This window comes from Nocardiopsis lambiniae, from assembly GCF_031845465.1.
Taxonomy (GTDB): domain Bacteria; phylum Actinomycetota; class Actinomycetes; order Streptosporangiales; family Streptosporangiaceae; genus Nocardiopsis; species Nocardiopsis lambiniae.
This window is the reverse complement of sequence record NZ_JAVREP010000012.1, coordinates 57,672-157,472: the sequence shown is the minus strand read 5'-3', so window position 1 is coordinate 157,472 and position 99,801 is coordinate 57,672. Positions and strand designations below refer to the sequence as shown.

Sequence of the window (99,801 nt, the reverse complement as noted above, 5' to 3'; positions counted from 1 at the left end):
CCGTCAGCGCCGTCGCGTCCGCGATCGCGAACGGCACGTTCAAGATCCGCGCCAACGTCTGCGCCAACAACGTCTTCCCCGACCCCGTCGGACCCAACAACAAGATGTTGGACTTGGCGATCTCCACGTCCTCACCACCGGGACGCTCACCCTCCGAACGCACCCGCTTGTAGTGGTTGTACACCGCCACCGACAACGCCTTCTTGGCCTGATCCTGACCGATCACGTACGAGTCCAGGAACTCGTAGATCTCCCGAGGCTTGGGCAACGCGTCCCAGGAGTCCTCGACGGGGAGGACGCCCTCCTCTTCCTCCATGATCTCGTTGCACAGGCCGACACACTCATCGCAGATGCAGATGTGGCCGGGTCCGGCGATCAACCTGCGGACCTCACTCTGGTCCTTGCCGCAGAACGAGCACTTGAGCAGGGGCCCGCCGGCACCGGTGCGTGTCACTGAACGTCTCCTCACGGGCTGCGGAGTCCCACCCCGTCGTACCAGGGAGTGTCTCCGTTCCTCCACGCTACCCCGGTTCGGGGACCGCGCAATCCAGCCGACGACGGTCGGGGGACGGTCCGGGGACCGCCTCCGCCCGGTCGGCCCGGGTCGGTTCCCTCGGGCGGTCGACCTCGGCCGCCGGGTAGGGGAGCGACCTTCCCACCAGGGATGGAGCCCGCTTGCGCGCGCGAGGACGGGCCGCCCCCGGACCGGGAGCACCGCCTCTCCGGAGCGGCGGGATCACCGGCGGGCCCTCCCCGGCGTTCGGGGACGGGCGGTGTCCGCGACCGCGTATCCGGCGCCGCGTTCGGTCGAGCGGGCGCTCACCCTGCCGTCGGTGATCCGCAGCGCGAACTCGGTGCCGTCGTCCACGGAGTCCGCGCCGGCCGCGGCGGCGATGGCACCGTCGTCGTCCAGGACCAGGCGTGCCCGGGGCCGACCGGGGAAGGCCCTGGACAGGCAGCGGCGCAGGTCGGCGAGGACCGCCCGGACCAGGGGTCCGCGTTCTGCGGGGGCGTCGGTGACGATGACGGCGGTGACCGCGCCGGGGGCGGCCCGCAACGCGTCCTCGACGGCTTCGAGACGTTCCAGACCCAGGACGACCACGACGCCGTCGACGGTCGGGTCGACCGGTTCCCGGGTCAGCAGGTCCACGCCGGTCGGCGGCGACCAGGGCTCGTCGACGCGGACCGCGGCGCCGACGTGGGCCAGGTGCGGGGGCGGGTCGGTGTCGTCGAGTTCCAGTCCGGCGAGGTGTTCGCAGGTGCGGATCACGGTGAAGGGGTCGATGACGCCGGGGGCGGTGGCGGCCGTCGCCTCGGCGCCGTGGAGGACGGTGAGGACGGCCTGCGCCTGCCGGACCCGGCGTCGGCCGTCGCCCGCCAGATCCTCCAGGGCCAGACCGAGCAGGATCGCGTCAAGGCGGGTGAGCTGGGCGAAGGCTCGCCTGACGGGGGCGTCGGACAGTACTTCGGGGGTGAGCGCGGCACCGGTTCCGAGGGAGTCGTCGGCCTCGGTGAGCGGAACCCGGGAGAGCCGGAGGCGGGCGAAGGCCGCCAGGGCGGAGGCCGGGTCGGTGCCGGGGTCGACCGCGGGGGCGTCGGCGCGTTCGGCGGCGTCGGCGAGGACCGCGAAGTAGAGGGCGCGTTTACCGGGGAAGTTGGAGTAGACCGCGCCTCGGGTGAGGTCGGCGCGTTCGGCGATGCGGTCGATCTTGGCGTCGCGGAAGCCGCGTTCGGCGAACTCCTCCCCGGCCGCGGCCAGCACGCGCGCCCGGTTGTGGGCCTGTTGTCGCGCCCTCGTGAGCCGGGCCATGTCCCTCCCCCTGTCTCCTCGGTTCACCCATCCTACGTTGAGATGCCATGAACACTCAGATACTGTCATCATCTGAATGTCGTGAACATTTGAATGCGAGGGAGAGGGATCGTGGAGCAACCGGCGTTCCAGGCCGAGGGCCTGGTCAAACGCTTCGGGAAGACCGTCGCCTTGGACGGTGTGGACCTGTCCGCCCGGCCGGGCACGGTCCTGGCCGTGCTCGGCCCCAACGGCGCGGGCAAGACCACCGCCGTGCGGATCCTGGCCACCCTCGTCCGCCCCGACGCGGGGACCGCCCGCGTGGGCGGATTCGACGTGGTCCGCGAGGCCGCACGGGTGCGTCGGCTCATCGGCCTGGCCGGGCAGAGCGCCACCGTCGACGAGGAGCTCAGCGGCCGGGGCAACCTGGTGCTGATCGGCCTCCTGCTGGACCTGCGCCGCAACGAGGCCCGCGCCCGGGCCGCCGAGCTGCTCGACCGGTTCGGACTCACCGAGGACGCCGACCGCCCCGTCGCGGTCTACTCCGGCGGGATGCGCCGACGTCTGGACCTGGCCGCGAGCCTGGTGGGCCGCCCCCGGGTGGTGTTCCTGGACGAGCCCACCACCGGGTTGGACCCGGGGCGGCGCGAGGAACTGTGGCGGATGGTGCGCGAGGCGACCGCCGAAGGCGTGTCGGTGCTGCTGACCACCCAGTACCTGGAGGAGGCCGACGCGCTCGCCGACGACCTCCGCGTCATCGACCACGGACGGGTGATCGCGGCGGGGACCCCGGCCGAGCTCAAGCGCGTGGTCGGCGGCCAGGCCGTGTCGGTGCGCCCGGGCGACCCCGAGCGCATGGACGAGACCGCCCGGGTGCTCGCCTCCGTGACCGGACGCTCCCCGGAACGGACGGGGCGCGCCACCCTGTCGGTCCCCGTGGACGACGCCGACACCGCCTGGCGGGTGGCCGACGGGCTGCGCGCCGAGGGCGTCCCCGTGACCGAGTTCTCCCTGCACCTGCCGAGTCTGGACGAGGTGTTCTTCAGCCTGACCGGTGTCTCCCGCGACAAGGAGTCCGACACGTGAGCGACCTCCTCTCCCCCCTCGACCCGCCCCGACGGCCCGCCGCCCTGGCCCGGCACAGCCTGGTCCTGGCCCGGCGCGGCCTGGCCAAGTCCGTCCGCGACCCCGGGGCGATCGTCAACGGGGTGATCACCCCGGCGCTGTTCATGGTCCTGTTCGTCTACCTGTTCGGCGGGTCGGTGTCCGGTTCCACCGGCGATTACCTGCGCTACCTGTTCCCCGGGGTGCTGGTGATGGGCGCCGGGCTGTCGGGGATGCTCGCCAGCGGCGTGAGCATCAACGTCGACCGGAAGAAGGGCGTGTTCGACCGGTTCCGCAGCCTGCCCATCGGACGGTCGGCGCCCCTGTGGGGATCGGTGCTGGCCGACGTGGTGCGGTACGCGGTGGCGGTGGCGCTGCTGTTCGCGATCGGATACCTGATGGGGTTCCGGGTGACCACCGACCTCGCCTCCGCGGCGGCGGCGGCAGCACTGGCGATGGGGTTCGGATTCGCGCTGAGCTGGGTCATGGTGTTCGTGGGCGTGCTGGTGCGCAACGAGAGCACCGTCCTGGCGGTGGCGTTCATCGCGTTCCTGCCACTGCTGCTGGGCACGAGTCTGGCCGCGCCGGTGGACACCCTGCCGGGGTGGTTGCGCGCCTGGGCCGGGATCAACCCGGCGACGCACGCGATGGACGCGTGCCGGGCCCTCCTCACCGGCACCGCCGCCGGCGCCTCGATCACCGTCACCCTGGCGTGGTCGGCCGGTCTGGTCGCGGTCTTCTGTCCTCTCGCGGTCCTGGCGCACACCCGCGAACACTGAGCCGTCGCGCCACGGGTCCCCGCCCCTCGCGGGAAGCGATCCGGCGGCGGGATCGCTCGGATCGTGGTGCGGTGGGCGTCGCCGCGCCGACCGCGCCCGGTGCGCGGGGACGGGGTTCCGGCGGGCCGGGGTCGCCCCGGTCCGCCGGTCCCCTCCGGGCACGGGCTTGACCTGGAGCGCGCTCCAGGTCGCAGACTCCTGTTCCAAGGCCCGCGCCGCGCGGGTCAGGGACGGGAGAACCCTCATGCGACAGCGCACCATCGGTACCGACCCCGCCACCCGGCGCGAGGTGAGCGCCCTCGCCCTGGGTGCGATGAACATGGGCACGCGCACCGACGAGAAGACGTCGTTCGCGATCCTCGACCGGTACGTCGAGGCCGGGGGCACCTTCATCGACACCTCCAACAACTACGCGTTCTGGGCGGACGGCGGTCAGGGAGGGCAGAGCGAGGAACTGATCGGCCGCTGGCTCCGCGACCGGGACGTCGGCGAGGACCTCGTCATCGCCACCAAGCTCGGCGCCCGCCCGCTCGCGCCGGGTACGGGTTACACCGACAACGCCGAGGGGCTCTCCGCCCGGGCCATCCGGGAGGCCGCCGAGGCGAGCCGCGAGCGCCTGGGCCTGGAGCGCGTCGACCTGCTGTACGCGCACATCGAGGACCAGCGGGGCGTACCTCTGGAGGAGACCGTCGAGGGCTTCGCGGACCTGGTAAGGGAGGGCTCGGTGGGGCTGCTGGGGGTGAGCAACCACTCCGTCTGGCGGGTGGAGCGCGCCCGCGCCCTGGCGGCCTCCGCGGGCCTGCCGGGGTACGAGGTGCTCCAGTACCAGCACGGTTACCTGCGGCCGCGCACCGACATCGGCGACCCGCTCTGCCCGGACGGCGACATCGGTGGAGCCGGTCCGGACCTGCTCACCTACATGCGCGCCGAACCCGGGCTGACCCTGGTCGCCTACACACCGCTGCTCGGCGGCGCCTACGTCCGTGATGACAAGCCCCTGCCCCGCGGCTACGACCATCCGGGCACCACGGCGCGGCTGGCGGCGCTGGGGGAGGTCGTCGCGGAGACCGGGGCCACCCCCCACCAGGTGGTCCTGGCCTGGCAGATGGGCCACGAACCGCCGATCGTCCCCCTGGTGGGCGCCTCCACGGTGGAGCAGCTGGACGAGCTTCTGGGCGCGCTCGACCTGGATCTCACCGAGGACCAGCGCGCCCGCCTGAACGCCGCGGACTGAACCGGCGGCCGGAACCGTTCCGGGGCGCGGCGCCGACCCGCCGGGGGGCCGAGAGCGCACCGACCCTCCCGGTGCGGATGACGTTGGTCGCGGCGCCGATGTCGCGGCCGGGCGGCCCGGTGGTCTCCGGGGCGGTCGCCGCCGTCGGTGGACGTCGAGGGTGAGGCGCCGGCCCGGCCGACCGTGGCGGGGCCGGGGCTCCGACGGACGCGCGCCTCCCGGCCCGGCCCCTTCAGGAGGTGTGCGCCGCGTCCACGTGAGCGCGCAGGGCCCGGGCGATCTCTCCCGCGGCCCGCACCTGCTCCGGGGTGAGGGCGTCGATGAAGAGTGCGCGGACGGCGGTCAGATGGGGGACCGTCGCGCCGTGGAAGGCCGTCGCCCCCTCCTTCGCCAGGACGATCTCGGCACCGCGGTTGTCGAGGGCGCACTCCTCGCGGCGGATGAGTCCGCGCCGTTCCATGCGCCCCAGGTGGTGGGACAGGCGGCTGCGCTCCCAGCCGATCGCCTCGGCCAGTTCGGAGGAGCGCATCCGCTCCCCCTCGGTCTCGGTGAGCGCGAGCAGCACCTTGTAGTCGCCCGGGGAGAGGCCGGAGTCCCGCTGCAACCGGGCGGAGATCTCCGCGTTCAGGGCCTCCGTCGCTTCGAGGAACGCGCGCCAGGAGCGCAGCTCGTCCCGTGTCGGCAGGCGTCGCCCCCTGCGCGGCGTGCGCACTTCGTCGGCCATGGCCATCCTCCTAATTGACATGTCAATCATATGATCGCATAATTGACGCGTCAATCACCTGGCGGCGGGCACCTCACGAGGGACGACCGGGCCGCCACGGTTCGGACCCCCGTCCGGGCCGCTCGGCAAGGAGGCCACCCATGTCCGACCTGCTCTTCGGGCTCGACACGTTCGGCGACGTCCCCGAAGGCGCCGACGGAAAGCCCCTCTCCCACGGCGAGGCGATCCGCCGCGTCGTCGACGAGGCCGTCCTGGCGGACGAGATCGGCGTCGACGCCATCGCCCTGGGCGAGCACCATCGGCCCGAGTACGCGATCTCCACCCCGGAGACCGTCCTGGCCGGCATCGCCGGCCGCACCTCGCGCATCCGGCTGGGTTCGGGGGTCACCGTGCTCAGCTCCGACGATCCGGTACGGGTCTTCCAGCGCTTCGCGACCCTGGACGCGCTTTCCAACGGACGTGCGGAGGTCATCCTGGGGCGCGGCTCGTTCACCGAGTCCTTCCCGCTGTTCGGCCACGACCTGCGCGACTACGACGTGCTGTTCGAGGAGAAGATCGACCTCTTCGTCAAGCTGCTCGACGAGGCTCCGGTGACCTGGAGCGGGACCGTCCGAGCGCCGTTGAAGGACGCCGACGTCTTCCCCAAGACCGAATCGGGCCGGCTGACCACATGGGTCGGGGTCGGCGGGTCCCCCCAGTCGGTCGTGCGCACCGCGCGCCACGGACTGCCCCTGATGCTGGCCATCATCGGCGGCTCCCCCGAGCGGTTCGGCCCCTACATCGAGCTGTACGAGCGGGCCGCCGCGCAGTTCGGCACGGTCGCGCACCCGGTGGGGATGCACTCCCCCGGGTTCATCGCCGATACCGACGAGGAGGCGAAGGAGATCTTCTACCCGCGCTACAAGGTCGTCCACGACCGGATCGGCGCCGAGCGGGGCTGGGGACCGATGCGCAAGGAGCAGTTCGAGAACGAGATCGCCCACGGGTCGATGTACGTCGGCTCCCCCGAGACGGTCGCCCGCAAGATGGCCGGGGCCATCGGGGCCCTGGGTGTGGGCCGGTTCGACCTCATCTACTCCAACGGGGCGATCCCGGTACCGGACCGCATGCGCGCCGTCGAACTGTACGGGACCCGGGTGATCCCGATGGTCCGTGACATCCTCGCGGGCCGAGAGGCGGAAGGGAGTTGAGCGAGGTGGAGCAGAGGACCGCTCCGGTCCTGGGCGTCCTGGGCGCGGGCAAGGTCGGCACGGTGCTGGCCCGGCTGGCGCTGGCGGCCGGGCACCGGGTGCTGATCGCCGGTTCCGGCGATCCCGCCGAGATCGAGCTGACGGTGTCGGTGCTCGCCCCGGGCGCCGAGGCGATGACCGGAGAGGAGGTGGCGACCAAGGCCGACGTGGTCGTGCTGGCGCTGCCGCTGGGCGGGTACCGCACGATCCCCGCCGGGGCGCTGACCGGGAAAACGGTCATCGACGCGATGAACCACTGGTGGGAGGTGGACGGCCCCCGGGAGGACCTCGTGGATCCGCGCACCTCCTCCAGCGAGATCGTCCAGGGGTTCCTGGCCGGGGCCCGTGTCGTCAAGGCGTTCAACCACATGGGCTACCACGACCTGGAGGACGAGGCCCGCCCGGCCGGCGCGCCGGGGCGCAGGGCGATCGCGATCGCCGGCGACGACAGCGGTGACCTGGCCCTGGTGGGGTCCATCGTGGACGCGCTGGGATTCGATCCGGTCGTGGCCGGTCCGCTGGCCGCGGGCGTGCGCCTGGAACCGGGCACCGAACCCTTCGGAGCCAACGTGGGCGCCGAGGAGCTGCGCGCCATGATCGAGCGCTTCCCCGAATCCGAGCGGGGCCGGGCGGTCATCGCGGCGCGCGGGGACGTGCCCCGCTGAACCTCCCGAGTGGGGCGTGCGGCCTACGATCGACGGTGATCGGAAGACCGCACGCCCGCCCGGCGGTGTTCGGCCCGGGTCGACGGCCGTCGGGGGCCGCGCGAAGCGCCGAACACGCCGGCGACCCCGGCGGTGCCGCGTACGGCCGCTCCGCGTTCCCCGGCCCGCCGGCACGTCACCGATCGGCCGCACGACCGAGAGTCTCGATAGGGACACGAAATGCCACGAACGGGTGAGAACGGTCACGCGGAAAAAGGGGCGCCCGGTGGGGATCGAGTGCCTTTTGTGGGGTTCCCACAAGGTCCCGCTCCAGGTGTGGGCGGTTCGGGACATTGGTGTGCCGGTGGATGATCGAGCACAGTAGTAGGTGGAAGCAGGAAGAGGCGACCTCCGACACCTCGGAGGTCGCCTTCCGTCGTAGACAGCCCGGGGAGGTCGGCCGGTGTTCGGTCGTGTAGCCATCGTCAATCGTGGAGAGGCCGCCATGCGGCTCATCCACGCGGTTCGGGAACTTTCCGCGGAAACGGGGATCCGGATCGAAACGGTCGCCCTCTACACCGACGCGGACCGCAACGCCACCTTCGTCCGTGAAGCGGACGTCACCTACTCGCTGGGACCGGCCTCGGCCCGCCCCTACCTGGACCACGCCGTCCTGGAGCGGGCGCTGGTGGAGACCGGGGCCGACGCGGCCTGGGTCGGCTGGGGTTTCGTCGCGGAGGACCCGGCGTTCGCCGAGCTGTGCGAGAAGATCGGCGTCACCTTCATCGGGCCGAGCGCGGAGGCGATGCGCCGGCTCGGCGACAAGATCGGCGCGAAGCTGATCGCCGAGGAGGTCGGCGTCCCGGTCGCTCCGTGGAGCCGCGGTGAGGTCGCCACCCTGGAGGAGGCGCTGCGCGCCGGCGACGAGATCGGCTACCCGCTGATGCTCAAGGCGACCGCGGGCGGCGGCGGGCGCGGCATCCGCAAGGTCTCCTCGGGCGAGGACCTGGCCGAGGCCTACGAGCGCACCAGCCAGGAGGCGCTGCGCGCCTTCGGCTCCGGTGTGGTCTTCCTCGAACGCCTGGTCACCGGCGCCCGACACGTCGAGGTCCAGGTCATCGCCGACGGCCAGGGCACCGCGTGGGCGCTGGGCGTCCGCGACTGCTCGGTGCAGCGGCGCAACCAGAAGATCATCGAGGAATCCGCCTCCCCCGTCCTGGCGCCCGAGCAGATCGCCGACCTGAAGACGTCGGCCGAACGGCTCGCCGTCGCCGTCGGCTACCGCGGTGCCTGCACCGTCGAGTTCCTCTATCACCCCGGTGAGAGGCTCTTCGCATTCTTGGAGGTCAACACCCGCCTCCAGGTCGAGCACCCCATCACCGAGGTCACCACCGGGACCGACCTGGTCCGTTTGCAGCTGCACGTGGCCGCCGGCGGACGACTCGAAGGCGAGCAGCCCGAGGAGCTCGGCCACGCCGTCGAGGCCCGGCTCAACGCCGAGGACCCCGACCGCGACTTCGCCCCCGCCCCGGGACGCATCGCCCACCTGCGCTTCCCCGTCGGCCCCGGCATCCGGGTGGACACCGGTGTGCGCGAGGGCGACGAGATCCCCGCGGACTTCGACTCGATGATCGCGAAGATCATCGCCTACGGCCGCGACCGCGAACAGGCCCTGGCCCGGCTGCGCCGTGCGATGGCCGAGACCACGGTGATCATCGAGGGCGGCGCCACCAACAAGGGCTTCGTGCTCGACCTGCTGGGACGGCCCGAGGTGATCGGCGCGAGCGCCGACACCGGCTGGATCGACCGCATGCGCGCCGAAGGCCACCTGATCGACCACCGGCACTCGGCGATCGCCCTGGCCGCGGCCGCGATCGAGTCCTACCGGGAGGCGGAGGAGGTCGACCGCCGACGGCTGCTGTCCACCGCGCACGGCGGTCGCCCGCAGGTGCAGCACGACCCGGACCGCCCGCTGGACCTCAAACTGCGCGGTGTCGGCTACCGGGTGAGCGTGGCCCGGGTCGGCCCCGACCGGTTCCGCGTCGGCGTCTCCGGGGGCGGCGACGTCCACCCGGCCGACGTCGAGGTGGAGCGGTTCGACGCGCACAGCGGCCACATCACCGTCAACGGCCGCCGGTTCCGGATGGTGTCGGCCGTGCACGGCCCGGTCCACCTGGTCGAGATCGACGGTGTCCCGCACCGGATCAGCCGGGACGAGGGCGGCGTCGTCCGCTCCCCCGCGCCCGCCCTGGTGGTCGCGACGCCGCTGGCGGTCGGCGACGAGGTCGAGGCGGACGCCCCGATCCTGGTGCTGGAGAGCATGAAGATGGAGACGGTGCTGCGCGCGCCGTTCCGCGCCCGGGTCCGGGAGTGCCCCGTGTCGGTGGGCGCCCAGGTGGAGACCGGCGCGCCGCTGATGCGCCTGGAGCCGCTGGCCGACGAGGACGCGGGAGAGGCCGAGTCCGCGACCGCGGTCGTCGAGATCGACCTGCCGAAGGAGTCCGGCGTCTCCGCCGGCGAGCGCGCCGCCCGCGGCCTGCGGGACCTGCGGGCCCTCGTGCTCGGCTACGACTTCGGCCCCGGGGAACGCCGACGGGTGTTCTCCTCCTACCTGGCCGCGCGCGCCGAACTGGGCGACCGGCCGGTCGAGGGCGAACTGGAGCTGCTGACCGTCTTCGCCGATCTGGCGGAGCTGAGCCGCAACAAGCCCGGCGACGCCCCCGAGGCCGCCTCGGACGGTCAGGTGCACAGCCCCCGCGAGTACTTCCACAGCTACCTCCAGAGCCTGGACGTCGAACGCGCCGGTGTCTCCGAGGCCTTCCAGGCCAAACTCACCCGGGTGCTCGCCCACTACGGCGTCACCGGGCTGGACCGCACGCCGGAGCTGGAGGACGCGGTCTTCCGGATCTTCCTCGCCCAGCAGTCGGTGGCCGCCCACGTCACGGTGGTCTCGGACCTGCTGCGCGCCTGGCTGGCCGGCGCACCGCCGGTCGGGGCGCTCACCGAGCGCGCCGGTCTCACCCTGGAGCACCTGGTCCAGGCCACGCAGGTGCGCTTCCCCGCGGTGTCCGACCTCACCCGGGGCGTGGTGTTCCGCTGGTTCACCCAGCCCCTGCTGCGCCGCAACCGGGCCAAGGTCTACGCCGCCGTGCGCGACGACCTGCGTCACCTGGACCGCGACCCCCACGCCCCGGACCGCGCCGAGCGCATCCGGAGCATGGTGGCCTGCTCCGAGCCCCTCGTCCGGCTCATCAGGACCCGGATCGGCCGTCCCGGCCTGGACAACGCCCCGCTGCTGGAGGTGCTGACCCGCCGCTACTACGGCAACCGCCGGCTGTCCGGTGTCACCGCGCGCGACATCGCCGGATGTCGCCTGGTCACCGCCGACCACACCGACGCGCGGGGCACCTCCCGGGTGGTCGCCGCCGCCGTCGACATCGCCGGCCTGCCCGACGCCGTCGAGGCCGTCTGGACGCTGGCCGCCGACGTGCCCGAGCACCACCTGGTCGCCGACCTGTACGTCACCTGGGAGGGACGGCCGGACGCCGAGGCGATCGCCCAGCGGCTCGGCGAGATCCTCGCGGCACGGCCGCTGCCCTCGGCGGTCCGCCGGATCACCGCCACCGTGGCCGGGGCCGACGGCGCGATGATGCACCACCACTTCACCTTCCGTCCCGAGGGGGACGGTCTCGTCGAGGACCGGCTCATCCGCGGCCTGCACCCGCAGATCGCCCAGCGCCTCCAGTTGCAGCGGCTCCGGGAGTTCGACCTCACCCGACTGGCGTCGGTGGACGAGGAGATCTATCTGTTCAAGGCCGTGGCGCGCGCCAACCCGGCCGACGAACGGCTCATCGCGATGGGCCAGGTCCGCGACCTCACCCCGCTGCGCGACGCCGAGGGCCGCCTCATCGCGCTGCCCGCCGTGGAGGACATCGTCAACGCGTGCCTGGACGCGATCCGCAACATCCAGGCGCAGCGACCGCCCCACAAACGGTTCGACACCAACCGCATCCTCATGTACGTGTGGCCGTCGACGGAGCTGACCCTCGACGAACTCGACATGCTCGTCGAGCGCATCCTGCCGACGACCGCCGGTGCCGGGCTGGAGGAGGTCCAGTTCGTGGCCCGCCAGCGCACCGAGGAGGGCGAACTCACCGAGGTCGCCGTGCGCATCGCCCTCGAACCGGGCAAGGGGGCGCAGGTCCACGTCGACAAGCCCTCGACCGAGCCGGTCCCGCCGCTGGACGACTACCGCCAGAAGGTGCTGCGGGCGGCCCGGCGCGGGAACGTCTTCCCGTACGAGCTGACCGGCATGCTCACCGGACCGGAGGGCTCCTTCGTCGAACACGACCTCGACGAGACGGGCACGCTGGTGCCGGTGGACCGGCCCAAGGGCGAGAACACCGCGGCGGTGGTGGCCGGCGTCGTCACCACGCCGACCGTGCGCCACCCCGAGGGCGTCACCCGCGTGGTGCTGCTCGGCGACCCCACCAAGGCGCTGGGCGCGCTGTCGGAACCGGAATGCGCCCGGGTGATCGCGGCCCTGGACCTGGCCGAGCGGATGGGGGTGCCGCTGGAGTGGTTCGCGCTCTCGGCGGGTGCCCGGATCTCCATGACCTCCGGCACGGAGAACATGGACTGGGTCGCAGCCGCGCTCAAGCGGATCGTGGAGTTCACCCAGGACGGCGGCGAGATCAACATCGTCGTCGCCGGGATCACCGTCGGCGCCCAGCCGTACTGGAACGCCGAGGCCACGATGCTCATGCACACCAAGGGCATCCTGGTGATGACGCCGGACTCGGCCATGGTGCTCACGGGCAAGCAGTCGCTGGACTTCTCCGGTGGTGTGTCGGCCGAGGACAACTTCGGCATCGGCGGCTACGACCGGGTCATGGGCCCCAACGGCCAGGCGCAGTACTGGGCGCCCGACCTGGCGGGCGCCCGCGACGTGCTCATGGCGCACTACGACCACACGTACGTGATGCCCGGTGAGGAGGGCCCGCGCGCGGCGGTCACCGACGACCCGGTCGACCGCGACGTGTCGACGTTCCCGCACACGTTCGCCGGCAGCGACTTCGCCACCGTCGGCGAGATCTTCTCCGCCGAGCACAACCCGGACCGCAAGAAGGCGTTCGACATCCGGACCGTGATGCGCGCCCTGTCCGACCAGGACCACGCGGTGCTGGAGCGGTGGGCGGGCATGGCCGACGCCGACACCTCGGTGGTCCAGGACGTCCACATCGGCGGACGGCCGGTCTGCCTGGTGGGCATCGAGTCGCGGTCGGTGGCCCGGCGCGGCTTCCCGCCCACCGACGGCCCGGACACCTACACCGCGGGCACGCTGTTCCCGCGGTCGTCGAAGAAGACCGCGCGGGCGATCAACGCGGCCTCCGGCAACCGGCCGCTGGTCGTGCTGGCGAACCTGTCCGGGTTCGACGGCTCTCCGGAATCGATGCGCAAGCTCCAGCTGGAGTACGGCGCGGAGATCGGCCGGGCGATCGTGAACTTCCGGGGACCGATCGTGTTCTGCGTGATCTCCCGGTACCACGGCGGCGCGTTCGTGGTCTTCTCCAAGGCGCTCAACCCGAACATGACGGTGCTGGCGCTGGAGGGCTCGTTCGCCTCGGTGCTCGGCGGCGCCCCGGCGGCGGCCGTGGTGTTCGCCGGTGAGGTGAACAGCCGGACCGCGGCCGACCCGCGGGTCACCGGGCTCCAGGATCGGATCGCCGAGACCAGCGGCGCGGAGCGGGCGGCGCTGACCAACCGGCTCGCCGAGGTCCGTTCCTCGGTGCGCGCCGAGAAGCTCGGCGAGGTCGCCGCGGAGTTCGACCGGGTGCACAGCATCCAGCGCGCGGTCGAGGTCGGCTCGGTGGACGCGATCATCCGCGCCGCCGAACTGCGGCCCCGGATCATCGAGGCCATCGAGAACGGCCTGAAGCGCTGATCCAGGACCGACGGAGGGGACCCGGCGGACCTCCGGTGCCGTCGGTCGACTCCGGTCCCTGATCGCCTCGCCCCGTCGAGCCGTCGCTCGGCGGGGCGAAGTGCCGCGCGGTCACGGCGGCGGGTCCCGGGGGTCGGGGCCCGCCGCCGTGGTTCAGGGGCGGGCGGCCTCCCGCCGGTTCTCCCGGGAGTCCTCCCGGGTGATGTGACCCCGGCGCAGGTTCTCGCTCTCCACACGGTTCACCGCCGACGCGTAGCGGCCGTGGCTCGGGTAGCGCTCGGCGAGTTCCGCCTCGTCGAAGGGCCGGTGGGAGCCGAACAGCACACAGAAGTAGCTCTCGGCGTCCAGCGGGGCGTTGCTCCCGGTGTTGAGCGCACGCGGCACCTCCACCTGGGAGAGGCGGATGCCCCCGAGCGCGAACCCGTCGTCGTCGCGGGCGATCCGTCCGAGCGCGGTCCGCTCGATCGGGTCCGCCCCCGGAGGCCGTCCCCTCCCCCGCGCCCACGCGTCCAGGTGGTCGTAGGAGGCGTTGAAGACGTGGTGCAGCGGCACCCGGCTGAACGGCGGTTCCGCGCAGTCGTACTCCGCCTGTCCGCCCAGGTCGCGCTCCTCCTGGTCGACGCGGGCCATCCGACCGGCCCATGCCGAGTGCGAGGTGCCGGCCACCTCCCAGCGCCGGAAGGTGGCGGTGTCCTCCGCCACGGGGATGCGGGCCACGTCGGTCTCCGACAGCACCTGGAAGACCGGTTCCGGGCGGTCCGGGGAGGAGGGAGCGTTCCCCACCATGAAGGCGTAGCCGTCGAAGACCGGTTCGATCAGCGGCAGTACCCGCTCGTAGTAGACCGTCATGCGCTGCGCCGACTGGGACGCGCCGATCGCCAGGATCCGGTCGTGTTCGAGTCCGCCCGTGAGTTCCCCGGCGCGCACCGCCTGTGCGGCCTGGGAGAAGACGTCGTAGGAGAGCTGGTCGTCACCGACCGCGCCGCCGTCCGTGACGTCCAGGTCGCCGTAGCGGGCCGGACTCCACCCCGTCAGCTGTGACACCCCCACGTGCTGTGCGGAGACCCCCACCCACGTGTACCCCGAGCGCATGATGTGCTCCGCGCTCGGTCCCCACAGGGCGTCGAGGTCGTTCCCGGCCGTGACGTTCTGCCACTCGGCCAGGACCGTGCCGTTGGAGTCACGCTGTTCGGCGGGGCGGCGGACCAGGAGCCGTGTCCTGTAGGGGTGGGACGAGAGCACCTCGCCCTCGGAGTAACGGTTCGCGGTTCCGGAGACGAGGAACTCCTCCTCCACGTAACCGTGGGAGTCGAGGTCCTCGGTCGTGGCGAAGAAGGGATAGGTGTCCTCGATGTCGTCCGCCATCGGGTCACCGGGGAGACCGCCCGGAAGCGGGCCCTGGACCTCCGGAACGGGGACCGGGATCGCTCCCTCGGGTCCGGAGGGCGCGGCGGAGACGGTGGAGGCCAGGAGCGTTCCGGCGGCGGTCAGTGCCAGAACCGTTCCCAGACGGTGCGCGTGGGTGGTCACGAAGGGCCCTCCTCATGGCGGGGCGGGGCGGGGCAGCGGGTGGCGGGTCGCCACGCGAAGGTATGCCGGGGAGCCGTGGGTGACAACGGGGTGACGTGTCAACAGGTCGATCCACCTATGGTGATCGGCACCCGGGGGTGTCCCTCCCCGGGCGTGGAGGAGGCCCTTGCGGCCCCTCGGAGGACGCGGAACCCGGACCCGCGCCCGGCGTCGAGATCCCCGCTCCCGGTCGGGCAACGGCGGGGCTCGGCCCCACGCCTGCCCTGCCGCGGCCACCCGTCCTTCTCCGTTCCGCCCCGTTCAGGGCCCCTCGGTCCGCGACGACGCGGAATCGAACTCTCCGGCCGACGGGCCGGCCCGGACCCCCGGCGGGTCCCCCCTCGATTTTTCGCTTTACCGGCCTTGACGCGACCCCGGCGTCACGACAGCCTCGGACCGACAGCCAGATTCGGGTGCGTGACGGCGGCCGCGCCGTCCACCCAGGCACTTCCCCCGCGCCCCCTTCCCTCCCCCCGGCCCCCACCACCCATCACTGCGCAGGTCGATCCCTCGACGACGGTGTGAGTGCTGTCCCGTGGCCCCGCGGCCGGCTCGATCGTGCCCACCCGCCCCCGCCCGAACGGCGGTGGCGCCACTTGTCGCGGACGACGGGCCACCCGCCCGCTCCGCGCTGAGCGAGAAGGACCGGGATGGGACACATGACATGGAGCGGGTCTCGGCGTGCGCGTCACGCCGGACTCGTCGTCGGGGCGACCCTCGCGCTGCTGCTGCCGACCGCGGTGCCCGCGACGGCCGAGCCCGGCGCGACGACGCTGGAGCTGGACGAGCCGTCGGTGGTGGAGGTCTTCCTGGACGACCGCGACGAACTCGACCGGCTCGTGGAGCTGGGCGGTGACATCACCCGGCTGGACCCGGCGGGCGAGCACGGGTTCGTCGCCCAGGCCGTGATCGGCCCCTTCGACCTGGACGTCTACAACGACTCCGGGTTCACCTTCGGCGAGGTGCTCTACACCGAGTCCGACGCGGAGGAGCGCCTCGACGAACGTGAGGCGGCCATCGAACGGCTGCGGGCGGAGAACGAACCCGAGGGCACGGCGAGGACCCTGGCCGACACCGAGAACCTCAGGATCCTGCGGGCGGACTACTTCGAGGGCCGTAACGGCGACTTCCTGTCCGTGGAGGTCCACTCCGACTTCGGACCGATCGAGAACTCCCGGCTGACCGTGGAACGCGACGCCGGGCCCGGCACCGAGATCGGTGACGGCGGCACCCAGACCCTGAACCGCTTCGTCGACGTCGGGGTGTACATGTACCACCGCGGCCAAGCCGCGGTGGAGGAGCGGCCCGAGCGTATCCGGGTCACCGGCCCGCACGGCGGCACCGCCGTCGCGGAGGTCACCGAATGGCTGCCGGACCCCCGTGGACCCGGGGATCCGCTGCCCTACACCGACTTCCTCAACGCCTACATGACACCGGACGAACTCTACGACCGGATCCACCAGATCGCCGACGAGTACCCGGACATCGCCGAGGTCGTCGAACTGCCCCACCGGACCAACGGCTACCGCCGCCACGCCCAGGCGATCCTCGGAGTGGGCGTCAACGGCCAGAACGCCGACCGCGGTGTCGTCGTGGAGTCGCTCGTCCACGGCCACGAGGGCGGGAACGACATCGTCGTGGACCTGGTCGCCCCCTCCGCTCCCGACTCCGGGTTGTCGGTCGACGTCGAGGGGGACGAGATCACCGTCGCCCTGGCCACCGACGGCGGCGGTGCGATCACCACGACCGCGGCGGAGGTCGTGGACGCGGTCAACGCCGAGGCCGGTGACCTGGTCCGCGCCTTCACCTTCCGGGGCAACGCCGGAAACGGGGTGGTGCGGGCCGAGCGGGTGCGGGCCGACGACTTCCTCAACGCGCCCGACGAGGTGTCCCGCGAGCCGGCGCCGGTCTACGCACTGCGCATCGGTTCCACGCGGGACGGCTCCAAGACCGGCGTGCTGGGTTACGCCCAGGAACACGCCCGGGAATGGCAGACCCCGTTGGTGACCATCGAGACCGCCGAGCGCCTGGTGCGCAACTACGGCGTCCACGACACCACCACCGAACTGGTGGACGAGTTGGACATCTTCCTGATGCCCTCGTTCAACCCGGACGGCGCCAACTACTCCTTCTACGACGTGCCGCTGCACCGCAAGAACATGACCAACTACTGCGGCACCGGCGGTGCCCGCGACCAGTGGGCCGTGGCCCAGGGGGCGCAGTGGGGTGTGGACAACAACCGCAACTACGGCGCCTACACCCTGTGGGACGGCTACGCCGGGGCCTCCTTCACCTGCACCGGAGGCACGTTCGCCGGCCCCGAGGAACTGGGGCCGCTGTCGCAGCCGGAGAACAAGAACCTGGTGTGGCTGGTCGACACCCACGACAACATCGGCTTCTCGATGAACATCCACTCCTCGGGCGACTACTTCATGTGGTCCCCGGGCGCCTACATCGCCGACGGACGCGTCCCCACCCCCCGGCCGACGGCGATGGAGGAGGCCTACTTCTGGGAGTCGTCGGCGCACATCCTGGGCGCGATCAAGGAGTACCGCGGCACCGTGGTGACCCCGGCCCGCACCGGTCCGATCATCGACGTGCTGTACTCCGCGGCGGGCAACTCCGGTGACCACCTCTGGTACGAGAACGGGATCTTCGCCTGGAACTTCGAGCTGGGCCAGGCGGGGTTCCAACCTCCGTGGGAGGAGGCGCACGCCCAGGGCATGGAGTACGCCAACGGGATGTACACCATGCTGGAAGTGGCCCTGGCCCATCAGAAGGACCGGTTCCGACCGCGTTCGGGCGTCTCTCCGCGCCCGGGCGAGCACACCGGACCGGTGGAGGTCGTCTTCGAGACCAACGAGCCCGCCGAGATCCACTACACCCTCGACGGCAGCCGTCCGGACTTCGACTCCCCCAGGCTGGAACCGACCGGTGTGCGCGGGGGCCTGGAGACCCTGCGGATCGAGGAGACGACGACCGTCCACTGGTTCGCGGTGGACATCGCCGGCAACGTCGAGGGAGGCTACGACCCCGATGGCAGGGCCCGGAACCACCGCAGGGGCACCTGGGTGATCGTGGACTGACCCGGAGTGGTGGCGGAACGACCCGGTGAGCGGACCGAGGGCCCTCGCACAGGGTCGGACGCCGTCGGTCGGTCCGGGTCCCGGCCCCCGCCCGACGCCGTCCTCCGCGATCCGGGATCGCGGAGGACGGCGTCGTCCCGGGAACGGCGGGTGCCGAGGCGACCGGGGGAACCGGGCCGGATCCGCCGGAAGGACCCGGTTCGCCGACTTCCCGGGCACGACCGCGGCGCCGACGAGCCCTACCGTGCGCACGCGCGGACCGTGGGGGAACCGGGCGCGCTCGTCGAGAAGCAGCGACCGGGCGTCCGCGTACGATCGCCCCATGATGACCGTCCCGCCCCCCGCCGAGGTCGTGTTCTCACGCGGACTCGTGCGCACGCTGCTCGCCGATCAGCACCCGGACCTGGCGGACCGGGAGATCGCCGAGCCCCTCGAAGGCTTCGACATGGCGATGTTCCGCCTCGGGGAGGACCTCGCGGTCCGGCTGCCCCGTCACCGCGGCGCGGCCGGCTCGCTGGAGTCGGAGCTGCGCTGGGTCGGAGCGCTCAGCGACCGCTGGACGTTCCCCACACAGCGGATCGTGCGTTCGGGCGTCCCCGGGGCGGGTTTTCCCTGGTGCTGGGCGGTCACGTCCTGGTTGCCGGGCGAACTCGCCGCCGACCGCCCCCTGGCCGGCTCGGCCGCACCGGAGGTGGGCCGGGCACTGGCCGAGATCCACCGGCCGGCCCCCGCCGACGCCCCGTTCAACTCCGAGCAGAGCGTGCGGCTCGCCGAGCGTGAGCCGATCCTGCGCGACGCCCTTCCACGGCTGCCGTCCTCGGGCGCCGCCCGTGGTCTGACGTTGGACCGGGACGCCGTGGCCGCCCTCTGGAACCGGGCGCTCGCGGTTCCCGACGAGGCCCCGCGCGTCTGGATCCACGCCGACCTGCACCCGTTCAACGTGATCTCCCGGAACGGCGCGTTCGGCGGCATCATCGACTGGTCGGACATCGCCCGAGGAGACCCGGCGGTGGACCTCGGTTTCCTGAGGCTGCTGTTCTCGGCCGCCGACATGCCCGCCGCCCACGAGGCCTACGGCGGTGTCGACGAGGCCACCGCGGCACGCGCCCTGGGAATCGGCCTCGTCAAGGCGGCCTTCCTCGCCACGGTCCCCGAGGAGACCGTCGCGGACATCGGCTGGCGGACCCTCGTGGAACTCGGCGCGGCGAACCGGACCGCACCCGGCGGACCGGGCGGCCCCGGATCCGGAGGTCCGTCGCGCTCCCCCGAGGTGGGGCGCTGAGACGGACCCTGGAACCCGAGGGCCGGTCGGTGGCGGCGCGCAGCGGGATCGGCCGGGCCAGGACCTCGGCCAGGCCGGGGTCGTCGATCGCGGCCAGGGTCGCCTGGGCCGCGTGGGGATCCTCGATCAGCCGGGTGAGGTGGTCTGCGGTGATCTCGGCCCACTCGCGGTGTCGTCGGACTTCACCCGCGGGCAGGCCCGGCTTCAAGAGAACGGCCGACCCGTCCGGTTCGTTCGGACGGGTCGGCCGGTATCCGGTCGGCTCCGGTACGGGAGCCGACCGGATCGGTCACAGGTCGACCCGGGTGCCGCCGATGGTCACCACGAGTCGGCCGTCGGAGTCGAAGCTCCAGTCCAGGGATCCGGAGTACGGAGAGCAGCGGGAACCGTTGGAACCGTTCCAGAACTGGTTCGAGCCATCGGCGTCCCCCCTGTACCGGTCGGTGGAGCCGCTGTCGCACGAGGTGTTGTCGCGGAACACCGAGTCGCCACCGTCGAACTGGAAGTTGCGTTCCTCGTTGCCGATGCTCAGGTTGTTCGAGACCGTCATGGTGCCGGGGTTCGAGTTGTAGGTGAACCCGTGCTTGCCGTTCTCGAAGGCGATGTTGTGGTGGATGTCGTGGTCCACCTCGATGCCCGCACCGCCGAGCTTGAACCCGTTGCGGTCGCCGTCCGGGTGCTGGGAGCCGTCCGAGAGCGAGCCGTTGCCGAACGCCAGCGAGTGTTCGATGGTGACCTCGCCGATCGGGCCTGTGTCCGACTTGGTGTACAGGTCGTAGCCGTCGTCGATGTTGTTGTACGCCACGGTGTAGCGGAACACGTTCCCGTCCCCGACGGTGAGCTTCGGGGCGAACCCGTCGGCGTTCTCACCGCCGGAGTCGGCGTTGTCGTGCGAGACCGAGCTGACGATCAGGTTGTTCGAGGGCCACTCCGCCCTGGGGGCCCCGGCGGTGTACCGCGACAGTTGCAGTCCGGTGTCGCGGTTGTACCGGGTGGTCACCCGCTCGATGACGTTGTCGTGGCCGCCCAGCAGGATCCCGTTGTCGCCGGCGCGCTCGACGACGATGCCCTTGACGTGCCACCGGTCGCCGCCGATGGCGAGTCCCCTGTTGGCCGGGTCCTCGCTCTGGGCCGAGAAGTTCAGCACGGGGGTCTCGCCGGGGTAGGCGAACAGCTCGTTGCGGTCGTTCGGCAGGCCGTCGTTCCCCGGCTCGATGTGAACCGTCTCGGAGAGGTCGTAGGTACCGCCGCGCACGTAGATCGATCCGCCGGGCTCGATCCGGTCGATCGCCGAGGTGAGCGTCGTCGGGTCGGACTCGGTGCCGGAGGCGCCGTCGTCGCCGTCAGGAGCCACGAAGAGCTCGTCGCCCGAAGGCAGGGGGGTGTCACCGCCACCGTCCGGCGGCGGGGTGTCATCTCCCCCGCCCGTCGGCGCGTCGGCGTAGGTCTCGAACTCGGCGACGCGCGGCGTGCCGTTCGAGCCGGTGATCTCGAAGTTGATCTTGCGCAGCGTCGTCGGGTCGAAGCCGATGACCCCGGCTCCGCTGCCGGTCGCCAGGACGGTTCCGGTGTCGTTGTCGACGACACGCCAGGAGCCGATGTTGCCTTCGGCCCCGGCCGCCTCACGGATGTTGATCGAGGACACCGTGGTGTCGGAGCCCCACTTGACCGAGATGCGACCGGTCGAGCCGCTCGGCGACCAGTAGGTGCCCGTGTCGCCGTCGATCACGTTCCCGTAGCTGGTCCCGCCGGCCTTGCTGGAGCCGTCGGCACCGGCGCCGATGCTGAGGTTGGTCCCGTTGGGGGGATCGGTCGGGTCCGGGTCGACCGGGTCCGGGTCGGTCGGGTCCGGGTCGGTCGGGTCGGGGTCGACCGGGTTCTGCGCTTCGCAGTCACCGTCCGAGATCCGGTTGCCCTTGCCCGCGCCCGCGGTCTGCTCCAGCACCTCCGGCACGCAGCCGGCGTCGTCGAGCTCGTAGGAGTACGGAATGCTCACCGACGTGGTGGACCGCGGGTCGGGTCCGGCCGGGTAGTTCTGGTCGCCTTCGGCGGACCAGGTCACGTTGTCGAAGATGTTGCCGTTGACCTGCCAGGAGCCCCTCTCGTTGGTGTAGAAGGTGCCCAAAACGTCCTTGGAGTCCTTGAAGTAGTTGTTCTCCACCTTCGCTCGGGCCCCGGCCCGGGAGTTGATCCCGGACTTGTGCAGCCCCACGTAGTGGTTGTTGTACATGTGCCCCACGCCGCCGCGCAGCAGGGGGACGCGCGAGTCGATGTTCTCGTACAGGTTGTGGTGGTAGGTGACGTAGCCGTTCGAGAGGTCGCTCTCGCTGGACCCGACCAGGCCGCCGCGGCCGGAGTTGCGCAGGACGCTGTAGGAGAGGGTGACGTACCGGGTGTTGTTCTTCAGGTCGAAGAGGGCGTCGTAACCCTCGTCCTCCCCGCCCGACGCCTCCAGGGTGACGTGGTCGACCCAGACGTTGCGGACGTCGCTCTCCATCCCGATGGCGTCACCGCCGTTGGACGTGGGCGAGCCGGACTTCTTGACGTTCCGGACGGTCACGTTCTGGATGATGATGTTGTGGGACTCACGGATGTGGATGCCCAGCTGATCGAACACGGCTCCACCGCCGGTCCCGACGAGCGTGACGTTGCTGATCCTCTTGAGCTCGATCACGTCGTCGGCGGTGTCGCAGCCGGGGCCCGACACCTTGGAGGTGTTGCCGTGGTCGATGGTCCCTTCCACCTGGATGATGATCGGGGTGCCGGTGCTGGGCCGACTGCACAGGGCCTCGTGGATCTGGGTCCCGGTCGTGGCCCGTACCGTCTGTCCGCCCGCGCCGCCGGTGGTCCCGCCGTTCTGGGTCGCGTACCCCGTGGCGCCGGCCTGGGCCGATGCCTGGGACATCGGCAGGGTGAGGCAGGCCGCCACCAGGGCCGCGGTGGCGAGCGTCGACACGAGTCGACGCCCGGTCGTTCTTCTCATCTTCAACCCTTCGTAACAGAGCATGAGCATTGACGTGCTTTTACCCGAGAGTAGAGAAAGCGCTTTCCACGTCAAGGGGGGTTAGCGCAATCGTTTGCAAGAAGGTCGAGCACCCGGACTGCCGCTCATGCCCGATGGCCTGCGGATTCATCGATATCCCGCGCAGAGTTCGGAATCGGGTACCTCAAAAAATGCAACCGGTTGGAACGCTCCACCGACGACACGGCAGGCCGGACGCGGCACCCGGACGCGGTCGATGGAGCGTCGCAGCGGGGCGGGAAGGCCTTCCGGGCGGGGGCGTCACGAGTCCGTGGACCGCGCGCACGAGATCGGACTCCTCGGCCTCCCAGGCGGCCTCGACGCCGATGCCGAGGGCGTACTCGAAGACACGGCGCCCGGTCTCTCCGTCGGGGACCGGCCGGGCCCCGGAGCACCGGGACCCGGGGCTCGGCGGCCACTCCCCGCGCTCCGGGCCGCGGAACGCCGTCGAACATGTGGCGCACGCCACTGTGCGGAAGGCACCCGGCGTCGAACAGGGTTCGGCGACAGTGCCCGTTCCCCGCACGGTGAGCAGGGTGTGTTGAAGCGCACCACCGATGTGTCGACCATTGCCCATCAGCGGAAGCACGCTCCGGTGACCAGCCATGGAACCCCGTCGTGCCGGTGAGACCGACCCGGCATCCCCCGCGTGCCCGCACATGACAAGGAGCGAACATATGGATGCGCTGAACAGCGCCATCGTAGGCATGAACGACGTCTTGTGGGCCTACCTGGTCATCCCCCTGCTCGCCGTCGTCGGCGTCTACTTCACGGTGCGCTCCGGTGCCGTCCAGATCCGGATGGTTCCCGAGATGCTGCGCTCCATGCGCAGCCACCCGGAATCGGCCCCGGACGGCAAGAAGGCCATCTCGGCGTTCCAGGCGTTCTCGATCTCGGCGGCCTCCCGCATCGGAACGGGCAACATCGTCGGCGTGGCGGTCGCGATCGCCCTCGGCGGCCCCGGAGCCGTGCTCTGGATGTGGCTGATGGGCATCGTCATGGGCTCGGCCGCGTTCGTCGAGTCCACCCTCGCCCAACTGTTCAAGGTCCGGGACAGGACCGGATTCCGCGGCGGCCCGGCCTACTACATGACCCTCGGGCTCAAGGCGCGGTGGATGGGCGTGCTGTTCGCCATCGCCATCATCTTCACCTTCGGCTTCGCGTTCAACATGGTGCAGGCCAACAGCATCGCCAGCGCCGTGGGCGGTTCCGTGTCGACCGCGACCGGAGCGCAGACCCCCGAGTGGATCGCACCCGCCGTGGGGGCGGTGCTGGCCGTCCTCGCCGCGCTCGTGATCTTCGGCGGCGTGCGCCGCATCGCCCACGTCGCGCAGGCCCTGGTGCCGTTCATGGCGCTGACCTACCTCGTCATCGGCGTGATCGTGGTCGGGATGAACATCGACCAGGTCCCCGCCGTGCTCACGAACATCGTGAACTCCGCCTTCGGCCTGCGCGAGTTCGGCGCCGCGGGCGTGGGCACCGCGATCATGATGGGCATCCGCCGCGGCCTGTTCTCCAACGAGGCGGGCATGGGCTCCGCACCCAACGCGGGGGCGACGGCGTCGGTCAGCCACCCGGTCAAGCAGGGCCTGGTGCAGACGCTCGGCGTCTACTTCGACACCCTCGTCATCTGCTCCGTCACCGCGTTCATCATCCTGGTCTCCAACCCCGTGTACGGCGAGGAGGTCGGCGCCGAGCTCACCCAGCGGGCGCTGGAGGCGAACCTCGGCTCCTGGTCGCTGCACCTGCTCACCGTGATCATCTTCCTGCTGGCGTTCACGTCGCTGGTCGGCAACTACTACTACGGCGAGTCCAACCTGCGGTTCCTGACCGGACACCCGGGAGCCCTTCCGGTGTACCGCACGGCCGTGGTCGCCATGGTGTTCCTGGGCGCCATCGCCTCGCTCGACCTGGTGTGGAACTTCGCCGACGTCACCATGGGGATCATGGCCGTGATCAACCTGGTCGCGATCGCACCGCTCGGCGCACTCGCCCTGCGCCTGCTCGCGGACTACCGGGAACAGCGCAAGCAGGGCCTGGACCCGGTCTTCACCCGGGACCGGATGCCCGATGTCACCGGCATCGAGTGCTGGGAGCCCGACCCGGCCGACGAGCGCGACGCGCGGTCCGGATCCGCGACGGAAGTCCGCTGACCCGGCCCTCCGGGTGAACCGCACCCACCATCACCCGGACGCGGTCCGCGCCCGCCGCCGGCGGGTCCGGCCCGCGTCCCGGTCCAGGACTCTTCGAGACGAGAAGGAAATCATGCGCCAGCAGGAGGCGACCGGCCAGGTCGTACTGATCAGCACCGGCGGGACGATCGCCAGCCGCCGGATCGGGAACGGGTACACCGCCGAGCTGAGCGGGCCCCAGATCCTCAAGGGAGCCGGTGTCCCCGACGGGCTGCGGGTCCGGGTCCGGGACCTGTTCACGGCGAACAGCTCGGCGCTCACCACGGACCAGCAGCTGATCCTGCTGGGCGCCGTGCACGAGGCGCTGGCCGACGACGAGGTCGACGGCGTCGTGGTGACCCACGGCACCGACACCCTGGAGGAGTCGGCGTTCCTGGTCGACCTGTACCACCACGACAGTCGACCGGTCGTGTTCACCGGCGCGCAGCGGCCTCCGGACCACGACGAGAGCGACGCCCCGGCCAACCTCCGCGACGCCCTGGCCGTCGCCGCCACCGCGCGCGACGTCGGTGTGGTGGTGGTGTTCGACGGGCTGGTGCACGCCGCGCGCGGCACCGTGAAACAGCACACGCTCGCCGTCGAGGGCTTCGGCGACCCGTCGGGCACACCGATCGGCGGCGTCTCCGAGGGCCGTGTGCTCGTGCGGCACCGGCCGCTGCGGCGGCCATCGCTGCCGCTCCCCTGCGGCCCCGCGCCCCGGGTCGACATCGTCATGCACCACGCGGGCGCCGACCCGGTGCTGCTGCGCGCGGCGGTCGCGGCCGGCGCCCAGGGAATCGTGCTGGCCGGCACCGGCTCCGGCAACGCCTCCCCCGTGTTCGTCGACACCGTCGCCGAGGCGGTCTCCGCGGGGGTCCTCGTCGCGCTCACCACCCGGGTGCCCGCCGGCCCGGTCGCCGGGATCTACTCCGGTGGCGGCGGGGTCGACCTGATCGCCGCCGGAGCGGTGCCGACCGGGACCCTGCGCGCGCCGCAGGCCCGGATGGCCGTGATCTCCGCCCTGCTGCACCGTTCGGACCCGGCGGAGCGCACCGCGGCGTTGGGCCGGCTGCTCTCCGACGAACCGCTCGCCTCGCTCGTGCCCGAGACCGACGGAGTCCTGCGATGACCCCACCCCACCAGGACGGCCACCGGGTGGAGCACGACCTGCTCGGGTCGCGCGACGTGCCCGCGGACGTCTACTACGGGATCCACACCCTGCGCGCGGTGGAGAACTTCCCCATCACCGGCATCCCCCTGTCCGCCCACCCGGATCTGGTGAACGCGCTCGCGGCGGTGAAGCTCTCCGCCGCCCGGGCCAACCGCGACCTGGGCCTGCTCCCCGACGGCAAGGCCGCGGCGATCGAGAAGGCGTGCTCGGATGTCCTCGACGGCCGTCTGCACGACCAGTTCGTCGTCGACGTGGTCCAGGGCGGGGCGGGCACCTCGTCCAACATGAACGCGAACGAGGTGATCGCCAACCGAGCGCTGGAGCACCTCGGCCGCCCCCGGGGCGACTACCGGCACCTGCACCCGCTGGAGGACGTCAACGCCGGTCAGAGCACCAACGACGTCTACCCGACCGCCGTCAAGATCGCCCTGCACCTGGCCGCCCACCGGCTGTCGGACGCCATGGAGCACCTCGGGTCGGCCTTCGCGGTGAAGGCCACCGAGTTCGGGGACGTGCTCAAGGTCGGCCGGACCCAGCTCCAGGACGCCGTGCCGATGTCCCTGGGCCGGGAGTTCGGCGCCTACGCCGTGATGCTCGCCGAGGACCGTTCGCGGCTCTCCGAGGCGTGCGCGCTGCTGCACGAGATCAACCTCGGCGGGACCGCGATCGGGACCGGTCTCAACGCGCACCCCGATTACCCGGCCGCCGCCTGCGAGCACCTGTCCGCGTTGCTGGGGATCCCGCTGTCGGTGGCCCCCGACCTGGTCGAGGCAACCCAGGACGCCGGGGCGTTCGTGCAGCTGTCGGGGGTGCTCAAGCGCATCGCGGTGAAGCTGTCGAAGACCTGCAACGACCTGCGGCTGCTCGCCTCGGGCCCGCGCGCGGGGCTGGGCGAGATCACCCTGCCCGCGGTGCAGGCCGGGTCGAGCATCATGCCCGGCAAGGTCAACCCGGTCATCCCCGAGGTGGTCAACCAGGTCGCGTTCGAGGTGATCGGCGGCGACCTGACCGTCACCATGGCCGCCGAGGCCGGCCAGTTGCAGCTCAACGCCTTCGAGCCGATCATCGCGCACCGCCTGTTGTCCGGCCTCGCCCACATGGGGGCGGCCTGCCGCACTCTGGCCGACCGCTGCGTCGCGGGGATCACCGCCGACCGGGAGCACCTCGCCCGGCAGGTGGAGCGGTCCATCGGCCTGGCCACCGCGCTCAGCCCGCACCTCGGCTACGAGCAGGCCACCGCCATCGCCACGGAGGCGCTGGCCACCGGAGCGGGCGTGTCCGAGCTCGTGCTCGCCAAGAGCCTGCTCACGGAATCGCGGCTGCGCGAGATCCAGGCCGGTTTCACGGCGACCGGGACCTCCGCAGCTGCGTCATCCCGGTGATGGCAGACGTTCCCGGGCGCTCGACGCGAGCGCCCGGGGGCTGTGTCGAATGAGGCGGATTCCGACCGATATGCGGTCCGTATCATGGGGAGCTATGGCCGCCGCAATCGAACTGGACGCGATCGACTGGGCCATCCTCGAACAGCTCCAGAAAGACGCCACCATCCCCAACAAGCAACTGGCAGAACAGGTGGGGGTGGCTCCGTCCACCTGCCTGCTACGTGTTCGTCGGCTGCGTGAGAGGGGCGTCATCACGGGGATCCACGCCCACGTGTCGTCGACGGCCATCGGGCTGGCGATGAACGCGATCCTCGCCGTGCAGGTCCGACCGCACACCCGCGAGGTGTTCAACCGATTCGTCGACTTCGCCATCGCCCTACCGGAGACCCGCTCGCTCTACCACGTCAGCGGTGCCGAGGACTTCCTGATCCATGTGGTGGTCGGCAACGCCGAGCACCTCCAGCAGCTCGTGCTCGACGTGATGTCGCAGCGTTCCGAGGTGACCCGGGTGCAGAGCTCGATCGTGTACGAGCAGACGGAGTTCCACGCCCTGCGCTCGCCCGACTCGCGACAGCGTCGGCCACCTCTGATCGCGCCCCGCCTCCGCGCCCGCCCCGCCATCCGCCAGGACACCCCGCCCGGGCGACCCGGTGGCCCGGCCCTGGAGAAGCCCCGCTGACGGAACGCCCCGGCGAGGAGGGCGGACCGCCGGGTGTACCGGCTGCGACCCGCGGGGCGAAGCCTCGCGTCGCAGGGGAGCGATGCACCCACCCCATCGATCAGCGCGACCTGGGCCACAGAGGGGCACCTCGGGGGTTCGGGGGTCTCCCCCGGGAAACACGAAGGACGACCCTGCGAGGCGGCCGAAGGCCCCCGAGCAGGGTCGTCCTGAGTCCGTGGACCCTGGGCAAACCAGCTGCACCCCCGTCCGGCTCGCCACCGGGTTCGAAGCCCTCCTCCGCGAGCTTCCCGCATCGACAGCACCGCTCCTCCGGCACAAGCCCACCAAGAAGCCGAGTACCGCGAAGCGCCTCAAACCCCATGAGGTCGACGAGCTGATCGCCGCCTACCAGGCAGGCGCGAGCGCCTACAAGCTTGGAGAACGCTTCAATATCACCCGGCAGACGGTGAGTGCTGTCCTCAAGCGCCACGGCGTACGGATACGTGGGCGGCGCAAGCCCGAAGTAGGCGCACCTGACCGTGTTGCACCGTGACTCTTGAGACGTTCACGCGAAAGCTCACAGGTCCGCGCAGATCCCCGACAACAGATTTACACTTATTACAGTTAGAAGGAGGATGACATGAGCACGGCTCCCACAAGGGTGGTGGAGGAGATCTCTCCACCGACCTCGCCAGAACAGAAGAGGGCCGCCCGAAGAATCGTTGACCTGATCCTCGGCGGCACCACAGAAGTCATGCTGCGTCTGCCCGAAGGAGAGGAGCATCAACTCGACAGTGAAGAGCTGAGGGCTCTGCTGGCCATCGCCTTGGCACGCGCAGAGGGCCACCGCGTCTCCGTGATCAGTCATGACGTCATGCTCAGTCCACAGCAGGCGGCCGAACTCCTCGGCGTGTCCCGACCGATGGTGTACCGCTTCATCGAACGCGGGGAGCTGGAAGCAACGCGTGTCGGCACACACTGGCGCCTCTCGACCACGGACGTGATCGCTCTGGTAGAGCGCCGATCACTACTCATGGACCGCGTGGACACAGGCTTCGACCAGGTCACCGAGGCCATGCTCTCTCAGCAGAAGAACACCCCTACCAAAGGCGACGCCGAGGAGGGCTGGCGTACGGCGGCTCCCGAACAGAGAAGGCCGCCCCTAGAGCGAGTGCGCAAGAGGACGAGGGGCCGACGCACGTGAACAACGGGGATTCGCTGTTCGGCATCGTCCTGGATGCCAATGTCTACATCGATGCGGTCGGCAACGACAGCGACCTGCTTGTTCTCGGCCGCCCGAACGAGTGGAAGGGGAGGGGCATCGTTTCTCCCGCCGACTTCACCAAACGGGCCGAAGCCGCGATGCGCCACAGGTGAGACAGCCACCGGAGGCGCCCAGTCCCTATCGGGTAGAACGCCGCTGAAGGTTCCGAGGCGCCCCCAGAGGAAACGACGAAACGACCCGGCGAGCGCGATCACGCGCGAGCAGGGTCGTCCCGGAGTGGAGTGGGCGCGAAGGGACTCGAACCCCTGACCTATTGCTTGTAAGGCAATTGCTCTAACCAGCTGAGCTACGCGCCCTCGTATCGCAGGTGATCATACCGCTTCGCGGCACTCGTCGGCGCGCGGTCCTCCGGTGGCGTGGCCAGGGCGCGCAGGTGTTCCAGGTAGGCCTCGGTGTCGCGGGGCTCGGAGATCGGGGTCAGGGTGCGCCAGCGCACGATCCCGTCCGCGTCGATGAGGAAGGTCCCCCGGCGGGCCGTACCGCGGTCGTGGTCGAGCACCCCGTAGGCGTCGGCGACGGCGCCGTGCGGCCAGAAGTCCGACAGCAGCGCGAACGGGAACCCCTCCCGGTCCGACCACGTGCGCAGGGCGAACACCGAGTCCACCGAGGCGGTCAGGACCGTCCCCAGCGCGGCGAGTTCGGCATGGCGGGCGCTCAGGTCGGCGAGCTCGCCGGAGCACACCCCGGAGAACGCCAGCGGGTAGAAGACCACCAGGACCGGTCGGCCGCGCAGTGCGGACAGGGTGATGTCCCGCCCGTACTGGTCCTGGAGGGTGAAGTCGGGGGCGGGGGATCCCGCCACGATGTCGGTCATGTCCTCGTTCGTGTTCGGCGGTGCGGTGGGCGTCCCACAGCGCCGCGCGTCCGCACGTGGGACGCGCGGCACCGGAAGCCTCACCCCTGACGGGTGATGTCCGTCACCGCTTGGGCACGACCAGGCGCGTACCCGACCAGTCCGCTCCGACGCTCACCGCGCTGGTCTGGGACAGACCGGAGGTGCCGGCGGCCTCGGCCACGTCGCTGGGCGACACGTGCAGTTCCCGCCCCGCCTTAGGGGTCAGTACCAGGATCGTGCCGCCGTCGGCGATGGTGGTCACCACGTCCATGAGGGCGTCGGTCAGGTCGCCCTCCTCATCGGATCGCCACCACAGCAACGCCGCGTCGACGTCACCGTCGTAATCCTCGTCGACCAGCTCCTCACCGGTGAGCTCTGCGATGGATGCGCGCAGGCCTTCGTCGACGTCGTCGTCGAAGCCGAATTCCTGCACCACCTGACCCGGTTTGAATCCGAGTCGGTCAGCCAAGTCACGCTCGCTCTGTGCCTGGCCCGCGGTCGCGCTCACGAAAGTTCTCCTCCACAGATGGTTTTTCTCAATCTTGCCTGCACGAAGCAGTTGTCACAACGATGCCGGGCCTTTTCCGCCACCCGTCACGTGCGCCCGCGACCATCGCTGATGGCCTAGTTCACACGCTAGCGGGCCCGTCCGTCAACGTGCCCCCGAACCGAGGGGCCCTCGACCCTCATCCAGAGGAGAGGAAGGACAGCCGCACCGTCCGGTCCGGGTTGTCCACGTTGAGGTCGACCACGGCGATCGACTGCCATGTTCCCAGCCCGAGCCGGCCCGAGAGCACCGGAACGGTGGTCTGTGGCGCGATGAACGCCGGCATGACGTGGGACCGACCGTGTCCCCGCGACCCGTGTCGATGCCGCCACCGGTCATCGGCGGGCAGCAGGTCGTCGAGGCTGGACAGAAGGTCGTCGTCGGAACCCGAGCCGAGTTCGATGATCGCCACGCCCGCGGTGGAGTGCGGGACGAAGACGTTGAGCAGGCCGTCGCCACCGGTCTCGGCGACGAAGTCGTCGCACTGGCGGGTGATGTCGGTGATGCTCTCCGACCCGCCGGTGCGCAACTCCAGGATCTGTGTCCGCATAGCGTCACCTTCGCGCAGGTGGGCCTCTCGTGCAACCATCCCGGTTTCGTCCTGTGGATGGCGATCCGGTCCCAGAGGGGCCATACTCGTCCACTACGTGTGCGAACCCGGTCGAAATGAGGGAGAACGGTGACCGCCTCTTTACCGCTGGGCCCCGTGCTGCGGCACGTCGGACCGACCACCGCCACCGTGTGGGTGCAGGCGTCCGAGGCCGGTCGGGTGCGGGTGGTGGCGGACGGCGGTGTGACGGGCGTCGCGGAGACCTTCACGGTGCACGGTCACCATTACGCGGTGTGCGAGATCACCGGCCTGCCCTCGGGCGCGGCGCTGCCCTATGAGGTCTTCCTGAACGAGGCTCGGGTGTGGCCGGAGCCGGGTTCCACGCTCCCCCCGAGTACGCTGCGCACCATCGATCCGGACGCGCCGACCCGTCTGCTCTACGGTTCGTGCCACACGCCCACCGGCGACACCCCCGAGGGCGTGGTCCGGTACGGGCCCGACATGTTGCGCGCCACGGCCCGTCGGTTGGCCCGGGAGCCGGTCGAGGGCAATCTGACGTTGCTCCTCATCGGCGACCAGGTGTACGCGGACGAGATCCAGGAGTCGATGCGCGCCTTCCTGCGGGCGCATCGGGCGCGGACCGGGGAGGACGGCCCCGAGGACGAGGTCGTGCACTACTCCGAGTACGCCGAGTTGTACCGGCAGGCGTGGAGCGACCCGCAGGTGCGGTGGTTGCTGTCGACGGTGCCGACCCTGATGGTGTTCGACGACCACGACATCCGCGACGACTGGAACACGTCGGCGGCCTGGCGTCGCTCCATGGACGGGCATCCCTGGTGGCGCGCCCGCGTGACGTCGGGGTTGGGCGCCTACTGGGTGTACCAGCACTTGGGAAATCTCTCACCCGACGAACGCGCCGCGGACCCGCTGTGGGCGCTGGTGCGCGCCGCGCGGATCGACGCCGGAGCCGAGGTGGACGCCTTCGCCCTGCGGGCGCACGAGGAGCCCGGTTCCTACCGGTGGAGTCATCGGCACGACGTGGGCGGGATCCGGGTGCTGATGCTCGACACCCGATGCGGGCGCGCCCTGGGCGAGGGAGACCCCTCGGACGGGTCGCGGTCCATCCTGGGCCGGGAGGGCCACGCGTGGCTGGACGAGCACCTGACCGGCGGCCCCGAGCACGTGGTCGTCGTGTCCACCGTGCCGGTGGTGCTACCGCCGGCCGTGCACCATCTGGAGGCGTGGAACGAGGCGGTGTGCGCGGGCGCCTGGGGCGGGTGGCCGCGCCGCCCGGCCGAGCGGCTGCGCCAGGCCCTGGACCTGGAGCACTGGGGCGCCTTCCGGTACTCGTTCGAACGGTTGGCCGACACCCTGGGGCGGGTGGCGCGCGGCGAGCGCGGTCCGGCGCCGGCGACGATCCTGCTGCTCAGCGGCGACGTGCACTTCTCCTACACGGCCCCGGTCCGGCACCGGGAGGTCGGTGAGGACGGCTCCCGGATCGTCCAGTTGGTGTCCTCTCCCCTGTGCAACCGACTGCCCGAGAACTTCCGCGGGGTGGTCCGGCTGTCGGCGAGCGCGCCCGTGCACCTGGTGGGTCGGTTCATGACGTGGCTGGCCCGGGTGCCCCGACCATCGCTGCGGTGGCGGCTGTCCTCGGACCTGTACTTCGGCAACACGATCGGCGAGGTGTCCTTCGCGGGGCGCGATGTCCGGGCCCGCTGGTACCACGTCGCCGAGGGCGGCCCCGACGCCCTGCCGGTGGTGCGCACCCGGGTGGACCTCTAGTCGATCCCCGTGAGGGCGGAGGGGCGTCGACGCCCGCTCCGGGCCTCTGCCGGGCCGGTGAGGGCGCCGAGGGCGGACGGAGGCGGGAAGGGACGGAACGGGGCCGCGGGGTCGGGGCGACCCGCTCCGGGAGGATCAGGGCTTGTGCGGGTGGGGACGGCGGTTGTCGGTGCGGCGGGTCTTGCGGACGGCCAGGCCCAGGGCGCCGCTGCCGCGTTCGAGGAGCTGCCGGGCGGCGCGGTCGACCATGGAGCGCGGGCCGGAGTCGGACGCCTCGATCCCGTCGGCCGCTCCCTCACCCTTCTTCGACTTCTCCGCCTTCTCGGGAGTCCCGGGCTTCTCGGCGTCGTCGGCCTTCTCGCCGCCGGTCCCCTCCGCGCCCAGGTGCGGGAGCACCGCGGTCGGCTCGACCTCGGGAGCGCCCAGGTGCGGCAGGACGGCCGTGGGCTCCTCCTCGCCCTCGGTGTCCCGGGCACCCAGGTGCGGGACGACGTCGGTGGGCTCGTCGGCGCCCTTGACCGGCGGGGTCACCGGGCGAAGGAGGTCGGTGCGCTCGTTGGCGGCGCCGACCTCGGCCTCACCACCGGGCTCGCTCTCCTCGCGGACGGCCTTGCGCCAGGCGCGCTCCACGAGCTTCTGCCGCATGGACTCGCGGGAGCGCTGGACCTGACGGGTGCGCCAGACCTTCACCAGCGGGGTGATGACCGGCCAGGTCACCTTGGCCGGTCGGGACAGGGCGTGCCACAGGTAGGCGGTGGTGCCCCACGCCTCCATCGCGCGGCGTGCCCGGGTGATGGTGAAGAAGGTGGGCATCGCCAGCAGCAACTGCGGGAAGGCCAGCGTCAAGGCCGCCAGCAGCGGGTACAGGCCGCCTCCCACCAGCGCCGCGGCGGCACCGATGACCATGGTGACCAGGGCGAGGGCGATGCGCAGCCCGGTGAACTGGCGGAACCGGTGCAGCGCCCGACGGGCGGACACCGGCGGTGCCAGGCCCTCGGGCAGCGGTGTGGGCTGGACGATGAGCGACATCAGCAGCGTGCCCACGCCCACGCTCGTGGCCAGCAGGATGGTCCACCCCGCGGCCGACATCGATCCGCCCACGAGCAGGGCGACCAGCCCGACCACCGGGAGCGGAGCGGGGACCCAGAAGAGCACCCGTCTGCGCAGCTCGCCTTCCTGCGTGGGCTGGAGCACGAACTCGCTCACCGGATTCGATGTCCAGGACCACTTCCTCGGTCGTTCGACCACAGCGTTGACCCCCCAAGACGTCATGAAGAACGGCGCGCGAAGGCCCGCACCCGGGAGCGTGCTCTGACCTCGTCGGGCCTGGCGTCCACCGTTCATCGCAAAGCTATCCCTTTTCATGCGGTCCCCGGGCGCACACGGGCGGTCGTGGACATACCCGGCGCAGGTGAAACTCGGATAAGGGGGCTCGCATGGCGGTTAACGATCAGGTTACGCCGCCGGTTCCCCCATCGACAGCGTTACGGCGGATTCAGGATGAAGACCACATCCCGATCCCATGTCAACCGTTCTCCGCCTCGGAGAGGCGACCCAGCGCGACGGCGATCCGCAGCACGAACGAGCCCCGCCCGTCGGAGGGCGTGCGTCCGGTCAGCTCCGCGATCCGGCTGAGCCGGTAACGCACGGTGTTGGGGTGGACGAACAGCATGCGGGCCGTCGCCTCCAACGACGACGCGTGCTCCAGGTACACCGACAGGGTGTCGAGCAGGGGCGATCCCGCGCCCGCCAACGGCAGGTACACCTCTTGGACCAGTTGGCGCCGCGCCTCGACGTCGCCCTGCAACGCCCGTTCCGGCAACAGGTCGGCGGCCGAGACCGGGCGCGGTGCGTCCGGCCAGGCCACGGCGGCGCGCAGGCCGCTGACGGCGGCCCGGGCCGACGCGCCGGCGGAGCGCAGGTCGGGCACCGCCGGACCGACCACCACCGGCCCGGGGCCGAACATCCCGGTCAGGGGCTCCGCGGCGGCGGTGGGCAGGTCCTCCTTCGGGTAGCGGTCGCCGACGCCCACCACGACGACCACGCGCCGACCCTGGGTTCCGGCCAGGACGTCATGGCCCGATCGGCGGGCGGCGGCGCGCAGGTCGTCCATGACCTTGGCCTCCTCCTCTTCCTCACCGATCTCCCCGGCCACCGTGATCACGGGGGTGAGCGACCATCCGAGCGCGGATCCCCACGTCTGAAGGCCGTCCTCCCGGTCGCCGTGCAGCAGCGCGTCGACGATGAGGGCCTCCAGGCGGGCGTCCCAGGCGCCGCGCGCCTCGGCGGCGCGCGCGTAGACCTTCGCCGAGCTGAACGCCACCTCGCGGGTGTAGCGCAGGACCGCTTCGCGCAGTTGCTGGGCGCCTCCGGGCGCGGCCAGCTCGTCCACCTGGCCCTCCACGACCTCGATGACGACCCGGATCATGTCGACCGTCTGCTGGAGCGAGACCGACCGGGTGAGTTCGCGCGGGGCCGTGCCGAAGACCTCGACGGTGATGGCGGGCCTGCCGCGTTGGGGATTGCGGAACCAGTCGACGAAGGCCGCGACCCCCGACTGGGCGACCAGGCCGACCCAGGAGCGGTCCTGGGCCGACATCCGGCGGAACCAGCCGAGCCGTTCCTCCATGCGGGCGACGGCGGCGGTGCCCAGGACGCCCATGGAGCGCTCCAGGCGGCGGACCGTCTCGGCGCGGACGCGCTCCTGGTCGTCGGTCCCGTTCCGCGTCCGCGGCTCCTCGTCGGTCTCCTCCGGAGCGCTCCGGCGTTCCTCCGGGTCCTCCGGGGAGCCGGTACCGTTCCGTGCGGGCTGGGATGGGGTGTTCACCTCTCCAGCTTCGCATCCCCGGCAGCCGGACGGGCTGTCCCTCCCCGTCCGATCCCGTGCGGCGGTCGCGGTGAGCCTCCGACCGGCGGGGATGTAACGTCGAAAGGTGATCCGCCTCACCGGTTCTCGTCTTTCCGACACATGCCGGAGACCGTTTTGTGGGGTTTCCACAAGCACCTCCGTGCGAAGTTCGTGTCCCTCCCCATCCAACTGGTGATCTCCTACAGGGCAAGGTGGATGTCGTGCTTGTAATCGTTGCTCCCGGCCAAGGCGCCCAGGTACCCGGTTTCCTCTCCCCATGGCTCGAACTCCCCGGCGTCGCCGGACAGTTCGCCGCGTGGTCCGAGGTGGTCGGGCTCGACCTGGTGCGCTACGGCACCACCGCGGACGCGGACGAGATCCGCGACACCGCCGTCGCCCAGCCGTTGCTGGTCAGCGCCGGCATGGTCTCCGCCTCCGCGATCCTCGGTCCCCTCGTCTCCCCCTCCCCGGGTCTGCCCGCCGAGGCCTCCCTCGTGGACGCCGTCGCCGGGCACAGCGTCGGCGAGTTCACCGCCGCCGCGATCGCCGGGGTGCTGTCCCCCAAGGACGCGCTGACCCTGGTCGCCGAACGCGGTCGGGGCATGGCCGACGCTGCCGCCCGGACCGAGACCGGCATGACCGCCGTGCTCGGCGGGGATCGCGAGCAGGTGCTGGAGGCGATCGCCGCCGCGGGGCTGACCCCGGCCAACGACAACGGCTCGGGGCAGATCGTCGCCGCGGGGACCGTCGGACAACTGGCGGCGTTCGCCCAGAACCCGCCCGAACGGGCCCGGCTGCGCCCCCTGTCGGTGGCCGGCGCCTTCCACACCGAGCACATGGCCCCGGCCGTGGAGCGGGTGCGACAGGCCGCCGCCGTCCTGTCGCCCTCCGACCCCTCCGTGCGCATCCTGTCCAACGCCGACGGCGCGGTGGTCGAGAGCGGCTCGGAGTACCTGGACCGTCTGATCTCCCAGATCTCCTCCCCGGTGCGCTGGGACGCCTGCACCGAGACGTTGGCCGACCTGGGCGTCACCGCCCTCATCGAGCTGACGCCGGCGGGCACGCTCACCGGTCTGGCCAAGCGCGCGCTGCGCGGCGTCGAACTCCTCGCGGTCAAGACCCCCGAGGACATCGACCGCGCCGCCGCCCTCATCAAGGAGCACGCGGGGACCTCCGCCGCGGGCACCGATCAGGAAGGCTGACCCCATGTTCCCCACTGCGAGCGTTCCCGGTGGAGCGATCATCCGCTCCGTCGGTGAGTACCAGCCCTCCACGGTCGTCACCAACGCCGATCTGGAGGCGCGGGTCGACACCAACGACGAGTGGATCCAGAGCCGCGTCGGCATCAAGGAGCGGCGCATCGCCGGCCCCGAGGAGACCGTGACGAGCATGGCCGTGGCGGCCGGCGGCAAGGCCCTGGCCGCGAGCGGCCTGTCCCCGGAGGACATCGACCTGGTCATCGTGGCCACCTGCACCGTGCAGGACCAGATCCCCAACACCGCCGCGACCGTCGCCGCCCGGCTGGGCATCGTCGCCCCGGGCGCCTTCGACATCAACGCCGCCTGCGCCGGGTTCTGCTACACCCTGGGCATCGCCGCCGACATGGTGCGCGCCGGCAGCTCCCGCAACGCGCTGATCATCGGCTCGGAGAAGCTCAGCGACTGGGTGGACTGGACCGACCGCTCCACCTGTGTGATCTTCGCCGACGGTGCCGGCGCGGCCGTGGTCTCGGCCTCGGAGGACAACGGCATCGGCCCGGTGGTGTGGGGTTCCTCCGGCGAGCGCGCCGACAAGATCCACCTGCGCGACCACAAGTACCTCTGGCAGGAGGGACAGGCGGTCTTCCGCTGGACCACCACCGAGCTGTACAAGACCGCGCTGGAGGCCCTGGAGCGGGCGGGCGTGGCTCCCGAGGAGCTCACCGCCTTCGTCCCGCACCAGGCCAACCTGCGGATCATCGAATCCATCGCCAAGAAGCTGGGCGCGCCCCAGGCACTCGTGGCCCGCGATATCGTCACCGCGGGCAACACCTCTTCCGCGTCCATCCCGCTCGCGCTCTCGCGCATGATCGGACGCGGGGAACTCCCTTCGGGGAGCACCGTCCTCACCCTGGGCTTCGGCGCGGGGCTGGTCTACGCCGCACAGGTGATCCGCATCCCCTGACGTACGACCGAGGGTCCGATGAGGACCGCATCCCGGACATCGAACAGTGATCAAGGAGAAGAACGACATGGCTCACAGCGAGCAGGAGATCCTGGCAGGCCTCGGCGAGATCATCGAGGAGATCGTCGGCACCGAGCCTTCCGAGGTCACCCCGGAGAAGAGCTTCGTGGACGACCTCGACATCGACTCGCTGTCCATGGTGGAGATCGCCGTCGCCGCCCAGGACAGGTTCGGCGTCGAGATCCCCGACGAGCAGCTCAAGGACCTCAAGACGGTCCAGGACGTCATCACCTTCATCCAGAAGTAGCGCGTCCGGGCCGCCGGGTCACCACCTCGACCCGGCGGCCCGTCCTCCGGTGCATCACGCCGGCCCTCCCCCGTCATCCGCCACCCCCCGGCCCGTAGCCGGGAACGACCCACGAGAAGGGCGATCGGATCATGGCAAAGACCGATGTCGTCGTTACCGGCCTCGGCGCCACCACCCCGCTCGGGGGGGACGTCGCGACCACATGGTCCGCGCTCCTCGACGGCCGCTCCGGCATCACAGCGCTGCCCGAGGAATGGCACGAGAGCCTCCCCGTCCACTTCGCCGGGCGCATCGCGCAGGAGCCCTCGGAGAAGCTCCCCAAGCCGCGCATGCGCCGGCTGGACCGCACCCAGCAGTTCGCGCTCATCGCCGCCGAGGAGGCCTGGGCCGACGCCGGTTCGCCGGATGTGGACCCGCTCCGTCTGGGGGTGGTGGTCTCCAGCGGCATCGGAGGCATCCTGACCATCCTCGAACAGTACGACACCTTCCGTGAGAAGGGCTGGCGTCGGGTGTCCCCCTTCACCGTGCCCATGCTCATGCCCAACAGCCCGGCCGCCGCCATCAGCCTGGAGTACACCGCCCGCGCCGGTTCGCACGTTCCGGTCAGCGCCTGCGCCTCCAGCGCCGAGGCCATCGCCAACGGCGTCGACATGATCCGCGCGGGCCGCGCCGACGTGGTCATCGCGGGCGGCACCGAGGCGGCGATCCACCCGCTCAACATCGCCTCGTTCGCGTCGATGCGCGCGCTGTCCACCCGCAATGACGACCCGCGGACGGCGTCGCGCCCGTGGGACAAGGACCGCGACGGTTTCGTCATGGGCGAGGGCGCCGGCATCCTCATCCTGGAGTCGGCCGAGCACGCCGCCAAGCGCGGCGCCCGGGTGTACGCCCACGCCTCCGGTGTCGGCTACACCAACGACGCCTACGACATCGTCCAGCCCGACCCCGAGGGCGCCGGCCAGTCCCGCGCCATCACCCAGGCGCTGGCCGACGCCGACCTCAGGCCCGAGGACATCGTGCACGTCAACGCGCACGCCACCTCGACCCCGGCGGGCGACGTCGGGGAGACCCGCGCCATCCGGTCCGCCCTGGGCGACTCCGCCACCGACCGGGTCGCGGTGACCTCCACCAAGTCCATGACGGGCCACCTGCTGGGCGGCGCGGGCGCGGTGGAGTCGATCGCGACCATCCTGGCGCTGCACGACGGTCGGATCCCGCCGACCATCAACATCCAGGAGTTGGACCCCGACGTCGTCGTGGACATCGTCCGCGACAAGCCCCGGGACATGCCCGGTGGCGACGTGGCCGCGATCAACGAGTCCTTCGGGTTCGGCGGTCACAACGTGGCCGTGGTCTTCCGCCGCGCCTGAGCCGACGTCCGTCGTACGACTCTCGGGGCCCCGCCGCACGGCGGGGCCCTTGTCCGTGTTCGGCGGGGAGCCGGGGACGGGCGTCCCAACGGCCTGTGAAGGTGAGCTGAACAGCGGCGAAAAGAGCTTCATGTCCGTCCGGCCCCCCGCCACCATGAAGGGGTGACCACAGCGCGTTCTCACCATGCCCCCACGGTGACCGGCCCCCTGCCGGCCGCTCCCGCGCCGCGTTCGACCCGACCGCCCCTGGGTTTCCAGCCGATCGTCGACCTGGACTCGGGGGCCGTCGTGGCCGTCGAGATCGTCTCCCCCGCGCCGTCCGGCGCTCGGGGCGGCGGTCCGCACGAGACGACCGTCCCCGAGATCGAGGCGATCGCGGAATGGCTGTTGTCGTTGGTCCGCGAGTCCGCCGACACCGAGAGCCTGCTGCCGTTGGTGCTGCCGCTGCCCGCGCGCACGCTGATGGCCGGGAACGGATTCGTCGGCCTGGTGGAGAGCCTGTTGCGGCGGGCCGGGCGGCGCCCCCGCGACATCACGTTCATGCTCGGCGCCGAACTGGCCGACCTGCCCCGCTCGATCGTGGTCTCGGGTGTGGCCCGACTGCGCAACGCGGGTTTCCGGTGCGGCTTCGGCACGGCGATGGTGCGACCCGACCTGGTCGTGGAGGCCGCGCCGTTCCTGATGCGCATCGACCCGAACCTCGTCTCGGGGGTGGCCACCGACCACCGGCACGCCACGGTGGTGGAGGGCCTGTCCCGGATCGGTCGGGGCAGCGGCGTGTACGCGATGGCGTCGGGGGTGGAGACCGCCGACGACGTCGTGCGGTTGCGCCGGTGCGGGGTGAGGGTGGGCACGGGTCCGTTCTTCGCCGCCCCGGTCTGGCGACCCGGGGAGCGGGTCACCCCGGTACCGGAGCCGACCGTCGGCCAGGATCGGGCGGAGGACGACGGGCCCCGGGTCACCGAGTTCATGGTCCCGCCGGTGGGGTTCGACGCCGACACCACCACCGAACAGGCCTTGGAGGCGCTCACCGGGGACAAGGCGCTCAACAGCGTCATCCTCATCGACCACCGGGAGCGCCCGGTGGGCGTGATCGACCGGACCCGGTTCCTGCTGTCGGTGACCGGGCGCTACGGGCACGCCCTGCACGCCAAGCGACCGGCGATCCGGCTGGCGGAGTCACCGCGCACGGTCCCGGCGTGGATGTCGGCGATCGCGGCGCTGAGCGTCGCGGGTCGGGACACCGAGCGGGTCTACGACGACCTCGTGGTGGTCAACACCTACGGCCAGTGCCTGGGCGTGGTGCACATCAGCGACCTCATCCAGTCCCTGTCGCGCAGCTGAACCGCCGGAGAGCGCGCGGCCGGAGCGCCGGAGACGGCGCCGCCCCGCGCCGGGGCACCGGGGCGGGGCATGGGGTCGGCGTCAGCGCCGGGGCTCGGGACCCTTGACACCGGACGGGCTGTTGGTCGGCGGCTCGGAGGCGTCCTCGATGGTGGGCAGCGGGGAGTGACCCTCAGCGATGGCCGCGGCGATCCGCGCGCGCGTCTCCTCGTCGTTGAGGTAGTCGAGCTCGGGCCGTCTGGGCAGCAGGCCGTCACCGGAGGAGCGACCCATGGCGCGGCGACGCAGCCAGGGCACCAGGTGCTGGCGGGCCCAGCGGCGGTTCTCCCTACGGCGCAGGATGGCGGGCAGCTGCTGGGGCGGGGTGCTCCACGGGTCGGCCCAGGAGTCGCGCGGTCCCATCGGGAAGCCCAGCAGGTCGGCGAGGCGCGCGGCGACGATCTGGTGACCGGTGCCGTTGAGGTGGAGCCGGTCCTCGCTCCAGGCCCGGGAGTCGGTGAGCGCGTTGAGCGCCCACATGTCGACGATCTCGGTGCCGGTGCGCTCGGCGATGGCGCGCATGTGCATGCTGAACACGGCGATGCGACCGCGGTAATAGCGCAGCACGGGGATCCAACCGGTGTCGTGACCGGAGAGGATGACGGTGCGGATGCCCGCGTCGCGCAGCCGACGGATGCCCCTCTCGAACTCTTCCGCGAGTTCGTCGAGGCGGGTACCGGGGCGCAGGACGTCGTTGCCGCCGGCCAGGACGGTGACCAGGTCGGGCTTCCACTCCAGCGTCCGGTCGAGCTGCTCACCGAAGATGTGGTGCATGCGCCGACCGCGCACGCCCAGGTTGGCGTAGCGGAAGTCCGCGGTCACCTGACCGAGGTGTTCGGCGAGTCGGTCCGCGAAGCCGCGGTACTGGCCGCCGGGGCCGCTGTCGTCTTCCATCCCCTCGGTGATGCTGTCACCGATCGCCACGTAGGACCGGATGGGAGCCGGTCTGTGCACGGGAGCGGCCACGGGGGGATTCGTCTCAAGGTCTGTCACGTCAACCAATCATCCGGCTCGACCGTCCCACGCCGACTGGGCGCCGTAGGGTGCGCGGGTACGGAATCCTGGCACGGGTCGCGGTGGGTCGCCCCCCGTCTCCGAAACACCATCGACCCCTGTGGCCGCTCGGCGGCCGGCTCGAATGGTCGTTCGGGCGAGGACAGTGCCCCTCCAGCATACCCGGGCCCGACATGTTCGTGCTTGCCGCGGAGGACCTCGGGCCCGTGTCCCCCACGTGCGCGCCAACGACTTCACCGGGCCCGTCGCCGTGGTGGGACGCGCACCCTCGTGTGAAGGTTCCGTGAAGGACAACGCCCGAAGGAAAACGGAAAAGCCGAATACATCTTATGAGGTAGATCACACCACAATGTGCTTCCACGTGGCGAAAGTCCCGAGGAAAGGTGACCGGTGCACCGCGGGCGGGAGGTCCTCCGCGCGGAGCGGGACGGCCCGGGGCTACCCATGTGGCGTCAAGGGACGTACGATCTCCGGAAGTGCTCACGGCACCTCTGTCCCCCGGCCCGCCGTGCCCACCCGTGGCACCCCGGCCTTCTTCCGGTCCGGGCTCCCCCGCGGGTGAAGGGCGCGTACTGTGGTGCATCGAACCGAAGGCCCGTGCGGTTCCTCCCCAATTCACGTGCAGACACCAGGAGGTCGAGGTCCCCAGCGGATGAACGCCGTCTCTCCGATCTGCCTCGTCGACCTCGCGCCCGCGCTGCGGTGGTCGAAGTCGCCGGATGTGGCACCCCTGCTCCACCATGACCGGCTGATCGACGGCTGGTGGCACTCGCTGCCGGTCGCCCGGGTCCTGGAGATCGCCGGACCACCCTGGTTGGCGCACGGGATCGCGCGTCTGGCCGTGGAGCAGTGGGGACACGTCCCCCTGGGCGAGTTCCTGCCGAACCTGCGCGCCCAGGTCGTGGAATGCGCCGACCTGGCCGAACCGGTGCGCAGCGCCGTGGCGTCCACCGCGGGGGACTGGGAACGCCTGATCTCCAGTCCGCCCCAGGAGATCGGTGAGTGGCCGTTGGGCGACTGCCGTCTCATGGACGTGGTGAGCACCGTGGCCTGGCGGGCCCTGCGCCCCTGCGGGGAACTGCCCGGCGGCCCCACCCCCTCCCCCGCGTTGATGTTGGAGGCGGTGCGCACCATCGCGCACTGGCTGCCCGACTCCGCGCCCGAACACGTGCACAACGCCCTGGACTACCTCACCAACGCCACCGGCGCCGAGCACGACGTGGCCTTCGAGGGGGTCGGAAGCGATGCGACGCCGCCGCAGACCCCGGCCACCCGGGCCATCCGCACCCTCCGGGCTTTGCGCGCCCAGCGCGCCGGGGAACAGGACGAACCCGCCGCCCTCGCGGTGAACGGGCACGAGGCACCGCCGGCGATCGCCATGGTCAGTTCCGCGGCGATGATCCCGGGTTCGGAACTCGGCGCCGAGGCCCCCGGCCCGGCGACCGGAGTGGGCGACCTGCGCTCGCAGTTCCGCAGTTCGCTGCTGGGCCCGGGACGTACCCTGCGCAGACCCAGCTTCGGACCTCCCAAGCACCGCACCGAGCCGGAGGAACGGCCCCCGGCACCCGCCCTGGGCGAGCATCCCCTGGTGGACATGGTCGAGGAGATGTTCCGTTCCTGGCCCGAGTTGGAGCGCACGGTGGCCGCCGAACGACTGTTCGCCACCGACCCCATCAGCATCCGGGTGCTCTCCGAACAGATCGCGGTCGACGTCACCGAGATCCGCGGTGCCCAGCGCAAGGTCGAGGAACGCCTGCTGCGGTGGCTCAACTCGCCCGAGGGCGCGCCCATCACCAAGCACCTGCGGGACCTGTCGGAGCAACTGGGTTCGGCGACCACGATCGATCGGTTGATCAACGCCCACCCCGACCACCCGGTGGACGTGCCGACCCTGAACACGCCCCTGTGGCGGGTGGTCATCACCCTGTTCACCGACCGCCGTATGCACAACGGTTGGCTCATCGCCGACGACCCGGGCCGGCTGCGGTGGCAGACCCGTGAGCTGTTGGGGGACGGCCCCGGCCTGACCGAGGCGGGCATCCGCCTGGGCCGGATCGGCATCCGGCAACAGGAACTGCGCGCCTGGCTGCTCAGCACACCCGGGGTGAGCCTTCGGGACGGACAGGTGATCGTCGACCCGACCGTGCCGCTGGAGGCGCCCGGCGGGCACCCCGGGCACACCACCCCGGAGGACTCGGGGGCCACCACGGAGAACGGCCTGCCGATCCGCCGTCGCCCCGACGGCTCGGTGGTGGAAGCCGCCGAGCAGCGACCCGCCGCCCCCGGCGCGCCCTTCCCGACGGAGCCGGACGTCCACCGGATGCCTCAGGCCCCGGCCCCGATCGCGGCGCCGCCCCTGGCGCCCCCCGGCGCCGCGGGGCGGTCGTTGCCCGGCGACCCGGCCATGGCGGCCCGCTGTTTCCGGGCCCCCGACGGCCGTTGGTGGCACCGCATCGACATCACCGCCGACCACCTCAACGGCGCCCCGGTGGCCGTGCCCCCGGGGTACGCCGCGCACCTGGGCCTCCAGCCCGGCCGTCTGCTGTGCCTGACCGCGCCCGGCGCGGACCTGCTGGTCCTGGTCTGGCGCGACCAGCCCGCGTTCGACTCCCTGCGGCCGTTGCTGCGCCGGCAGGCGGCCCAGCCCGGCGACCGCGTCTTCATCACGGTGTCCGGGGACCGGCTGGACGCCCGCAAACTGCCCGCGACCGATCTCAGCAACTACTCGCCGACCGCGCGGGCTCTGCACCTGAGCGGGTACACCGCCCCGGCCTCCACCGAGGAGGCGCTGAAGATCCTGTCCCGCCGGATCACCGACAGCGACGAGCGGGCCCCCACCGATCCGCCGTCACTGGTCGAACTGCTCACCCGACGCGGTGACAACGACATCGCGGGAGAGTTGCGCGCCGGCCTGTTCGCCGCGCACTGAACCCACGGAGAGCAGGCTCCGGGCCCCGGCCCGGGGCCTGTTTTTTTACCCTCCGGGGCTTTCCCTCCACCTCACCGTTCTTGTAGGTTAGCCTTACCTAATAACAGTTGAGGTGGTTCCCCTGCACACTTCCCGACACCTGGCCCCCTCGCCCGCCGAGCGCGCCCGCGCGGTCCTGGCCCGACCCAACCCCGCCACCGTCACGACCCAGGGCGGCACCCTCCACCTCGTCGACCCGGCCTGCCACGTGCACCGCGGAGGCACGGTGAGCCTGCTGCTCCCCGACCGCCATCACCTGCTGGACGAGATGGCCCGGGGGCGCACCGCGGCCACCGTGGAGTTCACGGACACCGGCGCCGTCGCCCTGCGCGACCCCACGCGCTCCCTGCTGTGGATCAGCGGCACCCTCACCGCCCTGGACGAGGCGACGGCGCGCATGCGCGCCCTGCGACTGATCCGCGACGACCCCGACGAGCGCCTGCTCGACATCGGCCACGGCCGCACCATGGTCGTCCTGGAGCCCTACCTGGTGGTGCACTCCGACACCGAGGGCTGTCACCTGCTCGGCACCGACGAGTTCGTCCGGGCCCTGCCGGACCCGCTGGGCCGGTGGGAGGGCCCCTGGCTGCGTCACCTGGAGGAGGACCACCCGGACCTGCTCATGGCCTTGGCCGGGGCCTGCCCCGCCCCGGTCCCCCTGTCCCGGCCGCGCCCCCTGGGGGTGGACCGCTACGGCATGACCCTGCGTTTCGAGGCCCCCGACGGCGACCACGACGTCCGGCTGTCCTTCAGCCGACCCGTCGAGTCCCCCGAGGAGGTGGCGATGGAGGTCCACGCGCTGGCCGGGCTCACCGACGCCTGCGGTCCCTTCTGAACCGTGTCCCCGAACCTCCGCCGCCCTCCTGCCCACCCTCGCCCGCCACCACGCACTGAGAGCGGCCTACACGGCCCCCTCACGCCCGGAGAGCGGGAACGGGCGGAAGGGGAGGCACGGCGGTCGCCGCACCCCCTCGGCGGCCTCCTGCGGCCCCGACGCGCCCGCCTGCCACCGGCCCGGCCCTGGAACCGGCCGGGCCGACCTCCTCCGTGTCGGCCGGATCGGCCTACCTCGCCCTGGTCGGCCGGTTCGGCGGATGCGTGCCGTGGCACAGCGGCAGGGGCACGATCGGCGTGGCACGGGCCGGGCAGATCCCGCTCGCCCCGGTGTGCGCGGCCCTCCTGCCGGGCGGGCGCACGGACCCGTTCGCCCGGCCCCCCGGCCTCGTGGTCCCGGGGCTCATCGCCCGGGTACGCCGACACGGCGACGGGCCGGGCCCCGTAAGGGTGCCCGGCCCGTCGCCGTCGAACGACCTCTACACGTTGAAGCCCAGCATGCGCAGCTGGTCACGACCGTCGTCGGTGATCTTGTCCGGGCCCCACGGCGGCATCCAGACCCAGTTGATCTTGACCTCGCGCTCGAACTCGTCCAGCGCGCTCACGGCCTGGTCCTCGATCACGTCGGTGAGAGGGCAGGCGGCACTGGTCAGGGTCATGTCCAGGGTGATCACCGCGTCGTCGGCGTTCACCCCGTACAGCAGTCCCAGGTCGACGACGTTGACGCCGAGTTCGGGGTCGATGACGTCCTTGAGCGCCTCGGCGATCTCCCCGACGAGCGCCTCGGCCTCGGGGGACAGGGGGACCTCGGCCGGCGCGGCCTCGGTCGTGGTGGTCTCGTTCTCGCTCATCGGGTCAAACGCCTTCCTTCTCCAGGGACTGCGATACCGCGTCCTTCCACGCCATCCATCCGAGGAGGGCGCACTTGATCCGGGCCGGGTACTTGGACACCCCGGAGAACGCCACCGCGTCCTCCAGGACCTCCTCGTCGGGTTCGCCCTTGCCCTTGGAGTGCATCAGCTCGGTGAATGCCTCCAGGGTCCGCATCCCCTCGGCCACCGTGCGTCCGATCAGCAGGTCGGTCAGCACCGAGGTGCTGGCCTGGCTGATCGAACAGCCCATGCCCTCGTAGGAGACGTCGCTGACGACCGCGCGGTCGTCGAGCGGGCTCCCCTCCGCCGAGGTCAGCGCCACGCGGAGCGTCACCTCGTCCCCACAGGTGGGGTTGATGTGGTGGGCCTCGGCGTTGTGCGGCTCCCGCAGCCCCTTGTGGTGCGGGTTCCGGTAGTGGTCCAGGATGATCTCCTGGTACATCGCGTCCAGCTGCATGTCAGGGTGTTCCTCGTTCCGGGGTCGCGTCGTGTCGGGGTTCGGGTGCGCGGCCCTAACCCCGGGTTCCGAAGAACTCCTGCGCGACCTTGACGGCCGACACGAGCGCGTCCACGTCCTCCGTGGTGTTGTAGAGGTAGAACGACGCCCGGGTGGACGCGATGACGCCCAACTTGCGGTGCAGGGGCCAGGCGCAGTGGTGACCCACCCGGACCTCCACCCCACGGTCGTCGAGCACCTGCCCGAGGTCGTGCGGGTGGATGCCCTCCACCTCGAAGGACACCGCGCCGCCGCGGTCGACGGCCTCGGCGGGGCCGATGATCCGCAGCCCCTCGACGGCGCCCAGCTCCTTGAGCGCGTACTCCACCAGCGTGTGCTCGTGGTCGGCGATCCGGTCCATGCCCACGGCCGACAGGTAGTCGCAGGCCGCGGCCAGGGCGACCGCCTGTGGGGCCATCGGCACACCGGCCTCGAACCGCTGCGGCGGCTCGGCCCACGTGGAGTACTCCATGTGGACGACGCCGATCATGGACCCGCCGGTGATGAACGGCGGCATGGCCTCCAGCAGCTCCCGGCGCCCCCAGAGGACGCCGATGCCGTTGGGACCGAGCATCTTGTGACCGGAGAAGGCCAGGAAGTCCACGCCCAGCGCCACCACGTCCACCGGCATGTGCGGCACCGACTGACAGGCGTCCAGCACCGTCAGGGCACCGACCTCTCGGGCCCGGGCGACGATGTCGGCCACCGGGTTGACGGTGCCCAGCACGTTGGACTGGTGGGCGAAGGCGACCACCTTGGTGCGCTCGTTGACCAGTTCGTCGATGTCCGAGAGGTCCAGCCGGCCCTGGGCCGTCACCGGGAACCACCGCAGGGTGGCCCCGGTGCGACGGCACAGTTCCTGCCAGGGCACCAGGTTGGCGTGGTGCTCCATCTCGGTCACGACGATCTCGTCGCCGGGCCCCACCTGGAAGCGCCGCAGCCCCTCGTCGGCCGTGGCGGCGTTGCCCATCGCGTAGGACACGAGGTTGATCGCCTCGGTGGCGTTCTTGGTGAACACCACCTCGCCGACGTCGCCCCCGATGAACCGGGCGATGGTCTCACGCGCCGCCTCGTAGGCGTCGGTCGCCTCCTCCGCGAGCTGGTGCGCGCCACGGTGCACCGCCGCGTTGTGGCGTTCGTAGAACTCACGCTCGGCGTCCAGCACCTGACGGGGCTTTTGCGAGGTGGCCCCGGAATCGAGGTACACCAGCGGGCGCCCGTCACGGACGGTCCGGGAGAGGATCGGGAAATCCTCCCGGATCGCCGCGACGTCGAGCGGGCCGGAACCGGCCCCACCGAACTCGCGGACCGTGGTCATGGGTTACGCGCCCGCCTTCACGAAACGCTCGTAGCCCTCGGACTCCAGCGTGTCGGCGAGTTCGGGGCCGCCGGACTCGGCGATGCGCCCGTGCGCGAAGACGTGCACGAAGTCGGGCTTCACGTAGTTGAGGATCCGGGTGTAGTGCGTGATGAGCATGACGCCCAGCTCGTTGTTCTCCTTGGCGCGGTTGACGCCCTCGGAGACGACCTTCAGCGCGTCGACGTCCAGGCCGGAGTCGGTCTCGTCCAGGATCGCGATCTTCGGCTTGAGCAGCTCCAGCTGGAGGATCTCGTGGCGCTTCTTCTCACCGCCGGAGAAACCCTCGTTGACGCCGCGGGCGGCGAACGCCGAGTCGATGGACAGGTCCTTCATCGCGCCCTGGAGTTCCTTGGAGAACTGGCGGAGCTTGGGCGCCTCGCCGCGCACCGCGGTCACGGAGCTGCGCAGGAAGTTGGACATGGACACGCCGGGGACCTCGACCGGGTACTGCATGGCCAGGAACACGCCGGCGCGAGCGCGCTCGTCGACGCTCATGTCGAGGAGGTTCTCACCGTCGAGGAGGACCTCGCCCTCGGTGATCTCGTAGCGCGGGTGACCGGCGATGGCGTAGGCCAGGGTGGACTTGCCGGAGCCGTTGGGGCCCATGATGGCGTGGGTCTCACCGGAGTTGATGGTGAGGTCGACGCCCTTGAGGATCTCGCTGCGCTCGTCCTCACCGATGAGGACGTCGGCACGCAGACCGCGGATTTCGAACTTCGTCATTTCAGGCCTCAGGAATTCTTCTCATCCAGCGAAACGAGCACGTCGTCGCCGTCGATCTTCACGTCATAGGTGGGGACCGGTCGAGTGGCGGGCGGGTTGATCGGCGCGCCCGAACGCAGGTCGAAGCACGAACCGTGCAGCCAGCACTCGATGGTGCCGTCCTCGACCTCGCCCTCGGACAGTCGGACCTCCGCGTGCGAGCACACGTCCCGCAGCGCGAAGACCTCGCCCTCGCTCCGGACCAGTGCGATGGGCGTCTCGTCGTCGGTCTCGATCCCGAGGACCCCCTCCTCGGGGATCTCGGCGAGCTCGGCGACCTTCACCCAGCGACCGGTGTCACTCATGTGCGGCCAGCTTCCGCTCGACCTTGACCATGATCTCCTCGGCGAGTTCCTCGACCGGGATGCGGCCGATGAGCTCCAGGAAGTAGCCGCGGATGACGAGGCGGCGGGCCTCCTCCTCCGGGATACCGCGCGAGCGCAGGTAGAACAGGTGGATGTCGTCGAGACGACCGCTGGCGGCGGCGTGGCCGGCACCCTCCACCTCACCGGTGAAGATCTCCAGGTTCGGCACCGAGTCCACGCGGGTGTCGTCGGTGAGCTGGAGGTTGCGGTTGTGCTCGTAGGAGTCCGTCCCGGTGGTGCCCACGCCGATGATGACGTCGCCGATCCACACACCGTGGGCACCCTTGCCGCTCAACGCGCCCTTGTACTCCACCCGCGAGCGGGTGTTGGAGACGTTGTGGTCGATGAGCGAGCGGTGCTCGTGGTGCTGGCCGTCGCCGGTGAAGTACAGGCCGTGGAGTTCGGCGTTGCCGCCGCGCCCCTTGTAGGCCACCTTCGGGGAGAGACGGACCAGGTCGCCGCCGAGCGTGACGACGATCGACTTGAACGTGGCGTCCTTGTCGATCTGGGCGTTGTGCTGGGTGACGTCGACGGCGTCGCGGTCCCAGTCCTGGAGGCTGACCAGGGTCAGACGGGCGCCCTCGCCGACGTGGACGTCGACGCTGCCGGCGCGCACACCGGTACCGGTCTGTTTGAGGATGACGATCGCCTCGGCCAGCGGCTGGACCTCGATGACGAACTGGTCGTAGCGGGTGCCGCCCTGGGCCCGGCGGTGGATCGTGATCGGACGTTCCAGGGCGGTGCCCCGGGCGACGGTGACCACGGTGGCCTGCTCGAAGGACGAGTAGGCCTGGGCGATGACGCGGTCGGCCGGGGTACCGGCCGTGCCCAGACGGGCGTCGTCGCGGCCGACGGTCTCGACGGTGACGCCCTCGGGGGCGTCGATGTCGAGTTCGTCGGTGCCGTCGGCGACGACGCTACCGTCGTGCAGGCCCTTGAGGCGGCGCAGCGGGGTGAACCGCCACTCCTCCTCACGGCCGTTGGGGACGGGGAAGTCGTTCACGTCGAAGGACCCGTGGGTCGCGAGCTTGGAGAACGGGATGTCCCCGAGGCCATGGCTGTGGGCCTTGGGTTCGATGCTCGGGCCGGTCAACTTAACCAACCGCTCCTTCCATCTGAAGCTCGATCAGCCGGTTCAGTTCCAGCGCGTACTCCATGGGCAGCTCGCGCGCGATGGGCTCGACGAACCCTCGCACGATCATCGCCATGGCCTCGTCCTCGTTCATGCCCCGGCTCATCAGGTAGAAGAGCTGGTCCTCGCTGACCTTGGAGACGGTCGCCTCGTGCGCGAGTTCGGCGTCGTCCTCGCGCAGGTCGTTGTAGGGGTAGGTGTCCGAGCGGCTGATGGTGTCGATCAGCAGCGCGTCGCACTTGACGGAGGACTTGGCGTTGTGGGCGCCCTCCTGCACCTGCACCAGGCCCCGGTAGGAGGCGCGGCCACCGCCGCGGGCCACCGACTTGGAGATGATGGTGGAGGAGGTGTTGGGCGCGCAGTGCACCATCTTGGAACCGGTGTCCTGGTGCTGGCCCTCGCCGGCGAAGGCGATGGACAGGGTCTCGCCCTTGGCGTGCTCGCCCATCAGGTAGACGGCCGGGTACTTCATGGTCACCTGGGAACCGATGTTGCCGTCGACCCACTCCATGGTGGCGCCCTCTTCGGCGACGGCGCGCTTGGTGACCAGGTTGAAGACGTTGTTCGACCAGTTCTGGATGGTCGTGTAACGGCAGCGGGCGTTCTTCTTGACGATGATCTCGACGACCGCGGAGTGCAGCGAGTCCGACTTGTAGATCGGCGCGGTGCAGCCCTCGACGTAGTGGACGTAGGCGCCCTCGTCGACGATGATCAGCGTGCGCTCGAACTGGCCCATGTTCTCGGTGTTGATCCGGAAGTAGGCCTGGAGCGGGATCTCCACGTGCACGTTCTTGGGAACGTAGATGAAGGACCCGCCGCTCCACACGGCGGTGTTGAGCGCGGCGAACTTGTTGTCGCCGGCCGGGATGACCGTGCCGAAGTACTCCTGGAACAGCTCCGGGTGCTCCTTGAGCGCGGTGTCGGTGTCCAGGAAGATGACGCCCTGCTCCTCCAGGTCCTCACGGATCTGGTGGTAGACGACCTCGGACTCGTACTGCGCGGCGACACCGGCGACCAGGCGCTGCTTCTCCGCCTCGGGGATGCCCAGCCTGTCGTAGGTGTTCTTGATGTCCTCGGGCAGTTCCTCCCAGGAGGTGGCCTGCTTCTCCGTGGACCGCACGAAGTACTTGATGTTGTCGAAGTCGATCTTGGACAGGTCCGCACCCCAGTGGGGCATGGGCTTCTTGTCGAAGAGCTTCAGCGACTTGAGACGGAGCTTCGTCATCCACTCCGCCTCGTCCTTCTTGGCGGAGATGTCGCGGACGACCTCTTCGTTCAGACCGCGGCGGGCCGATGAACCGGCCTGGTCCGAGTCGGCCCAGCCGTACTCATAGTTGCCGATCCCTTCGAGTTCGGGATGCGCGATAGACGTCATGCGCGGACTCCTCCTGGACTCAGACGTCCTAGTGGTGTTGCAATCCTCCGCCCGCCGTGCGGCGGGCGCTGGTGGTCGCGGGGGCGTGGCCGTCCCCGCCCGCCCCCTCACCCCGAGGGGTGACGTGCGTGGTGCACACACCATCGCCGTGGGCGATGGTGGCCAACCTGCGCACCGGGGTGCCCAGAAGCCGTGAGAAGGCCTCGATCTCGGCCTCGCAGAGTTGCGGGAACTCGGCTGCCACGTGGGCGACAGGACAATGGTGCTGGCACAACTGGTCGCCGCCTCCGGGGGCCGGTGCCCGGCCGGCGGTGGCGGCGTAGCCGTCGTTGGACAGGGCCTCGGCCAGCAGCCGGACGCGGTGTTCGGGTGGAACGGCGTCGAGCATCGGCTTGTAGCGCCTCTCCAGGTCGGCGACCTGACTGCGGGCGAACTCCCCGACCGCGTCGGGGCCGGCGGCCTCAGCGAGGAAGCGGAGCGCGCTGGTGGCGAGGTCGTCGTAGGCGTGGACGAAGGCGTCGCGACCGGCCTCGGTGATGGCGAACACGCGCGCGGGACGACCCCTGCCGCGTCGGCCACCCGGGGGTCGGGCGTCGCGGGCCTCGATCATGCCCTCGCCGGTCAGGTTGTCGAGATGGCGGCGGATCGCCGCCGGAGTCAGACCGAGCCGCTCCCCCAACGCGGAGGCGGTGATCGGACCCTGCTCCAGAATGAGCCGGGCGACACGGGCACGGGTACCGGTCTCGGCACCGCGCTCCGGTCCGGTCAGGGGCCGGGGTACGTTGATGGCGTCGGGCACGACGTTCCCCTCCCCCTTCGGACTGCGGCTCCTGGTTTAGACAACATCAGTGTGGCGTAAATAAGTCCACCGTGGCAAACCCGCATTCATGCCTTTCGTCACGAAGGTCAGGCTTGCCTAACAGGGAGTTCATCGCACCGAAACCCGGAGGGGAAAAACGCAGGTCACCCGGGGACACATCGTTCGTCTCGCGTACCGAGAAGCGAATCCCACGATGCGGACGAACCGGAACGCGCCCGAACGACCCCCGGCCCCGGTGCCCGCAGGGCGGTGGAACGCCCCGCGTGAGCGCACGTAAACTCAGGAGCCATGGACACAGCCGCGGTCGAGGTCGTCGATCTGGTCAAGCGCTACGGCGCCACCACCGCCGTATCCGGCCTCACCTTCCGGGCACGCCGGGGCGCGGTGACCGCGCTCCTCGGCCCCAACGGCGCGGGCAAGACCAGCACCATCGAGATCTGCGAGGGCTTCCGCCGCGCCGACGGCGGGCGGGTGCGGGTCCTGGGGATGGACCCGGTCACCGACGCCGGCGCCCTCAAGCCCAGGGTCGGGGTCATGCCCCAGTCCGGTGGCGTCCCCACCGGCGCGCGCGCCGCCGAATGGCTGCGTCTGATGGCCTCCTTCCACTCCTCCCCCGTCCCTCCCGACCTCTTGTTGGAGCGGCTGGGGCTGACCTCGGTGGGACGCACCCCGTTCCGTCGTCTGTCCGGCGGCCAACAGCAGCGCCTGTCGCTGGCCTGTGCCGTGATCGGCCGCCCCGAGCTGGTCTTCCTCGACGAACCCACCGCCGGCCTGGACCCCCAGGCCCGGATCGCCACCTGGGACCTGGTCTCGGAACTGCGCGAGGCCGGCGTCGCCGTCATCCTCACCACCCACCACATGGAGGAGGCCGAACGGCTGGCCGACCACGTGGTCATCATCGACCGGGGCGAGGTCGTGGCCGAGGGCACCCCCGCGGAGCTGGCGGGCGGTCGCCGTGAGGTGTGCTTCTCCACCGCCTCCCCCATCGACACCGACACCCTGCGCGCCGCCCTGCCCGCCGGCAGCCGGATCTCCTCCGCCCACGGGGTCGGGGGGCGACGCGAGTACGTCATCGGCACCGACGACCCCGCGGCGCTGGGCCCGGGCTTCCTGGCCACGGTGACCGCCTGGTGCGCGTCCGCCGACGTCCTGGCCGAGGACCTGCGGGTGCGACGGCGTACCCTCGAAGACGTCTTCCTCGAACTCACCGGCCGGGAACTGCGGGAATCATGACCGAGCACACCTCCAGCACCACCGCACCCGCCCCGAGCGGCGCGCGCCCGGCGGGCGGGCCCTCCCTTTTCGCGCCCGCGCCCGGAGCCGCGCCGATGTGGCGGATGGTCGGCGCGCAGGCCGGCATGGAGCTCCGGGTCATGCTGCGCCACGGCGAGCAGTTCCTGTTGACCATGGTCATCCCGGTGCTGCTGCTGGTCGGCTTCAGCCTCACCTCCGTCCTGGACGTCGGCGAGGGCTCCCGGGTCGACGCGCTCACCCCGGGGGTGCTGGCGTTGGCGATCATGTCCACGTCGTTCACCGGGCTGGCCATCGGTACCGGTTTCGAGCGGCGTTACGGGGTGCTCAAGCGGCTGGGGGCCACCCCCCTGTCCCGGTTCGGCCTGCTCGCCGCCAAGACACTGGCGGTGCTGGGCGTCCAGACCATCCAGATCGCGGTGCTGTGCGCCGTGGCGCTGGGCCTGGGGTGGAACCCGACCCTGAGCCTCGGCGGCGTGGCGGCGGCGATCGCCCTGGTGCTGCTGGCGACCGCCGCGTTCAGCTCGCTGGCCCTGTTGATGGCGGGGACGCTGCGGGCCGAGGCCACGCTGGCCGCGGCCAACCTGGTCTACATCCTGCTCCTGGGGCTGGGCGGGGTGCTCTTCCCGATCACCGCGTTCCCGTCGGCCTTGGCGACGGTGGCCTCGGCACTGCCGATCACCGCGCTGAGTTCGGGTCTGCGGGCGTTGCTGACGGACGGTTCCCCTCCCTCCCTGGGCGCGTTCGCCGTCCTGACGGTGTGGGCCCTCGTCTGCGGGGTCCTCGCCGCCCGCCTCTTCCGCTGGGAGTGAGGGCGGGCGCCGCACGGGCGGACACCGGGGGAACCGCTCGCGCGGGTGCGGCGGCGGTCCGGTGTCGGTCCGGGTACGGGAGTGGAACACGGACCCGGGCCGACGGGCGTGTCGGGGCGGAGTCCTAGGATGGCGGTCATGATCGACATGGACGCGGTGACCGGCATCCTGCGCGACGCGGCCCGGGAGGTCATCCTGCCCCGCGCCCGCTCCCTGGCCGAGGGCGAGGTCATGGAGAAGTCCCCCGGCGAACTGGTCACCGTCGTCGATCGGGAGGCCGAGGAGGTCATCACGGCCCGGCTGCGCGAGCTGATGGACGTGCCCGTGGTGGGCGAGGAGGCCGCCTCCGCCGATCCCTCGCTGCTGGAGGCGGTGCGCACCGAGCCCGTGGTGTGGTTGGTCGACCCGTTGGACGGGACGCGCAACTTCGTCGAGGGTCGGCGGGAGTACGGCGTGATGGCCGCCCTGGTGCGCGGCGGCGAGACCGTCGCGGCGTGGATCGTGCAACCCGAGTGGGACCGCTCCTACGTCGCCGAACGCGGATCGGGCGCCTGGCGCGACGGGGTGCGGCTGCGCCGGGAGGCGGCGCCGACCGACCCCGGGGAGATGCGCGGCGCGGTGATGAGCCGGTTCATGGCCCCGGAGATCAGGGAGCGCGCCGAGGCGGCGTTCCCCCGGTTCGCGGAGATCGGCGGGGGCACGCACTGCTGCGCCGTCGACTACCCGATGCTGTGCGAGGGCTCGCGGGACTTCCTGCTGTTCAACAGGACCCTGCCATGGGACCACGCCCCCGGCGCGCTGTTGCTGAGCGAACTGGGCGGGGTCGCCCGGCGCCCGAACGGGTCGGCCTACCGGCCCGACGACGACGCGCTGGGGCTGCTGGGCGCCGCCGACGAGACCTGCTGGAAGACGGTCCACGGGCTGCTGCTCGCCTGACCGTCACGGCTCAACCGAGGGGGATCAGGCGCCACTGCTGGAAGGCGTGCCCGCCGTCGGCGGCCTGGACGACCGCGGTCCCGTTGTCGGGGGCTCCGCCCTGGCCCTCCAGGGCGTTTCCGGTGGCCCGGTTGATCAGGCGGATCACACCGCCGCCGACGTCGACGACGGTCCAGTGCTGGTTGGCGGCCCCGGTGGGAGTCAGCAGGGTGGCCGTGGGCGGCTCGTCCGCGACGTTGGAGACTTCGAGGACCTTGCCGCTGCCGATGCCCTCGATCTCGTAGAAGCCATCGTCGAGGGGAACGAAGCGCCACTGCTGGTTGCCCTGGTCGTGACGGTCCCACAGGTGGACGGGAGCGCCGTTGTGGGTGGCGGCCTGGGCGACGTCCATGACCCGGTCACCGTGCACGTTCTGGAGGACGTAGACGACCTCGGGGTCGATACCGGCCGGGTGGGTCGGTTCCTCGGAGGCCTCCGGGGAGGGTTCGGGTTCGTCCTCCGGCGCGTCCGGGGGTTCGACGAGGACGCCCGAGACGGTGATCACTCCGCCGCCCGTGTCGGCCTCGGCCTGGTCGGCGACGAACAGTCCGCCGATGTAACCGGTGATGGCGGCCACCAGGATCAGGGCGACGGCACCGGCGAGAACCGGCCATTGGGGGACGTACCGTTCCGTTGCGGGCTGGGGGGCGGCGCGGCGGCGGGATCGGGACATGGGGCAGGGCTCTCCCGTGTTCTACGGAGTTCGGTCCAACACCGAAGCATGTCATACCGTTTTGCACTGTTCGCGCACATTCTCTCGGGCACAAGGGCGGCGACGGCGGTGCGCTCGATAGAGTGCCGCCCGTGGAAGCCCTCGGAGTTCCCTGGTTCATGGCCGTGCGCCTGCTCGGTCCCCCCGTGTTCCTGTTCGTCGTGGGCGGCGCCCTGGTGCTGTGGCGACGCCCGGCCCGTTCGGGCGTGATCTGGGCGGCGTTGGCGGTCAACCTGACGGCCGCCGCCCTGCCGTTCCTGTGGATCGGGGCGCAGATCCTGACCGATCAGGCGGAGCGGACCGTGTACGGACTGGTCATGACCCTGCTGCAACCGTCCGTCGTCCTGGTGGCCTGGTCCCTGATGCTGTGGGCGGCGGTGTCGGCGCCCGCGTCGGACCGAAGGACGAAGGCGGGCGGCGGCGGAAGGACGACCACGGAAGCGGAGCGTGCGCCCGAAAACATAGGATGAATGACCATGGGCACCCCGACCACTCCCAGGACACCGTTCTCTCCGCGCACCGCGGCGGAGGCGATACCCCCCGTGTGGCTGGTGCTCGTCGGCATCGTCTCGGTACAGACCGGCGCGGGCGTGGCCAAGAACCTGTTCGAGGTGCTGCCGCCCTCCGCCGTGGTGTGGCTGCGGCTGCTGACCGCCGCCGTCCTGCTCGGCCTGGTCGTGCGCCCGGCGTGGAAGGCCCGCACCCGGGGCGACTGGCTGGTGGTGGTCGGCTACGGCGTCGCCCTGGCCATGATGAACTTCTTCATCTACCAGGCGTTCGCGCGCATCCCCCTGGGCATCGCGGTGACCATCGAGTACCTGGGGCCGCTGGCCATCGCGGTCCTGGGGTCGCGCCGCCGGGTCGACCTGCTGTGGGCGGGGCTGGCCGGTCTCGGCGTGGTCGCGCTCGGCCTGGAATCGGGCTCCCTGGATCCCTGGGGCATCCTGTTCGCGGTGCTGGCCGCCGTCTCCTGGGCGGGCTACATCCTGCTGAGCGCCGCGACCGGACGGCGTTTCGACGGGGCGTCGGGGCTGGCGATCGCCAGTGTGGTCGGCGCGCTGCTGATGGCCCCGGCGGGCATCGCCGAGGGCGGGGCGTCGCTGTTGGACTGGCGGGTGCTGCTGTTCGGCCTGGCCGTGGGCGTGCTGTCGTCGGTGGTCCCCTACACCCTGGAGCTCAACGCCCTGCGCCGGATGCCGCCACGGGTGTTCGGTGTGCTGATGAGCCTGCAACCGGCCGCCGCGGCCCTGGTGGGCCTGCTCCTGCTGGGCGAGATGTTGACGGTGTGGCAGTGGCTGGCGGTGGGCTGCGTCATCGCGGCGAGTGCCGGCTCCACCCGTACGTCCGCCTCCTCCGTCTGACCCGACCGGAGGACGTCGGCGCAGGTGGTGGTGGTCGGCGGGGTCGGGTCAGAAGTCCCGGGAGCGTGTACTACGCTCTGTCGTATGTCTGATTCCCCGGTCTCCGCGGCGTCCGCCGTGGCCACCCTCCCCCCGTTCGCGGCGGAGGACATCGTCCTGCTCGGCGTTCCCCTGTGGGGATGGCAGATCGCCGTCGCGGCCGCCGGCGTGCTGGCCCTGATCGTGCTCTCCCGCAGCATCTGGAACCCCACCGCGACATCGCTGCGGCTGTGGGCGTTGGGCAACATCGTCGTCAACGCCGGGATCGCCGTCACCGGCGCCACCGTGCGGGTGACCTCCTCGGGCCTGGGCTGCTCGGAGTGGCCCAAGTGCACGCCCGAGAGCTTCGTGCCCATCGACACCGGGCACGCCGCGCTCAACGCGGCCATCGAGTTCGGCAACCGGACCCTGACCTTCATCGTGCTGGCGGTCGCCGTCATCACGTTCGTGGCGTTCCTGCGCGCCGCGCCGCGCCGCCGGGACCTGGTGCGTATGGCCGCGATCATCCCCTTCGGCGTGCTGGGCCAGGGCGTCCTGGGCGGCATCACCGTGTGGACCGACCTGCACCCCGCCTCCGTGGGCGCCCACTTCCTGCTGTCCATGGTGATGGTCTTCGTCACGGTGGCGCTGTACGTGCGCTCCCGCGAACCCGAGGGCACGCCGCGGATCTCGGTCGACCCCATGCTGCACACCTTGAGCATCGGCCTGGTCGTCATCGGCTTCCTGCTGCTGATCGCCGGAACCGTCGTCACCGGCACGGGCCCGCACGGCGGCGACGCCGCCGCGCCCCGGTGGGCGTTCGCGTTGGAGACCGTGACCAGGGTGCACTCGGCGCTGGCCTGGCTCACCCTGGTCTGCGCGATCCTGGCCGTCGTCCTGGCCTTCCGCACCGGAGCGGGCCGCCCCACCCGGATGAGCACCGTGCTCCTGCTCCTCGTGGTGATCGCCCAGGGCGTCCTCGGGTACGTCCAGTACGCGATGGCGCTGCCCGAGGTGCTGGTCGTCCTGCACGTCCTGGGTTCGGCCCTGACCTGGATCGCGATCTCGCGCCTGTACTTCTCCACCACCCGGCTGACGCCGGCGGGCGAAGGGCTCAGCGCGGCCCCTGACCATGCCGTGGCAGGTACTCCTGTTCAGCCCGCGCCTGGGCGATGACCTGAGCGAAGTCCGCACGGCGCAGGAACCCCGAGTCCGTCGGCCGCTCGGCCCAGCCCGGGGCCAACGGCTGGGGGACGCGGCCCAGGAAGGCGTCCCGGGAGACGTGCATCAGGGCCAGGAAAGCGTCGCGGCGCACCTTCCAGTCCTCCCGGCTCGTCCCCCTGTCCAGCTTCTGGTGCAGCAGGGCCAGCTCGGTCGCCGCCAACTGGTACTCGCGCATCGCCTCACGGCCCTTCTGACCGGCGTTGCGCGCCGCCCATTCGCGTGCCAGGCGCCGCCCCTTGAGCGTGCTGAGCATGGTGATGTCCGCCGGGGTGACCAACCCGGTGGAGATGTAGGGCGGCAGGTAGTGGGAGATCGCCTGGACCTGACCGCGACGGTCGTGGGCGGCCAGCGCCAGGATCCCCAGGAGCACGATGAACAGCACCAGGTAGGCCAGGCCCAGACCGGTCCAGCCGAAGTAGGTCGCGCCGTTCCACATCCCGTGGAACAGGACCGCGAAGAACCAGCCGACCACCGGGGCGAGCAGTCGGAGGAAACCGGTGCGCATCGCCGCGTACGCGACACCGATGCCGATCATCGCCGTGTAGAGCGGATGCCCGAGGGGGGCGACGACGCCCCGGATCGCGAACGTGGCGACCAGGGTCCCTTCGAAGAAGGCGCTGAGGAAGTACAGGATGTTCTCGGTGAAGGCGAACCCGGCGGCCACCATGGCCGCGTAGACGACGCCGTCGGTGAACGTGTCGATCTCGTTGCGGCGCCGCCACAGCAGGATGAGCAGCACCGCGCCCTTGGCGCTCTCCTCGACCAGGGGCGCCACCACCGAGGTGCCCAGGAGGTCGCCCATCTCCTGGCCGAACATCGGAACGGTGATGTTGGCGAATCCCCAGGTGTTGAGCAACAGGGCCGCGACGACGGCCACGCCCGCGCCCCACACGAACGCGAAGAACAGCACCCACCCGGGCTCGGGTTCGAGGCGGTCGAGCATGAGGATGAGCGGGACCAGGATGCCGGCCGGGATGACGGCGGCGATCAGCGCGATGACGAACCCGGTGGCGCCGTCGATCCCTGCGGCCGCACCGCCGGCCAGGGCCAGGAGCCACAGATAGACGAGCATGCCCCCCATGCACACGAGGCTGACGGTGATACCCAGGAAGAGGGTCATCGAATGACGGGAGCGGCGGCCCTGGAGCACGGCCTTGCTGTCGAGACGGGACATGGGCATCGATCGTAGCGGGGTTCACGGGCGGAAAAGGGCGCGGGACCTGGGAACGGAATGCGGCCAGTGTCGTCTTGTGGACGGAAGGGGGCCTCCGTCGGGGGGACAATGGCCGGGTCCGCCGTATCCATCGACGAAAGAGGCCTCGCTATGGACCGGACCACCACGACCACCACGACACCGACACCCTTGTGGGCGGTGCGCGTCGCCGTGCTCGCCCACCTGGCCGCGATCCTGTGGGAGGGGGCGACGGCCGGGCAGCTGGTGACGTTCAACCACGACGCCCTGTCGCCGCACTACTTCGGGGCGTTCGGTGTGCACGCGATGGCGGCGCTCCAGGTGCTGACGGCGTTGTGGTACTGGAACTCCGCCGGCCGGGGCGCCGGAGCGCCCCGGGCGTTGCTGCTGGTCAGCGCTTCGGCCTTCCTGGTGGGCTTCCCACAGGCGGCGTTGGGCACCTACGGTCCGCTCCAGGCGCACGTGCCGTTGGCCCTGGTGCTGACCGGCCTGGCGGTGTGGTCGGCGGTACTGGCCTGGCGACGCCCCTGACACGGTTCACCCGGCCCAGGCCAGGGCGTGCAGGCGGGCGCGGACCGCGTTCAGGTAGGTCGACGCGGCCAGCCAGGCCACGGCCGCCCCGTCGGGGGACGGCACCACCGACTCCCCCGTCACCGTGCGCACGCGCTCACGGGCGGCGGCGATCACGGCGGTGAGCAGGTCGGCGCCCGTGGGCAGGTGGTGGGCGCGCAGCCGGGCGATCGCGGCGGTGTCGACGGAGACCGTCTCCCGGCCCGCCTCCGCGAACCGGCTCAGGACCCGGGCCAGGGCCGCCTCGGCTCTCGGCGACGGCACCGGGAGCGGTGCCGGAGCCGTGGTCGGGGCGGCCGGAACGGGATCCGCCCATTTCAGGGTGTCCAGGGACACGTCGAGCCGGCCGCGCCGGGTGTCCGGCAGGCCCGTGAGCCCGGAGACGGTGAGCGGGATCAACCGGCCCGGGCGTTCGGGCACGGGGCGTGCCATGACACGCAGCACCGTTCCCCGGTCCAGGCCGATCCGGGCCAGGTTGCGGGCGCGCAGCGGGTCCCGGGGGCCGTCGGCTACGAGCACGTGGGGGCGGCCCTCACGGGTCTCGACGACCTCCACGCCCTCCGGGTGGGGTCCGACCACGGAGAACCCGGCGAAGACCAGATCGGACCCGCTGCGGCGGGTGGGGGCGGCCAGGGCCGCCAGCGCGTCGGCGACCTGGTCGGCCAGGGGGCGCTCCCAGAGCGCCGCCAAGGGCCCCTCGTCCCAGGGGATCGGGTCGATGGTGGCGGCCGTGGTGGCCGACGTCCCGCTGAGACGACCGTCCGCGGAGGCCCCCGCCCGCTGCGCGATCAGGGCGCCGCGCCCCAGGTCGCGGTGGCTCAGGGCGATGCCGCCGAAGGAGACGCGTGAGCCGTGGGCGACGGTCACCCGATCGGCGTCACCGGGAGCGACGTCGGCGACCCGCCACAACCGGGGGGCGCCGTCGGACACCGATACGAGGTGGGTGACCACCCCCGCGTACCCGGAGGCGGTGACGACGCGTTCCCCGCCCAGGCCGTACAGGCGCAGCGACCCCACCTCGCCGTAGGCCCGACGGGCCACGCCCACGTCGGCCCGGGTGGGGGGCGGCCGGTCGCCGGCGGGGCCGCCGCCCAGGCGCAGGGACAGGTCGAGCAGGTCGGTCAGGTCCGCGACGTAGGCGGACAGGTCGAAGGCCGGGGTGGGGTGGTCGCGCGGGCCCGCGGCCACCGCGACGCAGGCGGCGGACAGACGGGGCAGGTGGGCGGCGCGGGCCAGCGCGGAGGCGCGCAGGAGTTCGGCGCGCGGGCCGGAACCGGCGGAGCGCACCCCGGCGGCGAGGATCCGGGCCGCCGCGTCCCAGGCGGCGCGGGCGGCGGCCCGGCCTGCCGGATCGACCTCGACGACCTCGGTCAAGGGGTCGGTGGACGCGGACGCGGGGGGCGTCGAGGACGTCTCCGGGACGGGTCCGTCGTCCTCGACGGCGTCGAGCAGGCCCGCCACCGCGAGCAGGTGCAGGCAGCGCGGACCGAGCAGGCAGGTGCAGGCGACGTGTCCGGGTTCGGTGAGATCGGTTCCGGTCAGAGTGACGGTCTCACCGCCGGCGGCGACGGTCCACGTTCCGTCACCGCAGCTCCAGGGCCACTCCTCGGCGGTGCGGGGCGCGGCGTCGAGTTTGCGGCGCACCCGGGCCGGGGCGGCCTCCAGCAGGGCGGCGAGCAGATCCGGGGCGATCCGGGGCCGGTCGGTCATCGGTGGTCCTTCCAGAGTGGTCAACCGCGCACCTTCTCACCGATCCACGCGGCCAGTCGTTCGGGGCCCAGGGCGGCCACCGGCATGCCGGCATCGGCGAACGACGCGGCGATCGCCCGGTTGTACACCGGCGCGCCGCCGTGATCGAGGGCGGCCAGGCCGAGCAGGTGCACCCCGGCCGAGGCCAGGGCGCGGACCTCTCCGAGGGTGCGCGACAGGCTGCCGCCCTCTTCGAAGTCGGTGATGAGCGCGACGATGGTGCGGCTCGGCACCCGCACCTTCGCCCGGGTGTGGGCCAGTCCCGCGCCGATGTCGGTGCCGCCGCCCACGGAGACCTCCAACAACAGGGCCAGGGGGTCGTGGACCCGGTCGGTGAGGTCGATGACCTCGGTGGAGAAGGCGGTGAGGGAGACGCTCAGCGCGGGCATGCCGTGGAGGATCGCGGCGACCAGGGCGGCGTGGATCGTGGAGCGTTCCATCGACCCGGACACGTCCACGACGATGTGCACGTGCCAGTCGGCGCTGCGCCGCGCGCGGGTGGTGAACACCGGGTTCTCGGGGACGATCAGAGGACCGTCCGGCCCGGGGCGGACGGTGTGGAGGTTGGCGCGGACGGTGCGTCCCAGGTCGAGGCGACCGCCCCGGCGGCGGGTGGGCCGGGGGACGGACAGCCCGGACAGCGCGGGGCGCAGGCGGCGGGCCAGTTCGGCGGTGAGGCGGTCGGTGAGGCGTTTCACCAGGGGGCGCAGCCGGACCAAGCGGGCCTCGGGCAGGGCCCCGGCCAAGGAGAGGACCTGTTCGAGGAGGTCCACCGAGGGGGTGACGGTGTCGGGGTCGAGGTGATCGAGGACGTCGGAGCGACCGCGTTCGGCGGCCCGGCCCAGGACCTCTTCGCGCACGTCGAGGCCGAACAGGGCCTGGAGTTCCTCCGACCATTCCCGGGCGGCGGGTTCGGAGCGGCCCCGCCCGCCGGTGGGGTCGTGCGATCCCTCGCCGTGACCGCGTCCGTAGAGCTCGTCCAGGGCCCGGGCGGCACGCCGCGCCGGGGCCGAGCCCCCTTGCGGTTCGCGCCCGAGGACGAGCCGCCACCGGTCGGCGGCACCGATGGCGCGCTCCCCGGGAACCGGGCCTGTGGACAACCCGCCCGGGGCCGTTTCCACAGGCGACACTGAAAGGGATCCGGTCCGTGTTCCGAGAGGAATCGCCATGTTCTCCGCCCTGGGCGTGTCCACCCCGTCCCCCGCGTCGTCCTCCCCGGCCGGCCGAGGGCGCACCGCGCCGGAGTCCACCGGCGCGGACCCCCCGGGCCGGGGGACGGCGGGGTCGGCCCCCTCCGGCGGGACGGCCGATCCGACGGTGTCCCCGGAGGCGGCCTCGAAGGTGGGTGTGTCGGTGGTGAGGGCGGTGAGGAAGGTCGGCAGGAGGGCGTTCACGGCGGTGCGGGCGGTGGTGTCGGCGTCGGCGAGGGCCGCGGCCAGGGCCTGGGGCACGGTCAGGTCGGTGTCCACCTCACCGAGGCGTTCGGTGATCGCGTCCAGGAAGCGGCCCCTGGCCGCGGTCGACAGGGCGTCGAATCCTTCGCGCAGCGCGGGCAGGCGGGTGAGGAAACCGGGGTCGTCCCAGCCCTCCACCCGTTCGGTGAGGGTGTCCAGGAGCGCGGGGTCGGACTCCAGCACCGGGGCGGCCACCACCAGCGCGCCGGTGAGTCGACGGGCCAGGGCCGTGCCGTCGGAGGCGTCGTCGGCCCATCCGGCCAGGCGGGCGGCCGTCTCGCCGGGGTCGGTGGCCTCCAGCAGGAGCAGGGCGGCCAGGGCGGCGCCCTGGGCGAGCGCTCCCCCTTCGGTGAGCAGCGAGCGCAACTGCCACAGCAGCCGGTGGACGCCGACGGCGCCCGGCAGGGCCGCCTGGTCCTGGACCATGCGGACGACCCGCACCAAGGACTCCGCGTCGGCGCGGTCGGTGCTGCCCGCCATACCGGGCACGGAGGCGATGGCGGCCTCCGCCAACCGGGTGCGGAGCCTCACCAGTGCGTCGGGGGCCTCGGGCATGCCGGGGATCCGGCCGGCGACGATCCGTTGGAGCCGGTCGTGCAGGGTGACGGCGTCGGTCAGACCGGCCCGGGGCAGCACCTCGTCGCGGACACGGTGGCCGAGGTCGGTCACCAGGTCGGGCAGCGCGCACTCGGCGGCCCTGGTGAGCAGGTTCCCGGCGAGTTCGGGGGTGAGGTCGCCTTCGTGGTCGCGCAGTCGGGCGGCGATCCGACCACGGGCGACCTGTTCGAGGGTCGTCCCGTAACAGGCCGCGAGTTCGAGGGTGGCCCCGGTGGAGGGGGTCCAGCGGAGGTTCCAGGAGCGGCCCAGGGTCTCGCCGTCGGTGGTGGGGCCCGTGTCGTCCAGAGGCTCGCCGTAGGCGATGCCCGCGGCGACCATCCGTTGCAGGGCGATGTGACGTTCCCGATCCAGCGGGGAGCGCATCGGATCCAGCCGCGATTCCCGACGTTCGTCGCCGGGACCGGGCAGGCGCAACCGGGCGACCAGGGAGGAGACGTGCACGCTCAGGCCGGAGGCCGGGGCGTCCGGTGCCGGGCGACCTCGCCGATCGCCGACGAGTTCGCGCTGGGCGGCGCGGGCCAGGGCCCGGGCCCGCCCCAGGGGCTCGCCCTGGGCGAGGGCGCTGGTGAGCGCTTCGATGAGCTCGCGGCGTCCGGGAGCGGGCAACCCGCGCAGGACGGCCAGGTCGCGGGCCATGCGATAGGCGGCGGTCGTGTCGGGGACACCGCACACGTGCCCGTCGGCGCGCAGCCGGGCACCGATCGCCGACAGACGGCGGATCGCCGCCGCCTCCACCCGCTCGGGGACACCGGCGACCGCGTGGACGTCCTGCTGCCATTCGGGGTCGCGGATGCCCGCCGGGTAACCGGAACGGGAGTCGAGGAGGGCGAAGGTGTAGGGGATGAGGGCGGTGACCGTGCCGCCGGTGTGGGATCCGGGTTGGGGAACGGGCACCTCGTGCGCGTCGGGCAGGGGGATCGGGCTCTCCGGCACCGCGAACGACCGGCCCGGGTCCTCGGTTCCGCGGCCGGGGGGCCACGCTTCGGCCGTCGGGTCGGCGGGCGTCGGGTCGGCGGGCGTCGGGCCGGCGGGCGGGGTGAGGGCGCGGCGCAGGGTGTCGCGGGCGGCCTCGGAGAGGAGGGCCGCGGCGTGGTAGGCGCCCACGACGGCCACCGGACGGGCGGCGCCGATCTCGGCGATCCGGCGTCGCATCCAGGCCTCGCGGGCACGGTCGTGCGGGCCGGGGCCGTCGGGTTCGGCCGCGCGGTGGGCCCAGCCCAGGGCCAGTGCCGCACGGCGGATCCGTTCGGGATCGGCGCCCTGGGAACGCGCCTCGACCAGGCGGTCCCAGAGTTCCTCCCCGTCGGCGACGTCGGCGGCCCGCAGCATCGCCTCGGACAGCCCCGAGGAGATGCGCGGGGCGTCGGTGTCGGGCACCCTCACCGAGGCGGGCAGGTCGATGGCGTGCACCGGGACGCCGTGCTCCCGCGCCCAGCGCAGCGCCGCGAGTTCCGGCGAGAAGTCGGCGAACGGGTAGAAGGCGTGCGCGCCGTCGTCGGACCCGCCCAGGACGAGGGCGACGGGTGCGATCGTGTCGGGGTGGGCGAGCCACTCCAGCCACGGCCCCGCCTCCCAGGGCAGTTCGACGAGCACCGCGTCGGGGTCGGCGGCCGACAACAGGGCGGGCATGGCGGCGGCCAGGACCGGCGAATGGTGGCGCACGCCCACCAGGTGCGGCGAGGCGCACCCGGCCAACGCCGCCACCACGGCCTCGGGGGCCTCGGCGGTGGAGGTCACGTCACTCCCCCAGGACATGGCGCAGCTCGTACAGGCGCTGCCACATGCGGGCGCCGTTCTCGGCCCGGTGGCGGATCGTGGAGTCCCAGTAGGCGAGCAGCCGCCCGTGGTCGTCCGGGTCGTCCTTGCGGACCGTGCCCAGCAGGTAGCCGGGCAGCAACGACAGCGGGTCGGACACCCCCAGGTAGGCGCTCTGCAACCCGAGGGAGGTGGTGACGCCGACGGCCTCGGCGGTGCTCATGACGGTGGTGGGCCGCTCCACCGGCCACCCCTCCACCGAGGTGCCCGAACGCAGGTCGCGGAAGGCGGTGACGAGTGCCTCCAGGACCGCGTCGTCCACGGGCCGGGCGTGGCCGTGGCGGGCCAGGGCGGTGCCCGCCTGCCGGCGCACCAGCGCCACCTCGGCCGTCAGGTCGGCGATGGGCGGCACCACCTCGAAGTTGAAGCGGCGCTTGAGGGCGGCGCTCATCTCCGACACGCCCCTGTCGCGCAGGTTCGCGGTGGCGATGACGTTGAACCCGGGTCGGGCGAAGAAGGTGCCGTCGTCGGCGAGTTCGGGCACGGACACGCGGCGGTCGGAGAGGATGGACACCAGGGCGTCCTGCACCTCCGGCAGGCAGCGGGTGACCTCCTCGACCCGGGCGATGCGGCCGGTGCGCATCGCGGTGAGCACCGGGGAGGGGGCCAGCGCGTCGGGGACGGGCCCCTTCGCGAGCAGGAGGGCGTAGTTCCAGCCGTAGCGCAGGTGCTCCTCGTTGGTGCCGGCGGTGCCCTGCACGGTGAGGGAGCCGGTCCCGCCGACGGCGGCGGCCAGCAGTTCGGAGAGCATGGACTTGGCGGTGCCGGGTTCGCCGACCAGGAGCAGTCCGCGCTCACCGGCGAGGGTGACCGCGCAGCGCTCCACGAGGCCGCGGTCGCCCACGAACTTGGCGGTGATCTCCAGGGAGGCGGGCAGCCCGTCGACGGGTTCGGGCAGGCGCAGGCGCTCGCCGGCGCTGCCGACGATGAACGTCACGACGGCGCGGGGCGTCAGCGCCCACCCCGGCGGCCGGGGACCGGTGTCGTGGGCGGCCAGGAACGCCAGTTCCTCGGCGTACCGCCGCTCGGCCGGTTCGATCTGCGCGTCGGTCGTGGGCTCGGGCACCACGGTCTCCTCCGGGGTAAGGGGCGGGGATGGAAGGTCGATCGGGTGCCCCGGTCCCGGCGAACGGCCGGGACCGGGGCGGGGGGCGGGGGTCACAAGGTCGGGGCGTCGCCCTCAAGGACACGTCGCCAGGCCTCGGCGAAGATCTCCGGAACCGGACGCACGGGCAGGTTCCGTTGCGGGAGCGGCGAGAGCACGACCGTGCCGTTGATCCGCAGGTCGTACAGCGACGCCTTCCACGTCTCGAAGGGCAGGTCGGGGCCCTGCTTGATGTCGGTCCACGCGCCCGGCAGGAAGACCGTGCGGCCGGCCCGGGCGCGCTTGGCCGTCATGACCAGGCCCCGGTCGAGCAGTTCGGTACGGGCCTTCCCGTGCCGGGCCGGACTCCATCCGTTGACGGCGCGGATCCGCTTGTCGGTGGGCTCCAGGATCGCGAGCAGTTGCAGGTACAGCCGGGCGGCGTCCTCGGACAGCCCGAGTGTCCCGGCGGCCTCGGCGAACAGCTCCGGTACGGAGGCCGCCGGGTCGTACTCGTGGGCGCCCTCGGGCAGCGCTCCGGAGGCGATACGGTCGGCGATCGCCGTGTACCCGGGGCTGCGCAGCAGGTCCACGGTCCGCACGGCGGAGACGGTGTACGCGGGGAACCCGTCCCCTTGGATGAGGGCGCGCAGCGTCCCGGAGTGCACCCCGTCGTCGAAACGGGCGGGGCGGAACCACAGCCGCAGGCCGTAGGCCTCACCGAACTGGACCACCGTGCCGTTGTCGGTGGCATCGATGGGCGTCGCACCGCCGACGGCGGCCCGGTAGGGCTCCCCGCCGATCCGCTCCCGCAGCGCCTCACGCTCCTCCCCCCAGAAGGAGCCCACGCTCAGCAGCAGTTCGGGGGCGTCCAGGCGGGCACGCAGGATCCGCAGGGTCCCGGGGACGGCCTCACGGACGGGGTCGCCCGCGGGGAGTTCGGTGTGGACCCAGGGGATCAGCAACGCGAACTCCGCGAGCAGGCTTTCCAGGGCCGACGACCGCGCGGGTTCGTGCCGTACCTCGATCCGGACGCGGTTGTAGGACTCCTCCGACTCCAGCCGGCTGCGCGTGTCCGTGGTCAGGACCGGGTCGTGGGAGGGGTCCATCAACAGGCGCAGGGTATCGGTGCCGGTGGGCGGCCACGGGGTCTGAAGGGCGGTCAGGACCGCGGGCGACAGGGGCTCGCGGACCCCCTTCAGCCGGGTCCACGCGTCGGCGAGGCGTTCGGCCGCAGCGCGCGTCCCCTCCGGGGACCACAGGGCGGCGAGTTCCTCGGGGGTTCGCGGCAGGGCGTCGCGGTACAGCTCCAGCACGGCCTCCCGGTCCACCGTGCCCAGCTCCCGGGCGCCGATCCAGGTCTGCGTCTCCGTCAAGCCGATCGTCCTGCGCGCTTCGGTGGTGAAGGTGTTCTCATGGAAGCGCTGGACCAACAGCATGGCGGCGGCCTCCGTGGGCAGGCCGGTGCGCGCGGCCAAGACGTCGACCGCCTCGGGGCCCCAGGACAGCGGACCGTGCTCGGCCAAGGCGGCCAGGAACGCGGTGATCACCCGAGCGGTGCCCCACCCCGGGGCGATCCGGGTGCGGCGCAGTTCCCGAACGCCCGGGGCCGTGGGCAGGGCGTCACCGGCCGACGTCTCGACGAACCACTGGGCCCGCTTCTCCTTCTTCGTCCTCTCCCGTTCGGGGACGTCCGGCACGAGGTCGAGCCCGGCCCGACGCCCGCCGTCGGCGCCGATCACGGAGGGATCGTGCCTCTCGTTGGAGAGCACGATCCCCAGGTCCAGTCGCACGTCGGGGTCGGCGAACACGGTGTCGGCCCACCGGGTGAGGAGGTCGACCAGGACCGCGCGCTCGGCCTCCCCGGTCAGGGGTGAGGCCGCCGACCAGGCCAGGGTCCCGATCGAGCCGGGGAGCGAGGACCAGTCCAGGGCCGTCGACGGCCGCCGGCGCAGCGCGTCGAGGTCGTCCTCACCGCGCAGGAAGCGGGAGGTGGCCTCGATGTGGCCGCGCATGTCCCCGTCGCCGACGTGGTGCGAGGGCAGGAAGGGGTTGAGCGCGGTGAGGAGTTCCGCGGACTCGGGACCGACGGCGTCGAGTCCCTTGACCCGTTCGGTCTTCTCCAGGTAGGCGTCCAGGTCGTGCCGCAGCCGCGCGGCGGCGATCGCCAGGCCCATGAGTCCGTCGATGATCCCCGGAGCCGGTGGGGCGCCCTCCGGGGAGGACAGCAGGGCCGTGACCGCCCGTCGGGTGCCGGCCAGGGGCCCGTCCTCGGCCGTGACGGGGGCCTTGGCGACGATCATGGACCGTGCGGCCGGCGTCATCCGGTCGCGCTCGGACAGGGCCGTCGCCAGCAGGTCCTTCAGGTCGGCGCCGCGCACGGTGCGCAGGAACGCCGAGGCGTCGGTGTCGCGCGGCCTCATGAAGTACCAGAACAGCATGGGCGGCAGGTGGGGTGTGCCCCATTTGGCGGTGCAGTCGCAGGCCCCGCCGAGATGGCAGCTCCACAACCGGCGGCCCTCGGTGTCGACGAGGCCGATCCCGTTGTCGTTGGTGAGGACGTGGGTGTCCTCACCACCGGGTGGGGTGAACAGGCCGATCGCGGGCAGGAACCGGTGTCCGCGGTTCTCCGTGGTGCGGATCCGGACCTCACGTCCGTCGGTGGAGACGATCCGGTGGAGGCCCTCACCGGCCCGGCCGCGCACGATCGCGAACCCGGCCGGGCCCTCGGTGTTCCCGAGCGGGCCCTCGGTCGCCGGTTCGACGAGCGGCACCAGGGTGGACAGCCACGGCATCAGCGTCTCCCCCTCATCGATCCGCTGTTCCTCCAGGAAGGCGGGCAGGCTGGCCCGACCGAAGGCGCCGGTGGCGGGGTCGACCTCCACCGCGACGTCCCGCTGTTCGTCACGGGTCCAGAAGGTCCGCCCGTCGGAGAGCACGTGCCGGTCACGGAGCCCGTCGACGTCCCCGGCCCGCAGGGCGCGTCGACCGTTCATGCGGGCTCCGTCGGCGGTCGCCTGGGCCACCCCGGGGGTCTGATCGCGCCACATGGCCCCGTGGACCACCGAGTCGTAGTCGAAGGCGAGTCGTTCGTCGGGGGCGTCGGACCAGTAACCGAAGTGGTCGTGATCCTTGGTGTAGGACACCAGGAAGCGGCCCTGGACGTAGAGCGCGCCGGTGGCGGTGGCCCCCCTGGGCAGCATCAGGTGGTGCTCGGCGACGCGTTCCCGAGGACCCACCGCGATGGCCCGCTCCTGTGAGCAGAGGGTGTACACCGGCCAGGAGGAGGTGCCGTGGAGTTCGGTGCCACCGCCACCGTGGGCGCCCAGTTCGAGGGCGGCCTCCTCCAGCGCCGGCCAGGTGTACTCGTCGACGATGCCGCTGTTGAGGGTCCAGGCCAGGAAGTCGGCGACGTCCAGGGCGGAGAGCCGGGCCAGGTGCCGGGGGAAGGCCCGGAAGATCCCGCCGTTCGTCTCGTGCTCCAGCGCCTCCAGTCGGTCGCGCAACCGGAACAGGCCACCGCCCTCCATCGCGGAGGTGAGCACCTCCAGCCGCCGTTCGACGTAGGGGTGCAGGTACTCGTAGGGGAGCAGGTCCTCCAGAACCTGTTGTCCGCCACGGTACCCGTAGCCGCTGCCGTAGGAGGCGACGGCCTCCTCCAGCAGCGGTTCCCACTCGGGGGCGGCGCGCAGGAACGCCAGGTCGCGGCGGGGGCCGCCGCGCGGATGGTCCAGCCAGGTCTCCAGGTCGAGGGAGCGGCGCGCACGGTCGGTGGTGACCGGGACGCCCAGTTCCAGGCACAGGTCGAGCAGATCGGCGGGGATGTTCGAGACGTACCGGCTCCGTCCCGAGACGGCGACCGGGGTCCCGTCGGCGCGCAGCCGGCCGGCGATCCGGGTGACCAGGTCCAGGAACCCGTCGGGCAGCGGCCTGTTCCATCCCCGGGTGTGGCCGATCATGCGGCTCACCCACCCGGCGGCGCCGCCGGGCACGGCCTGCGCGGGGTCGGCGAGCAGTTCCACCGCGCCCGCGTCGGTGAGGAGCCCCAGCCACCACCCGTGGAAGGGGGTGTCGCCGTAGCCGCCGGCGTTGACGAACGTGCCCAGCAGGGTGCGTGCGACCTCGGTGTCGGAGCGGCCCAGGGTCACCAGTGCGGAGCGGGCGGACTTCCAGAACCCCTCGGGGGCGGAGGCGGTGGCGGGCACGGTGAGGAGTTCGCGCAGCAGCGACGCCTCCTCCTCGGCGGGGACGAGCCCGGCGGCCTTGGCCAGGGAACGGATCTGCTTGACGAGACCGGTCCACGGCGGCAGTCCGCCCAGGGTGCGGCGCACCGCCAGTGCGCGGAACTCGGTGTAGGCGCGGTCGGGGGCGTAGCGGCCGGACAGCTCGGCGGCGTGCGCGGCCAGGGCCTTGACCGTGAGGGCGCCGGCGAACGCGAACTCCAGGAAGGACTCGCGTCGGGTGGTCTCGTCGACGGGCAGGCTGTAGACCTGTTCCGCCTCACGGGCGCGGCCGAACATGATGGCGGCGGTGCGGGCGTTGTCGGCGGCCAGGAAGGCGCGGCCGGCCTGCTCCCAGTAGGCGGGCAGGTGCGGGATGGGGACCTCGGCGGCGATGCGGACGAACTCGTCGGAGGCCGGGCCGGGGCGGGTGGCGGCCAGGCGGGCGGCACGCTCCATCGGCCGGACCAGGGCCAGCGCCTCGGCACGCCGGTCGGGGTCGTGGACGAGTGCCCACTCGGGGTAGCCCAGGCCGCGCGGGCGGGTCAGGGTCAGGGGCTCGGAATGGTGCGCGATGGCGAACCCGAGGAAGTCCATGGCGGAGTCCTCGGCGGGGGCCAGGGCGTCGGGGACCAGGCGCACGACCCGGCGGTCGCCCAGGGCCGGGTGGGTGTGGACCCGCGCGGAGACGGGATCGGTGTGCCCGTCGACGACGGCGTCGAGAGGGGCCAGACCGGCGTCGAGGAGACCTTCGTGGGGGGTGGTCACTTGTTCTCCTCCTGGGTGTTCTTACGGCCCGCGTAGATGAGTTCGGCCATGCGCACGCCCTCGGACCAGGCGACGGGGCCCACATCGGTGAGCTTCAAGGGGCGCTCGTCGGTGTCGACCCACAGCAGGGATCCGGTCTCGGTCTCCCAGTCGGGGGCGTCGGAGCCGATCCAGTGGCGGGCCTGCACCGGGCGTCCGCCCTCGACGACCCGACAGGTCGCGTAACCGCCCCGGACGGGGAAGCCGTGGCGCTGGGCCAGGCCGGCGGCGTGGCGCAGTTCGTCGAACCGTCCGCCCGCGTAGTCGTCGATCTGGGCGGCGTCGGCGGCGAAGGCGTCGGGGCGACGGTGGATCTGGCGGGTGAGCTGGGGCAGGCGCTGGGTGATGTCGAGTTCCAGGGCGAACTCGCGTACGTCGGCCAGGTCCTCGATGAGCACGGGGTGCGGGGGGACGACCCGGTCGGTGTCCAGCCAGACGCTCTCGGCGTCCAGGTCCAGGAGGCCGATCCGGCCCCGGTCGTCGACACCGCGCAGGAACCCGCCCTCCCCTCCCTCGACGGGGGCGACGAACAGGTCCGTGAGCAGGTCCCGCCAGGTCGGGTCGGGCCACACCGCGGCGATGACGGAGACGGGCACCGGCAGGGAGCCCAGCAACCAGGACTCGACCCGGGCGGCGCAGTCGCGTTCGTGGCGTTCCAGCCACAGCAGCACGTCGGCCAGGCGGCGGGCCTGATCGGATTCGCGCACCTTCTTGGGCACCGTCTTGAGCCTGCGCCCCTTGGCGTTGCGGCAGGCGAGGGTGGTGCCCTCCAGGGCGAGGGAGTAGCCGTCGGGACCGTCGGTCCAGATCGGCTGGGGGGAAGGGGAGGTCATCGGCATGTCTGAGGTTATAGCGGTCTCTTGTGACAAGAGTGCGGTCTCGGGGAGCACCGGTGGACGCGATGCCCGATGAGCGCCGGCCCGATCGCGGCCCGTGCGCGATCCTGCTCCCATGAACACGGTGATCACATCGCACGAGATCCGGGCGATCGCCCCGGAGGTCCTGGCACGGTTGCGCGTCGCCGACGACGCCGGCCGCGTCCGACCGATCCGCACCGATCCCGAGGGCGGCGCCCCCTTGCGCTGCTGTCTGCGTCGGAGCCGGGCCGGGGAGCGGATCATGCTCGTCTCCTACGCCCCGTTGCGGGTCCGGCCCGGGGCGCACGGCGTCGACGCGGGCGCCTATGACGAGGTCGGCCCGGTCTTCGTCCACGGTGACGAGTGCGGCGGACCGACCCACGGAACGGGGTATCCGGTCGCGTTGCACGGACCGCTGCGGGTCCTGCGCGCCTACGACGCCCGGGGCGGCATCCTGGGCGGGCGACTGATCGAGCTGCCCGACGCGCGGGCCGGGGAGGTCGACGGCGTCCTGACGGAGATGTTCGCCGACCCCGACGTGGCGTTGATCCACGTGCGCGCGGTGGTCTTCGGCTGTTTCCTCGCCGAGGCCCGACCGATCCGCTGAACACCGCCCCGAGAACGACCGTGGCGGCGCCCCGAGGGGCGCCGCCACGGCGGACGGGTCGTCGATCCGGGTCAGCCCAGGAGGCCGGCGAGCAGCGGGTCGACCGTGACGGCCACGAACAGCAACGCCAGGTAGGCGTTGGACAGGTGGAAGAAGCCCATCGTCTTGAGCTGCGCGCCGCTCACCCCGGCGCGGGAGCGCTGGAGCAGACGGTGGGCCTGAACGATCAGCAGGGCGCCGAGCGCGGTCGCGACCGCGCCGTAGAACCAGGTGGTACCGGCCACCGGCCAGAAGAGCAGCGACACGACCACGGTGGCCCAGCTGTACAGGACGCACTCCAGCAGGACCCGGCGGTCGCTGGCGACCACCGGCAGCATCGGGACCTTGGCCTGCGCGTAGTCCTCCTTGTAGCGCATGGCGAGCGTCCAGGTGTGCGGCGGCGTCCAGAAGAACACGACCAGGAAGAGGACGAACGGCGCCCAGTCCAGGCTGTTGGTGACGGCGGACCAGCCGATGAGGACGGGCATGCACCCGGCGATGCCGCCCCACACCACGTTCTGCGCGGTGCGGCGCTTGAGCAGCAGGGTGTAGACGAAGATGTAGAACGCGATCGCGAAGACCGACAGCGCCGCCGAGAGCAGGTTCACCAGCAGGGCGAACCCGACCGTGGATCCGATCGCCAGGATCAGCCCGTAGACGAGCGCGCCGCGCGGCGTGACCAGTGCCATCGCACCGGGCCGCTGACGGGTGCGACGCATCTCACGGTCGATGTCGCGGTCGATGTAGCAGTTCATCGCGTTCGCGCTGGCCGCCGACATCGTGCCGAACAGCAGCGTGTACACGGCGGTCCACAGCGGTGGGACGCCACCGGCCGCGACGAACATCACCGGGATCGTGGTGATGAGCAGCAGCTCGATGACACGGGGTTTGGAGAGGGCCACATAGGCGCGCACGTACTCGCCGAAGGAGGCCTTGCGGGAGGCCTCGGGCACGGCGTCGTCGGACGTGGTGCGGGGCGCGGGGTCAGCGAGGGCCATCGGTCACCGTGTCCCCACTGCCGGACGGCTCGCTCGCGTCCCCACGGGGGGCACCGGCTCGGTTTCAGACACGCGGATACCTCGACAACTCTAGGGTCTTCGACACTGCTCGCCACGCGGGGTCGGGCGGACCGACGAAAAGCGTCATGATCGGCGGAAACCCCGTCAACGACATACTGTAGTACTTGTTCGCGGGGCCCGAGGACCAGCCCCCTCCGATGCGAAAGTCCCAGGTCCTTCGGCACGTCAGGGCGGTCGGCCGCGGCGGGTCACAGAAGGGTCGCACACGCCCCGCGCGCCCGCCAGCCGCCACGCACCCGCTCCCCCGCCGCCCGACCGGCCGTCTGCGGGGCGCCCCGGACGAGCGTGTGAGCGGTGTCGGGCAACGACATCTCCGGTTACGGACGATAGGCTCGAAGTCGACCGAACCAGCCCCGGTTCCGGACACGCTCCCGGCCGCTACCGGCCGAGAGCGGCACACGGCCCACGGTGTTCGGGACGAGAACACGATCACGGCCCACCCCCGCGCCCCTTGAGCCCCGCCTCGACGGCGGGTCGCCAGGGTGCCCGGCGACGGTGCGGACGACCGATGCGACACCGACCGCACACCCGGGCCGGAACCGGGGACGTGCCCGAGAAGGAGAAACGAGAGTCCGTGAACGCCCACACCCCGCAGGCCCTGGAGTGGTCGGACCTCGACCGCCGCGCCGTCGACACGGTCCGCGCCCTGGCCATGGACGCCGTAGAGAAGTCGGGTAACGGACACCCCGGCACCGCGATGAGTCTCGCACCCGCCGCCTACCTCCTGTTCCAGAAGATCATGCGGCACGACCCGGCCGCCCCCGAGTGGGTGGGCCGCGACCGCTTCGTGCTGTCCGCCGGCCACTCCAGCCTGACCCTGTACATCCAGCTCTACCTGGCCGGCTACGGACTGGAACTGGACGACCTCAAGGCTCTGCGGCAGTGGGACAGCCGCACCCCGGGACATCCGGAGTTCAGCCACACCCCCGGTGTCGAGACCACCACCGGTCCGCTCGGTCAGGGTGTCGGCAACGCCGTCGGCATGGCCATGGCGGCGCGCCGCGAGCGCGGCCTGTACAACCCCGAGGCCGGCCCCGGCGCCAGCCCCTTCGACCATCACATCTACGCCATCTGCTCCGACGGCGACGTGCAGGAGGGTGTGAGCCACGAGGCCAGCGCCCTGGCCGGCACCCAGAACCTGGGCAACCTCACCCTCATCTGGGACGACAACCGGATCTCCATCGAGGACGACACCCGCGTCGCGCACTCCGAGGACGTGGCCGAGCGCTACCGGGCCTACGGCTGGCACGTCGAGGAGGTGGACTGGACCTCCGGCGGCGAGTACGCCGAGGACGTCGACGCCCTGTACCGGGCGATCCTCAACGGCAAGGCCGAGACCGAGCGTCCCACCTTCATCCGCCTGCGCACCGTCATCGGTTGGCCGGCGCCCAACAAGCAGAACACCGGCGCCATCCACGGCGCGGCCATCGGCGCCGCCGAGATCAGCGCCACGAAGGAACTCCTCGGCCTGACCGACGAGCCGTTCCACGTCGATGACGACGTCATCGAGCACACCCGCGCCGCGCTGGAGCGGGGCCGCACCGCCCGTGCCGAGTGGGAGACCCACTTCGAGGCCTGGCGTCGCGGCGCCGGCGAGCAGGGCGAGCTGTTCGACCGCCTCCAGTCCGGCAAGCTGCCCGAGGGCTGGGAGCAGGCGCTGCCGACCTTCGAACCCAGCGAGAAGGGCGTGGCCACCCGCAGCGCCAGCGGCTCGGTCCTCACCGCCGTCGCCCCCCTGCTGCCCGAGCTGTGGGGCGGTTCCGCCGACCTCGCCGGCTCCAACAACACCACGCCCAAGGGCGAGCCGTCGTTCCTGCCCTTCGACCGGGCCAGCTCGATGTTCCCCGGCAACCCGTACGGTCGCGTGCTGCACTTCGGTGTCCGTGAGCACGGCATGGGCTCGATCCTCAACGGCATCGCCCTGCACGGACCCACCCGTCCCTACGGCGGCACCTTCCTGGTCTTCAGCGACTACATGCGCCCGTCGGTGCGGCTGGCCGCGCTCATGAAGCTCCCCGTGACCTACGTGTGGACGCACGACTCCATCGGTCTGGGCGAGGACGGTCCCACCCACCAGCCGGTCGAGCACCTGTGGTCACTGCGCGCCATCCCGGGTCTGGACGTGGTCCGCCCCGCCGACGCCAACGAGACCGCCGTGGTCTGGCGCAGGATCCTGGAGAACCCCCACGGCCCGGCCGCCCTGGCGCTGACCCGCCAGAACGTCCCGGTCCTGGACCGCTCCGAGTACGCCCCGGCCGAGGGCGCCGCCAAGGGCGGCTACATCCTCGCCGAGGCCACCGGCGGTTCCCCCGCGGCGATCATCATCGCCACCGGCAGCGAGGTGCAGCTGGCCCTGGCCGCCCGCACCGAACTGGAGGACGCCGGCACCCCCACCCGTGTGGTGTCCATGCCGTGCGTGGAGTGGTTCGAGGCCCAGAGCCGGGAGTACCGCGAGCAGGTCCTGCCGCCGTCGGTGCGCACTCGCGTCTCCGTCGAGGCCGGCATCGCGCTGGGGTGGCGTTCCCACGTCGGCGACGCCGGCGAGTCGGTCTCCCTGGAGCACTTCGGGGCCTCCGCGCCCTACCAGACGCTGTACGAGAAGTTCGGGATCACCTCCGAGGCCGTCGTGGCCGCTGTCCGCAGCAGCGCCGCCAAGGCCGGACGCTGACATCGCGGGCCCCGCCGGAGACACACCGGCGGGGCCCGCGCTCCCTGTGAGAGGAAGGCGCACACCATGAGCAAGCCGATGCAGGCACTGTCCGACGCGGGCGTATCGGTCTGGCTGGACGACATCAGCCGCGAACGCCTGCGCACCGGGAACCTGACCGACCTGATGTCCACGCACAACGTGGTCGGGGTCACCTCCAACCCGACCATCTTCGACAAGGCGCTCGCCGAGGGCGACGCCTACGACGAGCAGGTCCGCGAACTCGCCCTGCGCGGCGTGTCCGTGGACGAGGCCGTCCGGGCGCTCACCGCCTACGACATCCGCTGGGCCGCCGACACTCTGCGCCCCGTCTACGACGCCACCGACCGCGTCGACGGCAGGGTCTCCCTGGAGGTCGACCCGCGACTGGCCCTCGACACCGAGCGCACCGTCGCCGAGGCCAAGGCCCTGTGGTGGCTGGTGGACCGGCCCAACCTGATGATCAAGATCCCGGCGACCGTCCAGGGCCTGCCCGCCATCACCCGCGTACTGGGGATGGGCATCAGCGTCAACGTCACGCTGATCTTCTCCCTGGACCGCTACCGCCAGGTGATGGACGCCTTCCTGGAGGGCATGGAACTGGCCCGGAACAACGGCCACGACCTGTCCCGGATCCAGTCCGTCGCCTCCTTCTTCGTCAGCCGGGTGGACAGCGAGGTGGACAAGCGCCTCAAGGCCATCGGCACCGACGAGGCCAAGGCCCTGCTGGGGCGGGCCGCGGTGGCCAACGCCCGGCTGGCCTACCAGGCCTACGAGGAGGTCTTCTCGGGCGCCGAGTGGAAGGCCCTGGAGGCGCAGGGCGCCACCCCGCAGCGCCCGCTGTGGGCGTCCACCGGTGTCAAGGACCCCGCCTACGCGGACACCCTCTACGTCACCGAGCTGGTGGCGCGCGACACCGTCAACACGATGCCGCAGGCGACCCTGGAGGCCACCGCCGATCACGCGGAGGTCACCGGCAACACCGTGCTGGGCACCTACGACCGTGCCCGCGCCGACTTCGCCGCGCTGGAGGACGCCGGGGTGAGCCTCCCCGAGGTCTTCGGGCTCCTGGAGGAGGAGGGCGTGAGGAAGTTCATCGACTCCTGGGAGAGCCTGCTCGGGGAGTTGTCCGCGAAGCTGGAATCGGCCACCTGATCCGTTCGGCCGACCGGTGTCCCGCCCGCGCCCCGAGCCGGGGCGCGGGCGGAGCCCGTCACGACCCACCGGCCACTCTCGACAGGAAGAGCGAGAACCTTGAAAGAACCGGTGATGCCGGGAGCGGTCCCCAATCCGCTCCGCAGCGCCCTCGACCGAAGACTGCCGCGCATCGCCGGGCCCAGCGTCCTGGTGCTGTTCGGCGTCACGGGCGATCTCGCCCGCAAGAAACTCCTGCCGGCGATCTACGACCTCGCCAACCGCGGGATGCTGCCCCCGGGCTTCGGCCTGGTGGGTTTCGCCCGCCGGGAGTGGGAGGACCAGGACTTCGCCGAACAGGCGCACGAGGCGGTCCGCAAGTACGCCCGCACCCCGTTCCGTGAGGACGTCTGGCGCCAGCTGAGCGAGGGCGTCCGTTTCGTACCGGGCGAGCTGGACGACGACACGTCCTTCGACCGGCTCGCGGATACCGTGCGCGAGCTGGACGCCGCGCGCGGCACCGGCGGCAACTACGCCTTCTACCTGTCCCTGCCGCCCAAGCTGTTCCCCACCGTGATCAAGCAGCTCAAGCGGTCCGGCCTGGCCGAGTCGCCCGAGGCGGGCCCCGAGGGTGCGCGCCCCTGGCGTCGGGTGGTCATCGAGAAGCCGTTCGGCCACGACCTGCGCAGCGCCCAGGACCTCAACACGGTGGTGGACGACGTGTTCCCGCCCTCGTCGGTGTTCCGCATCGACCACTACCTGGGCAAGGAGACCGTCCAGAACATCCTGGCGCTGCGGTTCGCCAACACCCTGTTCGAACCGTTGTGGAACCGCGGGTACGTCGACCACGTGCAGATCACCATGGCCGAGGACATCGGTGTGGGCGGCCGGGCCGGCTACTACGACGGCATCGGCGCGGCCCGCGACGTCATCCAGAACCACCTGCTCCAGTTGTTGGCGCTGGTGGCGATGGAGGAGCCCATCTCCTACGACGCCGACGCCATCCGCGCCGAGAAGGAGAAGGTCCTGGCGGCGGTGTCGCTGCCCGAGGACCTGGAGACCGGGACCGCGCGCGGCCAGTACGCGGCCGGTTGGCAGGGCGGCGCGTCGGTGCGCGGTTATCTGGAGGAGGACGGCATCCCCGACGACTCCATCACCGAGACCTACGCCGCGTTGAAGCTCGCCGTCAACACCCGCCGTTGGTCGGGTGTGCCGTTCTATCTGCGCACGGGCAAGCGGTTGGGGCGTCGGGTCACCGAGGTGGCGCTGGTCTTCCAGGCCGCGCCCCAGCAGCTGTTCCCGCGCACCGACGTCAGCGAACTGGGCCAGAACGCCCTGGTGTTGCGCATCCAGCCCGATGAGGGGGTGACGCTGCGCTTCGGCTCCAAGGTGCCGGGCGCCAGCATGGAGGTGCGCGACGTGAGTATGGACTTCGCCTACGGGCAGTCGTTCACCGAGGCCAGTCCGGAGGCCTACGAGCGGCTCATCCTGGACGTGCTCATCGGCGACCCGCCGCTGTTCCCACGCCAGGAGGAGGTCGAGCTGTCCTGGCGGATCCTGGACCCGGTCGAGGAGTACTGGGCCAAGGCGGGCCGGCCCGATCAGTACGGGTCGGGCACCTGGGGGCCGGAGTCCGGCGAACTCCTCCTCGCCCGCGACGGCCGCCAGTGGCGGCGTCCGTGACCGGCAACGACCACGTCGGGAGGAACCGATGACGCTCTACCTGCCGCGCACCACCACCGCCCAGATCACCGAGGCGCTCATGGCCGAGCGGCTCAGTGTCGGCGGTGGCGCCATGAACATGGTGCTCACCCTGGTCATCGTCACCGACGAGGCCGACCACTACGACGCGGTGCGGGCCGCGACCGAGGCCGGGCGCGAGCACCCCTCACGGGTGATCGCGCTGATCCGGCGCGACCCCGACACCGAACCTGCCATCGACGCGGAGATCCGCCGCCCGGGCACCTCCGGTCCCGGCGAGGCGGTGCTGCTGCGACTGTACGGACCGCTCGGCGAGCACCCCGATTCGGTGGTCACCCCGCTGCTGGTGCCGGACGCCCCCGTGGTGGTGTGGTGGCCCGGGATCGGGCCCGCCGACCCGGCGGACGACCCCATGGGACGGCTGGCCCAGAGAAGGATCACCGACGCTCTGCGCGCCCCCGACCCGTTGCGGGACCTGGTGGAGCGGGTGTCCCACTACAGTCCGGGTGACACCGACCTGACCTGGACGCGGCTGACCCCGTGGCGTTCGCTGCTGGCCAGCGCGATGGACCAGCCGTGCGGTTGGGTGACCGCGGCCAAGGTGACGGCCGAATCCCACTACCCGAGCGCCGACCTGTTGGCGGCGTGGCTGTCGGAGCGGCTGGAGGTGCCCGTGGAGCGTGAGACCTCGCACGGCCCCGGCCTGACCGAGGTGCGGTTGATCACCGACCAGGGGGACATCACGATCTCCCGGGCCGACGGTCGCACCGCCACGCTGTCCCGGTTCGGCCAGCCGGACCAGACGGTGGCGCTGGCCCGGCGCGGCGCCGCCCAGGCCCTCGCCGAGGAGCTGCGCCGACTGGACGCCGATGAGATCTACGAGAGCGCGGCCCGCCATCTGGGGCCGCTGCTCGCAGGAAGCGGAGTTGGGGCATGAGCACACCGCAGATCGTCAGACACGCCGACGCCAAGGCCCTGGCCGAGGACGTCGCGCTGCGCCTGGTCAACGAGATCGTGCGGGCGGAGGCGGACAAGCGCACCTTCCACCTCGTCCTGACCGGGGGCGGGATCGGCATCGCGGCGTTGAACGCGGTGCGCGAGCACGCCGCCGAGTCCGGGATCGGCTGGTCCCACGTCCACCTGTGGTGGGGTGACGAACGGTTCCTCCCCGACAAGGACGCCGACCGCAACGAGACGCAGGCCTGCGCGGCGCTGATCGACGCCATCGGCATCCCCGCCCAGCAGGTGCACCCCATGCCGGCCTCCGACGGGCTGGACGGGGACCACGCGACGCACGCCGCGACCCGTTACTCGCGGGAGTTGGCCGTGGCGGCGCGCGGGCAGGGACCGGTCCCGGTCTTCGACGTGTGCCTGCTGGGCGTGGGACCGGACGCGCACATCGCGTCCCTGTTCCCGGGGCTGCCGCAGGTCCACGAGGACGAGGCGTCGGTCGCGCCGGTGCACGACTCGCCCAAGCCGCCGCCGACCCGGATCACCCTGACCCTGCCGTCGATCAACACCTCGCGCGAGGTGTGGGTGCTGGCCTCCGGTGAGGCCAAGGCGGAGGCGGTCCGGCTGGGGCTGGCCGGGGGCGACGTGGGCGAGGCGCCGGTGGCGGGCGTCCGCGGCACCGAGAAGACCCTCTTCTGGGTCGACGAGGCCGCCGCGTCGCTGATCTGAACGCACGCGCGAGGGGCCGGCGACCGAAGGGTCGTCGGCCCTTCGCGCGGGCCCCGGGCGTTGGGTCGCGAACCGGGCGCGACCGGCGTCGGCCCCTCGCGCGCGGGGGACCGGTCGGAACCGGTGACGGAGTTCGTCCCGGGTACCCGTCGGCCCCTCGCGCGCGGGGGACCGGTGCCGGTCGCGTGTCACACGCGCGGAACCGTCCGCCGGGTCCGAGTCGCCCTCAGGGTGAGCAGGGTGTACAGCACCGCCGCGGGCAGGGCGTAGGGCCCCGGCCCGGCGAAGAGCCCCCAGAGGTCGGCCGGGGATCCGGCGCCCAGGGCGGGCAGCAGTCCGATGACGCTCAGGCCCCCGGTGAGCACGGCGGTCACCCCGCAGAGCGCCACCCAGATCGCCGCCGGGCGCGATGAACGGCCCAGGATGAGGCCGAGGGGCGCGAGGCCCACCCCGCAGATCAGCGCGGGGACGACCACCCACGCCAGGTGGGCGGGGGTGAACTCGGCCCGGCCGACGAGCGCCGCGGCCGTGGTGACGACGACGTGGGCGATCCCCAGCAGCAGCGCCGCCCCCGCCGCCGCCGTGCCGAGCCCGCGGTGCGGGGTGTCCGTGTGCGCGATGGCCATCGTTCCTCCCGGTGACGTCCCGATCGGTGTCCATGCTCCCGCCGCCGGGCCGGCCCCGTCCTCCCCCGGTACGGGGAACGGAGCGGGTCGGGCTCCCCCGCGCGGGTGAGCCCGGCCCTCGGCGCGGCCTCTGCGGATCTCCCGTTCCGACCGGCTCGGATCCCCGTGGACGGACCGTGGATTGTCGGTGCCGGGTGTGAGACTGGGGTCACAGTCGATGAGGTCGAGGATTCTCCCCGACGACTCCCACCACAGCACTCTCCCGATGGGGGCGACACCGTCATGGGTGCGAACACACGGAACCCGCGACCGGCCACGGCGAGCGCGGCCGGGGCCCGACGGCAGGCGGACACGACCCGTTCCCCGCTGCTCCGCGGCATGTCGACCGGCCCCGCGCAACCGCTCCTCTCTCTGATCCGACGGTCCTGGGGCGACCCGACCCCGGTGATGAACCCGTTCGTCGCCGCCGGCCCCGGGTGGGTCCGCGCGCTCGTGCTGTCGGCGTGCGGAGCCCTGGCGATCGGTGGCGCGGTGGGGTCGGCGCGGGCTCCGCGCGGACGGGCCTCGGCCCGCTCCACCTCGGTATCGGTGGCGGTCTACGGGGTGTGCGTGCTGTTGAGCGGGGTGTGGGTGATCGATCCGATGTCCGTGCCGCCGCCGGGCGCGACCGGGGCGGCGGCCCCGAGGGCCGACGCGGCGGTGCGCACCGCCCTGGGGTGGGCGGCGCCGATCGCCCCGACCCGCGCGATCCTGGGCGGGTCGGGGTGCATGCGTTCCACCGGCCGGGGCGGCCTCGTCCCGTACTCGTGGGCGAGCGCCCTGGTGGCCGTGGTCGGCGGGGTCGTCGCGTTGGCGGTTCCCACGCTCGCCGGAGCCGTGGCCTGGACGGTGACGGTCGTGCTGTGGGCGTGGGCGTGGCCGTCGACGCCGTGCGCCCTGGTCCAGCGCGACCTCGCCCCCGGGAGGCACCCGATCCCGGTACCGCCGCCGCGACGCCGTCCGTGAAAGCCGGGGACCTCGTCGCGCGGAACGACCGTACGGCGGGGTCTCCTCCACGCCCGGTCACACCCGGGGGCAGCGCGACCCGTCCGGCGGCGGCTCTCCGGTGAGCAGGTAGTGGTCCACGGGTTCCTCGACGCACGGCACCCGGCCCGAGCCGTACAGGGTGTGTCCACCGCCCTCGTAGGTGATCAGGACCGCGTGGTCCAGGCGGTCGGCGAGGTCGCGCGACCAGGCGTAGGGGGTGACCGGGTCGCCCACGGTCCCGATGATCACCACCGGCGGGGCGTCGGGGGCGGTGAACCCGGTCGGCGGACGTTCGGCGTGCCCCCAGTGGGCACAGGGCAGGTGTTCCCAGACGGCGTCCGCGCCGAAGAGCGGGGACCGGTCGGCGGCCTCGGCGGCGACGTCCCGGTACCCCTCGATACCGGCGGGTGAGGCGTGATCGGCACAGGTGACGGCCGTGTAGGCGGCACGCGGATCGCCGTGGTCGCCGCCCGGCCCGGGTTCGACCGGTTCCTCCCCCTCCTGCTCCACGTGACCGCCGAAGAGTTCCTCGTACAGGGCGCGCAGCCCCTTCTCCGGCTCGCCCTCCTCCTCCCGTTCCAGGGCGGCGAACGCGTCGGCCAGCGGATCCCAGGTCTCCTCCCGGTACAGCGCGCTGGTCGCCATGAGCAGCAGCAACCGACCGTCGACCGGTACCCCGTCGACCGACGCGGGGTCCCTGTCGAGCGCGTCCAGGAGTTCGCGGGCCAGGGCGTCGGGGTCGGTCTCCCCGGCGAACGGGCAGTCCTCGACGGTGGCGGCGCAGTGCGCGACGAACCGCTCCCAGGCGCCCTGGAACGCGACGGCCTGGTCCAGCGCGATCTCGACGGTGGAGCCGTCGGTGTCCACGGCGGCGTCCAGCACCATGGCCCGGGTGTTCGAGGGGTACGTGTGGGCGTACAGGGCCCCGATGTGGGCGCCGTAGGAGTAGCCCACGTAGGTCAGCGTCCCGTCGCCCAGGGCGTCGCGGACGATCTCCAGGTCGCGCACCACGTTGACGGTGCCGATCTCGGCCAGGAACGTCTCCCCGGCCGCCTCGGCACAGGAGGCCGCGTAACGCCGGGCGGCGTCGTCCAGGGGTTGCAGGTGGACCGGGGTCAGGTGATCGGGGTGGACGTCGGCGATGTCCTGTCGCGCGTCGTCCAGGGCGTAGAGGTCACCGCAGGACAGAACGTCGCTGGCGCCGACACCGCGCGGGTCGAAGGAGACCAGGTCGAAGGCGGAGCGGACGTCCTCGGAGAACGCGGACCCGTGGAACAGGCCGGTGCCGGGGACGCCCGGACCGCCCGGGTTGATCACCAGGGAACCGATCCGTTCCTCCGGGGCGCCGGTGGCCGGAAGCCGGATGAGGGCCAGATCGAGGGTCTGCCCGTCGGGCCGGTCGTGGTCGAGGGGGACGGCGACGGTGCCGCACTCCACGGGCTCCCCGCGAACGGGACAGGGCCCCCAGGCGATGTCCTGTCCCGCGAACCGCGGGGGGATCGTCTCCACGGCGGGATCGGGGCCGGTGGACGGCGGGCAGGCGAGCAGCAGGGCCGCCGTCACCACCGCCGCCGACCAGGTCCGTACCGACCGCATCACCGCGGACTCCGTTCCCCGCCCGCGCCTCGGGCGGTCCCCTGCCTCCCATCCTCGCCGGTCGGCGGGCGTGTGGTCGGTGATGACACGGTCTCCGCGCCCGGTCGTTCCGCGAAGGGCCGGGGCATGGCACCGCTCCCGGTCACAGGACGCTGACGTCGGTGTTCCACAGGGCGGGCGGCGCGGCGGGGTCGGCGACGACCAGCACCGGGCGCTGTGGGTCGCCGAAACCCCAGTCCCCTCCACCGTCGTCGTCCGGTTCGTCGTGGGTGATCCACGCGACCAGCTCGCCGGCACGGCCCACGTCCCCGCCCGGCCGGGACAGGGCCATCACCTTGCCCGCGACGTCACAGCGCAGGTTGAGGTGGCCCGTGGCGGCCGAGACGCTCTGCGCCCAGGCGCCCCGGCTCACCCCGCGCACCACGCCGGAACGGCCGGGACGCCGCCAGGAGGGGGCGACCAGACCGACCGCCCGGTCGTCGAAGGTGAGCACCACGGCGGACCGTTCCCGGGCCGTCGACGCCGTCGCCGGGTCCGCCAGGGAGCGGTCCGCCCACACCCCGACCGGGCCGCTCGCCGCCCGCGCCAGGTGATCGGCCGCAGCCGCCACCAGGGGGACGTCGATCTGCGCGGCCCCCTGAGGGCACACCGCGTCGGACAGGGGCCCGACCAGGGGCGCGTAACCGTCCAGGACCAGGGCCCAGTCCACCACCGCCCGCCCCTGCGCGGCGGTCCCGCCGTGGGCCAGGCACACCACGGTCCGGTCGCGCACCACGAGGCAGGCGATGCACGCCCCCGATCGACGGGCGGCCAGGGCCAGTCCGAGGCTCATCGCCTTGGTGCCGGTGGTGACGTCGACGACCACCGGTCGCTCGGGGTCCTCGGCGCGCACTCCGTCGATCCAGGCCCGTGCCGCGTCGGCGACGGCCCCGGCGTCGAAGCCGTCCACCGGGTCGGCGGCGAACCGGATCCGGTCGCGGTGGCCCGACTCCCGCAGCCCGGCGGTGTCGGGGAGAGGGGCGCCCGGGTGTTCGGCTGCGTACAGGGCGCGCGCCGCCGCCTCGCGCACACCCGAGCGCACGCCCTGCCGGGAGGAGATCAGCAGCGCCCGGGCGGGCCGGTGGGCGTGGACGGCCGACAGCAGACCCAGGCGGCTGCTGCCCAGGGCGGTGACCAGGATCGGGGCGGGCCCGGTGGCGGTGACCGCGCAGATCGGCGCGGTCGCTGCCGCGCAGGGGGCGGTCGGGGGCGCGGAAGGAACGGCCCGGGGAGGGAAGGACGCGGCCGAAGGCGCGGAGGACGCGGTGGGCGGCGCGGTCCGCGTGTGAGGGCCGCTCCCCGGTCCCGCCTGGCCCGGGAAGAAGGCCCGACGCAGGGCCTCGGCGTCGGTCAGGCGTTCGCGCAGGTCCCTCAGGCTCCACGCCTGCACGTTCGAGGAGCTCAGGGCGGGGCTGTGGTCGGAGATCCGTTCGCGCAGCCCGGGGACGGGGGGCCCGGTGTGCACGAACAGCACCTTGGCGACGTTGCCGAACACGCGGCGGGCCTTGGCCACGGTCCACCCGGCACGGGCGACCACCTCCTCCGGACCGCTCTTGACCTCCACGCACAGCACGCGGTGCCGGATCCGAACGAGGGCGTCGAAGTCCGCGATGGAATCGGCGGGGTGCCGCGGGTCGGCGACCCGGCGCGGGCCCAGCACCTCGATATCGCCCCGACCCCGGGTGATGCGCCGCAGGTGGCGCAGGACCTCCGCCTCGTTGACGACCCCGCGCACCTCCGTGGGGTGCAGTCCGGGGAAGGTCTCGCGCAGCGCTCGGGCACCGCCGCGCAGGGCTGCGCGCACGGGGGCGGGGTCGCGGTCCTCCAACCAGTGGGCGCCGTGGACGTCGGCGAGCACGCCGAGGTCGACCCCACCGTCGGCGATGGGCAGTGCCGGGTCGGCCGCGTCGACGGGACGCAGCAGGTCGGAGGTGGGATCGAGGTAGTGGCACCGGAGCCCCGGGGCTCCCGTGGCCGGCGCGCGGTGCAGGGCCGCGGCCACGCTCATCACCTTGGTGCCACCGGTGTAGTCCAGGTGACGGGGGGCGACCCCGTGGTCGCGGTGGATCCGTTCCAGCGCGACGCCCACACCGACCGGATCATGCGGGTCGGGGCCCACGCCCATGACCCGCGCCGAGCGGTCGGGGGCGAGGCGTTCCAGGGCCGCGGCCACGCGTTCGGCGAGAGAGCGGGTTCCGTCACTGCACAGCAGGACGATCCGGTCCGCCGGAAGGGTGAGAGAGGACAACAGTGCCGGGGTGGGGTTGAGGCCGACCAGCACGACGGCGACGCTGGGACTGTCCACGGCGTCCTTTTCCACAGGGGGGATTTGTTCTTTTCGTGAGGAACAAAGCTATCCCGTGGCAAAAGGTGATGATCGAACAAATCACGTCCGTTTGGTGATCTCCACCGCGCGCCCCTTCCCTTTCTTCGGTGACCGTCCGCTGATCACGAACGATCGGCACGCCGTGACCACGCCCCTCTTGTCCCTGACCAGATCGGAGGGTATGAGCAGGTCATCGCGTTCGGGGTGCGCGGAACCGACCACGGAGGAGACGATGAACCACACCCCCTCCCTCGGCTCGGGAAGGTTGGCCCTGGTGCGCCGCTCGACGATCAGGGGGACCAGGCCCCGGCACTTGTCGTCGTCCAGGTGGCCCATGGGCACCCGCTCCGCCTCGACCCGAGCGGGTTCGACCGCGCCGGGCCAGGTGCGGATGACCCTCGCGTCCTCGTCCACGACTGTCACCACATGCGGCGTCAGGTTGACAACCGGCATCCGGCGACCTCCGTTCCTCTCGCTCGACGGCGGCCCCGGGACCGCGTCCGCCCCTGTCCCGGAACCCTCATCGCAGTCTCTCGGACAGGGGCGGACGCGGTCCGGGCGCGACACGGCGGAGCACGGGAAGGGACTGCTGTTACTGATGTCTGATTTATAGCTATCCAGAAGGATTGATATGCCTTGGGGACCAAGGCAAAGAATTGACATTCCGGTCGTATCAGTCATATTTTGGTATACGGTCTCCCGTTGACGCGGGAGTGCCACCTGAGGTCTCACGTACTCGCACACGCTTCTCCGGAGGGCTGGGGAAGCGACCCGGCCCCGGAACACCCGGGGAGAAGAGTTCGTGAGCACGCACCACTGCTCCGCCTGGGAGCTGTTCGGCTCCGCCACCTTCCTGCGCGTCTTCACGCGTGTCCTGGGGTGCGGGCCCTGCTCCGCGGACGGAACCGCGCAGGGCTGCTCGGGCCACGCCGAACAGTTCTGCGACTACGTCGATCTGTGCGCCGAGCACTGCCCGTGCCCGGTGCACGGCGGCGATCCCGACGGCGTCATCGCCGTGCGCATGAGACGCGCCGTCCCCGGCGAGGGAGGAGTCGACCGCACCGCCGCGCACCGGCTGCGCGATGCCCTGGACGACGTGCGCCGGGACCGCTCCTACAAGAACCTGCGCCACGTGTACCCCCGCCCCTCCTCCGACGGGCGGGTGCGCTGCGCGTTCTCCGAACGCCCCCGGCGCTGGGCCCAGCGCCGTGACGTCGCCCGCGTGGCCACCGACGTGGTCGAACAGGAGGCCCTGGCCATGCTGGTGCTCACCGCCGGCTGGGGCAATCCGGCCGCCGACCTGCCCGAGGACATCGCCCCCGGGGAGAACGTGTCCTTCACCGAGGACGGCAGTGCCGTGCCCGTCGTCGACCTGCACGGGCGTCGCCTGGGCGGGGCCAAGGAGGCCCCGATGGTCTCCACCGCCACCGGCGACTACCTGCTGCGCAAACTCGCCGAACTGGCCTGCGGTCGCGACGCCGACCCCGGCCGCACCCCCGACCAGCGACGCCGACTGCTGCTGCGCGACCTGCTGCCGACCCTCGACGGCGAGGACGTCGCCCGCAGGCTGACCGGGGTCCTGGGCCGTATGGCGGTGGACATGCCCGCCCACTTCGCCCTGGTACAGCAGGCCCGGGGCCGGGCCCGCAGCGCGCCCTACGCCCCCGTGCCGGACGGCCCCGCGCACCCGGCCCAGGACGAGTCCGAGCGCCGGGAGGTGCTCAGCGAGGAGGAGAGGATGTGGCTGGAGCGGACCGCCCTGGAGCTGTCCGCACGCGCCAGGGAACAGCGGTCCGCCCTGGAGGCCGATCCCCAGGGCACCCTGGACTCCCTGCTGTGCGATCTCCTGGAGGAGGGGCGGGGCGTGCCCGCGCTGTGGGCGAACGCCCAGGACGACCTGGACCTGCGCGCCGACCTGATCGACGCCCTGACCGAGGTCATCACCGGTTGACGCGGTCGGCCGCCGCGAAGCGGTCGACCAACGACGGCAGGATCGGGTACTCGGCGAACTCGCGCAGCGACATCACCGCGGTGTCCTCCCAGGGCAGCCGGTGCCGCCAGCGCGCGGCCAGGAGCACGTCCACCGCCTGATCCACCTCGCGCCACCGCGACGCCTCACCGTTGCCCGTGGACCGGCACGCGACCAGGGCGGCGTCGAAGACGTCCAGGAACCCCCGGACCCGGGCCTCGTCGGCGCGCTCCACCCCGGCCCCCGGGTCCACCGACAGGGCCCGGGCCCGCCGATCCACCAGGTACAGCTCCGGGCGCAGGTGCACGCTGCCCATCCCCAGTGACTTGCCCATGCCGATCTTGTGCGCGTACTCGGGGTCGGACGGGTCCCCGCCGTCCACCGGGTTGTCCAGCAGCAGGGCCCGCATCAGGGCCCCCACCTCCCCGTCCGTGAGATTGGTGAAGGTGATCCGCGACCGGAAGGTCACCCCGTCCCGCAACGGGACGATGTCGCGCTGGGTGTCCCGGGGCGGTTCGTGGTCGCGCCCCGCCTCCAGCACCGTCACCCCCAGGTCCTCCTGCGCCCGGGCGTCGTAGCGCACCGGCGTCCCCAGATCGTTCCGGTGTCGATGCAGGTAGACCTTGTAACCGTTGAGCCGCACCCGCCCCTCGTGGGACCAGGTGATGATGTCCGGCCGGTCCCCCGAGGCCGCGTCCGGCCCTTGGAGCAGGTAGTTGGCGAAGCATCCGCGCTGGGGCGAGAGCAACCGCACCCGCAGCACGGCCCCGTCGGGATGGTCCGGATCGGGGTCGGCGCACAGCGCGTTGCCGAAGAACACCCGTCCCTTCGAGGCCGCCGCCTCCCCCGCGAAGGTGTCCACGTCCCCGAACAGGGCCCGGCACACGTCCACCGGACGACCCGCCCGCTCGGCCCGGTCGACGTCGCCGTGCTGGGGTGTCATGAGCCGCTCCGGGACGGCCCGACGGATCGGGTCCTCGTCGCTGACCGCGATCCGGTAACCGCCCGAACGGCCGAAGGACACCACCGTGCCCCGGGCGTCCACGTCGAACCAGACCGGTTCCATCCCGCGGCGCGGCAGTCCGCCGCCCCCGGCTCCGGCCACCGCCTCGCGTTCGGGATCGCCCTCCCCCACCCCGAGCCCGTCGGGGAACGCGGCCCGCTGGTACCCGGTGATCTGCTCGGCCGACTCGAACATCTCCACCAGGGAATCGGGGACGCGCGCCCGCCCCGTCCTCAGGTCCGGCGGCCGGGGGAAGAGGTACGCGTTACGGCGTTCCCCGGCGGCCGTGCCGGTCAGGACCACCAGGGCCTGGACGACCCCGCCCCGCCCCAGGTCCCCGGGGCCGAAGGTGTGCTCGGCCAGGTGCGCGCGGGCCTCCTCCTCCGTCGGCGCCACCGCGTGGATCCGCCGCTCCCCCGGCAGGTGCACGGCGTACACCCAGCGGTACTGCACGTGTCCGTGCTGTTCGTGCGAGGTGGGCACGTAGGCGGTGCCCCGAGGCGGATCCGGGAAGTCGTCCACTCCGAAGTCCCACCGCTTCAGGCTCTCCCGCAGCACCGTGAAGGGCACCTTGAGCGCCCGGCCCCGGTCACCCGTCACCGGGGTGGAGGGGACCTCGACGATGGACCAGCGATCCCGTGACCGTTCGTGGAACAGGAACCCCTGTTTGGTGCGCAGCCCGGTCCGGCGTTGCCGGTACTGGGCGTGCCGCAGGGCCATCACCGACCGCGCCCGCGCCGACAGGGCGCTGTCCGCAGCCGCCGGATCGACGCGGACCGGGGCCCGGAAGAACAGCATCGGCGTGTTGACCGGCCCCGTCTCACCGCTGGTGAGCATGCGCAGGGTGTTGCGCACCAGCCCGCGCAGCCCCGAACCCGGGACCGCCGGCAGCGGCTGCTCCCCGTCGGGCAGACGCAGGGACCGGCTCACCCCTCCCCGGCCCGGGGTCCGGCCGACGAAGGCGGGCGTGAGCGTGGTCAGCGTCAGGTCGATCCATCCCGAACGGGTGCCGGGCACCGTACGGTCGTGGCTGCGCAGCAGGTCGCCGGTGTCGTGGTCACCGTGCAGGTCGGCGGCGGGCAGGGGTCCGTCGGCCATCCGGACCGCGCCGTAGGGCGCGGTGGCGCGCACCGGGCCGCCACGCCCCGGGGGTCGGGGTCGGCCGCCCCCGACCCGGGAGGCCACGTCGCGGGGGTTCACCACGGCCCTCGCCCCCCGGTCTCGGACGGTTCGTCACCGGTCCCCGGGTCGAACACCGGCCCGGTGGGCTTGGGGCCGGTGCACACCCCGGTCAGCCGGTGGAAGGCCACCCCCACGGCCCCCGTCTCCGGGTCCTGCGCCCAGTACTCGCGCACGGTCAGCCAGCTCCCCGTGCCCTCCACGACCGCCCGTCCGCCGCGTTCGCGCCGCACCCGCGCGGAGAAACCGGCCCAGAGGACCGGCAGGACCGCCCGCGCCCCGGACGGTTCGGCGGTCACCGACAGCGGCACCCCCTCGCCCGGGGAACGGCCGTGCCCGGGACCCGTCCACCCCTGCAACAGGAAGGAACGGTCCCGGGGGCGCGACCACGAGGGGAGTTCGCCGGGGGCGTCACCGCTGATCCACCCCGCCCGGGCACCCTCGCCGACACGGATCTGGGCGTGGGGGGCGAAGACCAGGACCTCCAGAACGCGCACCCGGTCCACGGCCGTGACCGGCGGGCGCGCCGACAGGTCCGCGGTGGCGGGTCCGTCCGAACGGTGCCAGTGCCCCCGGGGGCAGACACCGGTGATGCGACCGTCCCCCAACTCGGCCAACATCCATTGGGGGACCTCCGGGTCACCGGCGACGCCCGCCACACCGGCGTCGAGCAGACGCGAGCGCACACCGCGCACGAAGACCTCGTCCAGCACGGCGTCGATCTCCCCGGCGTCGAGCCGGCGCACGGTCACTCCCAGCGGTTCGGGGACATCGGTCATGGTCCACCGCCCTTTCCTCGTGATGTGCCGTCCTCGCGGTCCGGCTCCGGGGAGAGCAGGGCGCGCAGGGCCGCCACCCACCCCCGGACGACCTCCGCGTCCGCGCCGTCCGGCGCGAACGACGCGTCGAGCAGGTCGACCCGCTCGGGCGCGCGGTCACCGGTGAGGGTGACCAGCTCCGCGCGGACCGCGCTCACCCGCCCGTGGCCGACGCCGGCGCCCGCCCCCACGGTGTCGAAGGGAACCGTCGCCAGGTCGCGGACGACCAGCGCGCACAGTCCGCGGATCGCGTCGTCGGGATCGTCGATGTCGAAGACCACCTCGGCGACGCCCCCGCACTGGAGGTCGTCGGTGAACAGACGACCGTCCACCGCGTCGCCGAACAGGGAGTCCACTGTCATCCGGGTGGCGGTCAACACCGCGCCCCCGGTGATCACCGGTACGGTCCGCAGCCGTACCCGGGAAGGGCGCGGCACGGCCTCCCGCGCCCCGGTGTCGGCCCCCCACCAGTGGTCGTACCAGGCCTGACGTCGCCCCGGGTCGGCGTCGCCCAATGCCTCGGCCGCGTCCCGGACCGATCGCGCCGCGATCCTTTTGACCAGGGCGAACAGTGCGGTATCGCCGAGTACGGGTGCGATGCGCACCTCGCCCTTGTCGGGGTCCTCGACCACCGGTCGCTCCCGGTGGGCCCGGTCCACCTCACCGAGCCGGTCGCCGGTGGGCGCGTCCCCGATCGACAGCAGCCCCGGCCGCAGGTCCCCGGAGGGGGCCGTCAACGGGTCGGTCCGCTCGGCGACCGCCAAGGCCAGGCGCAGTTCGGCCCGGCGCCGACGATCGGGCCCGGCGACCCGGGCCGCGAGGTGGGCGGCGGTGCCGGCCCGGTCCTTGGCGCGCAACTCCCGGGCCAGCGCGACCGACAGGTCGGCGGACGCCTCGGCCAGGGCGTCCGCCCCCGCCCGCCACCGCTCCTCCCACGACCTGCCGTGGTGGGCGAACCAGTCGTGCTCGTCCCCCAGGTCCAGGCGGCGGACCGCCCAGTGGGTGGCGCGCACCGACCCGTGCCCGCGTCCGGTACGACCGCCCACGCGCGTGCCCGGGCCCGCGCCCCCCACCCCCTCGACCGCCAGCGCCACGAGCGTCAACAAGCGGGCCTCATCGGCCGGAACGGCCACCCGCAACCGCAGGTGGACGACGAAAACGGTGCCCGCGGGCAGCACCTCCCACTGCCACAGCAGGCCGGGCAGGACCGTCCCTGCGGCGGGATCCACCCGGGTCCCGGTCCGCACCGCCACACCGGTGCCCTCGGGCAGCCGGCCGAACGCGTCGTCGATCTCCACCGCGCTGGTCCGGGGCGCCCGTCCGTCGCCCTCCGCCGCCCCGAACAGTTCGCTCGCCCGCGCCGGGTCGCCCACCCGGGCGGCGAGCCCGTGCCGCAGCAGACCGGCCAGGGTGGTGGCGCGCAGGCGGGGCGCCCCCGTGCGCGGATCCCGGTCGAGGTGCAGGTCCACATCGCTCTGGGCGGCGTGCCGGGGCACGACCTGCGCGGCACCGACGTGGGTGTCGGAGAGCAGACACCACCGCCCGGTGATCTCCCACAGCACCCCGGGACGGTCCGCCCGCGCGCTCACCGCCACCCTCCGCCACCGCGCGGCACGTCCCGGGCGCGCAGCACCCGGGCGACCTCCGCCAACCAGGAGGAGACCAGTGTCAGGCACAGCCGGGCGGCGGTGCGACGCTCCCACTCCAGGGCCCGCTCGGACAGGCCGGACGGATCCTCGCGCGACGGCAACCCCTCGGGCACGGACAGGTCCACGACGGCGATCGCCTCGGCGTAGGCGGGACCGTACGCCGGCCGGGGGCGGTTGGCCTCCCACCAGGAGACCGCGGCCTCGCCCCCGGACAGACCCGACAACCACCCCCGCACCGGGATCGGCGCGCTCCCCGGCGACACCACCCGGGCCCGCGACAACGCCCGGACCGCGCGATCGTGCAGACCCTTGTGCGCGCCGCCCGGGGAGCGGTCCCCGTCCACGACGTTCGCCAGTGCCTCCAACGCGGCGTCCGCGTCATCGTGGGGATGGGTCACCACCTCCCGCAACCGGCCCACCAGGCTCGGGGTGAGCGGCTCCAGCCTGCGGGCCGACCGCCGGGCCAGGAACCGGGCGTGATCGCGCACCGGGCCCGCGGCGGCGTTCCACAGCAGTTCGTCGTACAGGGCGGCCAACCCCGGATCGTCCCATCCCTCCGAGGTCCGCGCCGCGACGGTGCGCCCGTCGGTCAGGGCGACCGTGCCGGCGGGCCGTCCCACCAGGGGGACCGTCTCGGGGGCGGGCGGCAGCGGGCCCGGCGGCGGCGGGTCCACCAGTACGAACTGGCCGTGGCCGTCGATGACGCGATCGCCCAACGGGTCGGCCTCGATCGCCCGGACCAGTTCGGTGGGCAGGTCGCGGTCCAAGCGGAGCCGCACCACCGCGCCCGGCGCGGCAGCCCGACGCTGGGCCATGGGGCCGTGGTAACCGCGGTGGTAGGCGCCGATCACCGTGGACTCCACGTGGGCCGCCACGACCTCGACGCCGACCCCGGGCAGCCACCGTTCCAGCAGCGCCGACACCTCCGGGACCAGGGCGCCGGGAGCGTACTGACCCTGGGCGCCCACCACCAGCGCCGCCGACGACAACAACAGGTCGAAGGGGCGGCCCGCCGCCCAGGCGCGCCGCCCCACCTCCTCCGCCCGGTCCGGGCGGAGGAGGTCGTCGGGGTCCACCGGGGCGACCCGCACGCCGCCGTGGGCCCGGGTGCCGCCCGAACCGAGGGTCAGGGTGCCCTCGGCGTCGGCCAGGACCTCGGCGATCCGCCGCGCCAGTTCCGACAGTGCGGCCCGGTCGGAGGCGAGCAACTGCCAACGCGCCTCGAAGACCTGCCCGGAGTCCAGGGCCGTGGTGAAGAACGGCATCCCGCGGTCGGGGTCGCCGAGGCGCGCCCGCCCCAGATAACGCTCGGTGGTGGTGCGCACCCGCGCCCGCAGTGTCCGGTCCAGGGTGATCGGATCGCGCACGGCCCGGTAGGGAACGGTCGGATCGGCATCACCGAAGACGTCCGCCATCGTGTCGCTGTCCTTGCCCAGGGTGTACAGGTGGGCCGGCGGCGGATAGGCGACCAACGCGCGGGAGAGGCCGGGCAGGTCGGGGTCGGCCCCCGGCTCCAGTCTCGGGTGGGCGGTGGCGAACCGGATCCGGCCACCGTCGGCCACCCACTCCCGTTCCTCCCGCCGCAGTCCCGCGCGCCGCAGCGCGGCGGCGAGCATCCCGCGCTGGGCCCGCCCGCCGATGACGTGTTCGGAGTCGATCCGCAGCGGGTCGAAGGAGGTGCGGACGACGAGCGTGTCGGTCAGGACGTACCGCAACGGCAGGTAGCCGCTCACCGGGACGCTCATCGGCGGCCCTCCCCGGGGGGAACGGCCAGCCGCAGGGTGAGCGCGTCGGGATCGGCGCCCTCGGGGTCAGCCAGGCGCACATCGACCCGTCCCCGTCCCCGGGTCCCCTTGAGCCCGATCTGCGTGGTCGCCAGACAGGCACGGGCCACCAGGCGCCAGTGGTCGGGGCCCGGTTCCTCCGCCCAGGTGAGCGTCGAGGTCAGGACCAGGTCCGGCAGCAGCACCCGGTGGGTGCGCAACCGGCCCGGCTCCGCGGCCCCGTCCGAGCCCACCTCGATCCCCGCCTCCAACGCGGTGTGGGCGTCGGTGACCGCGCGCCGCAGCACGGCCCGCGCCCGCTCCGACCGGCCCGCCAACGCCCGGGCGACCGCCGCGCGCACCGCGTCGCCCACGACGGCGTGCCCCACCCGCAACATCCGGTCGCGGCCGTGCGATCGGCTCCGCCCGAACACCTCGTCCACGACCCCCGCCAGATCCGGGGAGACGGCCAGGGCCCGGTGCGCCCCCGCGCGCAGACGCGCCGCCAACCGGTGCCGCGGCAGATAGGGCGCCCCGTGGTCGTCGGTGACCACATCGGTGTCGGCCCCCGTACCGTCGGCGCTGGCGCCCACGAACAGGGCGGGCGAGGCCAACCGCACCACGACGCGATCGGGGGCGCTCACCTCGACGCGCCTCTCGACGGGGCGCGTCGGACGGCGGAGAGCCGGGGGTCCAGCGCCCGGGACAACCCCGGGTCGAGGTACAGGTCCATCATCTCCACGGCGTCGAGCAACCCCGCGGGCGTCCAGTCCCGGGGCAGGTCCACCGGCGCCCCGGTGACCCGGGCCCGGCGGGCGATCTCCGGTTCCGGGTCGACCCCCGACTCCAAGAGCGGCACCAGTGCCGAGATCAGCCAGCCCCGACGGCGGGAGTCCCGATCGGCGGTCAGGCTCCCCGGCGCGTCCGCCGCCAGGTACCGGTCCAGGAAACCGGCGAAGCCGGTGCCGGTCAACGGCAGGGCGGTGCGCGGAAGCGGACCGCGTCGGGCCGCCTCCCACCGGCCGAGCAGCCGGTCGACCCCGTCCACCCGGGTCGTCCAGGCCACCGTGTGCTCGTCGGGGGCGCCACCCTCCATCGCGGCCACCCGATGCCGTTTGGCCGTGCGGCACATCGCCTCGCACGATTCGTGCCCCAAGGACAGGGGCGCGCCCACCGGCTGCACGGCGACCCCCACCCCCACGGTCGGCACGAACGTGGTGTGGGATCGACCGTCGGAGCGCGCCACCACCCGACCTCCGCCCGGCCGATCGCCGTGGGCGTCGGCGAGCGTCCGGTGCAGGGCGGCCCTGGGGTCGTCCGGGTCACCGATCCGTCCGGGATCCACGTCCAACCAGTCCAGGACGTATCGGACCAGGGACAGGGCCAGCCGCGCGTCGCACAGAACGGTGAGATCGTCCCCGGCCACCACGATCGGCCGCACCGGCAGGCGGACCGGCCCGGAGGGTTCATGGTCCAGGGTGATCGGACGCGCGCCCCCCTCGCCCGGGATGACCGGCGCCCGCCCCGGGTCGACGCGCACCGTCGCCGCCACCGCCCGTACCAGGACACGCGCCAGCGCCTCGATCAGTCCGGCGATGCGCGTGGACAACCGTCGCTGGGCCAGCGCCCCCGAACCGGGCACGGCGCGGTCGCCCGCGCGGTCGCGGTACTCGCCCAGGATCGCGCCGAGGCCGTTGACGTCCACGTGCACGACCGCGACGCGGCTGACATCTCCGGGTTCGCGGCCGAGCCGGTCCACCTCCATCGGCAGTGTCAAACGCGGCGCCCCGGTGGCCGTCACCGCGCCGGCCGCCCAGGCGGCGCTGTGCGCACGGTGCCACCGACGGCCGATCCCCCGGGCCCTCGCCACATCGGCGCTCACCCGTTCGGGGACCCCGGTCCGGTCGTCCTGGGCCCGACTGGGGTCGACCACCTCGGCCGGGCCACCGCCCACCGCGCACACCGCGGTGATCCCGTACCCGTGCGCGGGGTCGTGCAGCGTGGACATGTATCCACGTGCCCGCCGCAACCGGTCCGGCAGCACCGACAGTGCCTGGTCCACGTCGTAGGCCCACGGGCCCGCCTCGACGGGGGCCGTGGGTCCGTAGGGGACGTGGGCGACCACCGGGGTGAGATCGCCGGCGCGCTCGCGCAGCGACCGGGTGTACCGGGCGGTGAAGTCCCGAGCCGCCGCGGCGTCGGGCAGGACCACGGTGAGCGCGCCACCGGCGTCGCGCAGCACGACGCACGTGTCGGGCACCAGGTCGGCGATCCCCCGTACCGGGTCGGAGGTGTCGGTGAGTTCGGCGACCAGCGCGGCCCGCCCCACCGCGTCCAGGATCCGACGCCCGCTGTAGACGTAGGCCTGGATGCCGCGCAGGTCGACGCCGACCAGCACCCCGCTCACAGGGGGCGTCGCCGAGGCGGGCGCACCGCCGGTCGACCGGTGCGGCTCGGGAACGGAGGTCACCGTGTCGAGACTCCTCATCGCGGGTCCGGGCGGGGGCAGGGCGTGGTCCCGTGAGGGTGGGCACCCGTTCATCACTCTCGGACGGTGGTGTCCCACCGACGGACACGAAGAACCACCCTTACCAGTCGGGCGCCCGCAAAGCACCTTCGGGACCACGGGTTGTCCCCATCCGGCCACCCCGGGTGGGGTCGACCGGTCACTCCGCGTGTCCGTCCGAGAGAGTTCCATGCACGAACCGCCCACGAAACGGAGGTTCCCACGGTGTCACCGCACACATCCGGAACGACCGCCCCGCGCGACCACGCCCCGACCACACCGACCGCCCCGCGCGATCCGACTCCGCCCACTCCCCAGGACCTGGTCCCGCACCTGCGCGGACTGGCCCGCTCCCTGCGCGAGCGGGCCGCCGCCGAACGCCGCCCCTCGTGACCCGAACGGGCCCGACCGACCTCGACGGTCCCCGTTCTCCCCGGAACGCCCCCACCGGAGTCGTTCCGCACCGGTCCCCGGCACCACCCCGCCGGACCACCGGAGGGTGACGACCCCCTCCTTGCGTGCACCGCCCACGTCCCGGTGGTGGCACGCGCACCGCGACCGCCAGGCCCCGCGCCGTCTCCCCGGCGCGCCCCTCGGCATCCGGCGGTCCGGCCCCTCCCCCGCGCCCGTGGGGCGCGCCCGTACCCGACCCGGCGGGACCCGGGTGGAACGACGACGGCTCCCACCCCCGTCCACGGGGTGGGAGCCGTCGTCCGTCCACCTCGACGGACGCCTTCCGCGCGATGCCCTCTCTCCGGCGCGCCTTCCCGCCGCCCCGGGCGGGGACGTCGGTG

Annotated in this window: 75 protein-coding genes and 1 tRNA gene; 38 read left to right on the top strand and 38 right to left on the bottom strand. The window is 72.4% G+C overall.

The features are described 5' to 3' along the window. On the bottom strand, positions 1-454 hold a 454-nt coding region (locus RM479_RS18635; protein WP_311512996.1), incomplete at its 3' end, for a ClpX C4-type zinc finger protein. 282 nt (positions 455-736) lie between these two features. Continuing rightward, positions 737-1,810 (bottom strand): TetR/AcrR family transcriptional regulator, encoded by a 1,074-nt coding sequence (locus RM479_RS18630; protein ID WP_311512995.1) that lies wholly within the window; start codon positions 1,808-1,810, stop codon positions 737-739. 111 nt (positions 1,811-1,921) lie between these two features. Between RM479_RS18630 and RM479_RS18625 the strand changes: the two genes are divergently transcribed. The 3 genes from RM479_RS18625 to RM479_RS18615 all read left to right on the top strand — a co-directional run bounded on the left by RM479_RS18625 (position 1,922) and on the right by RM479_RS18615 (position 4,906). Further along, a complete protein-coding gene (locus tag RM479_RS18625) occupies positions 1,922-2,875 on the top strand; it encodes an ATP-binding cassette domain-containing protein (protein WP_311512994.1) in 954 nt (317 codons plus the stop codon). Further along, positions 2,872-3,672, top strand: coding sequence for an ABC transporter permease (locus tag RM479_RS18620; protein WP_311512993.1), 801 nt, complete (start codon positions 2,872-2,874; stop codon positions 3,670-3,672). The genes RM479_RS18625 and RM479_RS18620 overlap by 4 nt, the downstream gene beginning before the upstream one ends. Positions 3,673-3,916: 244 nt before the next feature. Next, positions 3,917-4,906: an aldo/keto reductase gene (locus RM479_RS18615; RefSeq protein WP_311512992.1), complete on the top strand. Its 990-nt coding sequence runs from the start codon at positions 3,917-3,919 to the stop codon at positions 4,904-4,906. Positions 4,907-5,138: 232 nt separating this feature from the next. Here RM479_RS18615 and RM479_RS18610 read toward each other — a convergent pair whose 3' ends face one another. Continuing rightward, the gene (locus tag RM479_RS18610) at positions 5,139-5,630 is read right to left on the bottom strand and encodes a MarR family winged helix-turn-helix transcriptional regulator (RefSeq protein WP_311512991.1); all 492 of its coding nucleotides are present in this window, start codon (positions 5,628-5,630) and stop codon (positions 5,139-5,141) included. Between the two features lie 140 nt (positions 5,631-5,770). Between RM479_RS18610 and RM479_RS18605 the strand changes: the two genes are divergently transcribed. From RM479_RS18605 to RM479_RS18595, 3 genes are all read left to right on the top strand, one after another. After that, positions 5,771-6,820 (top strand): LLM class flavin-dependent oxidoreductase, encoded by a 1,050-nt coding sequence (locus RM479_RS18605; protein WP_311512990.1) that lies wholly within the window; start codon positions 5,771-5,773, stop codon positions 6,818-6,820. Between the two features lie 5 nt (positions 6,821-6,825). After that, a complete protein-coding gene (locus RM479_RS18600; protein WP_311513006.1) occupies positions 6,826-7,524 on the top strand; it encodes an NADPH-dependent F420 reductase in 699 nt (232 codons plus the stop codon). Between the two features lie 442 nt (positions 7,525-7,966). Beyond that, entirely contained in the window at positions 7,967-13,447 is a 5,481-nt protein-coding gene (locus RM479_RS18595) for an ATP-binding protein (protein WP_311512989.1), read from the top strand. A 153-nt stretch (positions 13,448-13,600) separates the two neighbouring features. On the opposite strand, the gene RM479_RS18590 is transcribed toward RM479_RS18595, so the two are convergent. Next, positions 13,601-14,977, bottom strand: coding sequence for an alpha/beta hydrolase domain-containing protein (locus RM479_RS18590; protein WP_311512988.1), 1,377 nt, complete (start codon positions 14,975-14,977; stop codon positions 13,601-13,603). Positions 14,978-15,666: 689 nt separating this feature from the next. Here RM479_RS18590 and RM479_RS18585 point away from each other — a divergent pair. Continuing rightward, the gene (locus tag RM479_RS18585; protein WP_311512987.1) at positions 15,667-18,102 is read left to right on the top strand and encodes a M14 family metallopeptidase; all 2,436 of its coding nucleotides are present in this window, start codon (positions 15,667-15,669) and stop codon (positions 18,100-18,102) included. 322 nt (positions 18,103-18,424) lie between these two features. Further along, positions 18,425-19,384, top strand: coding sequence for a phosphotransferase (locus RM479_RS18580; protein ID WP_311512986.1), 960 nt, complete (start codon positions 18,425-18,427; stop codon positions 19,382-19,384). Positions 19,385-19,673: 289 nt separating this feature from the next. Here RM479_RS18580 and RM479_RS18575 read toward each other — a convergent pair whose 3' ends face one another. Beyond that, the gene (locus RM479_RS18575; RefSeq protein WP_311512985.1) at positions 19,674-22,367 is read right to left on the bottom strand and encodes a pectate lyase family protein; all 2,694 of its coding nucleotides are present in this window, start codon (positions 22,365-22,367) and stop codon (positions 19,674-19,676) included. Positions 22,368-23,083: 716 nt separating this feature from the next. Between RM479_RS18575 and RM479_RS18570 the strand changes: the two genes are divergently transcribed. The 6 genes from RM479_RS18570 to RM479_RS18545 all read left to right on the top strand — a co-directional run bounded on the left by RM479_RS18570 (position 23,084) and on the right by RM479_RS18545 (position 29,168). Continuing rightward, positions 23,084-24,559, top strand: coding sequence for an alanine/glycine:cation symporter family protein (locus tag RM479_RS18570; RefSeq protein ID WP_311512984.1), 1,476 nt, complete (start codon positions 23,084-23,086; stop codon positions 24,557-24,559). A 112-nt stretch (positions 24,560-24,671) separates the two neighbouring features. Then, positions 24,672-25,706, top strand: a complete 1,035-nt coding sequence (locus RM479_RS18565; protein ID WP_311512983.1) for an asparaginase — start codon at positions 24,672-24,674, stop codon at positions 25,704-25,706. Continuing rightward, the gene (locus tag RM479_RS18560; RefSeq protein ID WP_311512982.1) at positions 25,703-27,130 is read left to right on the top strand and encodes an aspartate ammonia-lyase; all 1,428 of its coding nucleotides are present in this window, start codon (positions 25,703-25,705) and stop codon (positions 27,128-27,130) included. The genes RM479_RS18565 and RM479_RS18560 overlap by 4 nt, the downstream gene beginning before the upstream one ends. Positions 27,131-27,224: 94 nt before the next feature. Next, positions 27,225-27,809 (top strand): Lrp/AsnC family transcriptional regulator, encoded by a 585-nt coding sequence (locus RM479_RS18555; RefSeq protein ID WP_311512981.1) that lies wholly within the window; start codon positions 27,225-27,227, stop codon positions 27,807-27,809. Positions 27,810-28,431: 622 nt separating this feature from the next. Further along, the gene (locus RM479_RS18550) at positions 28,432-28,995 is read left to right on the top strand and encodes a helix-turn-helix domain-containing protein (RefSeq protein WP_311512980.1); all 564 of its coding nucleotides are present in this window, start codon (positions 28,432-28,434) and stop codon (positions 28,993-28,995) included. Continuing rightward, complete coding sequence (locus RM479_RS18545) at positions 28,992-29,168, top strand: hypothetical protein (RefSeq protein ID WP_311512979.1); 177 nt, start codon at positions 28,992-28,994, stop codon at positions 29,166-29,168. Before RM479_RS18550 ends, RM479_RS18545 begins: the two co-directional genes overlap by 4 nt. A gap of 130 nt (positions 29,169-29,298) precedes the next feature. On the opposite strand, the gene RM479_RS18540 is transcribed toward RM479_RS18545, so the two are convergent. The 4 genes from RM479_RS18540 to RM479_RS18525 all read right to left on the bottom strand — a co-directional run bounded on the left by RM479_RS18540 (position 29,299) and on the right by RM479_RS18525 (position 31,008). Continuing rightward, positions 29,299-29,372: transfer RNA gene (locus RM479_RS18540), tRNA-Val, on the bottom strand. After that, positions 29,363-29,890 carry a peroxiredoxin gene (locus tag RM479_RS18535; RefSeq protein ID WP_311512978.1) on the bottom strand — a complete coding sequence of 176 codons (528 nt, stop codon included), beginning with the start codon at positions 29,888-29,890 and terminating at the stop codon, positions 29,363-29,365. The genes RM479_RS18540 and RM479_RS18535 overlap by 10 nt, the downstream gene beginning before the upstream one ends. Positions 29,891-29,993: 103 nt before the next feature. After that, complete coding sequence (locus RM479_RS18530; protein WP_274811437.1) at positions 29,994-30,419, bottom strand: DUF3052 domain-containing protein; 426 nt, start codon at positions 30,417-30,419, stop codon at positions 29,994-29,996. Positions 30,420-30,597: 178 nt separating this feature from the next. Continuing rightward, entirely contained in the window at positions 30,598-31,008 is a 411-nt protein-coding gene (locus tag RM479_RS18525) for a secondary thiamine-phosphate synthase enzyme YjbQ (RefSeq protein ID WP_274811438.1), read from the bottom strand. 129 nt (positions 31,009-31,137) lie between these two features. On the opposite strand from RM479_RS18525, the gene RM479_RS18520 reads away from it, so the two are divergent. Then, the gene (locus RM479_RS18520) at positions 31,138-32,793 is read left to right on the top strand and encodes an alkaline phosphatase D family protein (protein WP_311512977.1); all 1,656 of its coding nucleotides are present in this window, start codon (positions 31,138-31,140) and stop codon (positions 32,791-32,793) included. A 135-nt stretch (positions 32,794-32,928) separates the two neighbouring features. Here RM479_RS18520 and RM479_RS18515 read toward each other — a convergent pair whose 3' ends face one another. After that, entirely contained in the window at positions 32,929-33,999 is a 1,071-nt protein-coding gene (locus RM479_RS18515; RefSeq protein WP_311512976.1) for a hypothetical protein, read from the bottom strand. Between the two features lie 319 nt (positions 34,000-34,318). Beyond that, positions 34,319-35,620 carry a PucR family transcriptional regulator gene (locus RM479_RS18510; RefSeq protein ID WP_311512975.1) on the bottom strand — a complete coding sequence of 434 codons (1,302 nt, stop codon included), beginning with the start codon at positions 35,618-35,620 and terminating at the stop codon, positions 34,319-34,321. Between the two features lie 242 nt (positions 35,621-35,862). Here RM479_RS18510 and RM479_RS18505 point away from each other — a divergent pair, with 242 nt between their 5' ends. The 5 genes from RM479_RS18505 to RM479_RS18485 all read left to right on the top strand — a co-directional run bounded on the left by RM479_RS18505 (position 35,863) and on the right by RM479_RS18485 (position 40,825). After that, a complete protein-coding gene (locus RM479_RS18505) occupies positions 35,863-36,843 on the top strand; it encodes an ACP S-malonyltransferase (RefSeq protein WP_311512974.1) in 981 nt (326 codons plus the stop codon). A 4-nt stretch (positions 36,844-36,847) separates the two neighbouring features. Then, positions 36,848-37,804, top strand: coding sequence for a beta-ketoacyl-ACP synthase III (locus RM479_RS18500; RefSeq protein WP_311512973.1), 957 nt, complete (start codon positions 36,848-36,850; stop codon positions 37,802-37,804). 67 nt (positions 37,805-37,871) lie between these two features. After that, positions 37,872-38,111 (top strand): acyl carrier protein, encoded by a 240-nt coding sequence (locus tag RM479_RS18495; RefSeq protein ID WP_274811444.1) that lies wholly within the window; start codon positions 37,872-37,874, stop codon positions 38,109-38,111. 131 nt (positions 38,112-38,242) lie between these two features. Beyond that, positions 38,243-39,481, top strand: coding sequence for a beta-ketoacyl-ACP synthase II (gene fabF, locus RM479_RS18490; protein ID WP_311512972.1), 1,239 nt, complete (start codon positions 38,243-38,245; stop codon positions 39,479-39,481). Between the two features lie 162 nt (positions 39,482-39,643). Then, positions 39,644-40,825: an EAL domain-containing protein gene (locus RM479_RS18485; protein WP_397222527.1), complete on the top strand. Its 1,182-nt coding sequence runs from the start codon at positions 39,644-39,646 to the stop codon at positions 40,823-40,825. An 81-nt stretch (positions 40,826-40,906) separates the two neighbouring features. On the opposite strand, the gene RM479_RS18480 is transcribed toward RM479_RS18485, so the two are convergent. Next, positions 40,907-41,788, bottom strand: a complete 882-nt coding sequence (locus RM479_RS18480; RefSeq protein WP_311512970.1) for an SGNH/GDSL hydrolase family protein — start codon at positions 41,786-41,788, stop codon at positions 40,907-40,909. A 742-nt stretch (positions 41,789-42,530) separates the two neighbouring features. Here RM479_RS18480 and RM479_RS18475 point away from each other — a divergent pair. Further along, positions 42,531-44,807, top strand: coding sequence for a hypothetical protein (locus RM479_RS18475; RefSeq protein WP_311512969.1), 2,277 nt, complete (start codon positions 42,531-42,533; stop codon positions 44,805-44,807). Between the two features lie 112 nt (positions 44,808-44,919). Continuing rightward, on the top strand, positions 44,920-45,681 hold the full coding sequence (locus RM479_RS18470) for a DUF2470 domain-containing protein (protein WP_311512968.1): 762 nt from the start codon (positions 44,920-44,922) through the stop codon (positions 45,679-45,681). Positions 45,682-46,159: 478 nt separating this feature from the next. Here the strand turns inward: RM479_RS18470 and RM479_RS18465 are convergent, their stop codons facing one another. From RM479_RS18465 to RM479_RS18430, 8 genes are read right to left on the bottom strand one after another with little or no spacing between them, the layout of a single operon-like run. Next, positions 46,160-46,531 (bottom strand): metal-sulfur cluster assembly factor, encoded by a 372-nt coding sequence (locus RM479_RS18465; protein WP_311512967.1) that lies wholly within the window; start codon positions 46,529-46,531, stop codon positions 46,160-46,162. A gap of 4 nt (positions 46,532-46,535) precedes the next feature. Further along, complete coding sequence (gene sufU / locus RM479_RS18460; RefSeq protein ID WP_311512966.1) at positions 46,536-47,009, bottom strand: Fe-S cluster assembly sulfur transfer protein SufU; 474 nt, start codon at positions 47,007-47,009, stop codon at positions 46,536-46,538. 55 nt (positions 47,010-47,064) lie between these two features. Further along, on the bottom strand, positions 47,065-48,366 hold the full coding sequence (locus tag RM479_RS18455; protein WP_311512965.1) for a cysteine desulfurase: 1,302 nt from the start codon (positions 48,364-48,366) through the stop codon (positions 47,065-47,067). 3 nt (positions 48,367-48,369) lie between these two features. Beyond that, the gene (gene sufC / locus RM479_RS18450; RefSeq protein ID WP_311512964.1) at positions 48,370-49,131 is read right to left on the bottom strand and encodes a Fe-S cluster assembly ATPase SufC; all 762 of its coding nucleotides are present in this window, start codon (positions 49,129-49,131) and stop codon (positions 48,370-48,372) included. An 8-nt stretch (positions 49,132-49,139) separates the two neighbouring features. Further along, positions 49,140-49,475, bottom strand: a complete 336-nt coding sequence (locus RM479_RS18445; protein WP_274811456.1) for a non-heme iron oxygenase ferredoxin subunit — start codon at positions 49,473-49,475, stop codon at positions 49,140-49,142. After that, entirely contained in the window at positions 49,468-50,628 is a 1,161-nt protein-coding gene (sufD, locus tag RM479_RS18440; protein WP_311512963.1) for a Fe-S cluster assembly protein SufD, read from the bottom strand. Before sufD ends, RM479_RS18445 begins: the two co-directional genes overlap by 8 nt. A 1-nt stretch (position 50,629) precedes the next feature. Continuing rightward, entirely contained in the window at positions 50,630-52,042 is a 1,413-nt protein-coding gene (gene sufB, locus RM479_RS18435) for a Fe-S cluster assembly protein SufB (RefSeq protein ID WP_311512962.1), read from the bottom strand. A 28-nt stretch (positions 52,043-52,070) separates the two neighbouring features. After that, on the bottom strand, positions 52,071-52,841 hold the full coding sequence (locus tag RM479_RS18430; protein WP_311512961.1) for a helix-turn-helix transcriptional regulator: 771 nt from the start codon (positions 52,839-52,841) through the stop codon (positions 52,071-52,073). Between the two features lie 309 nt (positions 52,842-53,150). Here RM479_RS18430 and RM479_RS18425 point away from each other — a divergent pair, with 309 nt between their 5' ends. The 3 genes from RM479_RS18425 (at position 53,151) to RM479_RS18415 (ending at position 55,861) form a co-directional block, all read left to right on the top strand. Next, on the top strand, positions 53,151-54,095 hold the full coding sequence (locus tag RM479_RS18425; RefSeq protein ID WP_311512960.1) for an ABC transporter ATP-binding protein: 945 nt from the start codon (positions 53,151-53,153) through the stop codon (positions 54,093-54,095). Continuing rightward, positions 54,092-54,925, top strand: a complete 834-nt coding sequence (locus RM479_RS18420) for an ABC transporter permease (protein ID WP_311512959.1) — start codon at positions 54,092-54,094, stop codon at positions 54,923-54,925. The genes RM479_RS18425 and RM479_RS18420 overlap by 4 nt, the downstream gene beginning before the upstream one ends. Before the next feature lie 138 nt (positions 54,926-55,063). Further along, positions 55,064-55,861 (top strand): inositol monophosphatase family protein, encoded by a 798-nt coding sequence (locus tag RM479_RS18415; RefSeq protein ID WP_311512958.1) that lies wholly within the window; start codon positions 55,064-55,066, stop codon positions 55,859-55,861. A 10-nt stretch (positions 55,862-55,871) separates the two neighbouring features. On the opposite strand, the gene RM479_RS18410 is transcribed toward RM479_RS18415, so the two are convergent. After that, positions 55,872-56,573: an RICIN domain-containing protein gene (locus RM479_RS18410; RefSeq protein WP_311512957.1), complete on the bottom strand. Its 702-nt coding sequence runs from the start codon at positions 56,571-56,573 to the stop codon at positions 55,872-55,874. 131 nt (positions 56,574-56,704) lie between these two features. Here RM479_RS18410 and RM479_RS18405 point away from each other — a divergent pair, with 131 nt between their 5' ends. The 3 genes from RM479_RS18405 (at position 56,705) to RM479_RS18395 (ending at position 59,167) form a co-directional block, all read left to right on the top strand. Beyond that, a complete protein-coding gene (locus RM479_RS18405; protein WP_311512956.1) occupies positions 56,705-57,082 on the top strand; it encodes a hypothetical protein in 378 nt (125 codons plus the stop codon). Positions 57,083-57,088: 6 nt separating this feature from the next. Further along, positions 57,089-57,973, top strand: a complete 885-nt coding sequence (locus RM479_RS18400; protein WP_311513005.1) for an EamA family transporter — start codon at positions 57,089-57,091, stop codon at positions 57,971-57,973. Between the two features lie 84 nt (positions 57,974-58,057). Further along, positions 58,058-59,167: a COX15/CtaA family protein gene (locus tag RM479_RS18395; RefSeq protein WP_311512955.1), complete on the top strand. Its 1,110-nt coding sequence runs from the start codon at positions 58,058-58,060 to the stop codon at positions 59,165-59,167. Here the strand turns inward: RM479_RS18395 and RM479_RS18390 are convergent. Then, complete coding sequence (locus tag RM479_RS18390) at positions 59,106-60,389, bottom strand: PrsW family intramembrane metalloprotease (protein ID WP_311512954.1); 1,284 nt, start codon at positions 60,387-60,389, stop codon at positions 59,106-59,108. The genes RM479_RS18395 and RM479_RS18390 overlap by 62 nt on opposite strands. Positions 60,390-60,539: 150 nt before the next feature. On the opposite strand from RM479_RS18390, the gene RM479_RS18385 reads away from it, so the two are divergent. Then, on the top strand, positions 60,540-60,938 hold the full coding sequence (locus RM479_RS18385) for a hypothetical protein (protein ID WP_311512953.1): 399 nt from the start codon (positions 60,540-60,542) through the stop codon (positions 60,936-60,938). A gap of 6 nt (positions 60,939-60,944) precedes the next feature. Here the strand turns inward: RM479_RS18385 and RM479_RS18380 are convergent, their stop codons facing one another. From RM479_RS18380 to RM479_RS18360, 5 genes are all read right to left on the bottom strand, one after another. After that, positions 60,945-62,711 (bottom strand): hypothetical protein, encoded by a 1,767-nt coding sequence (locus RM479_RS18380; protein WP_311512952.1) that lies wholly within the window; start codon positions 62,709-62,711, stop codon positions 60,945-60,947. After that, positions 62,708-66,535 (bottom strand): DUF5682 family protein, encoded by a 3,828-nt coding sequence (locus RM479_RS18375; protein WP_311512951.1) that lies wholly within the window; start codon positions 66,533-66,535, stop codon positions 62,708-62,710. Before RM479_RS18375 ends, RM479_RS18380 begins: the two co-directional genes overlap by 4 nt. A 1-nt stretch (position 66,536) precedes the next feature. Further along, positions 66,537-67,679 (bottom strand): ATP-binding protein, encoded by a 1,143-nt coding sequence (locus RM479_RS18370; protein WP_311512950.1) that lies wholly within the window; start codon positions 67,677-67,679, stop codon positions 66,537-66,539. A 92-nt stretch (positions 67,680-67,771) separates the two neighbouring features. Then, positions 67,772-72,685 (bottom strand): hypothetical protein, encoded by a 4,914-nt coding sequence (locus RM479_RS18365; protein WP_311512949.1) that lies wholly within the window; start codon positions 72,683-72,685, stop codon positions 67,772-67,774. After that, complete coding sequence (locus RM479_RS18360) at positions 72,682-73,563, bottom strand: DUF4132 domain-containing protein (protein ID WP_311512948.1); 882 nt, start codon at positions 73,561-73,563, stop codon at positions 72,682-72,684. Before RM479_RS18360 ends, RM479_RS18365 begins: the two co-directional genes overlap by 4 nt. Before the next feature lie 112 nt (positions 73,564-73,675). Between RM479_RS18360 and RM479_RS18355 the strand changes: the two genes are divergently transcribed. Then, positions 73,676-74,188: a DUF1203 domain-containing protein gene (locus RM479_RS18355; RefSeq protein WP_311512947.1), complete on the top strand. Its 513-nt coding sequence runs from the start codon at positions 73,676-73,678 to the stop codon at positions 74,186-74,188. A gap of 71 nt (positions 74,189-74,259) precedes the next feature. Here the strand turns inward: RM479_RS18355 and RM479_RS18350 are convergent, their stop codons facing one another. Beyond that, positions 74,260-75,225, bottom strand: a complete 966-nt coding sequence (locus tag RM479_RS18350) for a heme o synthase (RefSeq protein WP_311512946.1) — start codon at positions 75,223-75,225, stop codon at positions 74,260-74,262. A 655-nt stretch (positions 75,226-75,880) separates the two neighbouring features. Here RM479_RS18350 and tkt point away from each other — a divergent pair. The 5 genes from tkt to pgl all read left to right on the top strand — a co-directional run bounded on the left by tkt (position 75,881) and on the right by pgl (position 82,507). Continuing rightward, positions 75,881-77,974 (top strand): transketolase, encoded by a 2,094-nt coding sequence (gene tkt, locus RM479_RS18345; RefSeq protein ID WP_274811475.1) that lies wholly within the window; start codon positions 75,881-75,883, stop codon positions 77,972-77,974. A gap of 66 nt (positions 77,975-78,040) precedes the next feature. Continuing rightward, complete coding sequence (gene tal / locus RM479_RS18340) at positions 78,041-79,147, top strand: transaldolase (protein WP_311512945.1); 1,107 nt, start codon at positions 78,041-78,043, stop codon at positions 79,145-79,147. Positions 79,148-79,261: 114 nt separating this feature from the next. Beyond that, positions 79,262-80,809 (top strand): glucose-6-phosphate dehydrogenase, encoded by a 1,548-nt coding sequence (zwf, locus tag RM479_RS18335; protein ID WP_311512944.1) that lies wholly within the window; start codon positions 79,262-79,264, stop codon positions 80,807-80,809. 28 nt (positions 80,810-80,837) lie between these two features. Then, positions 80,838-81,764 (top strand): glucose-6-phosphate dehydrogenase assembly protein OpcA, encoded by a 927-nt coding sequence (locus RM479_RS18330; RefSeq protein ID WP_311512943.1) that lies wholly within the window; start codon positions 80,838-80,840, stop codon positions 81,762-81,764. Continuing rightward, entirely contained in the window at positions 81,761-82,507 is a 747-nt protein-coding gene (gene pgl, locus RM479_RS18325; protein WP_311512942.1) for a 6-phosphogluconolactonase, read from the top strand. The genes RM479_RS18330 and pgl overlap by 4 nt, the downstream gene beginning before the upstream one ends. Before the next feature lie 188 nt (positions 82,508-82,695). Here pgl and RM479_RS18320 read toward each other — a convergent pair whose 3' ends face one another. Further along, positions 82,696-83,133: a hypothetical protein gene (locus RM479_RS18320; protein ID WP_311512941.1), complete on the bottom strand. Its 438-nt coding sequence runs from the start codon at positions 83,131-83,133 to the stop codon at positions 82,696-82,698. 378 nt (positions 83,134-83,511) lie between these two features. Here RM479_RS18320 and RM479_RS18315 point away from each other — a divergent pair, with 378 nt between their 5' ends. Next, on the top strand, positions 83,512-84,138 hold the full coding sequence (locus RM479_RS18315) for a hypothetical protein (protein WP_311512940.1): 627 nt from the start codon (positions 83,512-83,514) through the stop codon (positions 84,136-84,138). Positions 84,139-84,195: 57 nt separating this feature from the next. On the opposite strand, the gene RM479_RS18310 is transcribed toward RM479_RS18315, so the two are convergent. The 3 genes from RM479_RS18310 to RM479_RS18300 all read right to left on the bottom strand — a co-directional run bounded on the left by RM479_RS18310 (position 84,196) and on the right by RM479_RS18300 (position 88,573). Continuing rightward, positions 84,196-85,755, bottom strand: a complete 1,560-nt coding sequence (locus RM479_RS18310; protein WP_311512939.1) for an alpha/beta hydrolase — start codon at positions 85,753-85,755, stop codon at positions 84,196-84,198. Positions 85,756-85,897: 142 nt separating this feature from the next. After that, positions 85,898-88,099 (bottom strand): CRISPR-associated protein, encoded by a 2,202-nt coding sequence (locus tag RM479_RS18305; protein WP_311512938.1) that lies wholly within the window; start codon positions 88,097-88,099, stop codon positions 85,898-85,900. An 81-nt stretch (positions 88,100-88,180) separates the two neighbouring features. Further along, positions 88,181-88,573, bottom strand: a complete 393-nt coding sequence (locus RM479_RS18300) for a hypothetical protein (protein ID WP_311512937.1) — start codon at positions 88,571-88,573, stop codon at positions 88,181-88,183. Between the two features lie 349 nt (positions 88,574-88,922). Here RM479_RS18300 and RM479_RS18295 point away from each other — a divergent pair, with 349 nt between their 5' ends. Beyond that, positions 88,923-90,071: a hypothetical protein gene (locus tag RM479_RS18295; protein WP_311512936.1), complete on the top strand. Its 1,149-nt coding sequence runs from the start codon at positions 88,923-88,925 to the stop codon at positions 90,069-90,071. Here the strand turns inward: RM479_RS18295 and RM479_RS18290 are convergent. Genes RM479_RS18290 through RM479_RS18265 form a run of 6 tightly spaced genes read right to left on the bottom strand, consistent with a single transcriptional unit; the run spans position 90,061 to position 98,989 of the window. Beyond that, complete coding sequence (locus RM479_RS18290; protein WP_397222545.1) at positions 90,061-92,292, bottom strand: TIGR03986 family type III CRISPR-associated RAMP protein; 2,232 nt, start codon at positions 92,290-92,292, stop codon at positions 90,061-90,063. The genes RM479_RS18295 and RM479_RS18290 overlap by 11 nt on opposite strands. Further along, a complete protein-coding gene (locus tag RM479_RS18285; RefSeq protein ID WP_311512934.1) occupies positions 92,289-93,050 on the bottom strand; it encodes a hypothetical protein in 762 nt (253 codons plus the stop codon). The genes RM479_RS18290 and RM479_RS18285 overlap by 4 nt, the downstream gene beginning before the upstream one ends. Further along, a complete protein-coding gene (locus tag RM479_RS18280; protein WP_311512933.1) occupies positions 93,047-94,678 on the bottom strand; it encodes an RAMP superfamily CRISPR-associated protein in 1,632 nt (543 codons plus the stop codon). Before RM479_RS18280 ends, RM479_RS18285 begins: the two co-directional genes overlap by 4 nt. After that, positions 94,675-96,483 (bottom strand): hypothetical protein, encoded by a 1,809-nt coding sequence (locus tag RM479_RS18275; RefSeq protein WP_311512932.1) that lies wholly within the window; start codon positions 96,481-96,483, stop codon positions 94,675-94,677. Before RM479_RS18275 ends, RM479_RS18280 begins: the two co-directional genes overlap by 4 nt. Beyond that, a complete protein-coding gene (locus tag RM479_RS18270; RefSeq protein ID WP_311512931.1) occupies positions 96,480-97,145 on the bottom strand; it encodes a hypothetical protein in 666 nt (221 codons plus the stop codon). Before RM479_RS18270 ends, RM479_RS18275 begins: the two co-directional genes overlap by 4 nt. Next, entirely contained in the window at positions 97,142-98,989 is a 1,848-nt protein-coding gene (locus RM479_RS18265; protein ID WP_311512930.1) for a hypothetical protein, read from the bottom strand. Before RM479_RS18265 ends, RM479_RS18270 begins: the two co-directional genes overlap by 4 nt. 243 nt (positions 98,990-99,232) lie before the next feature. Here RM479_RS18265 and RM479_RS18260 point away from each other — a divergent pair, with 243 nt between their 5' ends. Next, positions 99,233-99,400, top strand: coding sequence for a hypothetical protein (locus tag RM479_RS18260; RefSeq protein WP_311512929.1), 168 nt, complete (start codon positions 99,233-99,235; stop codon positions 99,398-99,400). Positions 99,401-99,801: the final 401 nt, after the last annotated feature.

What these genes read in the sequence shown, in the direction of transcription:
- RM479_RS18630 (WP_311512995.1), bottom strand. Translation starts at nt 1,810, where the DNA reads ATGGCCCGGCTCACGAGGGCGCGACAACAGGCCCACAACCGGGCGCGC.
- RM479_RS18615 (WP_311512992.1), top strand. Translation starts at nt 3,917, where the DNA reads ATGCGACAGCGCACCATCGGTACCGACCCCGCCACCCGGCGCGAGGTG.
- RM479_RS18610 (WP_311512991.1), bottom strand. Translation starts at nt 5,630, where the DNA reads ATGGCCGACGAAGTGCGCACGCCGCGCAGGGGGCGACGCCTGCCGACA.
- RM479_RS18605 (WP_311512990.1), top strand. Translation starts at nt 5,771, where the DNA reads ATGTCCGACCTGCTCTTCGGGCTCGACACGTTCGGCGACGTCCCCGAA.
- RM479_RS18585 (WP_311512987.1), top strand. Translation starts at nt 15,667, where the DNA reads ATGGGACACATGACATGGAGCGGGTCTCGGCGTGCGCGTCACGCCGGA.
- RM479_RS18580 (WP_311512986.1), top strand. Translation starts at nt 18,425, where the DNA reads ATGATGACCGTCCCGCCCCCCGCCGAGGTCGTGTTCTCACGCGGACTC.
- RM479_RS18575 (WP_311512985.1), bottom strand. Translation starts at nt 22,367, where the DNA reads ATGAGAAGAACGACCGGGCGTCGACTCGTGTCGACGCTCGCCACCGCG.
- RM479_RS18570 (WP_311512984.1), top strand. Translation starts at nt 23,084, where the DNA reads ATGGATGCGCTGAACAGCGCCATCGTAGGCATGAACGACGTCTTGTGG.
- RM479_RS18565 (WP_311512983.1), top strand. Translation starts at nt 24,672, where the DNA reads ATGCGCCAGCAGGAGGCGACCGGCCAGGTCGTACTGATCAGCACCGGC.
- RM479_RS18560 (WP_311512982.1), top strand. Translation starts at nt 25,703, where the DNA reads ATGACCCCACCCCACCAGGACGGCCACCGGGTGGAGCACGACCTGCTC.
- RM479_RS18555 (WP_311512981.1), top strand. Translation starts at nt 27,225, where the DNA reads ATGGCCGCCGCAATCGAACTGGACGCGATCGACTGGGCCATCCTCGAA.
- RM479_RS18550 (WP_311512980.1), top strand. Translation starts at nt 28,432, where the DNA reads ATGAGCACGGCTCCCACAAGGGTGGTGGAGGAGATCTCTCCACCGACC.
- RM479_RS18535 (WP_311512978.1), bottom strand. Translation starts at nt 29,890, where the DNA reads ATGACCGACATCGTGGCGGGATCCCCCGCCCCCGACTTCACCCTCCAG.
- RM479_RS18525 (WP_274811438.1), bottom strand. Translation starts at nt 31,008, where the DNA reads ATGCGGACACAGATCCTGGAGTTGCGCACCGGCGGGTCGGAGAGCATC.
- RM479_RS18500 (WP_311512973.1), top strand. Translation starts at nt 36,848, where the DNA reads ATGTTCCCCACTGCGAGCGTTCCCGGTGGAGCGATCATCCGCTCCGTC.
- RM479_RS18495 (WP_274811444.1), top strand. Translation starts at nt 37,872, where the DNA reads ATGGCTCACAGCGAGCAGGAGATCCTGGCAGGCCTCGGCGAGATCATC.
- fabF (WP_311512972.1), top strand. Translation starts at nt 38,243, where the DNA reads ATGGCAAAGACCGATGTCGTCGTTACCGGCCTCGGCGCCACCACCCCG.
- RM479_RS18475 (WP_311512969.1), top strand. Translation starts at nt 42,531, where the DNA reads ATGAACGCCGTCTCTCCGATCTGCCTCGTCGACCTCGCGCCCGCGCTG.
- RM479_RS18465 (WP_311512967.1), bottom strand. Translation starts at nt 46,531, where the DNA reads ATGAGCGAGAACGAGACCACCACGACCGAGGCCGCGCCGGCCGAGGTC.
- sufU (WP_311512966.1), bottom strand. Translation starts at nt 47,009, where the DNA reads ATGCAGCTGGACGCGATGTACCAGGAGATCATCCTGGACCACTACCGG.
- RM479_RS18455 (WP_311512965.1), bottom strand. Translation starts at nt 48,366, where the DNA reads ATGACCACGGTCCGCGAGTTCGGTGGGGCCGGTTCCGGCCCGCTCGAC.
- sufC (WP_311512964.1), bottom strand. Translation starts at nt 49,131, where the DNA reads ATGACGAAGTTCGAAATCCGCGGTCTGCGTGCCGACGTCCTCATCGGT.
- RM479_RS18445 (WP_274811456.1), bottom strand. Translation starts at nt 49,475, where the DNA reads ATGAGTGACACCGGTCGCTGGGTGAAGGTCGCCGAGCTCGCCGAGATC.
- sufB (WP_311512962.1), bottom strand. Translation starts at nt 52,042, where the DNA reads ATGACGTCTATCGCGCATCCCGAACTCGAAGGGATCGGCAACTATGAG.
- RM479_RS18425 (WP_311512960.1), top strand. Translation starts at nt 53,151, where the DNA reads ATGGACACAGCCGCGGTCGAGGTCGTCGATCTGGTCAAGCGCTACGGC.
- RM479_RS18420 (WP_311512959.1), top strand. Translation starts at nt 54,092, where the DNA reads ATGACCGAGCACACCTCCAGCACCACCGCACCCGCCCCGAGCGGCGCG.
- RM479_RS18415 (WP_311512958.1), top strand. Translation starts at nt 55,064, where the DNA reads ATGATCGACATGGACGCGGTGACCGGCATCCTGCGCGACGCGGCCCGG.
- RM479_RS18410 (WP_311512957.1), bottom strand. Translation starts at nt 56,573, where the DNA reads ATGTCCCGATCCCGCCGCCGCGCCGCCCCCCAGCCCGCAACGGAACGG.
- RM479_RS18400 (WP_311513005.1), top strand. Translation starts at nt 57,089, where the DNA reads ATGGGCACCCCGACCACTCCCAGGACACCGTTCTCTCCGCGCACCGCG.
- RM479_RS18395 (WP_311512955.1), top strand. Translation starts at nt 58,058, where the DNA reads ATGTCTGATTCCCCGGTCTCCGCGGCGTCCGCCGTGGCCACCCTCCCC.
- RM479_RS18390 (WP_311512954.1), bottom strand. Translation starts at nt 60,389, where the DNA reads ATGTCCCGTCTCGACAGCAAGGCCGTGCTCCAGGGCCGCCGCTCCCGT.
- RM479_RS18385 (WP_311512953.1), top strand. Translation starts at nt 60,540, where the DNA reads ATGGACCGGACCACCACGACCACCACGACACCGACACCCTTGTGGGCG.
- RM479_RS18360 (WP_311512948.1), bottom strand. Translation starts at nt 73,563, where the DNA reads ATGCCGATGACCTCCCCTTCCCCCCAGCCGATCTGGACCGACGGTCCC.
- RM479_RS18355 (WP_311512947.1), top strand. Translation starts at nt 73,676, where the DNA reads ATGAACACGGTGATCACATCGCACGAGATCCGGGCGATCGCCCCGGAG.
- RM479_RS18350 (WP_311512946.1), bottom strand. Translation starts at nt 75,225, where the DNA reads ATGGCCCTCGCTGACCCCGCGCCCCGCACCACGTCCGACGACGCCGTG.
- tal (WP_311512945.1), top strand. Translation starts at nt 78,041, where the DNA reads ATGAGCAAGCCGATGCAGGCACTGTCCGACGCGGGCGTATCGGTCTGG.
- zwf (WP_311512944.1), top strand. Translation starts at nt 79,262, where the DNA reads ATGCCGGGAGCGGTCCCCAATCCGCTCCGCAGCGCCCTCGACCGAAGA.
- RM479_RS18330 (WP_311512943.1), top strand. Translation starts at nt 80,838, where the DNA reads ATGACGCTCTACCTGCCGCGCACCACCACCGCCCAGATCACCGAGGCG.
- pgl (WP_311512942.1), top strand. Translation starts at nt 81,761, where the DNA reads ATGAGCACACCGCAGATCGTCAGACACGCCGACGCCAAGGCCCTGGCC.
- RM479_RS18320 (WP_311512941.1), bottom strand. Translation starts at nt 83,133, where the DNA reads ATGGCCATCGCGCACACGGACACCCCGCACCGCGGGCTCGGCACGGCG.
- RM479_RS18315 (WP_311512940.1), top strand. Translation starts at nt 83,512, where the DNA reads ATGTCGACCGGCCCCGCGCAACCGCTCCTCTCTCTGATCCGACGGTCC.
- RM479_RS18310 (WP_311512939.1), bottom strand. Translation starts at nt 85,755, where the DNA reads ATGCGGTCGGTACGGACCTGGTCGGCGGCGGTGGTGACGGCGGCCCTG.
- RM479_RS18300 (WP_311512937.1), bottom strand. Translation starts at nt 88,573, where the DNA reads ATGCCGGTTGTCAACCTGACGCCGCATGTGGTGACAGTCGTGGACGAG.
- RM479_RS18285 (WP_311512934.1), bottom strand. Translation starts at nt 93,050, where the DNA reads ATGACCGATGTCCCCGAACCGCTGGGAGTGACCGTGCGCCGGCTCGAC.
- RM479_RS18275 (WP_311512932.1), bottom strand. Translation starts at nt 96,483, where the DNA reads ATGAGCGTCCCGGTGAGCGGCTACCTGCCGTTGCGGTACGTCCTGACC.
- RM479_RS18265 (WP_311512930.1), bottom strand. Translation starts at nt 98,989, where the DNA reads ATGAGGAGTCTCGACACGGTGACCTCCGTTCCCGAGCCGCACCGGTCG.